Origin of the sequence: Acinetobacter sp., from assembly GCF_036666595.1 — a bacterium.
Lineage (GTDB): Bacteria > Pseudomonadota > Gammaproteobacteria > Pseudomonadales > Moraxellaceae > Acinetobacter.
Genome location: NZ_JAVWVO010000007.1, coordinates 1 through 115,343 on the forward strand (window position 1 = coordinate 1; position 115,343 = coordinate 115,343).

The 115,343-nt window shown below is 43.4% G+C and carries 97 protein-coding genes (1 of these 97 running past the window's edge); 54 read left to right on the top strand and 43 right to left on the bottom strand.

Features of this window, described 5'->3' with window-relative positions; translation table 11 throughout:
• Positions 1-407 precede the first annotated feature (407 nt).
• From RR876_RS10285 to RR876_RS10335, 11 genes are all read left to right on the top strand, one after another.
• On the top strand, positions 408-1,766 hold the full coding sequence (locus tag RR876_RS10285) for an MFS transporter (protein WP_332476232.1): 1,359 nt from the start codon (positions 408-410) through the stop codon (positions 1,764-1,766).
• Between the two features lie 140 nt (positions 1,767-1,906).
• Positions 1,907-2,470: a DUF4256 domain-containing protein gene (locus tag RR876_RS10290; protein WP_332476233.1), complete on the top strand. Its 564-nt coding sequence runs from the start codon at positions 1,907-1,909 to the stop codon at positions 2,468-2,470.
• A gap of 965 nt (positions 2,471-3,435) precedes the next feature.
• Entirely contained in the window at positions 3,436-4,914 is a 1,479-nt protein-coding gene (locus tag RR876_RS10295) for a sodium-dependent transporter (protein ID WP_279663523.1), read from the top strand.
• 10 nt (positions 4,915-4,924) lie between these two features.
• The gene (locus RR876_RS10300; RefSeq protein WP_081313279.1) at positions 4,925-5,068 is read left to right on the top strand and encodes a methionine/alanine import family NSS transporter small subunit; all 144 of its coding nucleotides are present in this window, start codon (positions 4,925-4,927) and stop codon (positions 5,066-5,068) included.
• A 321-nt stretch (positions 5,069-5,389) separates the two neighbouring features.
• Positions 5,390-8,035: an isopeptide-forming domain-containing fimbrial protein gene (locus RR876_RS10305; RefSeq protein ID WP_332476234.1), complete on the top strand. Its 2,646-nt coding sequence runs from the start codon at positions 5,390-5,392 to the stop codon at positions 8,033-8,035.
• A 15-nt stretch (positions 8,036-8,050) separates the two neighbouring features.
• Positions 8,051-10,708 carry a hypothetical protein gene (locus tag RR876_RS10310; RefSeq protein ID WP_332476235.1) on the top strand — a complete coding sequence of 886 codons (2,658 nt, stop codon included), beginning with the start codon at positions 8,051-8,053 and terminating at the stop codon, positions 10,706-10,708.
• A gap of 55 nt (positions 10,709-10,763) precedes the next feature.
• Positions 10,764-14,534: a hypothetical protein gene (locus RR876_RS10315; RefSeq protein WP_332476236.1), complete on the top strand. Its 3,771-nt coding sequence runs from the start codon at positions 10,764-10,766 to the stop codon at positions 14,532-14,534.
• Between the two features lie 504 nt (positions 14,535-15,038).
• A complete protein-coding gene (locus RR876_RS10320; RefSeq protein ID WP_332476237.1) occupies positions 15,039-15,533 on the top strand; it encodes a hypothetical protein in 495 nt (164 codons plus the stop codon).
• 46 nt (positions 15,534-15,579) lie between these two features.
• Entirely contained in the window at positions 15,580-18,303 is a 2,724-nt protein-coding gene (locus tag RR876_RS10325; RefSeq protein WP_332476238.1) for an isopeptide-forming domain-containing fimbrial protein, read from the top strand.
• 47 nt (positions 18,304-18,350) lie between these two features.
• Positions 18,351-24,410: an SdrD B-like domain-containing protein gene (locus RR876_RS10330; RefSeq protein ID WP_332476240.1), complete on the top strand. Its 6,060-nt coding sequence runs from the start codon at positions 18,351-18,353 to the stop codon at positions 24,408-24,410.
• Positions 24,410-24,961, top strand: coding sequence for a hypothetical protein (locus RR876_RS10335; protein ID WP_332476241.1), 552 nt, complete (start codon positions 24,410-24,412; stop codon positions 24,959-24,961). The genes RR876_RS10330 and RR876_RS10335 overlap by 1 nt, the downstream gene beginning before the upstream one ends.
• Positions 24,962-25,047: 86 nt before the next feature.
• On the opposite strand, the gene rsmB is transcribed toward RR876_RS10335, so the two are convergent.
• Complete coding sequence (gene rsmB / locus RR876_RS10340) at positions 25,048-26,352, bottom strand: 16S rRNA (cytosine(967)-C(5))-methyltransferase RsmB (RefSeq protein ID WP_332476242.1); 1,305 nt, start codon at positions 26,350-26,352, stop codon at positions 25,048-25,050.
• Positions 26,352-27,311 carry a methionyl-tRNA formyltransferase gene (gene fmt, locus RR876_RS10345; protein WP_332476244.1) on the bottom strand — a complete coding sequence of 320 codons (960 nt, stop codon included), beginning with the start codon at positions 27,309-27,311 and terminating at the stop codon, positions 26,352-26,354. Before fmt ends, rsmB begins: the two co-directional genes overlap by 1 nt.
• 471 nt (positions 27,312-27,782) lie before the next feature.
• Here fmt and ilvD (RR876_RS10350) point away from each other — a divergent pair, with 471 nt between their 5' ends.
• From ilvD (RR876_RS10350) to RR876_RS10370, 5 genes are all read left to right on the top strand, one after another.
• Positions 27,783-29,612 (top strand): dihydroxy-acid dehydratase, encoded by a 1,830-nt coding sequence (gene ilvD / locus RR876_RS10350; protein ID WP_332476245.1) that lies wholly within the window; start codon positions 27,783-27,785, stop codon positions 29,610-29,612.
• 306 nt (positions 29,613-29,918) lie between these two features.
• Positions 29,919-31,604, top strand: a complete 1,686-nt coding sequence (gene ilvD / locus RR876_RS10355; RefSeq protein WP_332476246.1) for a dihydroxy-acid dehydratase — start codon at positions 29,919-29,921, stop codon at positions 31,602-31,604.
• Positions 31,605-31,675: 71 nt separating this feature from the next.
• Entirely contained in the window at positions 31,676-32,974 is a 1,299-nt protein-coding gene (locus RR876_RS10360; RefSeq protein WP_332481839.1) for a hypothetical protein, read from the top strand.
• 205 nt (positions 32,975-33,179) lie between these two features.
• A complete protein-coding gene (locus RR876_RS10365; protein ID WP_332476248.1) occupies positions 33,180-35,282 on the top strand; it encodes a TonB-dependent siderophore receptor in 2,103 nt (700 codons plus the stop codon).
• A gap of 161 nt (positions 35,283-35,443) precedes the next feature.
• Entirely contained in the window at positions 35,444-36,181 is a 738-nt protein-coding gene (locus RR876_RS10370) for a sulfite exporter TauE/SafE family protein (protein WP_004691863.1), read from the top strand.
• Here RR876_RS10370 and RR876_RS10375 read toward each other — a convergent pair.
• The 4 genes from RR876_RS10375 to RR876_RS10390 all read right to left on the bottom strand — a co-directional run bounded on the left by RR876_RS10375 (position 36,178) and on the right by RR876_RS10390 (position 42,363).
• Positions 36,178-37,083, bottom strand: a complete 906-nt coding sequence (locus RR876_RS10375; RefSeq protein ID WP_332476249.1) for a LysR family transcriptional regulator — start codon at positions 37,081-37,083, stop codon at positions 36,178-36,180. The genes RR876_RS10370 and RR876_RS10375 overlap by 4 nt on opposite strands.
• A gap of 160 nt (positions 37,084-37,243) precedes the next feature.
• Positions 37,244-38,545, bottom strand: a complete 1,302-nt coding sequence (locus RR876_RS10380) for a solute carrier family 23 protein (RefSeq protein ID WP_332476250.1) — start codon at positions 38,543-38,545, stop codon at positions 37,244-37,246.
• Positions 38,546-38,846: 301 nt separating this feature from the next.
• Positions 38,847-41,531 carry a phosphoenolpyruvate carboxylase gene (ppc, locus tag RR876_RS10385; RefSeq protein ID WP_004691858.1) on the bottom strand — a complete coding sequence of 895 codons (2,685 nt, stop codon included), beginning with the start codon at positions 41,529-41,531 and terminating at the stop codon, positions 38,847-38,849.
• 205 nt (positions 41,532-41,736) lie between these two features.
• Positions 41,737-42,363: a TetR/AcrR family transcriptional regulator gene (locus RR876_RS10390; RefSeq protein ID WP_332476251.1), complete on the bottom strand. Its 627-nt coding sequence runs from the start codon at positions 42,361-42,363 to the stop codon at positions 41,737-41,739.
• A gap of 150 nt (positions 42,364-42,513) precedes the next feature.
• Between RR876_RS10390 and RR876_RS10395 the strand changes: the two genes are divergently transcribed.
• The 4 genes from RR876_RS10395 to dnaJ all read left to right on the top strand — a co-directional run bounded on the left by RR876_RS10395 (position 42,514) and on the right by dnaJ (position 48,486).
• On the top strand, positions 42,514-43,614 hold the full coding sequence (locus RR876_RS10395; protein ID WP_332476252.1) for an efflux RND transporter periplasmic adaptor subunit: 1,101 nt from the start codon (positions 42,514-42,516) through the stop codon (positions 43,612-43,614).
• A gap of 2 nt (positions 43,615-43,616) precedes the next feature.
• Positions 43,617-46,754, top strand: a complete 3,138-nt coding sequence (locus RR876_RS10400; protein WP_332481842.1) for an efflux RND transporter permease subunit — start codon at positions 43,617-43,619, stop codon at positions 46,752-46,754.
• A gap of 131 nt (positions 46,755-46,885) precedes the next feature.
• A complete protein-coding gene (locus RR876_RS10405) occupies positions 46,886-47,263 on the top strand; it encodes a hypothetical protein (protein WP_004978426.1) in 378 nt (125 codons plus the stop codon).
• 104 nt (positions 47,264-47,367) lie between these two features.
• Positions 47,368-48,486 (top strand): molecular chaperone DnaJ, encoded by a 1,119-nt coding sequence (gene dnaJ, locus RR876_RS10410; RefSeq protein ID WP_004978425.1) that lies wholly within the window; start codon positions 47,368-47,370, stop codon positions 48,484-48,486.
• Positions 48,487-48,550: 64 nt separating this feature from the next.
• Here the strand turns inward: dnaJ and RR876_RS10415 are convergent, their stop codons facing one another.
• On the bottom strand, positions 48,551-48,790 hold the full coding sequence (locus tag RR876_RS10415; protein WP_332476254.1) for a hypothetical protein: 240 nt from the start codon (positions 48,788-48,790) through the stop codon (positions 48,551-48,553).
• Positions 48,791-48,987: 197 nt separating this feature from the next.
• On the opposite strand from RR876_RS10415, the gene dapB reads away from it, so the two are divergent.
• Together dapB and RR876_RS10425 are read left to right on the top strand one after the other, a co-directional pair.
• Positions 48,988-49,809, top strand: a complete 822-nt coding sequence (gene dapB, locus RR876_RS10420; RefSeq protein WP_332476255.1) for a 4-hydroxy-tetrahydrodipicolinate reductase — start codon at positions 48,988-48,990, stop codon at positions 49,807-49,809.
• A 59-nt stretch (positions 49,810-49,868) separates the two neighbouring features.
• A complete protein-coding gene (locus tag RR876_RS10425) occupies positions 49,869-50,516 on the top strand; it encodes an START domain-containing protein (RefSeq protein WP_332476256.1) in 648 nt (215 codons plus the stop codon).
• A gap of 48 nt (positions 50,517-50,564) precedes the next feature.
• Here the strand turns inward: RR876_RS10425 and RR876_RS10430 are convergent, their stop codons facing one another.
• The gene (locus tag RR876_RS10430; protein WP_332476257.1) at positions 50,565-50,966 is read right to left on the bottom strand and encodes a hypothetical protein; all 402 of its coding nucleotides are present in this window, start codon (positions 50,964-50,966) and stop codon (positions 50,565-50,567) included.
• Between the two features lie 99 nt (positions 50,967-51,065).
• On the opposite strand from RR876_RS10430, the gene RR876_RS10435 reads away from it, so the two are divergent.
• Positions 51,066-52,517 (top strand): PLP-dependent aminotransferase family protein, encoded by a 1,452-nt coding sequence (locus RR876_RS10435; RefSeq protein ID WP_332476258.1) that lies wholly within the window; start codon positions 51,066-51,068, stop codon positions 52,515-52,517.
• A 28-nt stretch (positions 52,518-52,545) separates the two neighbouring features.
• Here RR876_RS10435 and RR876_RS10440 read toward each other — a convergent pair whose 3' ends face one another.
• The 8 genes from RR876_RS10440 to RR876_RS10475 all read right to left on the bottom strand — a co-directional run bounded on the left by RR876_RS10440 (position 52,546) and on the right by RR876_RS10475 (position 57,714).
• Positions 52,546-53,568 carry an NAD(P)-dependent alcohol dehydrogenase gene (locus RR876_RS10440; RefSeq protein ID WP_332476259.1) on the bottom strand — a complete coding sequence of 341 codons (1,023 nt, stop codon included), beginning with the start codon at positions 53,566-53,568 and terminating at the stop codon, positions 52,546-52,548.
• Between the two features lie 36 nt (positions 53,569-53,604).
• The gene (locus RR876_RS10445; RefSeq protein WP_332476260.1) at positions 53,605-54,159 is read right to left on the bottom strand and encodes a DNA-3-methyladenine glycosylase I; all 555 of its coding nucleotides are present in this window, start codon (positions 54,157-54,159) and stop codon (positions 53,605-53,607) included.
• Between the two features lie 19 nt (positions 54,160-54,178).
• The gene (locus tag RR876_RS10450) at positions 54,179-54,424 is read right to left on the bottom strand and encodes a hypothetical protein (RefSeq protein ID WP_004691836.1); all 246 of its coding nucleotides are present in this window, start codon (positions 54,422-54,424) and stop codon (positions 54,179-54,181) included.
• A 15-nt stretch (positions 54,425-54,439) separates the two neighbouring features.
• Positions 54,440-54,994 (bottom strand): M23 family metallopeptidase, encoded by a 555-nt coding sequence (locus tag RR876_RS10455; protein WP_332476262.1) that lies wholly within the window; start codon positions 54,992-54,994, stop codon positions 54,440-54,442.
• 72 nt (positions 54,995-55,066) lie between these two features.
• Positions 55,067-56,101 carry an A/G-specific adenine glycosylase gene (mutY, locus tag RR876_RS10460; RefSeq protein WP_332476263.1) on the bottom strand — a complete coding sequence of 345 codons (1,035 nt, stop codon included), beginning with the start codon at positions 56,099-56,101 and terminating at the stop codon, positions 55,067-55,069.
• Between the two features lie 108 nt (positions 56,102-56,209).
• Positions 56,210-56,572 carry an HIT family protein gene (locus RR876_RS10465; RefSeq protein ID WP_004691832.1) on the bottom strand — a complete coding sequence of 121 codons (363 nt, stop codon included), beginning with the start codon at positions 56,570-56,572 and terminating at the stop codon, positions 56,210-56,212.
• Positions 56,573-56,648: 76 nt separating this feature from the next.
• A complete protein-coding gene (locus RR876_RS10470) occupies positions 56,649-57,389 on the bottom strand; it encodes a dienelactone hydrolase family protein (RefSeq protein ID WP_332476264.1) in 741 nt (246 codons plus the stop codon).
• A 166-nt stretch (positions 57,390-57,555) separates the two neighbouring features.
• A complete protein-coding gene (locus RR876_RS10475) occupies positions 57,556-57,714 on the bottom strand; it encodes a DUF1328 domain-containing protein (RefSeq protein ID WP_004647174.1) in 159 nt (52 codons plus the stop codon).
• Between the two features lie 202 nt (positions 57,715-57,916).
• Here RR876_RS10475 and RR876_RS10480 point away from each other — a divergent pair, with 202 nt between their 5' ends.
• The gene (locus RR876_RS10480; protein ID WP_332476265.1) at positions 57,917-58,369 is read left to right on the top strand and encodes a YcgN family cysteine cluster protein; all 453 of its coding nucleotides are present in this window, start codon (positions 57,917-57,919) and stop codon (positions 58,367-58,369) included.
• 99 nt (positions 58,370-58,468) lie between these two features.
• Complete coding sequence (locus RR876_RS10485; RefSeq protein ID WP_279733394.1) at positions 58,469-59,746, top strand: replication-associated recombination protein A; 1,278 nt, start codon at positions 58,469-58,471, stop codon at positions 59,744-59,746.
• 97 nt (positions 59,747-59,843) lie between these two features.
• Here RR876_RS10485 and RR876_RS10490 read toward each other — a convergent pair whose 3' ends face one another.
• The gene (locus RR876_RS10490; RefSeq protein ID WP_332476267.1) at positions 59,844-60,464 is read right to left on the bottom strand and encodes a LysE family translocator; all 621 of its coding nucleotides are present in this window, start codon (positions 60,462-60,464) and stop codon (positions 59,844-59,846) included.
• An 86-nt stretch (positions 60,465-60,550) separates the two neighbouring features.
• On the opposite strand from RR876_RS10490, the gene RR876_RS10495 reads away from it, so the two are divergent.
• The gene (locus tag RR876_RS10495) at positions 60,551-61,018 is read left to right on the top strand and encodes an Lrp/AsnC family transcriptional regulator (RefSeq protein WP_332476268.1); all 468 of its coding nucleotides are present in this window, start codon (positions 60,551-60,553) and stop codon (positions 61,016-61,018) included.
• A gap of 143 nt (positions 61,019-61,161) precedes the next feature.
• Here RR876_RS10495 and RR876_RS10500 read toward each other — a convergent pair whose 3' ends face one another.
• From RR876_RS10500 to dapA, 7 genes are all read right to left on the bottom strand, one after another.
• Positions 61,162-61,938, bottom strand: a complete 777-nt coding sequence (locus RR876_RS10500) for an ATP-binding cassette domain-containing protein (RefSeq protein WP_125273780.1) — start codon at positions 61,936-61,938, stop codon at positions 61,162-61,164.
• 8 nt (positions 61,939-61,946) lie between these two features.
• A complete protein-coding gene (locus RR876_RS10505) occupies positions 61,947-62,660 on the bottom strand; it encodes an ABC transporter permease (RefSeq protein WP_332476269.1) in 714 nt (237 codons plus the stop codon).
• Positions 62,657-63,346 carry a histidine ABC transporter permease HisQ gene (hisQ, locus tag RR876_RS10510; protein WP_332476270.1) on the bottom strand — a complete coding sequence of 230 codons (690 nt, stop codon included), beginning with the start codon at positions 63,344-63,346 and terminating at the stop codon, positions 62,657-62,659. The genes RR876_RS10505 and hisQ overlap by 4 nt, the downstream gene beginning before the upstream one ends.
• An 84-nt stretch (positions 63,347-63,430) precedes the next feature.
• Entirely contained in the window at positions 63,431-64,216 is a 786-nt protein-coding gene (locus tag RR876_RS10515) for an ABC transporter substrate-binding protein (protein ID WP_004691819.1), read from the bottom strand.
• Positions 64,217-64,606: 390 nt separating this feature from the next.
• Entirely contained in the window at positions 64,607-65,326 is a 720-nt protein-coding gene (purC, locus tag RR876_RS10520; protein WP_004691818.1) for a phosphoribosylaminoimidazolesuccinocarboxamide synthase, read from the bottom strand.
• A 36-nt stretch (positions 65,327-65,362) separates the two neighbouring features.
• On the bottom strand, positions 65,363-65,971 hold the full coding sequence (locus RR876_RS10525; protein ID WP_005401459.1) for a hypothetical protein: 609 nt from the start codon (positions 65,969-65,971) through the stop codon (positions 65,363-65,365).
• A 13-nt stretch (positions 65,972-65,984) separates the two neighbouring features.
• Positions 65,985-66,884 carry a 4-hydroxy-tetrahydrodipicolinate synthase gene (gene dapA / locus RR876_RS10530; RefSeq protein ID WP_234954706.1) on the bottom strand — a complete coding sequence of 300 codons (900 nt, stop codon included), beginning with the start codon at positions 66,882-66,884 and terminating at the stop codon, positions 65,985-65,987.
• A 599-nt stretch (positions 66,885-67,483) separates the two neighbouring features.
• Here dapA and pncA point away from each other — a divergent pair.
• From pncA to ppk1, 3 genes are all read left to right on the top strand, one after another.
• Positions 67,484-68,122 carry a bifunctional nicotinamidase/pyrazinamidase gene (gene pncA, locus RR876_RS10535; protein WP_332476271.1) on the top strand — a complete coding sequence of 213 codons (639 nt, stop codon included), beginning with the start codon at positions 67,484-67,486 and terminating at the stop codon, positions 68,120-68,122.
• A gap of 70 nt (positions 68,123-68,192) precedes the next feature.
• Positions 68,193-69,167: a bile acid:sodium symporter family protein gene (locus RR876_RS10540; protein WP_332476273.1), complete on the top strand. Its 975-nt coding sequence runs from the start codon at positions 68,193-68,195 to the stop codon at positions 69,165-69,167.
• A gap of 145 nt (positions 69,168-69,312) precedes the next feature.
• Entirely contained in the window at positions 69,313-71,376 is a 2,064-nt protein-coding gene (ppk1, locus tag RR876_RS10545) for a polyphosphate kinase 1 (protein WP_332476274.1), read from the top strand.
• A gap of 54 nt (positions 71,377-71,430) precedes the next feature.
• Here ppk1 and RR876_RS10550 read toward each other — a convergent pair whose 3' ends face one another.
• Complete coding sequence (locus RR876_RS10550) at positions 71,431-72,684, bottom strand: hypothetical protein (protein WP_332481843.1); 1,254 nt, start codon at positions 72,682-72,684, stop codon at positions 71,431-71,433.
• A gap of 77 nt (positions 72,685-72,761) precedes the next feature.
• On the opposite strand from RR876_RS10550, the gene serB reads away from it, so the two are divergent.
• The 3 genes from serB (at position 72,762) to RR876_RS10565 (ending at position 75,358) form a co-directional block, all read left to right on the top strand.
• The gene (serB, locus tag RR876_RS10555) at positions 72,762-73,982 is read left to right on the top strand and encodes a phosphoserine phosphatase SerB (protein ID WP_063454374.1); all 1,221 of its coding nucleotides are present in this window, start codon (positions 72,762-72,764) and stop codon (positions 73,980-73,982) included.
• 410 nt (positions 73,983-74,392) lie between these two features.
• Positions 74,393-74,728, top strand: a complete 336-nt coding sequence (aciT, locus tag RR876_RS10560) for a ciprofloxacin tolerance protein AciT (protein ID WP_332476276.1) — start codon at positions 74,393-74,395, stop codon at positions 74,726-74,728.
• A gap of 150 nt (positions 74,729-74,878) precedes the next feature.
• Positions 74,879-75,358 (top strand): SCP-2 sterol transfer family protein, encoded by a 480-nt coding sequence (locus tag RR876_RS10565; protein WP_332476278.1) that lies wholly within the window; start codon positions 74,879-74,881, stop codon positions 75,356-75,358.
• A 105-nt stretch (positions 75,359-75,463) separates the two neighbouring features.
• On the opposite strand, the gene dtd is transcribed toward RR876_RS10565, so the two are convergent.
• Entirely contained in the window at positions 75,464-75,904 is a 441-nt protein-coding gene (dtd, locus tag RR876_RS10570; RefSeq protein WP_332476279.1) for a D-aminoacyl-tRNA deacylase, read from the bottom strand.
• 301 nt (positions 75,905-76,205) lie between these two features.
• Here dtd and pncB point away from each other — a divergent pair, with 301 nt between their 5' ends.
• From pncB to asd, 3 genes are all read left to right on the top strand, one after another.
• The gene (gene pncB / locus RR876_RS10575; RefSeq protein WP_332476280.1) at positions 76,206-77,417 is read left to right on the top strand and encodes a nicotinate phosphoribosyltransferase; all 1,212 of its coding nucleotides are present in this window, start codon (positions 76,206-76,208) and stop codon (positions 77,415-77,417) included.
• A 138-nt stretch (positions 77,418-77,555) separates the two neighbouring features.
• Positions 77,556-78,404, top strand: coding sequence for a sulfurtransferase (locus RR876_RS10580; protein WP_332476281.1), 849 nt, complete (start codon positions 77,556-77,558; stop codon positions 78,402-78,404).
• On the top strand, positions 78,401-79,252 hold the full coding sequence (gene asd, locus RR876_RS10585; protein ID WP_332476283.1) for an archaetidylserine decarboxylase: 852 nt from the start codon (positions 78,401-78,403) through the stop codon (positions 79,250-79,252). Before RR876_RS10580 ends, asd begins: the two co-directional genes overlap by 4 nt.
• 96 nt (positions 79,253-79,348) lie before the next feature.
• Here asd and phoR read toward each other — a convergent pair whose 3' ends face one another.
• The 3 genes from phoR to RR876_RS10600 all read right to left on the bottom strand — a co-directional run bounded on the left by phoR (position 79,349) and on the right by RR876_RS10600 (position 82,340).
• Complete coding sequence (gene phoR / locus RR876_RS10590; RefSeq protein WP_004691795.1) at positions 79,349-80,707, bottom strand: phosphate regulon sensor histidine kinase PhoR; 1,359 nt, start codon at positions 80,705-80,707, stop codon at positions 79,349-79,351.
• A gap of 9 nt (positions 80,708-80,716) precedes the next feature.
• Entirely contained in the window at positions 80,717-81,427 is a 711-nt protein-coding gene (gene phoB, locus RR876_RS10595; RefSeq protein ID WP_004691794.1) for a phosphate regulon transcriptional regulator PhoB, read from the bottom strand.
• A 214-nt stretch (positions 81,428-81,641) separates the two neighbouring features.
• Positions 81,642-82,340, bottom strand: coding sequence for a TetR family transcriptional regulator (locus RR876_RS10600; RefSeq protein ID WP_063454377.1), 699 nt, complete (start codon positions 82,338-82,340; stop codon positions 81,642-81,644).
• Positions 82,341-82,543: 203 nt separating this feature from the next.
• Between RR876_RS10600 and RR876_RS10605 the strand changes: the two genes are divergently transcribed.
• Positions 82,544-83,383, top strand: a complete 840-nt coding sequence (locus RR876_RS10605) for an SDR family NAD(P)-dependent oxidoreductase (protein ID WP_005401472.1) — start codon at positions 82,544-82,546, stop codon at positions 83,381-83,383.
• A gap of 99 nt (positions 83,384-83,482) precedes the next feature.
• On the opposite strand, the gene RR876_RS10610 is transcribed toward RR876_RS10605, so the two are convergent.
• The 5 genes from RR876_RS10610 to RR876_RS10630 form a co-directional block, all read right to left on the bottom strand.
• Complete coding sequence (locus tag RR876_RS10610) at positions 83,483-84,850, bottom strand: MATE family efflux transporter (RefSeq protein WP_332476284.1); 1,368 nt, start codon at positions 84,848-84,850, stop codon at positions 83,483-83,485.
• Between the two features lie 123 nt (positions 84,851-84,973).
• Positions 84,974-86,131 (bottom strand): methionine aminotransferase, encoded by a 1,158-nt coding sequence (locus RR876_RS10615; protein WP_332476285.1) that lies wholly within the window; start codon positions 86,129-86,131, stop codon positions 84,974-84,976.
• A 112-nt stretch (positions 86,132-86,243) separates the two neighbouring features.
• Positions 86,244-87,551, bottom strand: a complete 1,308-nt coding sequence (locus RR876_RS10620; protein ID WP_332476286.1) for a DUF445 domain-containing protein — start codon at positions 87,549-87,551, stop codon at positions 86,244-86,246.
• A gap of 16 nt (positions 87,552-87,567) precedes the next feature.
• Complete coding sequence (locus tag RR876_RS10625) at positions 87,568-88,137, bottom strand: hypothetical protein (RefSeq protein WP_058951504.1); 570 nt, start codon at positions 88,135-88,137, stop codon at positions 87,568-87,570.
• Between the two features lie 38 nt (positions 88,138-88,175).
• Positions 88,176-88,715, bottom strand: coding sequence for a DUF924 family protein (locus RR876_RS10630; RefSeq protein ID WP_114837386.1), 540 nt, complete (start codon positions 88,713-88,715; stop codon positions 88,176-88,178).
• Between the two features lie 225 nt (positions 88,716-88,940).
• Between RR876_RS10630 and gshA the strand changes: the two genes are divergently transcribed.
• Positions 88,941-90,518: a glutamate--cysteine ligase gene (gene gshA / locus RR876_RS10635; RefSeq protein ID WP_332476288.1), complete on the top strand. Its 1,578-nt coding sequence runs from the start codon at positions 88,941-88,943 to the stop codon at positions 90,516-90,518.
• Positions 90,519-90,537: 19 nt separating this feature from the next.
• Positions 90,538-91,053, top strand: coding sequence for a disulfide bond formation protein B (locus RR876_RS10640; protein WP_058870537.1), 516 nt, complete (start codon positions 90,538-90,540; stop codon positions 91,051-91,053).
• 57 nt (positions 91,054-91,110) lie between these two features.
• On the opposite strand, the gene RR876_RS10645 is transcribed toward RR876_RS10640, so the two are convergent.
• A complete protein-coding gene (locus RR876_RS10645) occupies positions 91,111-92,442 on the bottom strand; it encodes a hypothetical protein (protein WP_062031880.1) in 1,332 nt (443 codons plus the stop codon).
• A 240-nt stretch (positions 92,443-92,682) separates the two neighbouring features.
• Between RR876_RS10645 and RR876_RS10650 the strand changes: the two genes are divergently transcribed.
• The 7 genes from RR876_RS10650 to urtE all read left to right on the top strand — a co-directional run bounded on the left by RR876_RS10650 (position 92,683) and on the right by urtE (position 101,140).
• Positions 92,683-93,258, top strand: a complete 576-nt coding sequence (locus tag RR876_RS10650; protein ID WP_332476481.1) for a YqiA/YcfP family alpha/beta fold hydrolase — start codon at positions 92,683-92,685, stop codon at positions 93,256-93,258.
• Between the two features lie 14 nt (positions 93,259-93,272).
• Positions 93,273-95,153: a DNA topoisomerase IV subunit B gene (parE, locus tag RR876_RS10655; protein WP_004978337.1), complete on the top strand. Its 1,881-nt coding sequence runs from the start codon at positions 93,273-93,275 to the stop codon at positions 95,151-95,153.
• Positions 95,154-95,529: 376 nt separating this feature from the next.
• Entirely contained in the window at positions 95,530-96,810 is a 1,281-nt protein-coding gene (gene urtA / locus RR876_RS10660) for an urea ABC transporter substrate-binding protein (RefSeq protein ID WP_332476289.1), read from the top strand.
• A gap of 96 nt (positions 96,811-96,906) precedes the next feature.
• On the top strand, positions 96,907-98,538 hold the full coding sequence (urtB, locus tag RR876_RS10665; protein WP_332476290.1) for an urea ABC transporter permease subunit UrtB: 1,632 nt from the start codon (positions 96,907-96,909) through the stop codon (positions 98,536-98,538).
• 4 nt (positions 98,539-98,542) lie between these two features.
• Positions 98,543-99,616, top strand: coding sequence for an urea ABC transporter permease subunit UrtC (urtC, locus tag RR876_RS10670; RefSeq protein WP_218288646.1), 1,074 nt, complete (start codon positions 98,543-98,545; stop codon positions 99,614-99,616).
• Positions 99,613-100,431, top strand: a complete 819-nt coding sequence (gene urtD, locus RR876_RS10675; RefSeq protein WP_004691767.1) for an urea ABC transporter ATP-binding protein UrtD — start codon at positions 99,613-99,615, stop codon at positions 100,429-100,431. The genes urtC and urtD overlap by 4 nt, the downstream gene beginning before the upstream one ends.
• Before the next feature lie 10 nt (positions 100,432-100,441).
• Positions 100,442-101,140 carry an urea ABC transporter ATP-binding subunit UrtE gene (gene urtE / locus RR876_RS10680; protein WP_332476291.1) on the top strand — a complete coding sequence of 233 codons (699 nt, stop codon included), beginning with the start codon at positions 100,442-100,444 and terminating at the stop codon, positions 101,138-101,140.
• Between the two features lie 73 nt (positions 101,141-101,213).
• Here urtE and RR876_RS10685 read toward each other — a convergent pair whose 3' ends face one another.
• Positions 101,214-101,936 (bottom strand): hypothetical protein, encoded by a 723-nt coding sequence (locus tag RR876_RS10685; protein WP_332476292.1) that lies wholly within the window; start codon positions 101,934-101,936, stop codon positions 101,214-101,216.
• Positions 101,937-102,132: 196 nt separating this feature from the next.
• Here RR876_RS10685 and RR876_RS10690 point away from each other — a divergent pair, with 196 nt between their 5' ends.
• Positions 102,133-102,639, top strand: a complete 507-nt coding sequence (locus tag RR876_RS10690; protein ID WP_332476293.1) for a DUF1877 family protein — start codon at positions 102,133-102,135, stop codon at positions 102,637-102,639.
• Here the strand turns inward: RR876_RS10690 and RR876_RS10695 are convergent.
• The gene (locus tag RR876_RS10695; protein WP_332476294.1) at positions 102,628-103,182 is read right to left on the bottom strand and encodes an N-acetyltransferase family protein; all 555 of its coding nucleotides are present in this window, start codon (positions 103,180-103,182) and stop codon (positions 102,628-102,630) included. The genes RR876_RS10690 and RR876_RS10695 overlap by 12 nt on opposite strands.
• Positions 103,183-103,231: 49 nt before the next feature.
• Complete coding sequence (locus tag RR876_RS10700) at positions 103,232-103,963, bottom strand: outer membrane protein OmpK (RefSeq protein WP_148825311.1); 732 nt, start codon at positions 103,961-103,963, stop codon at positions 103,232-103,234.
• A 690-nt stretch (positions 103,964-104,653) separates the two neighbouring features.
• On the opposite strand from RR876_RS10700, the gene RR876_RS10705 reads away from it, so the two are divergent.
• The 5 genes from RR876_RS10705 (at position 104,654) to RR876_RS10725 (ending at position 108,997) form a co-directional block, all read left to right on the top strand.
• On the top strand, positions 104,654-105,028 hold the full coding sequence (locus RR876_RS10705) for an HPF/RaiA family ribosome-associated protein (RefSeq protein WP_004691760.1): 375 nt from the start codon (positions 104,654-104,656) through the stop codon (positions 105,026-105,028).
• A 139-nt stretch (positions 105,029-105,167) separates the two neighbouring features.
• Positions 105,168-105,710, top strand: a complete 543-nt coding sequence (locus RR876_RS10710; RefSeq protein ID WP_004978318.1) for a hypothetical protein — start codon at positions 105,168-105,170, stop codon at positions 105,708-105,710.
• 14 nt (positions 105,711-105,724) lie between these two features.
• Positions 105,725-106,495, top strand: coding sequence for a transporter (locus RR876_RS10715; RefSeq protein ID WP_332476296.1), 771 nt, complete (start codon positions 105,725-105,727; stop codon positions 106,493-106,495).
• Between the two features lie 19 nt (positions 106,496-106,514).
• On the top strand, positions 106,515-108,341 hold the full coding sequence (gene dsbD, locus RR876_RS10720) for a protein-disulfide reductase DsbD (RefSeq protein WP_332476297.1): 1,827 nt from the start codon (positions 106,515-106,517) through the stop codon (positions 108,339-108,341).
• A 17-nt stretch (positions 108,342-108,358) separates the two neighbouring features.
• Positions 108,359-108,997, top strand: a complete 639-nt coding sequence (locus RR876_RS10725; RefSeq protein WP_332476298.1) for a glutathione S-transferase family protein — start codon at positions 108,359-108,361, stop codon at positions 108,995-108,997.
• 48 nt (positions 108,998-109,045) lie between these two features.
• Here RR876_RS10725 and RR876_RS10730 read toward each other — a convergent pair whose 3' ends face one another.
• Positions 109,046-110,224: a GGDEF domain-containing protein gene (locus RR876_RS10730; protein ID WP_332476299.1), complete on the bottom strand. Its 1,179-nt coding sequence runs from the start codon at positions 110,222-110,224 to the stop codon at positions 109,046-109,048.
• Between the two features lie 226 nt (positions 110,225-110,450).
• On the opposite strand from RR876_RS10730, the gene RR876_RS10735 reads away from it, so the two are divergent.
• Positions 110,451-111,017, top strand: a complete 567-nt coding sequence (locus RR876_RS10735) for an NAD(P)H-dependent oxidoreductase (RefSeq protein WP_332476300.1) — start codon at positions 110,451-110,453, stop codon at positions 111,015-111,017.
• A gap of 72 nt (positions 111,018-111,089) precedes the next feature.
• Here the strand turns inward: RR876_RS10735 and RR876_RS10740 are convergent, their stop codons facing one another.
• The gene (locus RR876_RS10740) at positions 111,090-112,001 is read right to left on the bottom strand and encodes an alpha/beta hydrolase (protein WP_332476301.1); all 912 of its coding nucleotides are present in this window, start codon (positions 111,999-112,001) and stop codon (positions 111,090-111,092) included.
• A 155-nt stretch (positions 112,002-112,156) separates the two neighbouring features.
• Between RR876_RS10740 and RR876_RS10745 the strand changes: the two genes are divergently transcribed.
• Positions 112,157-112,594, top strand: a complete 438-nt coding sequence (locus tag RR876_RS10745; RefSeq protein ID WP_004691748.1) for a DUF2147 domain-containing protein — start codon at positions 112,157-112,159, stop codon at positions 112,592-112,594.
• 50 nt (positions 112,595-112,644) lie between these two features.
• Here RR876_RS10745 and RR876_RS10750 read toward each other — a convergent pair whose 3' ends face one another.
• Positions 112,645-112,995, bottom strand: a complete 351-nt coding sequence (locus RR876_RS10750) for a Spx/MgsR family RNA polymerase-binding regulatory protein (protein WP_332476302.1) — start codon at positions 112,993-112,995, stop codon at positions 112,645-112,647.
• 451 nt (positions 112,996-113,446) lie between these two features.
• Positions 113,447-114,265, bottom strand: coding sequence for an exodeoxyribonuclease III (locus RR876_RS10755; RefSeq protein WP_062031929.1), 819 nt, complete (start codon positions 114,263-114,265; stop codon positions 113,447-113,449).
• Between the two features lie 39 nt (positions 114,266-114,304).
• Between RR876_RS10755 and pyrE the strand changes: the two genes are divergently transcribed.
• Entirely contained in the window at positions 114,305-114,955 is a 651-nt protein-coding gene (gene pyrE, locus RR876_RS10760; RefSeq protein WP_332476303.1) for an orotate phosphoribosyltransferase, read from the top strand.
• A 37-nt stretch (positions 114,956-114,992) separates the two neighbouring features.
• Here the strand turns inward: pyrE and RR876_RS10765 are convergent, their stop codons facing one another.
• Positions 114,993-115,343 carry the final stretch of a methylated-DNA--[protein]-cysteine S-methyltransferase gene (locus RR876_RS10765; RefSeq protein WP_332476304.1) on the bottom strand. 510 nt of this gene lie beyond the right edge of the window, so the window shows 351 of its 861 coding nt (coding positions 511-861); its start codon lies beyond the right edge, outside the window; it ends in the stop codon at positions 114,993-114,995.

Below are 115,343 nucleotides of genomic sequence, written 5' to 3' on the forward strand. Positions count from 1 at the left end.
TCATTAATTCAAAATCCCCCTCCGCTTAAAGCTGAGGGGGATTTTTTATGTGCGGAAGATTAAAAATATAAAAAATAAACGAATCAATCGTCTAATTGAGGTTTAGGAATTATCAAGAGGAAAAAATAAATACAAAAAAGAGAAGAGCCTAGAATACGCCGATAAATTATACATAAATAGATTTATATAAATTAAAAATTATGTGAAATATCTAGCATTTATCAAAGAATTCGAAGAAGTGCAAATCGTTTCGCGTCATTTTCATACAACTTTAGTCTAATTTTTTCAAAAAAAGCCGTTTCAATTGTTTTATTTATAGACAAAAACTGAATTATGATTCATTTTATATAAAAGTGAATTTGGATTCACTTTTTATAATAAAGCTCACAATTGGAGGTGAGGGAAAAATGACAGCGACAACAATGAATGTAAATGCTGTAATCGATCAGGCTAAATTTAAGCCTTTTCATTTAACGGTTGTTTTGTGGTGCTTATTCGTCGTCTTGTTTGACGGTTATGATTTGGCAATTAACGGTGTGGCTTTACCGCTTTTAATGAAAGAGTGGGGCATGACGGCTGTTCAAGCGGGAATGCTGGCCAGTACTGCCTTAGCAGGCATGATGTTTGGTGCAATGTTATTTGGGATGTTGGCTGATAAAATTGGACGTAAAAAAGTTATTATTATCTGTGTCACGTTGTTCAGTGGGTTCACTTTTGCGGGTGGCTTTGCATCAAACCCGACTGAATTTGGTATTTTACGCTTTATAGCAGGTCTTGGGATCGGTGGTGTATTACCGAACTTGGTTGCTTTAACTTCGGAATATGCGCCGCAGAAGTTTCGTAGTACCTTGGTGACCGCGATGTTTAGTGGTTATGCGATGGGTGGGATTATGGCAGCACTGCTAGGTGTTGCGTTTACGCCAACCTTCGGCTGGAAGATCATGTTTTTCATTGCGGGTATTCCATTACTGTTTATTCCGATTTTATGGAAATTCTTACCTGAATCAGTCACTTTTTTAGTGAAAGACCAGCAAACAGAAAAGGCACGCAGTATTATTCAACGTCTGGTGCCTGAAGAGACTGTAACTTCAGATACTGTTTTAGTCTTAAACGAAGCCAAAGTCCCTGATGCATCTGTCGCTGCCCTGTTTAAAAATGGTCGTGCTACGGGTACAGTTCTATTTTGGTGCTGCTTTTTCATGTGCTTATTGATGGTTTATGCCTTAGGAAGCTGGTTACCAAAACTGATGATGGCTGCGGGTTATTCGATGGGTAGTAGTTTAATGTTCCTACTATCTTTGAACATTGGCGCGGTGATTGGCACTGCAGGTGGTGGCATACTCGCAGATCGTTTCCACTTGAAACCTGTCATTATTAGCATGTTGACTATCGGGGCATTTGCACTGGTGGGTTTAGGCTTTAATTCACCACAACCTGTAATTTATTTATTGGTTGCACTTGCAGGAGCCGCTTCGATTGGTTGTAGTATTCTGCTATATAGTTATGTGGCGCAATATTATCCATTGGCTGTTCGTTCAACAGGTTTAGGTTGGGCATCGGGGGTTGGCCGTGTTGGTGCAATCGTAGGGCCAATTGTAATTGGTGTATTGTTGGGCATGGAATTACCACATAAGTTGAATTTTATTGCTGTGGCGATCCCAGCGGTACTCGCTGCGATAGCAGTTTCTTTTATCCGTTTAAATAGTGCTGAAGAAGCAGTTAAAACTCAGGTGAAAGTTTCAAGTTCAATCAAAGCATCTTCTTAATCAAACCCTAAAAAAATAAAAGGCTCTCATTTTGAGGGCCTTTATTTTTTCAAAATAGGTGTACAGTTGGATGGTATTTGGTCGTATTTGAAGGAGAGTGCTATGCTAAAGGCAGCTTTAAATAGGGCAGTACAATAACAATGATCAAGCAGCAGAAAAAACTCGAACCTGAGCAAAGTGAGAGTTTATTAAACACCTTAGAACAGCGGTTTCAACAGCATACTGAACGTCATATGCAAATTAGTTGGGTAGTTGTCCGCGAAAAACTTTTGCAGTCTCCTGAAAAGCTATATGCGTTACAACACATGGAAATGAGTGGTGGTGAGCCTGATGTTGTGGTTTTACCGAAGACACAAAATGTGTATTTTTTTGATTGTTCAATTGAGTCACCGAAGGGGCGACGGAGCATGTGTTATGACCGAGAGGCACTATTGAGTCGTAAGGACCATCCGCCTGAAAATACAGTGTTAGATTGGGTACAGGCGTATGGCTTAAGCCTAATGACTGAGCCACAGTATTATGCCTTACAGCAGATCTTTAATTTTGACTTGAAAACATCCAGTTGGGTTGAAACTCCAGCCGAATTACGCCAGCAAGGCGGGGCAATCTTTTGTGATCAGCGCTATGGTCGTACGTTTACCTATCATAATGGCGCTGCCTCGTACTATGCGAGTCGAGGATTTCGGACTTATATTCAGCTTTAGCTGTGGAATAGAGAAAAAAAGAAACCCCGACATCCTGTCGAGGTTTCTTTGTATTTCAGTGCTTAGATACAACTCCTGTCATATCTCACATCCTGATGCTCAAACTGATTATTGTTGTTTTAAGTTTGGGAAACGTCCTGTTTCCTGATGATTTAAATATACATGGCGGTGGCTGTTGTTCATACAGCATTTTAACCACGCTATTTGTAAGCCTAAGCTGACAAAAGTGAATGGCTTATATAATTTTTGCTTACTGCTTTAAATCAGCATCGTTTAAATAGCCTGATCAATACTGGATTGGTCTAGTGAAACTGATGATGCTCTATGCAATGACTGGCTTTGATGGTTTCTCTTTTAAATCTATCGCATCATTGACCTATCGCAGTTGTAAATACGACTACGCTGTAAGTGCAGAACAATATTAAAAAGTTTTATGCATGCATGTAATGTTTATCAGAAATATGATCAATCTTTCTCAATGGAGTGAATATTTGAATAAAAATGTGAAAAGTAATGTTTTTATGCAGGAGGGTGATAGCTTTAGCGTCTTTTACATTGATTTTTTCAGTAGGTTGAGCATCGATGCCGGATCCTCAAATTTTATGCAGTAAAATAGGCGTGATAAATCATTCCAAAAAGTTTGTTAATTTATAACTAATTTTGTACAATAAATAAGCTGATTAATTGAACGGTTGAATCAGCACACATTATAAAAATGGAATATTTGAAGCAGAAATTACAGAATATTTTTATAAAAGTGAGTATTGTTGAACCATATAAAAGGGAAGTTTAATCGACACACTTTAACCAAGGTTTTGTGAAAACTCCTCTGTTTGTCATTTAGAACCTTGCACCCAAAAGGTCGAAGCTAAATCAAACACTCAAGATTAATATTAAATGGTTCTTTTTTGTTGCGAGATAACCAAATAAAAAGCAATTAAAAGGGACCTAGGTTTAGGTGTTTTATGTCAGGAACTCGTGAAAACTGGACATCACGATCTGGTTTTATTATTGCAGCTGTAGGTTCGGCTGTAGGTTTAGGTAATATTTGGCGTTTCCCTTATGTTGCTTATGAAAATGGTGGCGGTGCCTTTCTTATTCCTTATTTATTGGCGTTAATTACCGCTGGTTTACCCCTGTTATTTTTAGATTATGCAACAGGACACCGTAGTTCGGGGTCACCACCTAAAGCCTATCGGGCTTTGTTTAAAGGCGGTGAAACGCTAGGTTGGTGGCAAGTCTGTGTGTGTATCATCATTGGTTTGTACTATGCCAGCGTACTGACGTGGGCGGGAAGCTATGTTTACTTCTCGATTGGTCAGGCATGGGGCAGTGATCCTGAAAGTTTCTTCTTTAATACCTACTTACAAACTTCGAAAGCAACAGGGTTCGATTTTCAGTTTGTGAGCCATTTATTTTGGCCAATCGTGGGAATTTGGGCACTGACCCTAATTATTCTGTTTGGTGGGGTTAAAAAAGGTGTTGAATTATCGAATAAGATTTTCATGCCTTTGCTATTCGTTTTATTCACCATTTTAGTAGTGCAATCACTTCGTTTACCAGGTGCAGCAGAAGGCTTGAATGCATTCTTTACACCGAACTGGTCTGCGATGATGGACTATAAAGTGTGGTTGGCGGCGTATGGTCATACCTTCTTCTCGCTTTCCGTGGGTTTCGGGATCATGGTGACTTATGCATCTTACTTAAAGCCAAAGACCAACTTGACTGGTTCGGGGTTGATCGTTGGTTTTGCCAATGCTTCAACTGAAATTTTGGCGGGTATTGGTATTTTTGCTGCATTGGGCTTTATGGCGCATACCGCAGGCAAAGAAGTTCAAGATGTAGTGAGTGGTGGTATCGGTCTGGCATTTATTGCTTTCCCTAAAATTATTTCAAGTCTTGGTGCGGGTGCTGATTTATTCGGTCTATTGTTCTTCTCATCATTATTTGTTGCAGGTATTTCTTCCATGGTCAGTATCTTGGAAGTTCCAATTGCAGCGATGCAGGATAAGTTAAAATGGAGCCGTAAAAAAGCAGTTACCATTATTGGCGGTGGTAGTGCACTGGTTTCAGTGATCTTATTCTCAAGTGTGAATGCGATTAAACTGGTAGATATCGTGGATCACTTTATCAATAACATCGGGATTATCGGTGGTGCATTATTGTCGATTATCAGTGTGGCTTGGTTTAAGCGTTCTGCATTGATTGAGCTTCGTGATCATGTGAACCGTATTTCAACGGTTCAATTGGGCAAAGGCTGGGCATTTACTTTAACCGTCATCACCTCCTTGATCTTATTAACGACCTTGAGCATGACCGTATTTAACTTACTGAAAAATGGTTACGATAGTTATAGTATGAGTCTACAGGGTGTATTTGGATGGGGCAGCGTGATTTTCTGTGCTGTTGTTGCAATCGTACTCAGTAAAATGAAAGATCGCTAGGAGAGCATAAATGAATACTTCAGCAATCGTGATGATGATCATTTCAATGGTGTTTTTATGGGGTGGACTTGTGTTGTCTATTCTCCACTTGATGAAAAACCCTGAAGAACTCGATGAGGTTCTTGAAGAAGTGAAAGACCAGCATACGTTGTAATACTGGATTTAAAGTTTAGTCGCCCTGAAATAGGTATCTACTTATTAAAAAACGCCCAATGAGCTTCATTGGGCGTTTTTTTAACGAGGGTGTAGTGAGCTATCGCACATCAGCGCTATACAACAATGCTTCGATAAGTTTTTTTTTTGATGAGTTGATTTGGATCAATTTGGCTTGAAATAAATAAGAATTCATACGGCCAGAAAGAACAAAAAGTATCCTGTACAAATTTTATCTAATAAATATGCAATCACAATAACAACTATGATACAAAATGGTATAGAATTGTGACACAGTTTGTACTTTTGCTGGCTAATTCATATGAAAATTAACAAAAAGAAATTTTCTGCTCTGTCGTTTTTATTTTTTTTTTCATTAGAAGCACATGCATTTCCACAACCGGGAAGCTATATTTCTAACGTTGCATCTGGGGACTATACCGATGAGATGGGGAATGTTTTATTGGTCAATTCCAATCCCGTGGCATTGGAAGTGCAAAAAACATACTCACTGACTTTAGTACAAAATCAAAACCAATATGGTGTGGTCGGTGGGGCGGTGAATCTACCACATGTCTTAACCAATACAGGTAATACTGCTGATCGATATACATTGGGTTTAGTGCAAAGTAGTACGGATAATTTTGATTTAAGTAATGTGAAGGTCTATGCAGACCGCGATCAAAATGGTTTACCTGATAATACTGAAGACTTATTGGTCGGTTCAATTGAGCTCAATGCGGGTCAATCTTTAGCTGTTGTGATTGTGGGCAGTATCCCCATCAATGTCTCTTTTAATCAGCTCAGTAGTTTAGACCTCAAAGCTGTGAGCCAGCAAAATGCTACGCTTTCTGCACAAGTTACAGATACGATTCGCGTTGTAGATGATGCTGTGATTTCTCTCGTTAAAGCGCAAAGTGCAAGTGAAGGCAATATTGGGGATTTGATTACCTATACTTTGACCTATCGAAATACAGGGACAGCAACACGTCGTGTCGTGCTGCAAGATGTGTTGGATGATTCTTTAGAATACGTATCCGGGTCGGCAGTTTGGAATCAGAATAGCACTGCACTCACCGATGCAAATGATACAGAAGGATCTGCCAATACGGGAATTTCCTATCAACTTAAACCTGATGGGAAGAGTCTAGAAGCCAGTATTACGGCTGTTGCACCACTCACATCAGGCACACTAGCTTTTAAAGCCAAAGTGAAACAAGGTGCGGTCAATAAAATTCCAAACACGGCAGGTTTTGTACAATACGATACAGATAACACTACGGTAAAACTGAGCAGTTTCTCCAATACCGTGATTTACAATTTGGCTGCTGTTTATGGGGTGGTTTTAAATAATAAATCCAGTTCAGCAACGAACCTTGGTAACCCGAATAGCAGTCCCGATAACCTAGTGGTTCAAGCCAGTTTAAAACCAGGGCAAGAGGTTTTCTTTAATAACTATGTTTGGAACATCGGCAATACCACAGATACTTATAATTTAAGTTATAGCTCAAGCAATCTGCCTAGCTGTGCCAAAGTTAATTTTTACACGCAGGATGGAAAAACTTTACTTACGGATACCAATGGTGACGGTAAAGTCGACACAGGTTCGATTTCAAATGCGGCGGTCAAACAAATTCAGGTTGGGGTATCAGCCTCTACAGGCTGTACCAGCAGTGTCAGCAATATCAATATTGATGTGGTTGCAACATCCATTGCTTCAAGTACAGCCTCTGACCCAATTCGTAACCAAATTACAGTTTTGACTGCTGCATCCAGCAGCAGTGATTTATATAATGCTGACCAATCCGGTTTAGGCGTGGGGATTGTGGATAACGCCGGTCAACCATTACGTACGGTTAAAGTTACTTCAGGTAAAGCGGTTTTTCCTTTGGTGGCAAAGAATAATTCAACCCAAGCCAACAACTATAATTTGTATGCATCCTTTAGCGCGATCGATGTAACCAATATTGCGCTCACCGCTAAAACGGGTTTTAGCGTCAAATTTTATGAAGGTGATGCAAGCTGTCAAACGGTGGGTAAGCAAATTACAAATACGGGAACCTTAGGTGCAGGAGCAAGCAAGACATATTGTGCAGTGATTGATGTTGACGCAAGCCAACAGAATTTTACAACACCGATTTGGTTTGCGATTCAATCACCGGTTAATCAACAAGCGGACTCGATTAAGAACCAAATTGAAAGCAATGTCGCACGCTTAGTCGCCCTAACTAATGATCAGCAGGGTCAGGTAAGTGTGGGCGGCACGATTGTCTACGCGCATACTTTAAAGAATTTGGGCAATATGGCAGAGGGTGCAAACGCAGGTTCTCAAGTGAATTTGAAAGTTGTACCACTTAGAAATGATGGCTTTGTTTATACCCTTTATTATGATGCGAATAAAAATGGTCAGATTGATAGTGCAGACCAAATTATTGGCGCAACAACCAGTTTAAATCAGCTTTTGGGTAGTGCGGGCTTATTGGCGCAGGCTGATATTCAACTTTTACTTAAAGTTCAGGCGGCTCCTTCTGCAACAGAAGGTGTGGTGAGTCAGGCTGATATCGTGGTTGAAGTGTCTGATTTTAATGGCATTCATTTAGATAACTTAAAAAATACAGATGTGACCACGGTTGCAACGGGGCATTTACAGTTAGTTAAAACACAAGCAGCGAATAGTAGCTGTACCACCACTAATTTAGCAGCTTTGAGCTATTCCACCCAGTTGGTTTCGGTCAAGCCAAATCAATGTGTGGTGTATAAGCTGACACTTAAAAATGATGGTGGTTCAGTGGTGAAGAATGTGCAGTTTAATGATGTTGTTCCAGCTTATACCAGCATAGTAGGAACGCCTGTAATTGTTCCGTCAGGTACAAATTTATCTTCTGGTGACAAAGTTTCTGCTTTGGTGAGCAGTTTAGATCCAAACCAAGAAGCCAATTTCTACTTTGTTATTCGTGTTAACCCTTAAGAGTAGGCTCGGAAAATGTTTGCAGAAAAGAAAATGATTCGAAATATGCGTATTGCCATGCTGAGCTTGTTGGGGGCAACAGCATCGACTTGGGTTTTTGCTGATGCTCTGGTCATCAGTAACATGGCTGTGGGTGAATACAAAGAAGAAGGCTCTACCGTGGTTCAAGTGGCACGTTCCAACTTGGTTCAAACCACGGTGATTCCTGTTTATAACCTCAGTTTGAAAGATAACCGAACGGAATATGTGCGTCCAGGGCAGGCGGTCTATTATCACCATGTTCTAACCAATACTGGGAACGAACGCGATCTTTATAATTTGTTGGGCAGTCAAATTGCAGGGGGGAGTTTTACCCATAGTAATATTGAAATTTATTTAGATGCCGATCGAAATGGTGTTGCAGACAATAATACTCCGATTAGCCAATATAGCTTAAATGCTGGAGAGACGGTTGCACTGATTATTAAAGCCATTATTCCTTCATCAGCAGCCGTAAATAGCTCCAGTCAGATTCAACTCACAGCGACCTCTACACAACAACCCAGTCTGACTCAAAATAACATTGATACATCTCGCATCACGGATCAGGCAGTTTTAAATTTAACCAAGAGTTTTGATAAAACAACCGTCGTGAATGGGGATATCGCAACCGTCCGTTTAACCTATTTCAATAATGGTAATAACAGCGGTGTAGTCAATATCAGCGACCTGTTGGATACCTCGCAGTTGACGTATGTCACGGGTAATGAAAACTGGAATGGGCAAGCACTGAATTCTGCGACTGGCAGTAATGATCCAATAGGCATCAATTATTACCTCGATACGGATGGTAAAACCATTCGCGCACAAATCACCAATGTCCCTGCGAATGCGCAAGGCTATATTGAGTTCCGTGTTCGGGTTGCTCGTACTGCACCCGGTGAAATTCCCAACTTGGCGAATATGGATTACGACCATGACGGTCTTTCCACCACTGCAAATTTAACTACACAGTCGAACACTGCGGTGTTAAGCATTAAGCCGATTTATGGGGTGGTGATTAATGCTGATGCAAGTAGTGTAAGTGGTAATGATCTATTAACTAAACCTGCTGTGAGTAGTGGCGGATCGGTTCTATTTGAAAACTATGTTTGGAATACAGGAACGGTGGCTGATCGGTTTAATTTAACTTTTAACAGCCATAATTTACCGACAGGTAGTGTATTGGAATTCTATCGTGCAGATGGAGTCACACCACTGTTTGATAGTAATAACGACGGTATTGTTGATACGGGAATGCTAGATGCAGGCGCTAAACTTCCGATAATTGTGAAAGTCACGTTCCCCGCAGACTATATAGATACAGCCAATACCACGTATAACATTGTGCCTAAAGCACAGTCGATTTTAGACAGTACCAAAACAGATACGGTACAAGATAGGACTTCTCTTACTCAAAGTACAGCCTCTCGTTTGGTTGATCTGATCAATAGCCCTGAAACTACAGCAAATGGTACAGGAAATGGCAACGTATCGAATGGAAGTTCGCCGTGGAAAACTTTAGCTGGGGTGAATAACCAAACAGTAGTGTTCCCGCTCACGGTACGTCATACGGGTCAAGCGACGACATATAGTTTTAGTGCCGATGCTGATAATAATTTTGCGACGGTCGCATTGCCTACTGAAATTAGTTCAGTTCGTTATTTTTCGACATCGACAACAAACTGTTCGGTGCTTGGAGCTGAAATTGCTTCAACTCGATTGTTGAATAATGGCGAATCACAGCTCTATTGTGCCGTGGTTGAAATTCGGGCCGATGCCAAGACCACAACGCAACCGATTCCAATTTATTTTAAAGTGGCTTCGTCTAATTTGACGACCTCAGCACCAAATAATGCTTATGACGTTATTCAGAATGCAATTACGATTAGCTCAAATGCGAGTCAAGGTGGGGTGAGTTTAGAGCCTGATTTACGTGGGCAAATTGCACCAGGTGGCAGTATTGTGTATAGCCATATCTTAAAGCCGTGGGGAACATCTGTATTGTCAGCCACGGATAATTTAAGCGTTACCAATGATCGAACAGGTTTTACGACTACCCTTTATTATGATGCCAATAATGATGGGCAGTTAGATGCATCTGACCCGATTATTCAAAACTTATCTATTGTAAATACTTCTATTCTTAGCAGCAAAGCACAGATTCGTATTTTTAATAAAGTTGAGAATACCGCATATAACACGGTCGGAGTGGCGAATACCTCTGTGATTAGCCTAAAAAATAGTGCGGGTACGATATTAGACACAGCAACAGATATTACGACCATCACCAGTGCGCCCGTGCGTTTGAGCAAGTTACAAGCCAAAGATAATAATTGTGATGGCGTGGCAGATAGCGTGTATACCTCAAATGTCTTGCCGATTACACGTAATTCAGATGGGTCTGGGCAATGTGTTCTGTATCAATTAACGGTGAAAAATTTGGGTGCTTCGGCCATTGGTCGATTTAATTTTTATGACTATACGCCTGAGGCGATGGTGATGAGTAAAGCGCCAAGTTGTACAACCTGTGAAGTGGGTTCATTAACTGCACCAGCACTTGGACAGTCAGGTGCAATTAAGGGTTCAGTTGCTGCAATAAAAAGCAATGAAAGTCATAGCTTGGAGTTTGGGGTGAAATATGTGGGGAACTAAGTTAATGGGTAAAAAAAGTACTCATATCATCACGACACTCATAGGATTGATGCTTTTGTCTTTATCAAAAGCAGTTTTTGCTATTCCTACATTAGAAATTAGCTCGGGGAGTGGAACAAACTCCCAAGGACCTTCGGTAGTAGCTCAAACAAATACCTATTTATTTAATGCTAATAATCCTAATGATAATAACTTCTCAGCAACATATTTTCCTAAAACATCAGTAACTTATTCTATTGAAAATCAACAATATAATAATAATTCAAATGCATTGAAAGGGCTAGTTTTTGGTGGGAATGTTGGGGACAATACATCTTCTTCTAGTATTTTTACGAATATCGGTGCGATAGGTAGCCCTGCTAATAGTGACTTCACTGCAAACAGGGTAGACCCTGCAGGGTCAGGTATTAGTACGTCTACTAACTATGGAACTTGGCTTTTTCTTAAAACAGGTGTTTTAGATGGGAAGGTCAGCCGATACACAAAAAATAAAAATGGAGGCTTAGGGCATTACTTGGGGGATGTTGTTCTTGAGTTTAGCCGCGGTGTTAAGAACCCTGTGATTAATGTTGCTGGTTTAGGGGGGACAGCAACAGATGGGATTACTGCAAACTTAAAATTAGTTGAATATCCAGCTGGCACAACCATGTACCGTTTATCTGGACGTGGACTCACAGTATCAAATTATGAAATTAGAAATAATAGCTCGACTTACTCTTCGATCACTGGTGAGGGTGGAGCGAGTGGTAGTGTGCAAATTGCAAGTACAAGTACGATAACAAAACTCAGATTTTCTTTGTATCTAGCTTCTGATTTTGATAATTCGAACTCTTCATCTACGAGTTGGTCTAGTAGCGGGGGAGATGCATTTTCATTCAGTGCCTCCAGTATTGACTCTATGGTCGGAGACCTTGCAGTTTCTAAAACTAACAATACTACTCAAGTCTATTCTGGTGCTACGACAACATATACGGTACGCGTTAGCAATAATGGACCTGATACGTATACAGGAACACTACTTAAGGATGTGGTCGGGACAGGGTTAACAGCGACTGCAGTGGCTTGTAGTACAGTTACCAATAATAAATGTACTACTGCTCCTGCTTTAAATAGTCTGGCTTCTATTGATACAGGAAGCTTAGCTGCTGGTGAATTCTATGAAATTTTAGTCACAGCCCGTGTTGATGCGGCGGCAGGCAGTACGGTAACAAACACTGCTACAGTAGACGTACCAACATTAGGTTCTTCAACAGGGGTAAGTTGTACAACTTTAAATGCAAATGGTATTACCCGTTCGTTTAACCAAACGGCGGGCACTTGTACGACAGCAGACCAAGATACCGTATTGGCATCGGCAGATTTGGAGGTCTCAAAGGTCTCTGATAAGACTACATACAATACAGGTGAGGTCGTTAAGTATACGATTAAGGCTTGGAATAATGGTGGCTTGGCTGTGACGGATGCAGTCTTAACAGATCCTGTTCCTACTAGTCTTTCAGGCTTAAGTTGGACATGCACTAAATATGGTACAGCTGTTTGCCCAACAACTGCGAATATGGTGACTTCAGAAAGTAGTAACAGTTTAACCGCGACAGGTCTGAGTCTTCCTGCAAATGGAAAAGATGTCAATTATTTGGAGTTCACCATAACAGGTCTGGCTTATAAAGCAGGTTCAGTCGCCAATACTGTATCTATTTCTACAAGTGTTTTTGACCGTAACACGACCAATAATAATGCAACCGCAAACATGACGATTACACAGAATACGCCAATCACCACGGGCAGTTCCCAAAATCAGTGTTTATCTGGTCAAGCAGTAAATTTGGTGTCTGATACGACTTTTAGAAAGTATGATGCCGATAATACCTTGGCGGCTTTTGATAATAATCTAAAAACTGCAGGTTCGAGTCCAACAGTTCTTCCAAATACGGTGATGTATGGCACGGGTGCAAATGGTGCATTGCAATTAAAAGGTCGTTTGAGTTGGTCATATGGCTCGCCACGAAGTAATACAACAGCGGTGAACATGCGAGTACTGGTAGATGGTGTGGTTTATGCGGTATTAACTACGCCCGGTAAAAGCTCTAATTCAAGCGCTTCTTTTAATGCCTTAAATGGTGCTCAAGTTGCACAAGCGGATTATGCTTTAACGTCTTACCAAACAGATCCTGGTTCAATTAATTTTACAATTACATTGCCAACTACGGTAAGTAGTGTGAAAGTTGTTCGCACAGAATTCCAGAGTTATGCGGGTTCTGGTGTGGCAGGAGATGATATTGGTATTGGTTTAAATGAAGTGAATGCTTGTTTAAAGCCAACCTTTGAAATGAATAAAGTGTCTGAAAATGGCACCGACAGTTTCAACTTTAGTTCTTTTTCAAATTTGAGCAATGCCAATGCTGCAATCATTACCAGTGGGGAAGTGGTAACAACTGTTGTTGGTACGGCACAGTCTGTGCGCTTAAAAAATAGTGTATCACCTGTTGAGCAAGGTTCAACGGTAGCCTACGCGACCCCAAACACAGCGATTAGTTTTGCTGAATCAGCTTCAACTTTATATTCACTTAAGAGTGTGGAATGTATCGATAGCAATGCCGCTGTTTCAGGGAATAGCTCAGGTAATTTGGGAAGCTTAAGTGGACTGACTCAAACTATTCCAGCAGCAAATGTGAAATTTGCGTCTAAGTTTATCTGCCGCGTGACGAATAGTAAGAACGCAGGCTATGTGTTTTCTGGCCGAGTTTTTAATGATAACAGTGGTACAACTTCAGATACATCAAAGGCCTATAACGGCATCGTAGATACTGGTGAGTTGGGAATAGCAGGTAGTATTGTTGAGTTGCAAGATTGTAGTAGCAAAGCTATTTTGGCCTCTGCTACAAGCAATGCCAACGGTGAGTTTAGAATTCAAACATTGCAAGATGTATTTGCAGGAAGCAGTAATGTCTGTCTCGTACAACGTAATGTGACCGGCTATGATTCAGTAAGTTCTGCAAAAGCAAGTAATGTTACAGCGACAGCAGATAGCACAAATGATCAGTTTACGATTCCAAAAGCAAATAATGTCACCAGTTATGAAGGCTTCTTATTTGGAGATGCCGAGTTACAATTGGTCTTAAGCCAAAATGGACAAAAAACCATTGTGGCTGGAGATATGGTGGATTATCCGCATGAATTGACGGCTAAAAGTGTGATGAATGTGCTTAATTTAACGGAAAGTAAAGAACAGCAACCTGCCAATAATCAGCCTTGGCAGAGTTTGATTTACGTGGACAGCAACTGTAATGCGCAGTTAGATCAAGGTGAGAGTTTATTGTCGAGCCGCACCATCAAAGCCAATGAAAAAGTCTGTTTGATTCAGCGAGTGATTTCACCAACGACAGCGCAAGGTGGTGATCGGTTTATTGCGAGTTTTAAAGTCAATGGAAAAGCCACTTATAGCAGTGCTACAGCAAAAGAAAGTAATAGTGTGAATGACATTACGGCTATTGGGACAGCAGGCTTAAGTATTAGTAAATTGGTCCGTAAAACGACGGCATGCCCGGCACCAAGTAGTGAGACGACAGCATTTACTGTAGCCAATCAAGCTGTGAAAGGGGATTATTTGGAATATCAAATGACCTATATCAATAATTCAAACAAGAATTTAGTTGATGTTGTTTTAAAAGATAGTGTTCCAGTGGGTACGGTTTATGGAACAATGTCTTGTAGTGCCTCTGGTTGTCAAACTGAAGCAAATTCAGGGCAGTTGAAATGGACAATTCCTGGTGTGTTGGCACCGAAACAAAAGGGACAAGTGGGTTTCTGTGTACGGATTCCCGATTAGTTAATTTGTGATATGACAAGCTCCTTCAGTGTGATCTACATGAAGGGGCTTTTTTATTCCCCATTTTTGATATATAGGGCTGTAGTTTTCTGCATATTTACTTGAAAAATATATTAAATGATAAGCGTGGATTGAGTGATTTAAAGACAGTTATAACGTCTATTTTATCCAGATAATTCTCTCAGAAAAGCAACATTCAGGGGTTTTGAACAGCATTTAAATTTTTTCTTTCAGCTGTAATTTTTTGTATCCCTCACAAATGTTTCTGTATGTAATTTAATTTAAAATTAAAAAAATTATAAATATCATTAATTTAAATTTGTTTGTGTGATTTTTTATATCCATTCGAAACTGCTTAAGGAGAACTGGTTAACATTTTTTTTAAATAATGTATGGTTGTTTGTGTGTTTTTTGTTTAATATTGCTTTGAGATTTGTTGCATTAATTTGTAAAAAAGTGATTAGTGTCACAAAAAGTTCGCATTGGTTCGCAGTGGATAAAATCATGTTAAACAAAAATTCTATGCTGAAAAAAATGACAATTAGTTTGATGTTTGTTGGGGTTGCTGCCAGTGCGATGGCGGTAACAGCAGCGACCAATAATGAGCCTGTCTCTGTTCAGCTTAAAGCGTTCAAAAAAGTTGTAGACAATAAGGGGAATGCACAATTTAAAGCTGCAGACTCAATTAAACCGCAAGATGTGATTGAGTATCGTGCGACTTATACCAATAACACAACACGTAACATTCAAAGCTTAAAGGCGACATTACCGATTCCTGCAGATACTCAATATTTGGGTGCCAGTCTGCCTTCAGGTGCACTCGCGAGCACGGATGGTGTCAACTTTGCAGCAATACCATTAAAGAAAAAAGTAGATGGCAAATTGGTCAATATTCCATTGAAAGAATACCGCGCTTTACAGTGGCAGATTGTAGAATTACCAGCGAAAAAGTCCGTAACGGTTAGTGCACAAGCCAAAGTAAATACTGCAAACGATTAATTTCTCAATTTTACACTCATCATTCCGATGGAGTCGGGGGACTTTCATGTCTATGAATTTGAAAACAACAAAGCGAAATAACCTTTATTTGTCAATTGCGACAGTCTTAGGTGGGTTTGCTTTCTTTGCTACAGGCACCACATATGCAGCTGCACCAGCTGCGGGCACGAATATTAGTAACATTGCAACGGCATCGTATGTGGATGGTACTTCGACTACACGTACTGTCACTTCGAATGAAGTCAAAACGACTGTTTTACAAGTGGGCAGTTTCACACTTGAACAAGACCGTAGTGCGACTGCGAACCCGAACGGTGTGGTGACCCTATCACACGTCTTGACCAACACTGGTAATGGAACAGATAAGTTCACATTAAGTTTGGCAAACATCGCTGGCGATGCATTTGATTTCTCAAATATTGCGATTTATTTAGATGCCAACAAAGACGGTGTGCCTGATAACAATACCAACTTAATGGGGCAGGTTGTTACCTTAAATGCGGGTGAGTCTGCAGGTTTGGTGGTTGTGGGTACAACGGCATCAACAGCTCAAGCAAATGACTTGGGTAAATTGACTTTATCAGCTGAAAGTACCTTCATCGGTTCAAGTGATATCAAAGTTAACACTGATACAGTGAAAATTGTGGGTGGCGCGGTGATTCAAGTCACGAAGTCTGCCAATGTCACAGCTGTAACTCGTGGCGATACGGTGACTTATGAGTTGACCTATAAAAATACAGGTAATGCCGACGCAACTAATTTAACCATTGAAGATATCTTGCCAGCAGGTGTGACTTACGTTGCTGGATCAGCACGTTGGAGTGGTCAAACAGCGGCATTGACAGATGCTACTGGTGACGAAACAACAGCGAAGTACCAATATACTGCTGGTACTAAAACAGTACAGTTGGTTCTTGCTTCTGTAGCACGTAACAGTACAGGCAAACTCACTTTCCAAGTAACAGTCAATGCGAGTGCGCCAGCGGGTAAAATTACCAACATCGCAACATTTGACCCAGATGGTCCAGGCACAGAAAGCCCACAACCTACGAACCCGTATGATGTCACAGTTCAGTCGACTTATATTGGTACGATTAATGATTTAGCAACAGACCCTTACTCAGATGCTGAGGTCGCGGGTTCTAAAGATGACTTAATCTCTACCACTGCTGTTCAAGGTTCGCCGATCTTATTTGGTGCTTCAAGTTCAACTGAAGATATTTGGATTCATAACTTAGGTAATGTGACTGAGACATATAATATTAAAGTCGACAAATCTAAGCTACCGGCAGGTTCTATCGTTGAATTGTTAAAGTCAGATGGCAATACACCATTAACAGACACCAATGGTGACGCAAGTGTAGATAGTGGTCCATTGGCTTCTGGTGGTCATCTTGAAATTTCTGCACGTATTACTTTGCCAAATGGTTATACAGGTCCGATTACAGCACCTGGTCTAGATACAATCCTAACCATTACACCTGTACATGGCACTTTATCCGATAAGATTACTTTACGTATTACTGACATCACTGCTTCTAAAGTCGATTTGAGTAATGGTAAGGGTAATAAAGACTATATAGAAAATGATACTGCACTTACAGGTGAAGGCGCATATGTTGCGGCTAATATTGTAACGACAGTAACGACTAAACCAGGTGTTGCAGGAACATTCCCGATTGCTGTAACCAATGGTGGTTCAACTGCAGACAACTATAACTTTGGTACAGATCAACCATTACCATCAGGTTGGACAGTTGAGTACTTTGTTGCTGATTCAAATGGGGTGTGTTCTTCAACTAAAGTGACCAACACAGGTGCAATTCAGCCAAATGCGACGGCTTATTTCTGTGCCAAAGTAACACCTTCAGCAAATGCAACACCTGCAAATAGCCAAGATATTGTCTTCACGATTAACTCTCCTGCAACTGGCTTAACCGACAAGATGAAAGATCGTCTTGTTGTAGAAGCTGTGCGTGGACTGTCGTTCTTAGCTGATCAACAAGGTCAGGTCGCTCCAGGCGGTACTATTGTTTATAAGCATACTTTGACCAACAACGGTAACGTTGTGGAAGGTGCGGTAGTAAATAGTGTTGGTAGCACATTGCCATTCAACATTACTCACGACCCATCGAACAGTGGCTTTGTAACCTCAGTTTATGTGGACAAGAACAACGATGGTGTTGCTGACGCAAGTGAGTTGGTTACTGGCGCTGATCTTAACGCATGGTTAACAGCAACGAATGGTGCTGATGGTCTTTCTCCAAATGAAAGCGTGAGCATTTTGGTGAAAGTTGAAGCACCAAGTAATGCAACTGCAGGTCAAGCCGATCTATCTATTGTAACCATCACTCCAACAGGTGTTCTGAATAGTATTGCTGCCCCTGCAGCTGTCACTGTAACTGACAAAACTACAGTGAACATTGGTCAAGTCCGTTTGGAAAAACTACAGGCGCTTGACGATGACTGTAATGGGCTACCAAACGTTGGTAGTAACTTCGGAACATCAACGCTTCAAGCAAAACCAGGTGCTTGTATCATTTACCAAATTAAGGCGGTAAATGATGGTAACCAAGCAGTAACTAAAGTTGTGATTACGGATGCGGTGCCAAGTTATACCACTTTAGGTACAACACCAGCAGCTGCACTAGATCCTGCATCAAAAGGTACGGTATCGAATACAGCAAACAATTTGAAATCAACTGAGTTTGCTTTAGCACCTTCTGAAACGGTCACAATGAAGTTCAGTGTTAAGGTCGATGGACAATAATTAAGACATAACATTAATAACTATTTTTGTGGATAGGCATTGTCAAAATGCCTATCCCTTCACCTTGTTTTACTTGGTATTGGGGTATTTTCGTGATTAAACGAGTTCAGCCGCTATATAATCATAAGATCAAGCTCATTTTCTCAAGCTTAGCGACCGCTATGGCTTTGGTAAATCAAGCTTATGCTGTGGTGCCTGCTGCTGGGCAAAATATCACCAATACTGCGTATGCAAGTTTTGTACAAAAGGACGGTTTGATTGGTCAGGCCGTTTCCAATACTGTTCAAGTCACAATTAATCCCCAATATGTTATTAGCCTGACTTCACCAGCTCGTCAGGAAATCAATGCGGGCGAAAAAGTTATTTGGTTAAACACTCTAACGAATCACAGCAATACACAAGCCGATATTTCAATTGATAAAAATTCGGTTCCAGAATTATCCAATATAAAAATTTATGTCGACAGTAATCAAAATGGTGAGTTTGATCGTTCAGACTTATTGGTGACGGGGCATTTGAGTTTAGAAAGTGATCAAAAAGTTGACCTATGGGTCGTGGCTGATTCATCGAGTTCTTTAAATGATAGTCAACTCGTTGATTTACCACTGCGTGCATATGTCATTCAAGATCCAGCAGCTATTGCAGATGCTGTTAACGGCTTAATTAGTTTTTTACCTCAGTTAACAGCAACCAAAGCTGTCGATAAAAGTAGTTTTGAACCGAAAGTAGGTCAGTCTTACGATTTAACCTACACTTTAAGTATTAAAAACACCTCTACGCGCAACTCGGGTACTAAGCCGATTGAGGTCGATGGTCAAACCATTAATGCTGTGGTGTTATTGGACGAGTTACCAGCAAACACCACGTTTAAATCAGCAAAAGCAAATAACTCAAAAGCTTTGGTGCTATATCCATTAGGCCAAGATAAATTTACCCAGCAGATCCCGAATGATAAATCACTCATCAATACTTTAGTGGTGGCTTACCCGCAAGCGTTAGCAGCCAATGCGACTGAAACGGTCGAAATGGTTGTGACGATGAACTCTAATATTAGTCGTACATCGATTTCCAACATCTTTAGTGTTGAGCATGGCCTAGTCTCAAATATTAAAAAGACTCTGTCGAATGAAGTGGTCACCACAGTGGGTGGAAGCTCTTCCATCACTAATAACAGCAAAGATTATTCTAATATTTTAGCGACTGGCAGTTTAAGTAAGCCGTTGTATATTGCAGCAAATAGTGCCATGTGTAATGCCACGCGCAGCAGTGTAGACAAAGTTAAAATCAAAGTTCAATCGACGAAAACCGGTGATATTGAATATGTACAGGGTGTTGAAACAGGCATCAACACAGGCATATTCCGGTTTTCATTACCTACTCAGGAGTCTGCGACAGCACAGCAGAATGATCAAATTCTACAAACGGTTAAGCGTGATCAAGTGGTTGTTAGCTTAACGGATTGCTTGGATGAAAATGGTAACTCCACAACCAGTATCAGTGATGTAGATACCAATGTACTCATTGATCCATATGGTGTGGTTTTTGATGCCAAGACCAATCAACCTGTTGCGGGTGCAACTGTTACTTTATTGGATGCCAATGGCAAACCTGCTGAAAATGTTGCTTATAAACTAGATGAAACCACAGGGGACAAAGTTGCTATTCCTGCAAAGCAGGTAACCAATAGTGATGGTGAGTTTATTTACCCTTATGTTGATAATGGTACTTATAGCTTATATATCGACACGTCGACGATTGCGGGTGGAACCCGCTATAAATTTACCAGTGACAAAACCATTTATAATAATTTTGATCAGCGTGTGGTCGATGCATCATGGTCTTATGGCGGAAACTTCACTTTAAAAACAGGTGATGCTGCACTCAATATTGATATCCCAATCGACCCAGTTGATATTGTGACGCCAATTAATGACAAATTGGTCATTAAAAAAGAAGTGGTGGGCGATAAAACAGCTGAGATTGGTGACTTTAAAGATTATATGGTGACGGTTGCCAATATGGGTGACTCAACACTGTATGACGTCAATATGAAAGATACTTTGCCACGTGGTTTTGTGTATGTATCAGGCACTACGCGTGTCAATGGTCAAAAGAGTAATGACCCACAGGGTGGCAAAGGTCCTTATTTAACTTTAGGTTTAGGGACACTGACACCGAAACAAGAAGCGAAAGTTCAATACCGTGTGTATGTCGGGCCAAATGCTTTAAGTGGCGATGGGATTAACCGTGTTTACGCGCAGGACAATAAAAATACGACTTCAAATGAAGCACAAGCGGCAGTCAAAGTGACACCAGGGGTATTTAGTCCAGATGGTTTCGTAGTGGGTAAAGTATTTACTGACTGTAACCGTAATGGGGTGCAAGATGCGGGTGAGCTTGGTGTTCCAGGTGTGCGTATTTATATGGAAGATGGGAACTTTGTGGTCACTGACCGTGAAGGGAAATATAACTTCTATGGCATTAAACCAATTACCCATGTCCTAAAAGTCGACAATACCACTTTACCAAATAATGCAGAGTTGGTACTGATCAGTAACCGTCAAGCGGGTGATCCAGCCAGCCGATTTGTGGACCTAAAACGTGGTGAATTGCACCGTGCTGATTTCGCGATAGCAGATACCGCAGGCGAATGTAGTCAGGCATTGGCCGCACAAATTGAAGCGCGCCGTAGCAAAATTGATGCGCAACTTGATGCACTTGAGCAAACCTTACGCCAAGATTTAAACGTAGATGCATTGAGCAGTTATGTGACTGATGTTCAAGGTCAGCCTGCTAGTGGCTGTATTAGTGCTTCAGGGGCTTCGGCAAACTGTAATATTGAATATAAAAAAGAACAGATTAAAGACGTTAAAACGGTTCAAGTTGAACCAGTTAAAACACCAACGATTTTAGACTTAGAACAGGAATTACAACGTTCTGAGTCGAATCAACTTGCAATTTTGAACTTAAATGAACAGCAAGTACTACCTGCTCAACAAGCAACCATTCAAGTAAAAGGTGCTTTAGGAACCGACATCCGTTTATTTGTGAATGACGAGCAAATTTCGGAAAATCGTATTGGTAAAAAAGCAGCTTATAAAGAGCATGGAGTTGCTGGTTTAGACTTTATTGGTGTGCCGCTGCTTGCAGGTAAAAACACAGTTGCAGTTCGCCAGTACGACAGCTTTGGCAATCTACGTGACCAACAGCAAGTGACAGTAATCGCACCAGATGCGATGAGTCAACTGGCTGCGCAGCCAGTAGAACAAGTGGTTTATGCCAATGGCAAAGACGTTTATCAAGTTGTTGTTAAGGTACTTGACCGCAATGGTACGGCTGTTGCAACACGTACCCCAATTACGATAGAAACATCGGTGGGAACGGTTCAACTCAAAGATTTAGACCCAGATAAGCCCGGTATTCAAGTTTTTGCTGAAGGTGGCTCACTGGTTATCCCAGTTCTTGCGCCATTAGAAGCGGGTTCAGGTGTACTGCGTATTCGTAGTGGTATTTATGAGCAGACAGTTCCTGTTCGCTTTTTAGCAGAATTACGCCCAATGTTGGTTGCGGGGATTATCGAAGGTTCATTTGCATTGAACAAATTCGACCCAAAAAATTTATCGCAAAGCTCAACACAAGATGGCTTCGAAGAAGAACTGAATGATTTATCCAGTTCAGGGGATGGTGAAACCGCCATTCGTGGTCGTGCGGCTTTATTCTTGAAAGGGAAGGTGCGCGGAGATTATTTACTGACTTTGGCTTATGACTCGAGCAAAGAAAATAATCAGCGCCTATTCCGTGATATCCGTCCAGATGAATATTACCCCGTGTATGGCGATGCATCAGCGAAAGGCTTCGATGCACAATCCACCAGTAAACTTTATGTCCGTGTGGATAAAGGCCGTTCTTATGCCATGTATGGGGACTATGTTACACGTACAGAAAATGACGAAGGGCTTTCACTGGGTCAATACAGCCGTTCATTGACAGGTCTGAAGTCAACTGTTGAAGGGGATCGTTACCAAGTTTCGGGCTTCGCAGCACGAACCAATGCAACGCAAATCGTGAATGAATTACGTGCAATGGGGGTTTCTGGTCCATATTCTTTAGGTATTGATACCGACGATATTTTAGAAAATAGTGAAAAGGTGGAAGTGATTGTTCGTGATCGTAACAATCCAGGTTTGATTATTGCGCAGCGTACTTTAAATCGCTTCAGCGACTATCAAGTAGATACCTATACCAACAGTATTTACCTGACCTCACCGTTGAGCAGCATTGATGAAAACCTGAATCCTGTTTATCTACGGATTACGGTAGAGTCGGATCAAGGGGGGCAGGAATATACCGTTGCTGGAGTGAATGGTCGTTATAAGCTCAATGATAAAGTGACGGTGGGTGGCTCTTATATTCAAAATGATGATCCTATGGATCAAGAGAAAATTGCCAGTGCCAATACAGTCATTCATTGGAATGATAAGACCAAACTGATTGCGGAATATGCATATTCTGACCACGATGCTCTAAACCTTGACCAATTGACAGATCTGAATGCGTCAAATAGTACAGACACATCTGGTGATGGCACAGCGGCACGCGTTGAATTGGAATACAAAAATGACAAGGTCGATTTACGTGCTTACCATCAACAAGCAGATGAAGGTTTCCGTAATGCGGCGTCTTCAATCAGTTCAGGGCGCAAAGAAAGTGCAGTCAAACTCAATGCACGTTTAGATCAGTTTGGTATTTTACGTGTTGAAGCGGTAAGGACTGAAGATAGCGTGAATGAAGGTGTTCGCCATGGCGTGAGCGCCTCGATTGAGAAAGCGATTAACCGTATTGTAAGTTTAGAGCTGGGTGCACGTTATTATAATGAGTCAGCCAATGCAGCCAGTGCTTCGACCCAAAATGTTGAAACGCCATATGATGGCACCACTGTGCGCGCTAAATTAAAAACAGCACTCCCTTTTGATGGTTCAAGTGCTTTCCTAGAATATGAGCAAGACATCGCGGATAGTGACCGCCGTGTATTTGCTGTAGGTGGTGATGCACAAGTTTATAAAAATATTCATGCCTATGCGCGCCATGAATTCATTTCGAGTATAGGCGGATTATACGAACTCAATGACACGCAAAAACGTAATACCACCGTTTTTGGTTTAGACAGTGAATATATGCGTGATGGTTCTGTGTTTAGTGAATATCGTGTACGTGATGGTATGAGTGCGCGTGAAGCTGAAGCCGCGATGGGTGTACGTAATCGTTGGCAGCTTAAAGAAGGTCTATTCTTTAATACCAGTTTTGAAAAAGTAAAAGTCTTTGAAGGTGAAAATAAAGATTCACTAGAGTCTACTGCGGCAACTTTGGGCTTTGAACACCTTTCCAATCCACGCTGGAAAAATGTGGCACGTATAGAAGGACGCTGGTCTAATCAAAGTGATAGCTATTTAAATACTTTAGGTACCGCGTATAAGTATTCAGACGAAGTAACTTTATTAGCTAAAAATGTCTTGAATATTACCGACAATAAGTCTGCAGATTCTGGCGATCGTGTGATTGACCGTGTTCAGGTCGGTGCTGCATATCGTGATTTGGCAACCAATCGTTTTGACTCATTGAGCAAAATTGAATATCGCTACGAGAAAAATGAAACAACGCTGAATGATCCATATGAGCGCAATGTTTATATTATGTCTCATCATATGAATTATCATCCAACACGTTCGGTGCATGTATCTGGGCAATATGCGGTTAAATATTTGGATGAAACTTATGATCTACTGCAAACCAGTGGTATGACTCAAATGCTCAACAGCCGGTTTATGTATGATATTAATGAGCGTTGGGATGCAGGGGTGAATGCTGGCGTGATGTGGAACAGTGTTTCGGATGGAACCAAGTTGATGGCAGGGGTTGAAGTGGGTTATCTACTAGCTTCGAACCTTTGGGTTTCAGGTGGATATAACTTTGTGGGCTATCAAGATAAAGATCTGATTGATAGTGATACAACGATGGATGGTGCATATTTCCGTTTCCGCTTCAAATTTGACGAAAATCTATTTAACAAAAATAAGCCTTCAGTCAATAAAGCCTTGGAGCCTAAATAATGTTGAAATATTATGCTAAACATGTGTTGTGGCTTGCGGCTTTGGGTACTGTAGTGGCGCATGCTGCAGAGGTTCCTGTTAGTTCAAGTTATCCAGTTTCGCAGCAGCATGTGCATGAGCAATTGCACACTGCAATTGAGCAAGCGACGGACTTACGGGACAAGTACCAGTTAGAAAAAGCACGAACATGGCTGAGTTATGTTGACCATGAATATAGTGAAAAAGCGAAGCGTCAAAATATTGATCTGATCTATCAGCAGGTCTTAGACATTGTATATGCAGATCAGCGTGCAACGTTAAGTGTAGAAACACCAATGTTACCGTTTTCCCAACTAATGCGCCGTGATTTATGGACGCGTGCTGCAACGATAAAAATACAGACTGGGTTTCAATGTGCCTATAAAGAACTTGCACAAGCTGAAGTGAATTTGGTTTGGGCAGCTGCTGAGTACCGTGAATTAGGTTGGCATCATTCGCGTGAGATTTTTGCTTCAGCAGAACGTTTGATGGATCAAGCCACTTCTTTATCGGAAAACTGTGGCACACTTTAACTTAACGCAGTTCGCTTTTTAGAAAAATTGCAGCAACTGCAATCAGTACACACATGAAAAAAGGAGCCTTTCAGCTCCTTTTATTTTTAAATCTTTTCAATGCGACAATAATAAAAACCATCGCCACGCCCTACTTGTGGGAGTAGTTGGCGACCATGAATCTGCTCAACGCCCCAATCGGCATCAATTTTAATTTCTTTCGCATCCGTATGTTCAGCAAAGAAGTCGATCATCTGCTGTTCATTCTCGGCTTTTAAAATTGAGCAGGTGATGTACAGCAATGTGCCACCCACTTTGAGTTGTTGCCACATATTTTCAAGAATCTGCTTTTGCAGTTGTACCGTTTTGGCAATATCCCCTGACTGACGCAGCAAACGAATATCGGGATGGCGGCGGATCACCCCAATGGCAGAGCAAGGCGCATCCAGTACGATACAATCTGCAAGCTCAGGCGAGGTCCATTTCACCGCATCGGCCGCGATAATGTCGACATACTTTTCATTTAAAGCCAAACGCTCTAAGTTTTCAGAGACACGTTTTAAGCGCTTTTCATCTTGGTCGAGTGCAATCAGTTTTTTCGGCTGATACATCTCTAAAATATGCGCTGTCTTGCCGCCAGGTGCTGCACAGGCATCAATTACGAATTTGCCATTTAAGTCTGGCAATAATGTTGCACAGAGTTGTGCATGTTCATCTTGGACTGAAAAGCCACCCACCTCAAAACCCGGCAGGCTTGGGATATGTAGACTTTCATCGAGTACAATACCGACATTTGAAAGTTCACAGGCATGGGCTTCAATGCCTTCATCTTCTAAAATTTCAAGATATTCGTCACGGCTAACTTGTAAGGTGTTGACGCGCAAGGTTAAGGGTGCAACTTGTTTCAGCTCGTAGCTAATTTCAGCCAGTTGCTCGCCCCAGTCTTTTTTCAAACGCTTTGCTAACCAACTTGGCAAATTTGAAGCTTGCTCGAGCACATCGTAGAACTGCCCAGTTTCACGTGTTGCACGGCGCAAAATAGCATTCACCACACCACTTAAGCTTTCCATCCCCAATTGTTTAGCTGCTTCTACCGTTTCAGAAATCGCGGCATGCGCTGCAACGCGGGTACACAGCAATTGGTATAAACCCACATATAAACAAGTTTCAACGACTTGGTTTTCCAGTGGCTTAGTCAACAACGGTAAAGTCACTTGTTTAAGCGCATGCCATTGGCGTAAACAGCCAAGAACTAATTCATGGTACAAGGCACGGTCTTTGTCAGACACAATCGCCATGTGTTGCTGAAGTACCGATGCCAGTGATTGACCATTTTGGACAGCCAATAACGTTTTAACAACCTGAGCACGTAAGTTTAGAGTCTTACCTGAGGCGTGGGGAGATTGTTTCATTATAAAATTTGTCCAATATTCAGTTTTTGGGTTTGTAAAATTTGTACGGCATTTAGTGGTTTACCCCCCGGCCATTGCAGAGAGTTTAAACACACCGCGTGTTCATCGCCACAAGCCACATGAACACCGTGTTTATCAATGGCTAAAATGGTGCCTGCAGCTTGAGCTTGGGCATTTTCTTGAGACAACATCGAACCCCAAACGCGCAGATTATTGCTTTCATCCAGTGCGATAAATGCGACAGGCCATGGGTTAAATGCGCGAATATTACGATCGATTTGCACCGCTGTTGAAGTCCAATCAATTTGCGCTTCAGCTTTAGAGAGTTTGTGTGCATAGACTGTCAAAGCTTCATCTTGCACTTCACGGTTGTCTAAATAGTGCTGCAATGTGCTTTCAGAGGCTAAAACTTTGACCGTCGCTTCGGCCCCTTGGAGTGCCAATTTGTCATGCAAACTTGCAGAGGTATCTGTAGCTTCAATCGGGCAGTAGGTTTTATACATCATATCGCCTGTATCCAAACCTGCGGCCATTTTCATAATGGTGACCCCAGTTTCGGTATCTCCAGTAGAAATTGCGCGTTGAATAGGCGCTGCACCTCGCCAGCGTGGCAGCAGTGAACCGTGAATGTTTAAACAGCCATATTTAGGCGTATCCAAAACCACTTGCGGCAAAATAAGACCATAAGCAGCCACCACCATCACATCTGCATTTAAGGCCTTGAGTTCAGCTTGAGCAGCCAGACCTTCTTCAGTTGAGGACTTAAAATGCAGCGGTTGATACACGGGAATATCATGTGCTAAAGCCAACTGCTTCACGGCTGAAGCGGTAAGTTTCTGCCCACGACCTGCTTTACGGTCAGGTTGCGTATAGACGGCTACCATTTCATGTTCTGTTTTTAGGAGAGCGTCTAATGCCACAGCCGCAAATTCGGGCGTGCCTGCAAAGATGATTTTCAAGAAATACTCGGAAAAAAGGAGAAGATTAAAACAATTATAGCAAAACTCGAGCAGCTACAGATTTATCCTGCATAAAAAGCCGATAGAGCGGTTCTAACTGGATGATGTGCGAGAGTTTTATTCAAAAAATAGCGCAAGGATCCTTAATGGCACATCGCTCAAAATTTGTATTTCATATAAATAAAACTCATGCAAAATTTAAAAATTATTCATAGAAGTTTTGTATTGCAAGGTGAGTGAACGGGTTATAGTAGTTTCCATATGCAATTGAATGTCAGCTCATCGGTTAAAATGTAGCGCGCAAATATACTGCCGTCCGTATTTTAGGTCGAGATACCTAAAAACGAGATTTACGCAGAATGTGAATATGTTATGTTTAAATTTTTGACAGTTTGACACTCTCAGAACTCAGATTTTAGCCAGAGTGAATGTGGACATTCATCTCAAGCACAACTATGTTGGAAAAGTACAATGCCTGACTATCGTTCAAAAACATCAACACACGGAAGAAACATGGCGGGTGCGCGTGGCTTATGGCGCGCAACGGGGATGAAAGACGAAGACTTTGGTAAGCCGATTATTGCGGTAGTCAACTCATTCACTCAATTTGTACCGGGTCACGTTCATTTAAAAGACTTAGGTCAACTTGTGGCACGTCAAATTGAGAAAGCAGGTGGCGTAGCTAAAGAATTTAATACCATTGCTGTCGATGATGGGATCGCGATGGGACACGATGGCATGCTGTATTCATTGCCTTCACGTGACTTGATTGCGGACTCGGTGGAATACATGGTCAATGCACACTGTGCTGATGCGATGGTGTGTATTTCAAACTGTGACAAAATTACCCCGGGCATGTTGATGGCGTCTATGCGTCTCAACATTCCTGTGGTTTTCGTCTCTGGCGGGCCGATGGAAGCGGGTAAAGTGAAAATCCGTGGTAATGAACACGCGATTGACCTTGTTGATGCCATGATCGTCGCAGCAGATGATAGTTTCACGGATGAAGAAGTGGCTGAATACGAACGTTCAGCTTGTCCGACGTGTGGTTCATGTTCAGGCATGTTTACTGCAAACTCAATGAACTGTTTAACCGAAGCTTTGGGCTTATCTCTTCCGGGCAATGGTTCAACCTTAGCAACACATGCGAATCGTAAAAAACTATTCGAGCGTGCTGGTCAGTTGATTGTTGAAATTACCAAACGCCATTACGAACAAAACGATTACAGCTTGTTGCCACGTTCAATTGCCACCAAAGCAGCCTTTGAAAATGCTATGACGCTGGATATTTCAATGGGTGGTTCAACCAATACCGTTCTACACTTGTTGGCAGCGGCACATGAAGCTGAAGTTGACTTTACCATGACCGACATTGACCGTTTGTCACGTAAAGTGCCTGTGCTGTGTAAAGTTGCACCTGCAAAACAAGACGTGCACATGGAAGATGTACACCGTGCAGGTGGCATCATGTCGATCTTGGGTGAATTGGATCGTGCAGGGTTGTTGGATACGTCTGTGCCAACTGTGCATGAAAAAACCTTAAAAGATGCTTTGGACAAGTGGGACATCATCCGTACTGAAGACGAAGAAGTTTACCAATTCTTCCGTTCAGCACCGGGCGGTGTACCGACGCAAACTGCATTTTCACAAGACCGTTACTACTCACGATTAGATGGTGATCGTAACAATGGCGTCATTCGTAATGCTGAACATGCTTTCTCTCAAGATGGTGGTTTGGCTGTGCTGTACGGCAACATTGCGCTTGAAGGCTGTATTGTAAAAACTGCGGGTGTAGATGATTCCATCTTGAAATTCAACGGCACGGCACGTGTGTTTGAAAGCCAAGATGCTGCGGTAGAAGCGATTCTAGGTGGCAAAATCACTGCTGGCGATGTGGTGGTGATTCGCTACGAAGGCCCACGTGGTGGTCCAGGTATGCAAGAAATGTTGTATCCAACCAGTTATTTAAAATCGAAAGGTTTGGGTAAAGACTGTGCTTTACTCACCGATGGGCGTTTCTCAGGCGGTTCATCAGGTCTATCGATTGGTCACGTGTCTCCTGAAGCGGCTGAAGGTGGTGCGATTGGTTTGGTTGAAGATGGTGACCGTATCGAGATCGATATTCCAAACCGTAGTATTCACTTGGCCGTGGATGAAGCAACGATGGCAGCGCGCCGTGAAGTACAAGAAGCCAAAGGTTGGCAACCTGCTGAACAGCGTCCACGTAAAGTCTCTAAAGCTTTAAAAGCCTATGCGATGCATACCACCAGTGCGTCTAAAGGTGCGGTACGTGAAATTTAATCGCTAGTCTTTGAATGATTGAAAAAAGAGCACTCCATTTGGGGCGCTTTTTTTATTTAAAAGCCATTGGTTCAGTACAATGGAGTCTTAAAGAGGTTTCTCAAATGACAGTTGAGAACGACGTTTCCGTGTATCAGACAACCTGATGGATTCAAGATCAATATGTTAAAACCGTGAAGAGCTTGATGAGGATTGACTCAAAAGTGTCATTGTACTTTTATGTGTAGTCTGCTTTCTATACAATAAAAACAGAAAAAATTGCCAAGACCGTAGAGCAATACGCAGCCATCGCCAAGGACAAATACAATGAGTAAAGACAATATCCGCGAACATTCAGCCCCTGTTTATGAAGGCATTGAAAATGCGCCCGCACGTTCTATGATGCGTGCCACAGGCTTTAAAGATTCAGATTTTACTCGTCCCTTTGTTGGTATTGCGTCTACTTGGGCCAATGTTACGCCGTGTAATATGCATATCGATGGTTTGGCACGTGAGGCTGAGAAAGGGGTCAATCAAGCAGGTGGTAAAGGTATTATTTTTAATACTATCACCATTTCAGATGGTATTTCTAACGGCACCGAAGGCATGAAGTATTCATTGCTGAGCCGTGAAATTATTGCCGATTCGATAGAAGCCGTGGTGGGCTGTCAGGCCTATGATGGGGTGATTGCCATTGGTGGCTGTGACAAAAATATGCCAGGTTGCATCATGGGCTTGGCCCGTTTAAACCGTCCGGGTTTGTTTGTCTATGGCGGAACCATTAAGCCGGGCGCAGGGCATACCGACATGATTTCTGTCTTTGAAGCGGTGGGGCAGCACGCCAAAGGTGAAATCAGTGCCATTCAAGTCAAACAGATTGAAGAAGTGGCACTGCCGGGGCCGGGGTCATGTGGCGGCATGTACACTGCAAACTCGATGGCTTCTGCGATTGAAGCCTTGGGCATGAGTTTGCCGGGCTCCTCTGCACAAGAAGCGGTTTCGGATGACAAGCGGATCGACTGTCAAAAAGCAGGTGAAGCGGTGATGAATTTGCTGCGCTTAGACCTGAAGCCGCGCGACATTATGACCAAAGCTGCTTTTGAAAACTCGATTAAAGTGCTGATTGCTTTGGGTGGTTCGACCAATGGTGTGCTGCACTTACTGGCGATGGCACATACCGCTGGGGTTGAACTGAGTTTGGATGATTTTGTCCGTATCGGCCAAGATATTCCCGTGGTGGCCGATGTGCGTCCATCTGGCAAATATTTGATGTCTGAGCTGATTGCGATTGGGGGTATTCAACCGCTGATGAAGCGTATGCTGGATGCTGGCATGCTCGATGGTTCATGTTTAACCGTAACCGGAAAGACCTTGGCGGAAAATTTGGCTGAGGTTGAAGACTATCCAGAAGGTCAGCAGATTATTTTACCGTTCGACGCGCCGATAAAAAAAGACTCTCACTTGGTGGTGCTTAAAGGTAACCTGTCTCCAACAGGTGCTGTGGCTAAAATTACCGGTAAAGAAGGCCTGTACTTTGAGGGGCCAGCACGTGTCTTTGAAGGTGAAATTGGCGCGATGCGTGGCATCTTAGATGGCGAAGTTCAAGCAGGTGAGGTGGTGGTGATTCGTGGTGAAGGGCCTAAAGGTGGGCCGGGTATGCCAGAAATGCTGAAACCGACTTCAGCGATTATTGGTAAAGGTTTGGGTAAATCTGTAGCGCTGATCACCGATGGTCGTTTTTCTGGTGGCAGTCATGGTTTTGTCATTGGTCATGTGACCCCAGAAGCCTATGAAGGTGGGCCAATTGGTTTAGTGCAAAATGGCGATAAAATCTCAATTAATGCAGAAACCCGCGAAATGACGTGGCATGTTTCGGCAGAAGAGATCGCAGCGCGTCAAGCCACGTGGGTGAAACCGCAGCCGAATTATCGTTATGGGGCCTTGGCCAAGTTTGCAAAACTGACCACTGGTGCGGAAAAAGGCGCGGTAACTGATCTAAATTTAGATGTCTAATTGATCATTTTGCTGTGAATTGATATAAACCCTTGTAGTACTTTCAAGGGTTTAATTTAGAGGCTTTGCTCATGTCACTGTTGCGTCGATGGTTCGATCCGATTCGATCGCGTTGGTTTTATCAAAAACCGATTCGTCAAACGGTCGTATCTACAGAACAAGGCTTGAGTATTCATTTACGCCTCGACGATGTATATAGCTATTTAGCGGTTCAGCAGTTACCACAAATTGAAGAAATTTTAGCGGATGAACTGAAGCCATTGAAGGTGGTCATTTCCAGTCAGGCTGCTGAACCTCCGAACCAAATGTCGGCTTTGGAGTGGCAAACTTATTGTTTAAATGATGCCAAAATTCTGTCGCGTCAGCACCGTTTTAGCTTTCATGAAACGCCAGAACAACCCAGTCCAGAGGCATTGAGCCAAGCGGAAACCATCTTGCGGCATACGCCGCTGCGTGGGCAGGACTTTTTGTACTTGCTGGAAGATGTGTTTCACATGCTGTGGCAAAAACAAGAAGGTAAGCTGCGCACCTTATATGCGATGGCTAGCCGTCACCATCAAGAGCAAAACTTTCCAGAACGTATTTTTAATGATGATGCGGTACTGGCCAGTTACTTCCAGCTCGGTGACCGTCAGTATCATGCGGTCGATGATCTGCTGCGTTTAACGCGCCGTTTAAAACAACAAAAATTATTTACCGATAACCCAATTTTCTTGATCAATCATATTGATTGGCGTGAGCATTTGATTAGTGATGCTGAAGAGTTAAATGAAATTCAGGCGCTCGATCCAGAGTTAGACCTATACGTTGCGCTAGAAGATCCAATTTCATGGTTGTTATTGGCCTATATTAAAGAAGAACTGGCCGATTATTATAATATTCAGCTCAATGTCTACCCACTCAGTTATCACGGTCGAGACGGGTTTGATTGGAGTTTGGCAACGCGTTTATCCAAACGGACAGAAATCAAATTCACACCGTTTTGCCGGCCAACGCAAGCAGCCACTTTGGCGATGGCACAGTTATTTTATAGCGTGCCTGAAGAGCAGCGCGTTGATGCCATGTATCGGATTTTGAAAGCCGTTTGGACCCAAGGCAAAGATTTATCCTTTAAATCGCATTTTGATCAACTGATGCAAGAGTTGGAAATTGCAGCATTGATCACCGAAGATGTGGAAGCCAAGCTTCAAGAAAATGACATGCTCTGTGAAATGAAGTCCCAGCCTGATTTCCCCGTGATTGAACTGCGTGTGGATGGACAGAGCTATGTCTTTAATAGTCTATATCGCGTCTGGATGATTGAAAGTATTTTCAGTAATGTGCTGGAAGATCAATATAAAACCGACCCTGTGGATGAAAGCGAAGGCTGAGTTTTGTATATCTCTTATTGATCAAAACAGTCCAATAACACATGAAACCTAAAGCCGATGGTGTTTCTAGACTGAGTCATTGAAGTGCTTATTCATAATGTTAATGAGGTTTAACAATTAAATTCATTGTTAAATTTTATTAATAAATAGGCTTCCAAATGAAAATGATTATAATTGGCATTCTTTCTGTCTGTTGATCGATGTTATGCGTTTTCATATTTCTTCTTTGAGCTTATCCATTCTGGCCGTGATGACTACAGCAGCGTTTGCTCAGGGCGAGACACAGGAAACAGCGTTATCCCAAGTTTTACCGACTTTGCAATTTGAAGCCCAAGATGCAGATGAAAAAGCGGCATATGCAGCAAAAACGGCATCAGCTGTTTTGCGTTCAGATGCACCGCTGTTTGAAACTGCGCAATCGATCAGCGTGATTAGTGAAAAACAACTCGAACAGAAACAAGCGAAAACACTGTCTGAAGCCTTGCAGGGTGTAGCGGGGGTCACCGCAGGACAGTATGGTCGCCGTGGTTGGGATGACTTTATTATTCGTGGGCAGGTTTCCAGCGCACAGACCTATGTCGATGGCTTGCGTATTCAAACTTCTGATAATGCCCTACGTTCAGAAGACATCAGTGGTTTACAGTCGATTGAAGTGGTGAAAGGGCCGACATCGACTGGTTTTGGCTTTGCCTTACCGGGCGGCTTAGTTAACTTAACCACCAAACGTCCTGAAGCTGAAACTTTTTCTCGGGGCAGTGTGAGCTATGGCAGCAATGCCTTTGTGGATGGCACATTTGATATCAACTATGCGCCAAATGATAGCGAAAAAGGGGCGTTTCGTGTGGTGGGTCATGCCTCTGACCAAGATGATGCAACCGATTATGTTTATTATAAAAATTATTATATTGCGCCGTCTTATAATTTTGACTTAGGTGAAAAAGACGAACTGTCTGTGATTGCCAGCTATCAGCATCGGGATTTTATTCGCCAGCAGGGGATTCCCTATAGTAATGGCGCTTATAAAAACTATTCACAGACCTTATTTTTTGGCGCGCCGAATCTAAGCAATACGGTCGATGTTCTGCGCTTAGGGTCGAACTATGCGCATTATTTTGATAATGGCTGGACCTTTAAACAAAATTTTGCGGTCACCAAAACCGATGCAGATAACAATCCTGTATTGGCGGGGAGTAATAACACTTTACCGACCATCAAACGGACGGTGGAAAGACAGATTAAAGACGATGTGAATTTTGCGCTGGATCATAATTTGTCGCGTCATTTTGATTGGGGCAAAACCCAATATGATTTGATGGTTGGTTTGGACATGATGCATGAGCGCAGTGACTACGAGCGCCGTAGTAACAGCTTGTCATCCTTTAATGCTAATAATCCGATCTATACCCCTATCGCAAAGGCGACCACGACCAAATCGCATCAAATGACAGATACCCAATATATGGGCGTATATCTGCGTAATAATTTTAAAATTGATGATCATTGGATCTTAGGCTTATCGGGTCGTCATGACTGGACACAGGTCGAAGTTGATGACCTTTTCAATGATACGACGCTGAAAAACTCGGACAATGCTTTCACGGGTAATGCATCTTTGATGTATCAAATCAATGATAAGTTTGCGCCCTATGTGAGTTATGCAACCTCATTCTTTCCTGTGAGCGACACTGGCGCTGGCGGAACACTATTGGACCCTGAAGAGGGAGAGCAGTTTGAGGTTGGGATTAAGTTTCAGGGGTTGAATCAACGGTTGCAAGGCTATGTGGCTTATTATGATTTAACCCGTCAGAACGTGACTGAGTCGGATTCTACCCTCGGTTATTCTGTGCAAATCGGTGAACAAAAAACCAAAGGTTTTGAAACGGAATTATCCGCTGCATTGACGGATCAATGGAACCTGACTGCAACCTATAGTTATATTCCTACCGCGGAAACGACAGAAAGTACGACCACAAGTGATATTGGTAAGCGGATTAACCATGTGCCTAAAAATGCAGCCTCTTTATCAACCCAATACTTCTTTGCTGATGAGCAACTGGGCTGGAATATTGGTGCCAGTGCGAATTATCAAGGCGAGCGTACAGCACAACGTGGGACTTCTTATGTGCCGCTATCGAGCTATACGCTGTACGACGTCAGTGCCGGTTATGAAGCGAAAAATTGGGGCGCAAAGTTCAGTGTAAAAAACCTGTTTGATAAAGAGTATCTAGTCGGCACCACGCCAAATGCGCAATTGGTCAATTGGGGCGATCCACGTACTTTCCGCTTCAGCTTAAATTTTAAATACTAAGCAGAATCACACCGCATCACATCTGGATTCAATAACAGTTGAGTCCAGACCATTCTTTCCAGTAAGCCTCAATCTTTGGTTGAGGCTTACTTCTAAAAACAGTGATATGAGGCCACATTTAAATTTTATAGCATGGCGCTAAGTGTTTAGAGAGAAGCGTCATGCTTGCTTTTGTTATTTTTGTTTTTGCTGTCGCAGGCATGATTAAGGGCACCATTGGTCTGGGTTTGCCCGCCGTGTCGATGGGACTTTTATCTTTGGTGATTAGTCCATTTCAAGCGGCAACTTTGCTGATTATCCCTTCCATGGTCACGAACTTTTGGCAATTGTTTGCAGAAGGGCGCGTACTGCGACTGGTACAGCGCTTTTGGCCGTTGCTGGTGGGCATGATCATTGGTTCAGTTTGGAGTGTTTTTCCTACACTTGGACATGGCGAATTTCAAAGTGAAGCGCTGTTGGGCGGGATGCTGGCCATTTATGGTCTATATGGTTTGTTTGCCAAAAACATGCCCAACTTAGCCCCGTATGAAAAATATTTATCACCGATCATGGGCTATTTGGGCGGTGCTTTGACGGTGGCGACAGGGGTGGTGGTGATTCCCGTAGTGCCATATTTGCAGTCCTTGCATTTGAAACGGGATGATTTGGTACAATCGCTCGGCCTTGCCTTTACCGTTTCAACTTTGTGTTTGGCCACGTATTTACATCTAAATCCTGTTGAAGACACCCCAATTGACTATCAACTGTCGTTGATCGCTCTGCTGCCTGCATTGCTCGGAATGTGGTTGGGCACTAAAATTCGCTACCGCATCCCTGAGCAAGCCTTTCGTAAGGTGTTTTTTGTGGGCCTAGTCTTATTTGGCAGTTATATGGTTTTACATCAACTGGGTTGGCTTTAATGCGGACTGAGTTGGTCATGTTGGCTCAAGAGGAATTGACTAAAGCGTTGGTAATCTACTGCGAGCTGATCAAAACACCGTGCCGCTAATAGCAACTTGCGGTTGGCCCATTTGCCTAAGAGTTCAATTTGCTGAAAATCATACTGTGCTTTTAAACGCAGGGCTGCCCGCTTGGGAATAATCGCAATGCCGACGCCATTGGCAACGACTTGGGCAATCGCGGCAAAGTTCGGCACCCGTAGACGATAGTGGATGTCACAGCCTAAGCGTTTGGCTTGAGCTTCTATTGACTGTTGTAAGGAGTGGTATTGCATGAGGCCCACAAACGGATGTTGCAATAATTCACCCAGTTCCAGTTGTGCCGCAGTGGCAAGTGGATGTTGGCTTGGGCAGATCAGCACCAAAGGGTCTTCAGCAAACTCTTGAGTTTCAAGCTGGCCTGCATCAAAAAAACCGGAGATCAGTCCCAACTGTGCCGTACCTGTACTCAGGGCCTGAATAATGTCATTGGTTTCAGCTTCTTTTAATTCAATATGAATCTTCGGATTTTCCATTAAATACTGCGGCAGCAAATGCGGTAAGTACTCACTCTGCGCCGATGAGTTGCACCACAATATAATGTTGCTCGTTGCACTGTGGGCAAAGGGCAGCATGGCCTGTTGTAATTGCTGTTGTTGTTGCAGCAAGTGCTGCGCATGTTCTGCAAAGGTTTGTCCAGCAAGGGTTGCTTTTACTCCGGTTGCATGGCGGGTAAATAAACTCACTTCAAAATGCTGTTCTAATTTTTTAATCCGTTCACTGGCGGCTTGTAAAGAAATGGCGGAACGTTCTGCACCTTTGGTCAGACTGCCTGTACTCAGGATATTGATAAACAATCGCAGATCAAAAAAATCAAGGCGCATGGCAGGGTCAAAGCGGAAAATGTTGCTTTATCTTAGTCTTTTTTGCGGTTTGAGACATCCTTTAGCATAGTGGTGTGTGTAATCGGGGGCAGAGTATTAGACCAAAAAAAAGCAGCCCGAAGGCTGCGATCAAAAATGGATAATCAAAATGTCAGGCAGATCAATCTTTTTGTCCTAAGCTGAAGAACCAGTTCAAGAACAATGCTGCAAAGGTTGCAGTACCTATACCACCTAGGTTAATGCTACCAATTTGTAAAGCAAAATCCCCTGTACCTAAAATGATGGTGACTGCAGCCACCATCAGGTTTTTGTTCTGTGAAAAATCGACTTTGTTTTCAATCCAGATTTTTGCACCCGCGATGGTGATCAAGCCAAACACCACAATCGATGCACCGGTTAAAATCGCGGTTGGAATGGTATGGATGATGGCACCAAACTTTGGTGACAGGCCTAAGAAAATGGCAAACACACCTGCAATGGCAAAAATGATGGTCGAGTAAACTCGTGTGACTGCCATGACTCCAATGTTTTCACCATAGGTGGTCATGCCTGGAGCGCCTACACCCCCTGCTAAAGTCGTTGCAACACCATCGGCAACAAACGCTTTACCAATGTGTGGATCTAGGTTTTCACCAGTCATCGCACTCACGGCTTTAATGTGGCCGAGGTTTTCTGCGACCAAAATTAATGCGATCGGTGCAATGATCATCATGGCATTGGTATTAAATTCAGGCGAATGGAAAGTCGGTAAACCAAACCAAGCGGCTTGTTGAATCGGTGCAAAATTAATCGCTGTGCCATAGCCCATGACATTGGTCACGATGAAATAGACCAAGTAAGACAGTAACAAACCAATTAATAATAAGAGACGTTGCAATAAGCCACGGGTAAAGACTGCAATCGAGCCCATACATAACACGGTAACCAGTGCCATCCACATATTAAAGGGATTGCCCGCAACGCCTTTGACCGTCACTGGTGCAAGGTTGAGACCAATAATCATCACTACAGCACCTGTCACCACAGGCGGCATCAGTTTTTCAATCCACTTGGTACCCGTTGCCATGACCATAAAACCAAACAAGGTATAGAGCACGCCGCAGGCAATAATACCGCCGCCCGCCATGGCTAAATTTGGATTGAGTGCGCCTGTGCCCGATGCGGTATAGCCCGTTGCTGCAATCACGACCCCAATAAAGGCAAAACTTGAACCTAAATAACTTGGAACACGTCCACCCGTCATAATAAAGAACAAGATGGTACAAATCCCTGACATTAAAATGGCAAGGTTGGGATCGAAGCCCATCAAGAAAGGTGCAAGAACCGTTGCCCCAAACATGGCAAAGGCATGCTGCACACCTAAAATCGCACTTTGTGAAGCAGGGAGGTATTCACTTGTGCCAACAGGACGTGCATCGATATTGCCTTCGTACGGGCGCCACTTGGGAAACCAGTTGGACATTTTTTGAGCACTCTAAAGATAAATTGTGCACATCATACTCTTGTTTTTTAGAAGATTTAATCAGTGATACAAAAAATTGTTCAAACTAATCTTATGACTTTTCAGAACTTTTTACCGCATGGTAAAACTTTATATTTTTAAAAATAATGATAAATCAAGGTTTAATTGGTAAATTTAGCCAATCGCACATTCATAAATATTTATGATTGGATTGATAAAAAAAATTATAAAAGGTTTGACCATGCGTTCAATAAAAAAGCACATCATGCTGATGTGCTTTAAATGGAGCGGGCTTAAAACTTTACCCTGTGTTACGAAGACCCGCTGCAATGCCTGCGATACTTACCATAAGTGCATGATCTACAGGTGTATTTGTTTCCTGACGCTCTTCTAGGTAACGGCGGCGACGTTTCATTAACTCTGCTTGGAGTAAATGCAGGGGCAATAAATACGGTTTGCGCACTCTCATCGACTGATCTAAAACTTCGTTACTGCTGAGGAGTTTAGACTCACCTTTAAGCGCCAAGAGGGTTTGCACCGCATACTTTAAGCGCTGACGCAGATGTTCACCGAGCACTTTCAAGTCTTCATCATCGGTCAGATGCGACTCATAATACAGCGCCACATGAGCATCAGACTTTGAGAGCACCATTTCCAGCATATCAATCAGGGTTTGGAAATACGGCCAAGCCACCAGCATTTCATCTAAGGTGGCTTTATGTCCTTGATCAATCACTTGGTTAATTGCTGCGCCTGTACCTAACCAAGCGGGTAGCATCAAACGAATCTGGGTCCACGCAAATACCCAAGGAATGGCACGTAGGGACTCAATGCCGCCAGTGACTTTACGTTTTGCAGGGCGTGAGCCAAGCGGTAACATTTGCAGTTCAAGCTCTGGCGTGACTGTGCGTAAATACTTGACGAAGTGAGGGTTTTCTCGCACAGTCTGACGATACACCTGTACTGACAAATCGGTCATGCTGTGCATCAACTCGCGCCACTCAGGTTTTGGGACGGGCGGTGGCAGTAAAGTGGCTTCTAAAGTGGCAGCGGTATAAATCTCTAAGTTTTGTAGCGCAATACCTTCTAAGCCAAACTTGAAGCGAATCATTTCACCTTGTTCAGTGACTCGAATTGCACCTGAAATCGAGCCGGGTGGCTGTGAAAACAGGGCTTGTTGTGTTGGTGCACCGCCGCGGCTGATGGAACCGCCACGACCATGAAATAGTGTGAGTTGTACGCCATGCGTTTTCGCAATCGCAGTTAATTCTTCTTGCGCACGGTACTGCGCCCAATTGGCTGACATAAAGCCTGCATCTTTTGCCGAGTCCGAATAGCCAATCATCACTTCATGCTTGCCCTGAATATGCTGTTTATACCAATGCATATTAAATAGGGTATTCATGGTGGCTGCGGCGCCATCTAAGTCTTTCAATGTTTCAAACAATGGCACCACACGTAGGGGATGTTGGATACCCGCTTCTTTTTGCAAAAGCAGTACTGCTAGCACATCACTTGGATATTCAGCCATCGAAATAATGTACGCACCTAAACTTTCTTGAGGCTGTGCCGCCAAAGTACGCATGGTGGCAAACACTTCTTGCACTTCAGGTTGTTCAATTAAGCTCTGCGCAGGTTCATTTAAATGCTTAGGCAACAGTGGACGTTTGCTTTGTAGCTCTTGCAATAAGAAGTTTTGGCGTGCTTGTTCGGTCCATGTTTCAAAATTACCCAGACCCAAATATTCAGTAATGGCTGAAATTGCTTGGCGATGACGGCCTGACTCTTGACGAATATCCAGTTTCAGCAGTTCAATCCCGAAACAGTTCACCCGATGGATAAAGTCCAGCAGTTTCCCATTGGCAATTTCAGGCAGATTGCTGGCAATCAAAGAGCGATAACACAGCAGTAAAGGCTGTAACAGTTCATCTTTGGCTTTAATCACCAAGCTGTCATCGGCATCGGCACCGCGCAGTTTTTCTGCGAGCCAATGGCGCGTAGCTTTTAGCCGTTCGCGGGTATCGCGTAAATATTCACGGTAGGGTTCAGGATGGTCTTGACCCAAGGCTTGGCGCAGTTCATCGCTACAGCTTTGAATCGACAGTTCCCAACGCAAGTCTTCAATGTCACGTAAATAAAGATCGGCCGCTTTCCAACGCGATAGCCACAGGACTTCTTGAGTAATGTTGTGTGTCACATTCGGGTTGCCGTCACGGTCACCACCCATCCATGAAGCGAAACGTACAGGTGCCACATGTAAAGGCAGACGTTGGCCACAGTGCTCTATTACCATGTCATCTAGTTCACGCATGAACTTCGGTACGGCATTCCATAAGGTTTGCTCAATGGTGGTAAAGCCCCATTTTGCTTCATCGACTGGGGTTGGACGATGTTGACGAATTTCATCGGTCTGCCACGCCGAACAGATCAGTTGTTTTAAGTCTTCAAGGACTGTCTGACGTTCACGAGGGGTCAGTTTTTGCTGATCCATTTTAAATAAGGCATCGTTGATACCATCATATTTTTGGATCAGAGTACGACGGCTGACTTCAGTGGGATGAGCGGTCAAAACCAGTTCAATATTTAAATCACAGATTTGCTGGAACAGCGTATCGGTTGAAATGTCGTTATTTTTAAATTTAGCAAAGAGGTGGTCGAGCGGATTGGGAGAGGGTGCGGTCTCATCAAATTCACTTTGACGACGGCTACGGACCACATGGTATTGCTCTGCAATATTGGCAAAGTTCAAAAAGTGGGTAAAGGCACGCGTCAGCGGTAAAATTTCATCGTCTTCAAGGCTGAAAAACAGTTGTTCCAGCTGTTTTTCGGCTTCAACTTGACCATCCCGTGCCCCTTTGGATAAGGCCCGAATTTGCTCGACCTGATTAAACAAATCTTGTCCTGCATGCTCCTTGAGGGTTTCACCCAATAGGTTGCCGAGTAATCGGACATCTTCACGTAGTGGAGCATCAATTTGTTGAATCATGATTATTATTCCCTCGTTGTTCTTAATTTGACTATACCCCGATTCGATGACAATCCAAGTAGGGGCAGACAAAAGTAGGGGATTAATTGCTGAATTTAGAAGCAAATGAACCACTTAGGGCAAGCGATTGTTTTAAAATAAAGGGGGTTGTTGATGGCAAGTGCTTGAATTTAATGTCAAAAAAATGAAACTAATTAACTGAATCTTACGGTTTTTGTATGGGGTATTTTAATAAAAAAATCACAATGGCTTCTTGAATCAGTTGCTCGCGTTGTTCGGTATTTGGCACTTCATTCATTCCCAACAACATTTCTTGGTGACGATATCCAAACAGCAGAGACATTAATAAGGTGATGACCTCGTTGACCTGTTCAAACTTAAGCAAGCCCAAGGTTTGGGCTTGGTCAAAGAACTGTTCCCAAATCGCCCGCATTTTGAGGTGAGAGGCTTTATAGAAGTTCTCTAGCAATGGGTTTTGTTCAGCGGCCAGCTGTAATAGTAGGTGCTCCAGCTTGATGGCCTCAGGCAGGTTAATAATATGCATTGATAACGCACAGATCTGTTCGAGCATGGGCACAAAGTCTTCAGTACGTTGTAATTGAAATGAACGACCTTGCATCAGCTTTTCACAGGTTTCCTCAATCGCACAACTGAATAGGTTGGCTTTGTCCTGAAAATGGTTATACACCGTCAGTTTAGTGACGTGCGCTTCCTTGGCAATTTGATCCATACTGGAGCCATGGTAGCCATGTTGTAAAAACAACTGACGTGCAGTATTCAAAATGCGCTGTCGTTTTTCTAAATCTTTGGGACGTCCTGCTGAAGCTTGCACACATTTTCCTAAAAAAAAGTTCAAAAAGTCATTTACATCTGAGCATATCTTTAATTAGTGTACTATGCAGTATATTAATTAAAAAATAACCAAGTTAAGTCTGGATATTGTGCCTGATTAATTGGTGGTTATGGAAGAAGAGCAGACTTCATGAGCAAAATTCAGACCCTTGTGGCAAGTATGGTGGTGGTGTGTAGTATCACCTTGTGGGGATGTAGCAAAGACACGACTGAACCAGAGTCGGTGCCTTTGGTGATGGTGAGCCAACCGAATACCACGCATCTAGAACAAAAAAGCTATGCAGGCGAGGTGCAAGCCCGCCAACAAACGGCACTGTCTTTTCGTGTTGGGGGACAAGTCACGGAGCGTCTGGTCGATGTGGGTGACCAAGTCAAAGTCGGACAAGTTTTAGCACGCTTAGATGTGCAAGATGCCCAGTTACAATTAAATGCAGCCAAAGCACAGCTAGAAAGTGCACAAGCGGCTGAAAAAAATGCGCAGGATGAACTCAAACGCTTTAAGCAATTATTACCGAGTAATGCAGTGAGTCGTTCACAGTACGACAGCGTTGAAAATCAATACAAAGCCGCACTATCGAGCTTGAAACAAGCACAAGCCAATTACAACGTTACGCAAAACCAAACCAGTTATAACCAACTGATCGCCAATAAAAACGGTGTGATTACCGAGCGTAATATTGAAATTGGACAGGTGATTTCAGCAGGACAACCGGCTTTTCAACTGGCCATTTCAGGCGATCGTGAAGTGGTAATTGGTGTACCTGAACAAGCCATTGCTCAGATTAAAGTTGGGCAAGACGCAATCGTCACCTTGTGGTCCAAACCTGATGAGCGTTTTGCCGCATACGTCCGCGAAATTTCGCCTGCCGCAGATCAGTCACGTACTTTTAGTGTCAAAGTGGCTTTGCGTGAAGGGCAAAATACGATTCAACTGGGACAGAGTGCGCGGGTGTTTTTCAGCTCAACTGAGCGCAATGTGTTGAGTGTGCCGTTAGCCAGTGTTTCCGCTGCGGGTAAAACTGCCTATGTCTGGGTGGTGAATGCTGACAACAGGATTCGTAAAGTCCCTGTCAGTGTGGGGGAATATGGTCGAGACAGCGTTACCATTCGTTCAGGTTTACAGCCGAAGGACTATGTGGTGGTGGGTGGGGTGCATTTACTGCGTGAAAAACAAAAAATTCAACCGATTAGCCGTGACAATAAAACGGTCAAGATTGCGACAGGGAGTTAAGCATGAACTATAACCTGTCAGAATGGGCCTTAAAAAATAAGGGCTTGGTCCTTTATTTGATGTTGTTACTGGGTATTGTGGGTGTGGTGTCTTATTCCAAACTTGCACAAAGCGAAGACCCACCTTTTACCTTTAAAGTGATGGTGGTACAGACCTATTGGCCGGGTGCAACGGCGCGTGAGGTGTCTGAACAAGTGACTGACCGTATTGAAAAAGAGCTGATGACCACGGGTAAGTATGAGCGCATTATGGCCTACTCCAGACCTGGCGAGTCGATGGTGACTTTTGTGGCACGAGATGCCATGCGCTCCAGTGAGATACCTGATGTGTGGTATGACGTACGCAAGAAGGTTGGAGACATCAAACATCAGCTGCCCAATGGGGTACAAGGACCATTCTTTAATGATGAGTTTGGCGATACTTTCGGCAATATTTATGTGCTGACTGGTAAAGACTTCGATTATGCGGTGATGAAAGAATATGCCGACCGTTTACAGTTACAACTGCAACGCGTCAAAGATGTCGCCAAGGTCAACTTGGTCGGACTGCAAGATCAAAAGATTTGGATTGAAATTTCCAACACCAAGTCGGCGCAGCTAGGCATCCCTGTGACAGCGGTGCAACAAGCCCTGCAACAGCAAAATACCATGGCCAGTGCAGGCTTTTTTGAAACAGAATCGGATCGTATTCAACTCCGAGTCACAGGGCAAATTAAGAGCGTTGAAGAACTGCAACGTATGCCTTTATTGGTCAATGGGAAAACCATCCAGCTCAGCGATGTTGCCGACGTCTATCGTGGCTTTAGTGAACCCGCGCAACCCCGTATGCGCTTTATGGGTGAAAATGGCATTGGCATTGCGGTATCGATGCGTAAAGGTGGCGACATCTTGGCTTTGGGCAAAAACCTAGAAACTGAGTTTTCCACGCTGCAAAAAACCTTACCTTTAGGTATGGAGCTGAAAAAAGTTTCAGATCAGCCTGTTGCGGTGAAGCGTAGTGTCAACGAGTTCATGAAAGTTTTGGCTGAAGCGGTGATTATTGTCTTGCTGGTTAGCTTTTTCTCGCTGGGTTTCCGTACTGGACTGGTGGTGGCATTCTCTATTCCACTGGTTTTGGCCATGACCTTTGCAGGCATGAATATTTTTGATGTCGGTCTACATAAAATTTCCTTGGGTGCCCTGATTTTAGCGCTGGGCCTCTTGGTCGATGACGCCATTATTGCCGTGGAAATGATGGCAATCAAAATGGAACAAGGCTACAGCCGACTACAAGCAGCAGGGCATGCATGGCGAACCACTGCCTTTCCGATGTTGACGGGAACTTTGATTACCGCTGCGGGCTTTTTACCAATTGCCACGGCAGCGTCCAGTACAGGTGAATACACTCGCTCTATTTTCCAAGTGGTGACCATTGCCTTAATTGTGTCATGGTTTGCAGCGGTGCTTTTTGTACCTTATTTGGGTGACAAACTCCTGCCCGATTTTAACAAAGAGCTGATTCAAAAAGCGCCGTGGTATAGCCGTCTGTGGGCACGTTTGCGCAAACAACCAGAACCTCTGCCAATAGTGCATCATGCAGGTGAGCATCATGATCCTTATCAAACCAAGTTCTATCAAGGTTTTCGCCGTTGGGTCGATCTGTGTGTGACCTATCGCAAAACGGTCATTGCGACAACTGTGGCTATTTTTGTGCTCTCGGTGTTGATGTTTAAGTTAGTACCACAGCAGTTTTTCCCGCCTTCAAATCGTGCCGAAATTTTGGTCGACTTAAAACTTGAAGAAGGTGCATCTTTAACCGCAACTGAAAATGCGGTGAAAAAAGTTGAACAGTTCCTGTCGAAGCAAGAAGGTATAGATAATTATGTGGCATATGTGGGCACAGGCTCGCCACGTTTTTATTTACCGCTCGATCAGCAGCTACCACAAGCCAGCTTTGCGCAGTTTGTGGTCTTGGCTTCTTCACTGGATGATCGCAATGAAATTCGAAAATCCTTAGACACCCAAATCCGTCAGTTATTGCCTGATGTACGTACTCGCGTTTCTTTACTTGAAAACGGCCCTCCTGTCGGTTATCCACTTCAATATCGCGTATCGGGTGAAGACCTAACCCAAGTGCGTGCTTGGGCGGATAAAGTCGCGGCGATGTTGAGTGCTAACCCCAACACCACCAATGTGCATTTGGACTGGGGTGAACCAAGCAAGATGATCAATTTAGAGATTGATCAAGACCGTGCCCGCCAAATGGGGGTGTCGAGTTTAGATTTGGCCAATTTCTTGAACAGCTCAATTTCAGGCGCCACCATTAACCAGTACCGTGAGAAACGTGAACTGATTGAAATCCGTTTACGTGGCGATCAAGCCGAGCGGGTTGAAGTAGCATCACTGGCGAGCCTTGCCGTTCCAACTTCAAATGGCGGAACAGTCCCGTTGGCACAAATTGCAAAAATTGATTATAGCTTTGAAGAAGGTTTGATTTGGCATCGTAACCGCCTACCAACCATTACGGTACGTGCAGATATTCGGACCAAGTTACAGCCTGCCACGGTGGTGGATGAAATGGGTGAGCAGATGAATCAGCTGCGTGCAGAACTGCCGAATGGTTATTTGGTTGAAGTCGGCGGTACAGTGGAAGAGTCTGCACGTGGGGGTAAATCGGTTGCAGCGGGTATGCCTTTGTTCTTGGCCGTGGTCATGACTTTGCTGATGATTCAACTGCGCAGTATGTCTCGTGCCACGATTGTCTTGCTCACCGCACCTTTAGGTTTGATCGGCGTGGTGTTATTCCTGCTACTGTTCAATAAACCTTTTGGCTTTGTTGCAATGTTGGGCACCATTGCCTTGTCGGGCATGATCATGCGCAATTCACTGATCTTGATTGATCAGATTGAGCAAGATATTCAAGCGGGGCATGAATCATGGGATGCGATCATCGATGCGACAGTGCGACGTTGTCGTCCAATTGTGCTGACGGCATTGGCAGCTGTTCTGGCTATGATCCCATTGTCTAGAAGTATTTTCTTTGGACCTATGGCCGTTGCGATCATGGGCGGACTGATTGTGGCGACGCTATTAACCCTGTTCTTTTTACCTGCCTTGTATGCGCAGTGGTTTAAAGTAAAAAAAATTAGCCATAAGCTGTAAATTTATGCCAATATCAGGTGCGAAACGTTGAAAATTTCAATATAGTAGCACCTGAAATTTATGGCATTTTTATAAAGCAGTTTTTTGCTACACATTAAAAAACCAACGATGTGGCAAATGGGGTTAAACGCATGATGCAAGACAATGTAACCAAGTATCGCCGCTCTATTGCGATTTCTTATGTCTTCATGTTTTTGGCTTTGTTTACTGTGATTAGTGGCGCATTTTCCTACTGGTATGCCCGAAAAGTCACGCAAATTGATCATGCTGAAGTATGGTTACAAGCGCAAGCACTTTGGGTCATGCGCAATATTGTGATTTATAGCATTTTGGCTTTATTTGCAGCACTGTGGTTTATTCCTCTTATTTTCTTCACTTGGGACAGCGCATTGTGGGTGACTGCATGCACGGTTGCAGGTGTGGTTTTTAGCTGTATTGCATTTCTCTTCCTTCTAAATGCATGGTTTAAAGGCCTGTCTAAATTTTTGAAAAATAAAGCAGTTTTCTAATTCTACTGATTTTTTTTCAAACACCCCCTTGTAAAACTTGGTTTGAACCCAATTTCAGACCACAGTTGAGTATTAAATAAATTCCGTGAGGAGCATCGCCAGACATGGCTAAACGTGATTATTATGAGGTTTTAGGTGTTGCTAAAACCGCTAGTGATGATGAAATTAAAAAAGCCTACCGTAAGTTGGCGATGAAATATCATCCGGACCGCAACCCTGACAATGCTGAAGCTGAAGAGAAATTTAAAGAAGCGGCTGAAGCTTATGAAATTTTATCGGATAGCGAAAAGCGCAGCATGTATGACCGGATGGGGCATCAAGCCTTTGAAGGTGGTATGGGCGGCGGTGGCGGCTTCGGTGGTGGTTTCAGCGCAGAAGACATTTTCAGTCAATTCGGTGACATTTTCGGTGGCGCATTTGGTGGCGGCGGTGGTCGTGGTCAACAGCGTGCACGTCGTGGTTCTGACTTACGTTATGTGATGGAACTGACGTTGGAAGAAGCAGTAAGAGGGGTGAAAAAAACCATTACTTTTACCGCACCAGCGCCGTGTGAAACCTGTGACGGTAAAGGCTCTAAAAACCCGAACGATGTTGAAACCTGTAAAACTTGTCATGGTGCAGGTCAGGTTCGCATGCAGCAAGGTTTCTTCTCTGTACAGCAGACCTGTAGCACCTGTCGCGGTCAGGGTAAGATCATTAAGAACCCGTGTAATACCTGTCATGGTTCAGGTGTTAAAGACCGTCAACAAACCTTAGAAGTGACGATTCCTGCGGGTGTCGACAACGGTGACCGCGTTCGTTTAACGGGTAAAGGCGAAGCGATTCGTGATGGTCAGTCAGGCGACTTGTACGTAGAAGTGGTGGTGCGTGAGCACGAAATCTTCCAGCGTGATGGTGCAGACCTGTATATGGATGTCCCTGTGAGCATTGCCGATGCTGCTTTGGGTAAAGAAATTGAAATCCCGACACTCGAAGGTCGTGTGAGTTTGAAAATTCCTGAAGGCACACAAACGGGTAAAATGTTCCGATTACGTGGTAAAGGGGTTAAACCTGTACGCACCAGTATGCAAGGTGACTTACTCTGCCGTATCGTGATTGAAACGCCAGTCAACTTAACAGCACGTCAACGTGAACTGTTGAAAGAGTTGCAAGAAACTTTAGATGGAGATGATCACAAATCATCACCGAAGAAAAAGTCTTTTTTTGACCGACTATTTGACTGATGAAACGTCATATCTGTTAAATAAGATTGAAAAGAGCGGGAATATTTTCCCGCTTTTTTTTATGTTATTGCGCTTCTGTTGGCAGCTCAGGTTGATCGATCTCTTCAACCGGCACCATTTCTTCAGCCATAGGTGCAGCGGCTGGTACTTGTTGCTCGGCCTGTACTTTGGGATGTGTGCTGGTGCTAATTTTGACTTGTGACAAACTTTCTAAGGTATCGCCTGCTTGAATAGCGGGTTCAGCCTGAACCTGTGCCCAACTGCCCCCAAACGTCATCGCTAGAAAAAGTACCTTTGCTTTCATTCTATTTTCCTCATTTTAAAGTTGTTTTTAAACGCGAACCTAGTCTGCGTAAGATTGATTGCAAATTTGTGAAAAGCTTGAGAAATCATGTTTGAAAATAAAGCGATTTTTTCGATGAAAATGGCCAACAAACCTTAGTCTGGGCAATCAGTTTTGCTATAGTAAGAGCAATTTTGAAGCTAGATTAGGAATATGTTATGTCAGCAGCTCCACGCATTGGTGTCTTAGGTGCCGGCGGTCGTATGGGTCGCATCCTTATTCAAGCGGTACACGAAGCAGGCTATCAACTGGCTGCGGCAGTGGAACGTCCTGAAAGCTCACTGGTTGGTACAGATGCAGGTGAGCTTGCAGGTATTGGCAGCCTCGGCGTGAAAGTGGTGGGGAGTCTGGAAGCGGTCGTGAAAGATTGTGATGTGATTATTGATTTCACTGCACCAGTAGCGACTGTTCAACATTTAAAAATTTGTCGTGAAGCTGGGGTTGCCATTGTTATTGGCACCACGGGCATGAATGACGAACAAAAAGCCTATTTGGATGACTCGGCGACACAGACTCCCGTGGTCTATGCAGCCAACTATTCTGTGGGGGTCAACGTTTCGATTAAGCTATTGGAATTGGCGTCTAAAGTCTTTGGCGACACAGTGGATATTGAAGTGATTGAAGCGCATCACCGTCATAAAGTCGATGCACCATCAGGCACAGCGTTGATGATGGGTGAGGCGATTGCGGGTGCTTTAGGGCGTGACTTGAAAACCGATGCAGTGTATTGCCGTGAAGGTCATACCGGACCTCGTGAGCGTCAAAGTATTGGTTTCCAAACCATTCGTGGCGGCGATATTGTCGGTGAACATACAGCTATGTTTATTGCCGATGGTGAGCGTGTTGAAATTACCCATAAAGCGACCAACCGTATGAACTTTGCTTCGGGTGCGGTACGTGCTGCGGCTTGGGTGGTAGGACGTGAAGCAAGTAAATATGACATGAAAGATGTACTGGGTTTTAACGACATTCAAGTTTAAAAACCTGCTTCATTCGCCATAAAAACAAGATAAAAAACTAAAATAAGACGAAGAATAGAATGAAAAAAGTCATGTATATGGCTTGTGTTGTTGCCGCGATGACGACAGCACAAGCCAAACCTATGGATCAAGCAAAACTCAGTATTCATAAAAATAATATTAAAGTTTGGACCTATCAAAATGCGCAAAACCCGGTCTTTTTATATAAGGCTGAAACCACGTTTGATGTGCCGATTGAAAAAGCAGTGTCACTGATCTTAGATGTTGACCATGCGGTGAAATGGGTGCCGTATATGGGCAGTGTGAAAGTCTTGTCGCGCGATGATAAAAAAGGCGAGTTTCAACTGTATATGGTGCTGGATTTCCCTTTTCCTTTAAAAGACCGCGACTTAGTGGTGCAGGGGAAAATGACCAAGGACAGTCAGGGCATCATTAGCATTAAAAATAAAGCGATTGATAAAAACATCCTTAAAAATCCAGATTATTTGCGCCTAAATCATTATGAAGGCGATTGGACCTTTCAGAAACTGGGACCAAACAAAGTCAAGGTTTCGACCTCGGGTTATGCCAACCCTGAGGGGTCGATACCACTGAAGTTTGTGAATATGTTTGTGCAACAACAACCTTATCAAATGCTGCAAAAAATGAAAAATCAATTGCTGGAACAAGAAGATACTCCTGCCCATTTACCAGCCGCCTTACGTTAATTTTAAAGACGAAGAAGCCTGCAATGCTGGCTTTTTATGTTTTAAAACTTAAGGCTGTTGATAAGCGTTCAGCAGCTCTAAGGTTGAAGCTTGAGGCAGGTCTAACTGAATTAAACTGAGCATGGCATGTCCTTCACCAGCGAGCGAGATCTTGAAGTTTTCAGCGCTGCTTTGGTCACATTGAAACTGTAAATTTTTCTGGCGGGGCAAGTTCATCTGCATTTGACGTTCATTGTTCAACCGATATTGATAAGTTCGTTGGGTCGAGGTTTCAGTCAAGCTCGGCGCTAAACTTAAAAACTGATAATCAGTTAAATTTTGCGTTTTCAGAAACCCTTCAATCAGGGCTTTACAAATAAAATGCTGCTGTTGTACCTGCTGTGAAACATGTGGCGGTTGGCAAGCCGATAAGCTCAATAAGCAAAAGAGAGATATGATTATTTTTTTCATAAAAGTGCCTATTTATGGTTGTGAATGAATGACAGAAGCATAATTCTGTTGGCATAATGGATACAGATACATAAAATTTAAAAAAATAGGTACAGATGAATGGCATTCCAGTATCAAAGCTTGGCTGCACAGTTGCTTGAAAAAATTCAAAATGCTGAATTACCCGCAGGGCAAAAGCTGTTGTCGTTACGCCAGTTTGCCAACTTACAAAAGGTCAGTTTGAATACCGCCAAGAGCTGTTATGAACTACTCGAGTCGCAGGGGTATATTCATGTGAAAAATAAGTCGGGCTATTTTGTCAGTTATCAAAAAAATACCAGCTCATCTATTCCTGTACCACAGCATCCAGACTTTCAGTCTCAAGCCCGTGATATTTCTAACTTAGAGCTACAGCTGGAAATTCAACAGTCTTCCATTAATAGCCGTCTCATCCATTTGGGAGCGATTCAGCTTTCGCCAAAACATGTGCCTGTAGAGGCGCTCCGCCGCTCCATTCAACGCGCCTTAAAACACAGCCAACCTGAAGATTTTTTATATAGTGATAAGCAAGGTCATATTCGCTTGCGGCAGGCTTTGTCTGAGCATTGGGCTGAAGATGGCTTCTATATTTCGCAGGATGATATTTACATCAGCAATGGCTGTATGCCTGCGCTGTCGGTGATGATTCAACACCTCAGCAAGGAAGGCGACAGCGTAATTGTGCCGACCCCGAATTTTAATGGTCAGTTGCAAATGCTGGCAGGGTTAAAGCGGAAAATTATTGAAATTCCAGCCGATACTCAAGGCTTTGATCTTGAGCGTTTAGAGCAGGTCATGCAAAGTTCAGGCGCAAAAGCGTGCTTACTCACGGCCAATTATCAAAATCCCTTGGGGTTTTGCTTAAGCAATGCAGAAAAAGAAAGAATTGCACAACTGGCTGCACACTATCAGTGCTATGTGATTGAAGATGATATTTATGGTGAATGTAGTTTCAGCTCGAGTCGTCCGCTGCCGATTAAGTATTGGGATCAGCAGGGTTATGTGATTTTCTGTGGTTCGGTTTCCAAGTCCCTTTCAACTGCGTATCGGGTAGGTTGGTTCTGTATTCCGCAGCGCTTAGCGCATTTGAAGGCTACGTTGCTGATGCAAAATATCACAGTGAATACACCTTTGCAGTTGGCACTGGCCGATCTCATTTATAGTCGTGCCTATCGCGAACATTTACAGCAGTTAAAGCCGATTTTAAAACAGCAAGTTGAGCAATACCGACACATGATTCAGCATGCCTTTGACGGGGTTGCGTTACGTATCAATCAACCCTTAGGTGGTTATGCGCTGTGGTTACAGCTGCCCGAGTGTATTGACGGTTTAGATATGTACTATTTTGCTCAACAGCATGGCATCAATATAGTGCCAGGAGAAGTCTTTGGTGAAGGGCAGCGTTATAAAAACTGTATTCGTCTCAATGCTGGTCATGAAATTTCAACAGATATTCGCGCGGCGGTCATCTTGTTGGCCGATTGGGTGAAAGCGCAACTCAGCAGTTCAACGTTAGTCAAACAAGCGGTATAAAAAGCGCCTCTTTTGAGGCGCTTATGGATTAAAAATCAGCTTTGAGGACGATCCGATAACGGGCTTTTCCAGAATGTAACCGTTCCAGTGCTTCATTCAACTGTGACATAGGATATAGTTCAATTTGTGGGGCAATGTTTTTACGTGCAGCGAATTTGAGTAGCTGACGTAATGCCGCAGGGGAGCCAGTGGGTGAACCCGTGATAGACTTTGCTCCACCAATTAGGCTACCTGCATTTAACTTGATGGGCTCAAGGGGCAAGCCTAGCAGATGGATTGTGCTATTCGGTGCCAATGTACTGATATAGGCAGGCCAATTGAGTGAGACATTCACGGTGCTGAGGATTAAATCAAATTTGCCTCGCTGGGTTTTAAGTGCATCCACATCACGGCTATTCACCACATGATCTGCGCCCATGGCCTTGAGCTCGTCAGTTTTGTCGAGGTTCGAGGTGAACGCCGTGATTTCACAGCCCCATCCTTTCAGAAGCTTAATGGCCATATGCCCTAAACCACCGATGCCGATCACGCCAACATGGTGAATGGCTTGAATTTGGTGTTTTAGAATCGGATCAAAAACGGTAATACCGCCACACAATAAAGGACCCGCAGATTCAGGATCTAGCTCTTCAGGTAAAGGAATAATCCACTGCCAACCTGCGCGAACTTTGTCGGCAAAGCCACCTGCATGACCGACGATGGTTGCTGTTGACCCACCAGTACAGAGCACTTGTTGACCCGACACACAGGGGTCACAGTGTTGGCAGCTTTCAGCCGTCCAACCAATACCGACGCGCTGTCCAAGTTTAAGCCCTTTGGCTTCGGAGCCTAAGCGACTGATGGTGCCAATAATTTCATGACCAGCGACAACGGGATAGACCGAAGAGTTCCATTCATTGTTAATGACCGAAACATCGGAATGACACAATCCACAATATTCGACTTGGACTTCGACCTGATGGGGTTGCAGTTCACCCGCATCGAATTGATAGGGTTGTAACGCTGCGCCTGCCTGCATTGCCGCATAGGCACGAATGGTATTATCCGTCATATTCTATATCCTTATTTTCCTGTTTTTTATGTACTTTTATTTAAAATGACAGCTGTTTTCATGGTCATTGACCATACCGACCGCTTGCATAAAGGCATAGCAGGTGGTCGGCCCGACAAATTTAAAGCCCTGTTTTTTTAGGGTTTTAGACATATTTTGGCTTTGAGGTGTCTGTGCAGGTGCTGTGCGGTAGTCAGGGACATCATTGTTGATTGTGTGTTGCTCGACAAAGTTCCAGAGCCACTCAACGGGGTTGATGCCTTGTTGTTTCAGGGCTTGCCATGCAATCGCATTGTCACGAATGGCTGTCAGCTTCCCGATATGGCGAATTAAGCCGATATCTTGCACTTTTTCGGCTAAGTCTGTATCACTTAAAGCCGCAATCTGTTCAATGGAATATTGAAAAAACTGGCGATGATAATGTTCACGCTTTTTCAGGACGGTAATCCATGACAGCCCCGCTTGTTGACCTTCGAGGCAGAGCATTGCAAATAACTGCTTTTCATCGTGTAGTGGTTTACCCCACTCATGATCATGGTAGTCGATGTAAAGTGGGTCTGAGGAGCACCATCCGCAGCGTTGAGTGGTCATGAACATGCTCCTGATCTTTTTATAGGGTAAAAGGCGCCCATTGGTCGTGTTGATTGTCCCAATAAAACAATTGGGCGTGTTCGAGGTCGGAAAAGTTAATCCAAACATCTTTTCCTGTTTTTTCAGCAAATCCAGTGCTGATTAAAAGCGCATCTTCGGTAATTTCCATGATCCAACCTTGGTGGTTTTGTCCTGCCAAGATGATTTTTTGTTGATTGCCTGATTCAGCAAATTCGACCAGACGGTTGATCAACGCTTCTGACATGAAAAATTCCTAAAGTTAACGTAAATAAGGATAGGGATTTACTGCACCACGGCCTTTACCTTGTAGATAAAGTCCATAATGCAAATGTGGGGCTGTGTGCCGTGCATTGCCTGTATTGCCGACATAGCCGATCAGGTCGCCTTTTTTGACATAGTCGCCGACACTTAAGCCGCGTTTATGGTCATCAAGATGAGCGTAGTAATGCCAAGTACCTGCTGGCCCCATAATCCAAACCACTTTACCACCCAAATTGTTATTGCGTAAGTCTGTGACGAGACCTTCTGTGGCAGAAAAAACTTTTGTTCCACGTGGAGCCAGAATATCAATGCCTTCATGCGTCCGTCCGCTACTGCGGGACGCACCCCAAGTATCTTTGAGGACATTGCGTTTGATGCCTTGGACAGGGACAGGCAGCTGCTTAGCTAAATGCATGTTTTTCAGTTGTTGGACTTGTGAGGCAGGTAACTGGCTTCCACTCGGTGCAGGCGGCATGGTACGGCAAGCTGCGAGTAACAGAATTACAAAACTTAAACTGGCAAGCGCAGAAAGGCGAGGTAAACAATAACGCACGAACAATCCTTTATTATTTCAGTGATCTAATTTTAAAGTGTCAGGGTGAACCCAATGGATCACCCAACTATGTCACAGTTGAATTGTCGAGATCAATTTTTTCATCGCGGTTGGGATGCCCATTTCTGTGACGTTTTGTATGTCTAGCCATGTGCTGGCCAGTTCTATACTTAAATGTTCGAGTTGATCGGCATCGACTTCAAAGCAAAGCGCTTCAAGTTGCCAAGTGAAATGGGTGAAACTATGCGAAATTTCAGCGCGTTGTGAGATTTGTTTCAGTCCTAGACTTTGGCACAGTTGCGTGAGTTCATCACCATTTTCAAAAATAGGTAAACACCATAAACCGCCCCATAGTCCACTATTGGGACGCTGCTGCCACAGCCATTGATTGTGATGACGCAGCACCAAAACTTGGCCAGACTTCACAGGCACAGCTTTCTTGGGCTTTTTAAAAGGCAATTCAGTTTCTAGCCCTTGTGCATGGGCCTGACAGTGTTGTTGCATTGGGCAGTATAAACACAGTGGTTTTTTAGGGGTACAGACGGTTGCGCCCAAATCCATGATGGCTTGGGTATAGTCGTGGTTGCGTTCAGTTGGACAGAGTTCAGTGGCCCGTTGCCACATGCTGCGTTCATGTACAGGTTTGCTCAGATCATCCTCAATGGCAAAAAAGCGTGCGAGCACGCGTTTCACATTGCCATCCATAATGACACCGTACTGACGTAAACCCAAAGACATCAGTGCGCCTGCGGTAGATGGACCAATGCCTGGCAGTTCAATCCAGTCCTCTAAAGTTTGAGGAAAGTGCCCCTGACGTGCCACAACCCTTGCGGCTTTATGCAGATTACGTGCACGGGCATAGTAGCCCAGACCTGCCCAGTAAGGTGCGACCTCATCCCATGATGCTGTCCCTAAAGCTTCAACCGTTGGGAAGCGTTCGATAAAACGCTCGAAGTATTGCAGCACGGTTTTGACTTGGGTCTGTTGCAGCATAATTTCAGACACCCAGACTTTGTAGGGATCATCGGCCACTTGCCATGGCAGGTCATGTCGACCATGAACATCGAACCAAGTCAGTAACGCATCTGAAAAAGAGAAAAGAGACATCTGAGGCACAAGCAAGAAATTCGGCTTAGTATAACTGAATGTCTTTTCTGAGCCTGATTTTTTGCGCATAAAAAATGGCGCTTACGCGCCATTTAAAACCATAAAAACTTAGTCTTTTGTCATGCCCCAACGTGCATCGAGTTTTAGCTCTTGGTCTTTGTAGCGTGGAATAATATGGATATGTAAGTGTTCAGACACATTCCCAAATATTTCACCGTCATTAAAACCAATATGAAAGCCTGAAGGTTGATGACGTAATTGAAGTTCATTACGTGCCAGTTCCAGCAAAGACATTAAGCTTTTACGTTCTTTGTCGGTAATGTCAAAAAATGAGCTCACATGACGTAGAGGGATAATGACACAGTGACCTTTAGACAATGCATTGGGTTCGGGTAAAATTACCCCAAAGTCATTTTTATCAAGCACGTCATATTCATCAAAATTACAATATTGGCAGTGGGTCTCAGTCATTGTTATCTCCTCTAAAATCTAATTATGTATCCTGTTGGATCTGAAAAATCAAAAATATTTGAATTCTCAGCTCTAGTTAAGCACTGAGATTGCGTTCTAGCAAGTCATACATTGCATCTAGACCTTGTCTTTCTGCTTCTGGGTTATAGCCCAAGTCTACGCTATTGGCTTTGGCACGCTCATCGGCCAATGGATTGCTAAAACCATGTTTCGCATCTTCAAAAATGATCACTTCATGGTTCACTTTTGCCGCATGCATCTCTTCACGGAAGCTGGCAACATCATCCAAAGTGACCATGCTGTCTAACTCGCCATGTAAAACTAAAATTTCACCTTGAATTTGACCTTCGACCGCAGGGGCTTTCGGTGCCAATGTTGCGTGGAAAGTCGCCACGGCTTTAAGCGGTGCACCTGAACGAGCTAAGTCTAAAACCACTTTACCGCCATAACAAAAACCAATCGCCGCCAGTTGATTGGGATTCACTTCAGGCTGGGCTGCAAGCGTATCTAAACCTGCTTGCGCACGGTTGACGATGGTGTCTGCATCGGCAAAAGTTTGCATCATCCATTCATAGGCTTGTTTCGCATCTGTGGTAACATTTTTGTCGCCGTACATATCAATCGCCAGTGCGGCATAACCGTGTTCAGCCAGTTCGCGAGCACGTTGTTCAGTATATTCATTTCGGCCCCACCATTCGGGTGCAACGATGATACCTGCATGCGGTGTTTGAGAGCTTGGTGCTGCAAAATAACCGACTAAGCATTGTCCATCGGCTGCGTTATATTGAATTTCTCGAGTTTGAATACTGATTGTCATGCTCAAATCCTGATAGATGATCTGTTCTGATTAAAGCATAAAAACTTTTACAAGGATTTGAAAAATATTCCGATGTACATGAGAAATGTGAGAAATTATTTTTAAAGGCACACATAAAAAAAGAAGGATCTGAATCCTTCTTTTTTGTCGTTAAGAGTGGTGTGCTTTAGACTTTGCCACGGGATAAAAATCCGACAATCGCAAGAATCACAGCAATCACCAATAAAATAATCGCAAAGTCTTTGGATAAACCTGCTACGCCGCCAAAACCAAGTAAACTTGCAATCAGTGCAATCACTGCGAAGATAATCGCCCAACGAAACATAATTTTTCTCCATAGATGTTCTTATTTATTACTCTATTAGTATAGAAACAAGGTTCGGACACACTGTGTTGCTTTTGTTTAAAAAGTGTTCTGTTTGTATTTTAAGTTTATGAATATGATGTAAATATTGACACTTTAGATAGCTCTGAAAGCCATGTGACTATAGGTTATAATAGTGCATTCAGTTTTATTGGCAGTGGTTATGTCCAACGAATTAAGACCAGAGTTTTGGAAGCATTATGCGCTCACTGAGCTACGTTCAGCAGAGTGGGAAGCGTTGTGTGATGGTTGTGGTCTATGCTGTCTGGTGAAACTTGAAGATGAAGAAAGCCAAGAAGTCGCCTATACCAAAGTGGCCTGTAAACTGCTGGACTGTCAAACGGCCAGTTGTCGGGATTATCCGAACCGCAAGCAGCATGTGCCCGATTGTATCCAGCTCACGCCCGAACTTTTAGACACGATTCATTGGTTACCACCGAGTTGTGCTTATCGTCGTCTGCATGAAGGTAAAAATTTGCCCAGATGGCACTATCTGAACACGGGCTCACGTCAAAGTATTCTGAAAGCGAAAAAGTCTGCGGCAGGACGTTGTATTTCTGAAGAAGAGATTCAGGATAATGACATCGAAGACTATATTGTACGTTGGGTTCGCTAGTCGATAAAAGCATAATCAAATTGCATGAAAAGCTTGTGTCATTCGCCTGAATTTGCCATAACATAAGCATTCGATGAATGCATGATAAGTCCTAGCCCTATGTCCGATAGCAATATTCCACTGCCTGAACGTTTACGCCCGCGTGATTTATCTGAAATTATTGGGCAGGATCACTTATTGGGTGAGCAGGCACCGCTCCGCCAAATGATCGATCAAGGGCATTTGCCATCGATCATTTTTTGGGGGCCGCCAGGCGTGGGTAAAACCACGATTGCTTTACTGTTGGCGCAAGCGATCGACCGACCATTTGTCAGTCTATCTGCACTCAATACGGGGGTTAAAGAGCTCCGTGAGATCATTGCAGATGGCGGAGATTTAATGCCACCTGTGGTGTTTATTGACGAAATTCATCGTTTTAACAAATCGCAGCAAGATGCCTTACTGAACGCTGTGGAGAAAGGCAAAATTACCCTCATTGGTGCCACCACCGAAAATCCTTCTTTTGAAGTCAACAGTGCATTATTGTCGCGTTGTCAGGTCTATACCTTAAATGCGCTCGATGCCGATGCGATTCAAACTTTATTAGTGCAAGCGATTAAGAACGATCCGTTTTTAAAAGAGCGTTATATTCAAATTGAAGAATTTGAAGCACTAGTGCAGTTTGCCGCAGGTGATGCCCGCAAAGCCTTGAATTTAATTGAACTCATTGCGGGCACCTTCGAACCTGACGTTGAAAATATCGTGACCAATGCAATGGTGGTCAAAGTTGCACAGCAAAATATCGCCCGTTATGACAAATCGGGTGAGCAGCACTATGATTTGGTGTCGGCTTTTATCAAGTCGATTCGAGGGAGTGATCCTGATGCTACTTTGTATTGGATGGCACGTATGCTCAAAGGTGGTGAAGATCCCGTTTTTATTGCCCGTCGGATGTTGATTGCAGCCTCTGAGGACATTGGTAACTCAAACCCCAATGCACTGCTGCTTGCTGGAGAATGCTTCCGTTCTGTTCAAGCGGTGGGCATGCCAGAGTGTCGAATTATTCTTGGGCAGTGTGCAGTGTATTTGGCGACCAGTGCCAAAAGTAACAGTACTTATCTTGCGATCAACAAAGCGTTGGATTTGGCCGAGAAAACAGCGAATTTACCTGTGCCGCTGCATTTAAGAAATGCACCGACCAAGTTGATGAAAGAGCAGGGTTATGGCGTCGACTACTTGTATCCGCACAACTATCCAGAGCATTTTGTGATGCAAGAATATTTACCCCCTGAGCTCAAAGGAACCAAACTGTATGAGTCGGCACGCAATAAACGTGAGGTTGAGGGGGAGCGTTTACAGCAACGCCGTTGGCAACAAGAACAGCAACAGCAGCAGTAACAAAAAGCCTGATTTACAAATCAGGCTTTTTTGTTTTTGGGACTTAGGATTTAGTCACATAGCTTGACCTCTATTTTCTCTAAGCACTGTAGCGCTTTTATGTTCCGATATGCGTATTCATCAATTTTAATGCGGCAGGTAACACAGCGACTAACAAGGTGATTGCCATCGTGATGTTAAAGCTCAAGGCAAAGCGCGGTTTCATCAGATGTTGGCGTAAGAAAAGACCACCGACTGCCCAAACCCCGACACATGGAATGGAAACCACCATTAAAATCAGGGCTGCATAAAGAATATCGCTGACATGATGGTTTAAAGCAAAATAAGTGGCAATGGTGCTGATGGAGATAATCCACGCTTTGGGATTGACCCACTGAAAAAGAGCCCCTTGTAGAAAACCCATCGATGGTTTTTGTTCTAATTCGATGTTGAGTGGCCCACTGGCTGCAATTTTCCATGCGAGCCACAGAATATAAGTAGTGCCGATCAAACTTAAAATAAATTGGAGCTTGGGCAGGGCCAGAAACACCTGATTTAACCCGATGCCGATGGCGAAGAGTTGCACGGCCACACCAAAGGCAATGCCTAAAACCAGAGGTAGGGTTTTACTGATGCCAAATCGTGCACCAGACAGCATGACCAGTGCATTATTGGGTCCAGGCGTGCAGGTCATCACGACACAGAACAACAGATAAGAGACAAACAGTGACGCATTCATAAAGGGGATGGCGCAATCAAATAAATATCATTTTATTGTTGATCTATCACAATTTGGTTGTATATTGATCGTTAATACTGAGTTTTATGCAACAAATGATTGAATTAGATCGATTGGACCGAAAAATATTGTGCGAGCTTGAGCGCGATGCACATTTAACCAATATTAAACTGGCAGAACGGGTGGGTTTGTCTCCCTCGGCCTGTTTACGACGCGTGCAAGAGTTAGAAAGAGTTGGTGTGATTCGAGGCTATAAAGCGGTGATTGACCGTTCGCTTTTGGGTGTCGGCTTAACGGTTTATGTGACTATCGGGCTGTCTTGTCACTCAAAGGAAAGCTTGAGTCAATTTGAGGATGTGATCACTGCAACGGATGAAGTCACAGAGTGTCATACCATTACAGGCTCGGTTGAGTATTTGCTTAGGGTTGAAGTGGCTGACATTAAGTCTTATAAAAAGTTTCATACTGATGTTTTGGGAACGATTCCTTCCATTAGCTCGATCACCAGTTTTTTGGTGATGGATACCACTAAAAATCGATACACTAATCTATAAATGCTTAGATCGGAAGATAAAAACCGAGCGAAACTGCTCGGTTTTTATCTGACTACATATCGCTTCGTGGGATGAGCTTTATCTTTTCAACTAAGTATTGAATGTTGAATCATTGCTGCATCAACCTCTTGAAGACTATTCAATTATTTAAAGTTACCCTCTAAAAACTGTTGCAGGCGTTCACTTTTGGGATGAATCAAAACTTCTTTCGGATCACCTTGTTCTTCAATTTTTCCTTGATCTAAGAAAATGACATGATTGGACACATGGCGTGCGAAGCCCATTTCATGGGTGACCACAATCATGGTTCGGCCTTCTTCAGCCAAACTTTGCATCACTTTCAACACCTCACCCACCAGTTCAGGATCTAGAGCACTGGTCGGTTCATCAAACAACATCACTTCAGGCTCCATCGCTAAGGCACGGGCAATCGCAACACGCTGTTGTTGTCCTCCTGACAAAAAAGACGGATATTTCTTTTCGACACTTTCAGCAAGCCCAACTTTTCTTAAATATTTTCGCGCACGCTCTTCCGCCTCACTACGCTTTAGCCCCAAGACATGAATGGGCCCTTCAATAATATTTTCTAATACCGTCATATGCGACCATAAATTGAAATGTTGAAAGACCATCATCAGTTGGGTACGCATTTTTTGCAGTTGTTTGGGGTTTGTGGCTTTAAGATCGCCATTTTTATCTAAAGTAGTCTCTAACTGTTCGCCATTGAGCTGAATGCTGCCTTGGCTCGGTTGCTCTAGGAAATTGATGCAGCGAAGAAAGGTACTTTTACCCGAACCCGAGGAACCAATAATACTAATGACATCACCTGCATGTGCCTCAAGTGAAACTCCTTTTAAGACTTCATGATCGCCAAAACTTTTACAAAGATCTCGAATCACCAGTTTTGCTGAATTTTCCATTGTTTCTCCTAATGATTCGATGGTTTTAAAAACGCCAACCAGCGTTGTTCCAATTTACGAAAGATCCAAATGAGGATAAATGCCAGACAGGCATACAGCACAGCGGCAATACCAAAGGCATCAAACGTGGCATAAGTGGCAGCATTGACATCCCGTGCAATTTTGAGAATATCAGGCACGGTTGCAGTGAAGGCAATGGTGGTTGCGTGCAGCATCAAAATGACTTCATTGCCATAAAACGGCAATGCTCGGCGTAGCATCGACGGAATAATAATGCGGGTATAGCGTTTCCAAGGCGACATTCCAAAGGCTTTTGCAGCCTCAATTTCACCGTAGGGAATCGAACGTATGGCCCCTGCAAAAATTTCAGTGGTATAAGCTGCTGTATTGAGTGCAAACGCTAAAATGGTGCAATTAAGTCCTTCTCTAAAAAACTCATCGAGCCGTTCATGGGCATGGACAAATTCGAGACTATAAATCCCGGTATAAATAATCAGCAGCTGCACATATAACGGTGTACCACGGAAAATATAGGTAAAAAACCAAACAGGTGCACGTACAAGAGCATGCTCTGAGACTCGAGCAATCGACAAAGGCACAGCCAGAACAAAACCAATCGCAATCGATAAGACCAGTAGCCATGCGGTCATGGCGACCCCAGTCATTTGAAAGCCATCGGTCCACAGGTAGGGCTGCCAATATTGTTGAATAATCTCAATCATAATTGTCCCTTTTTCACACCAGCAGAATAACGACGTTCCAGCCACATGAGTATTAAATTCGAAAGGGTAGTGATGGCCAAATAAATGACGGCTGCAACAATACTGAAATAGAACACTTGCATGCTGCTTCGACCTGCATCTTGGGTAATTTTGACGATGTCGGTCAAACCAATTAAGGACACCAAGGCGGTGGCTTTGATGAGGACTTGCCAGTTATTGCCAATCCCCGGTAAGGCAAAACGCATCATTTGTGGAAAGAGGACACGCCTGAAGACTTGAAATGGGGTCATGCCATAGGCATTTGCAGCTTCAAGTTGACCTTTGGGGACGGCTTGAAATGCGCCACGGAAGGTTTCCGTAAAATAGGCCCCATAAATAAAGGCTAAAGTAATCACCCCTGCCACAAAGGGGTTGATGTCAATCTGCTCCATATGAATCGATTCGGTAATGGAGTTCAGTCCAAGTTGCAGGCTATAGAACAACAACAACATGATCACCAGATCGGGAACACTACGAATCAGCGTGGTATAGAGGGTTGCAATATGACGTAAGATTTGAATACGAGAGAGTTTGGCACTTGCCCCAAACAATCCAATAATGATCGAAAGTACCAGTGATAACAAAGCAAGCTGTATGGTCATCCAAGTGCCACTGAGTAATACGGGACCATAGCCAGACAGAAACATACTCAGTTTCTCCGAGTAAAAATATAAAATTTTATAAATCAGCAGTATATAAAGAGTGTCGGTATTGAACCGACACGCTATAAATTAATAAATGCTGAAGGAGAAGTATTTTTTCTCGAGTTTCTTATAGGTACCGTCGGCAATAATTTCAGCTAACGCTTTATCAATATTCTTTTTCAGGTCGACATCTTCTTTACGTAAGCCAATTGCAGCACCTACACCGAGTGTTTTGGCATCGACAACATTATTGCCTGCAAAAGCAAAGCCTTTACCTTTCGCCGATTTTAGGAAACCTGCATCGACCATAATCGCATCTTGTAATGTTGCATCTAGGCGCCCCGAAACCATGTCTTGATAAAGCACGTCTTGATTTGGATAAGGAACCACATTCACACCCTTAGGCGCCCAATAGGCTTTTGCATAGCCTTCTTGAATCGTACCTTGTTGTACACCCACACGTTTGCCTTTTAGGGATGCAGGCGTAGGGAGTAAAGGAGAGCCTTTCTTCGCGACCATACGGGTAGGCGTGTTGTAAATTTTATTACTAAACGCGATTTGTTTTGCGCGATCCGTAGTGACTGTCATTGAAGACAGAATACCGTCGAACTTTTTCGCTTTGAGCGCAGGAATCATCCCGTCAAAGGAGTTTTCTACCCAGACACATTTGGCTTTTAATTTGGCACAAATGGCATTGCCCAAGTCGATGTCAAAACCGACCAGCTTATTGTCTGGGGTTTTATATTCAAAAGGTGCATATGCGGATTCTGTGCCAAAACGAATGGTTTTCCATTCTTTTGCTTGGACAGTACTGCTCAGTGCTACGGCTACGAATGTAGTGGAAAGTAGTAATTTTTTTTGCCAGTTTTTCATTTTAAATATAGCCATCCGTGAAAAATCAAATCTAGAAAATAAGACGAAGATAGAACTTAGCCAACGAGTTACTTCTGAATAAAAGCAACATCTATACCAGTTCTCTGCTCTTAGGGGATCGAGGGATCTTCTTGCCATGAGAGATGAGGGAATAAGGGTATTTTTGGGTTGGAATAATTTTTATCTGAGAACGTCCTGTTCATATGTTTTTATCATATTAAAAAACAAATTCAATACATAGTTGAAATATACCGGAAGTCTTGTGCGCTCTGGCGTACAGGATTGTTGATTTATTCGCAGCAATTTTATGTTCTGGCTGGCTATTATTGGCGCTGAGTCGTCCATAAAAAACCGAGCATTTATGCTCGGTTTTTTTGAATCTGTAACAAATTAGATATCAGAAAGGTCGATACCTAAACGTGCAGCAACTTCTTCATAAGCTTCAACCACACCGCCTAAACCTTGACGGAAACGGTCTTTGTCGAGTTTTTTCTTGGTTTCTTTGTCCCATAGACGACAACCGTCTGGAGAGAACTCATCACCAAGAACAATACGGTCGTGGAATACGCCAAACTCAAGTTTGAAGTCCACAAGTAGCATGCCACCTTGGTCAAATAAGTTTTTAAGAACTTCGTTCACTTGGTAAGTGAGGACTTTCATTTGCTCAAGTTGCTCAGCAGTTGCCCAACCTAAAGCAATCGCTTGAGACTCATTGACCATTGGGTCACCAAGCGCATCATCTTTGAAGAATAATTCAAAAGTCGGCGGTGTTAATTCCTTGCCTTCTTCTACACCTAAGCGACGGCATAAAGAACCTGCTGCATAATTACGAATTACACATTCAACAGGGATCATGCTGAGTTTTTTCACTAGAACTTCTGTTGGAGAAAGAAGTTTTTCAAAGTGAGTCTCAATGCCAGCCGCAGCCAATTTATCCATGATAAAGGCGTTAAAACGGTTGTTCACCTTACCTTTACGATCTAGTTGTTCGATCTTTTCACCATTGAATGCCGAAGCATCATCACGAAAGACTAAAATCAGGTGGTCTGCACTGTCTGTTTCATAGACAGATTTCGCTTTACCAGTATAGAGCAAGGTTTGTTTTAACATGAGGGAACCTTTTTCAAAAAAAAATGCCTAGTACGACTAGGCTGGCCAATTTTGGTAAATCTGGGTTAACAATTCTGTGGCTTTTTCAGGCGCTGCAAAACTGTTATCGGCATTGAACACAGCGAGGTTGTTGCTGCTACCGACTGCGGTCAGTCTTAACACATAGACCTGTTGATCGATTTTAATGGTTGCTTCATAACCATTTTTGCTTTGACCAACAATTTGATGGTTGAGGCTGCTGAGGGTGGCAAGCGTATATTGCCAAATTGTAGCAGAATTTCCCTCAATTTTGAGCAGCGGATTCTTATTTCCGTCAATAATCAATTGAGGGCGACTCACAGCTGTATCAACTGTTTCCGTTGATTCTGCATTGGACATGACTTGAGCAGCTTGAGGGCGCGGCATTGCAAAACGGTTTCCGCGTTTGTTTTCAAGTACAGGTGCGTGTTCAAGAGCGAGTGCTTCAACCGTTGGAGCTGGATACAACGGCGTTGCAGGTCGAACCATAGAGCCTTCAGGGTACTTAAGAGGTTCTAAGGTTGCTGTTTCTTTATAGTCCAAACTACCGTTATTGACTGCAAGGGAACTACAACCCGCTAAACTGACGACTGAAAGTGCGAGAGTAAGACCTAAACGTAATTGCATATTGATGTGCTCTTTATTTAATGACACCCGCCGTTGTGAGTGCTTCACGAAGCGGTGTGCGATATTGTTCTGCAAGTGGTGTTAATGGTAAACGAATACCCGTTTCGATTAACTCCATTTCATGAAGTGCCCATTTCACAGGAATTGGGTTTGATTCGCAAAATAGAATTTCGTGTAAATTTGCAACTTGGGTATTTAGGTTTTCAGCTGTTTCAGCTTCGCCTGCCAGTGCTGCCGCGCAAACATCGCTCATTTCTTTTGGTGCAACGTTTGCAGTCACAGAAATATTGCCTTTTGCTCCCGACAGAATCAGTTGATAAGCCGTTGCATCATCACCTGAATAGACGGTCATCGCTTTGCCAGCAAGGCCTTCGAGCAGTGCTTGACCACGTGGGACATCACCTGTGGCATCTTTGATGCCCACAATTTGTGGAATATCGGCCAAACGAATGACCGTTTCATTCGCCATATCAACACCCGTACGACCAGGTACGTTATACAGAATTTGAGGAAGATCAACAGCTTCAGCAATAGCTTTATAGTGCTGATATAAGCCTTCTTGGGTCGGTTTATTATAATAAGGGGTCACCAGAAGAGCAGCATCTGCACCGAGTTCTTTGGCTTCTTTAGTTAACTCGATGGCTTCACGCGTTGAATTCGCGCCAGTACCCGCAATAATCGGGATGCGTTTGTTTGCGACACGAATGATTTCTTTAATCACTTGTGTATGCTCTTTCATGCTTAGAGTAGACGCTTCACCCGTTGTACCGACAGCAACAATGCTATTTGTGCCTTGTGCGATGTGCCACTCAACGAGCTTCTCTAGACCCTTCCAATCTACACTGCCATCTTCAAACATAGGGGTGACGATTGCGACAATTGAGCCTTGGATGGTCTGTGCTTGCTGAGTCATTTTAAAAAAATATCCTATTTGTCCATCCAGTTGGGGTAGAAAAACATAAGATTGGATGGGTGCGTATTTTAATTTATAGCATTTTCAAAGCGCTGATGCATTGAATAATGCTTATGCAAATTATGAACGAACACAACATGAAGAACAATATGCTTTAGTCAAAGTGTATAAAAACTTTATCTTTCGCTACAAAAATACAGCTTGTTCAAATGGTAGACAAAGAAAAGCATCTTATTTTGCGTCTGAAAAAGGCGTTTTGCATCACCCATGGCCGTGGATTGAGGTATTTAAAGAAAGGAAATTCTTCATTTCAATTGAGGCTTAGAAGTCGATCAAACTGAGTATTGGGATATAAATTCTATAAACGTCAGTATTTTAACGCTTACATGATTTCTCTAAACAGCGATGACATCGTCTTTTTAACGTTATAGATCAATACCTAGCATTTTGTTCTATATTCTATTTTTGCTTCAATTCTCCTCAATAGCCCATTGCACTTAAGGCTGCGGTGATTTAATTTTGACCCGCGAGGATGAATACTGTTTTATAAATTAAGCTAAGCTTGGCCTTCGAGCGCAGAACAAAAAGGACAAAGAAGAATGCAGAAGAATATGGCACTGATTGTAGTGGATGTACAAAATGGTTTTACGCCTGGTGGAAATTTAGCGGTAGCAGGATCAGATCAAATTATTCCTAAAATTAATCAACTGGGGGATTATTTTGACAATATTGTACTCACCCAAGATTGGCATCCTGAAAATCATATTTCTTTTGCAGACAACCATCCCGATCAACAAGATTTTCAAACGATTGAATTGGACTATGGCACACAAGTACTCTGGCCACGTCACTGTGTACAAGGCACACAGGATGCGGAATTGCATCCCGATCTCGATCTTGCCAAAGCGCAGTTGATTATTCGTAAAGGATGTCATGTACACATTGATAGTTATTCCGCTTTTTTAGAAGCGGATCACAAGACCCAGACGGGACTCGCAGGCTATTTAAGAGAGCGTGGGATTGATACCGTATTTATTGTTGGGATTGCAACTGACTTTTGTGTGGCATGGACGGCAATGGACGCCTGTAAACTTGGTTTTCAAACCTATGTGATTGCAGATGCCACCAAAGGCATTGATCTACACGGTTCTTTACAACATGCATGGCAAGAGATGCTGGCCCATGGTGTGAAACGTCTGTATTGCAAAGATATTGTGCAACAATATGCCGTGAACTGATGAGTTGAACCAATCGGCTCACCTCAATCACCAATATCGACATTATAAAAACATGTAGCAGGGAAAGGTCATGGGCACTTTTTTAAAATTTACCGCTTGGATTCAAAAAACCTTTGCTCTGTGGGTCGTATTATTTGCAGGCATTGCGCTCCTGAGCCCTGAAACTTTTGTCTGGATGAAAGCTTATATCACGTGGATGTTGGGCCTGATCATGTTTGGTATGGGCATGACCATGACACTGGAAGATTTTAAAGGTGTGATGCAAAGTCCTAAAGCGGTTGCAATTGGGGGGGCAGCTCAGTTTGTGGTGATGCCAAGCGTGGCTTATCTGTTGTGTTTATTGTTTAGCTTGCCGACTGAAATTGCGATCGGGGTGATTTTGGTGGGTTGCTGTCCGGGTGGCACGGCATCCAATGTGATTACTTATATGGCGAAAGGCAATACGGCTTTGTCTGTCGCATGTACTACGGTATCGACCTTATTGGCACCTGTTCTGACTCCCGCGATTTTCTATCTACTGGCCAGCCAATGGATTGAAATTAATGCATGGTCGATGCTGAGTTCAATTTTGCAAGTGGTCCTGTTCCCGATTATTTTAGGGCTGGTGGTACGCGCCGTGCTAAAACATAAAGTCGAAAGCTATATTTCGGTGATGCCCTTAATTTCTGTAGTGGCGATTGTGCTGATTGTAGCGGCGATTATTGGTGGCTCAAAAGCACAAATTTTAGAATCAGGCTTATTGATTTTAGCTGTGGTGGCATTACATAACGCGATTGGTTATTTACTTGGCTTTGCAGCAGCACGGATGTTTCACTTGCCACATGCTGACTGTAAAGCGGTCTCGATTGAGGTTGGTATGCAAAACTCAGGACTAGGCGTGGCTTTGGCAGCTGTACATTTTGCTGCTTCGCCAATTACGGCGGTACCCAGCGCGATCTTTAGTTTGTGGCATAACATTTCAGGGCCAATTTTAGCCAGCTATTGGGCCGCGAAAGCAGAGGCCACTGCCAAGGAAAAAAGTGAAAAGGAACATATGTCGGTTTGAATACTGTACGCTGTTGCAGCTTTAAGCATAAAGTCAGGATGAATTTTCTATTTGGCATGAGGTTGTAACTAAACTGTCATAAAGACTACCTAACATCCCTGCCAAACACTTCATAACAGACTGTTGCAAACAGCATTGAGAGGGTATGGATAATTTTCAGCATTCATCGGCGACGTATTTTAACCGAGAGCTATCGTTATTTGAGTTTCATCAGCGGGTTTTAGCACAAGCATTAGATCCGAGTTTGCCTGTGCTGGAGCGCTTAACTTTTTTAATTATTTTTTCACGTAATTTAGATGAGTTTTTTGAAATTCGTATCGCGGGCTTGATGAAACAACGCGATATGAATGTGATAGCACGAACCCCTGATGCTGTTCCCACCGAAGTGATATTACAAGACCTGTCCGAATCCATTCATCATGCCGTCAAAAAACAATTTGAAATTTTAAATCATTCGATTTTGCCTGAGTTACAAGCACAAGGCATTCAGTTCATCCAGTTCCAAGATATTTTAGAAAAACATAAAGCGTGGATTGCAGAATATTTCGCCAAAGAAATCCAACCCGTTTTGACCCCAATTAGTTTAGATCCGTCACACCCTTTTCCTCGCCTCGTGAATAAAAGTCTGAATTTCATTGTGAGTTTACAAGGTAAAGATGCTTTTGGACGGAGCATTGAGATGGCGATTGTCCCAGCGCCGCGCTCATTACCGCGTTTAATTCAGATGCCGAAAAACGTGGCAGGCAATACTGACACGCAGATTTTTTTAACCGCAATGATTCAGCAGCACATCAGTGATCTGTTTCCGGGGATGAAAGCCACGGGCTGTTATGCTTTTCGTGTGACGCGTAATGCAGATCTGATATTGTCGGAAGATGTTGATGATTTGGCGGTGGCACTCAAAGATGAGCTGTCTTCACGCCGTTTTGGTCGTGCGGTGCGTTTAGAAATCGAAGATGACTGTCCCGAAGCGGTGATTGATTATTTGCTCAAGGAATTTGATTTAACTGAGCAGGAGCTTTATCGCATTGATGGGCCGATCAATCTTTCACGCCTCAGTACCAGTTGTGACCGACCTGAATTAAAGCATCCAGTTTTTATTCCAGTCATTCCCAAAATTTTGCGTAAACAAAAAAGTACCTTTGATACCTTAAAAGCACAGGATGTGTTGCTGCATCATCCTTTTGATTCTTTTCAGCCTGTGATTGGTTTATTAAAAGAAGCAGCGAAAGACCCGAATGTGCTGGCAATTAAACAAACGCTCTACCGCAGTGGACCTGACTCGGAAATTGTACAGGTCTTGGCAGAAGCAGCACGAAATGGCAAGGAAGTCACAGCCGTGATTGAGTTGCGTGCGCGTTTTGATGAAGAGTCGAACATTACCGTGGCCAATATTTTGCAAGAAGCTGGAGCGGTGGTGGTGTATGGCATTGTCGGTTATAAAACCCATGCCAAAATGATTTTGATTGTACGCCGTGAAAATGCTCAGTTGATCCGTTATGCCCATCTAGGCACAGGCAATTATCATGCGGGTAATGCGCGTATGTATACCGACTATGGGTTGATGACCACACAGCCTGATATTTGTGAAGATGTACACCGTATGTTCCAAGAACTGACGGGGATGGGCAAAATGGCCAAATTGAAGGCGTTGTTACATGCGCCTTTTACTTTACACAGTGAACTGTTAAAACTGATTGAGCAAGAAATTCAGTTTGCGCAAGCCGGTCAAAAGGCGCGTATCATCATTAAAGTCAATGCCTTGACGGAGCCTCAGTTAATTGCCGCACTGTATCGTGCATCACAAGCGGGGGTACAAGTCGATCTTATTATCCGTTCGATCTGCTGTCTGATTCCACAGGTCCAAGGCATGTCTGAGAATATCCGGGTGCGTTCGATTGTGGGCCGTTTTCTTGAACATACCCGCGTATATTGTTTTGAGCATGGCGGTGAGAAAAAGCTGTACTGTGCCAGCGCAGACTGGATGGGCCGTAATTTATTTTCGCGGGTGGAAACCTGCTATCCAATATTAGATCGCACTTTGAAAAAGCAGATTTATAAAGACGGATTAATCAGTTACTTAAATGATTGTTTGAATGCTTGGGAACTACAAGCTGATGGTCATTGGCTTAAAGTGGCCTGTACCGATCCAGAGCAAAGGTATAGTGCGCAGCAACATTTGATTGCGCAGAAGCAACTCAAAATTTAACAGTTGCCATAAAAAAGCCTGACGTAGGTCAGGCTTTTTTATGGCTGGACTTAGTTAAGAGGCTTTAGATTGTTTTGCTTTTAAAATTTCCGTTCTTAAGCTTTGCGCTAACTCTGCAGACTCAGCACCCATGCCATTGACCATAAAGGCATGACGGGTCAAGACATTGGTTGGATTAGGTAAATTCACCAATTGATAACTTTCAGAAATGTCTTTCAATAATTCGTTGCTTAAATGTACGGCACTTTCTTTGGCCGACAACTGTTGGACCAAACGCTCAGCAGCTTGATTTGCAGACAGCTGCATTGCATCGACTGCGGTTGAAATGCCACAACGCGTTTGCAAAACAAAGCGCTTTTCTTCGCGGTAACGTTTATACAAAACCTCAGATAGCAGTTGGAACACACTGCTGATCATCATTAAACATGGCACTGCATTGGGTGTGTCTGTCGACATGCTGAGGGTGGCACCATGCTCATTAAAGGATTGAACTGTAGTGATGTCTGAGCTGTTGAGTTTGTAGTGTTTTAAACAAAGTTCTGTGCTTTTATTGAGGAAAATCTGACACAAATTAAAGTATGGAATAGACACGGTTGTATTCACCGAGTCCATCAGCTGTTTCGGGTCGTAGAATTGAATATTGAGCGCAACCGAATGATTATCCAAAATCACGGGTTTCTGTTCTTTAGGCTTTGCACTGGTTTTGATTTGTTGTTGTGCTTGGGCAATCGCGACCGCCGTATGGTGTTTTTCCTGTTCAAGCGTTTGGGTTAAAACTTGAATTTCATGTTTTAAGCGGGATTCATTATTGATCCGTGCCAAATATTCGGTACGGCTTGGGCGCGCAATGGCACGATAAGCCAACCACAGTAAACCATGAATCGCTAAGGACAATAAAATCGCTAACCACTGAGTACGTAAAATCTCCCCCATACTTGGTTTAATGAGCGTGATTTCAATGCTACCCACTTTCTTTTCATTTTGCAGCGCATCACGGACAAACACTTCGCCATCACGTGTTCGAACTTGGCCACCTGTCGCCAAGACTTGATTGTTGGCATCCAAAATGCGAATGGAAGCTACGCTTGGGTTGGTCGCATAGCGATCCACCAAAAGCGCAAGGGAAACCGTGTTGGCAGGCTCCAGCTCTGCAAGACTGTCTGTGACTAATTGAGTGGTCATCAGTTGGCCTTGGTTGGCACGGTTTTCATTCAGTTGATGAGTCGTTGCCAATACCAATAAAAAGGTATGTAAAGCAAAACTTACAATTAATAGGCTAGCAAATAGCCCTTGTCTAGGCGCATTCAACGTAAACTTCCAAAGAAAATATATTCAATTTCGATTATGATTCTAACAATAGTCGTAGCTCAGACCCGAGTCAATTCATGCGAGAAATCATTCTTATTTCATTTTTAGGACCAGACCAGCCGAATCAGTTCACTCGATTAATGCAGGTATTGTCCACTCATTCATTACAAATTTTAGATGTCGGACAAGCAGTTATTCATAACCAATTGACCTTAGGTATTGTTATTTCTTCAGACGACCAAACCGCAACAGCTTTGGCGATGAAGGAAATTCTAATTTTAGCACATGATATTGGTTTAACTGTACGTTTTAAACCAATCACTACAACTGAATATGACCAGTGGGTGAGCGAAGGTGGGCGGACGCGTTATATAGTCACAGCTTTGGCGCCAGAGCTTGAGGCGTCTCACTTACAAGCAGTTACAAATATTGTGTCCAACCAAGGTTTCAACATCGAAACCGTGACCCGTCTGTCTGGTCGTCCAGTCTTAAATGGCGAAGTCGATGGGCCGAAACGCGCCTGTGTTCAATTCGGTTTAAGTGGTCAAATGCTGGATGCCGCAGCCATGCGTGCAGCTTGTTTACGTTTGTCACATGAACTGAATGTCGATGTGGCGGTACAAGAAGACAATGCCTACCGTCGTAACCGCCGTTTGGTGTGTTTTGACATGGACTCGACCTTAATCGAGCAAGAAGTGATTGATGAACTGGCGATTGAAGCGGGTGTCGGCGCACAAGTCGCTGAAATTACGGAACGTGCAATGCAGGGTGAGCTAGATTTTCAACAAAGCTTCCGTGCACGTGTCGCACTGCTAAAAGGGATGGATGCTTCTGTCCTACCTAAAATTGCAGAACGTCTGACCGTTACAGAAGGTGCTGAACGCTTAATTTCGACTTTAAAAGCGTTGGGCTATCGCACGGCTATCTTGTCGGGTGGTTTTCAGTACTTTGCAGAGTATCTACAAGCCAAACTTGGTATTGATGAAGTCCATGCCAATGTCTTAGACGTTGAAAATGGGTTGGTGACGGGCGAAGTTAAAGGTCATATCGTCGATGGTGCGCGTAAGGCATTATTATTACGTGAGTTAGCCGATAAGATGGGCATTTCTCTTGAGCAAGCGATTGCAGTGGGCGATGGTGCGAACGATTTACCGATGCTGTCGATTGCTGGCTTAGGTGTAGCTTTCCGTGCGAAACCGCTGGTGAGACAAAACGCCAATCAAGCCATTTCAAGTGTCGGCTTAGATGGGGTGTTGTATTTATTGGGTGTGCACGATAAAGACTTAAATCGTGCTTAAAGCATCTCGGTGTTATAAAAAACGCAGCCTTTGAGCTGCGTTTTTTTGTTGCAAATTTAAGCGAAAAACGATGAGCGGTAAGTGAAAAATGTCGATAAAAACAACGATCAACAGAATTGGAAAAAATATTTTTAAACGCTGAAAATACGGGTTTTATTTTGTAATGACACGCCAAGACTGAGCGCGTCTTTGTTTTGGAAAAGTTCAAATCTAAAAAAATGTAATGACAATATAATATGGCGACAAGGTATGTCGCATTCTAAAAATACAAGCCTTTTTTTCTTTTCAAAACTGCTCATAATGCATGCATAGAGTTTGAAAGCTACACAATCCATTAATTTTAAACGGTATCGGGGATGAGTTCAGCACAGTGTATCAGTTGCATGAATTTATCTTAGACGGAGGTTTTTATGGTAACAGCGAATTTAGCAACCATCGTTGGCTTAAGTTTAGTCGCCGCTGCGTTAATTGCTGTTTTCTTTTCGCCTTATCGTCGCTGGTTGAGTTTTATGGTGGCGGGTATGGTGTTTTGGGGAATATTGGAAGTCATTCGCCTAGGTGTGCAAGCAGCGTTTGAAATGCCGATCACTTATAGCTACTTAACTGCTTTAACTTCAGCGATGCTTATTGTGACGATGTTGCTTCTACGTGAAGACCGTCGTGCAGAACGTGCACTGGCGCAGCGCCGTTGTATTGAACATACACCTGTATATGAAGATGACCAACAGCAGTGCTCTAGCCGCTAAGTCATAACCTCATACCGTAAAAGAAGATGCCTAGAGCATCTTTTTTACGTTCTTACATGATTGTTATACAAAGCCTAGCGGTAAAAATGGCAACTTGTGGTAGCATTGAAAACAGTCAATTTATCAACAATTACAATAGGCTTTCATGTCATGAAACTATCTTCAATTCCTGTGGTTAAACTTCCATTGGTTGATGTCAGCACGGATCCGCTGGATTTAATGGTTACTGGTTTGGCATTTCGTATGAAACAGCTGGCGCGTACCAGTCCAAAATTTATTGAATTAGTTCATGAACGTCAGTTCCGTATTCAAATTGGTACGGATCTGGGTATGGCACGCCAAATTATTGTGAACAATGGTCAGATTGATACCGTTTCGGGTGATGCTGAAAAAGCCGATTTTATTTTACAGTTCGCGGACAGTGAGCAGGGCGTGAAAACTTTAATCAAAGGTGACCCAACCGCATTTATGACAGGCATGCAAAACGGCAGCATTAAAATGGAAGGTGATTTTGGTCTCTTGGTTTGGTTCAACCAAGTTGCAAAATTGGTTCCACCCAAGCTACCAAAGCCTGTGAAAGCAAAAATTAAAGCTGCTCGCGCGTTTTTGAAAGAAAAAACTGGTAAATAAAAAGATTTTTTAAACGTCTCGATTCCGTCTCTTTTATAAAAGGAAGATTGAGCGCGATGAAATCGAAAAAGCCCTCGATAGAGGGCTTTTTTATGCATGGTGTTTTTATTCGACTTCTAAATTGAAAGTCACGGGTCCATCATTGACCAAATGTACTTTCATATCGGCAGCAAAAATACCGGTTTGCACATGCTCAAACTGGGTCTGGGCATATTCAACCAGTTGTTCGTATAAGGCTTGGGCATCATTTGGTGGCATGGCCGGTCCAAAGTCAGGGCGTAAGCCTTTTTGGGTTTGCGCCATTAAGGTGAACTGAGAAACTAAAAGAATACCCCCACCAGCTTGACTGACATTCCAACCCATTTTGCCTTGTTCGTCGTCAAAAAAACGATACTTTAAGATTTTATCGATCAGTTTTTTGCCTTTGTCTAAAGTGTCTTCTTTCCCAAGGCCTAAGAAAACCAAGATACCGTGTTGAATTTCGCCTGTGGTTTCACCATCGACCACCACTTTAGCTTCGAGAACGCGTTGTAATAAGGCCCGCATGACTGATTCTATCTACCATTTGATTGTGCAGACTGAAATTGTAGCAAACCTAATGCAGCACAGGAGAAACATCGATTGAAAAAACAAGGCAATTGCGTTGATATTCACAGCACTGTTTAAGTAAAAGAGCATAGACCAAAAGCGATGACAGCAAGGGCATCAACACTTGGATTCTGAATCAAGAGAAACAAGGGATGTACCGAGTAATTGGTCGAATAGCAAGACTGAATTACCAAAACATGGCTATGCAGTTTTAAAAAATGTGCTTTAATGCAATAAGTTGCTAAAAACCGAAAATGATATGTCTGCCATCATCCAATCCTTATTAGATACTGATCTGTACAAATTTACGATGCTACAGGTGGTCCTGCATAAGTTTCCCCAAGCGCATAGTGTGTACCAGTTCCGTTGTCGTAATTTGGATGACACGGTCTATCCTTTGGTTGACATTCTCGATGATTTAAATCACCAATTAGATTTGCTCTGCCAATTACGTTTTCAAGAAGATGAACTGCAATACCTACGCAGTTTGCGCTTTATCAAAAGTGATTTTGTCGATTATTTAGAGTTGTTTCAGCTCAAACGCCGTTTTATTGTGGCCAGTATTGATCACCAAGGTCGTTTAGACATTCGAATTGAAGGGCCGATGGTTCAAGCCATGATGTTTGAGATCTTTGTGCTTGCCATCGTCAATGAGCTGTATTTCCGCCGTATTCGAACTGATGAGGTCATGGCTGAAGGTGAACGTCGACTACAGGCCAAAGTGGCTTTATTAAAACACTATGAAACATCGCAAACGCCAACTGATCCCCCATTTTTAGTTTCTGACTTTGGTACGCGTCGCCGCTATAGTTTGGCGTGGCAAAAACATGTGATTGAAGAGTTTAATCAAGCTGCACCGCATATTTTCCGTGGCACCAGTAATGTCTTAATTGCGAAGCAATTGGGCCTAACCCCGATTGGCACTATGGCACATGAATTCCTACAAGCATTCCAAGCGTTAGATGTACGTTTACGTAATTTCCAAAAATCAGCACTGGAAACCTGGGTACAAGAGTACCGTGGTGATTTAGGTATTGCTTTGACAGATGTGGTGGGGATGGATGCATTCCTGCGTGATTTTGATTTGTACTTTGCCAAACTGTTCGATGGTTTGCGCCATGACAGTGGTGACCCGTATGAATGGGGTGATAAAGCCTATGCTCACTATAAAAAGCTGAAAATTGACAGTAAAACCAAAATGCTAACGTTTAGTGATGGACTGAATTTAGAGAAAGCATGGGATCTACACAATTATTTCAAAGATCGCTTCCAAGTTAGCTTCGGAATTGGCACCAATTTGACCAATGATATGGGACAAACGCCATTAAATATTGTGCTTAAACTGGTCGAGTGTAATGGCCAGTCAGTTGCGAAAATCTCGGACAGTCCAGGTAAAACCATGACCGATAATGATACTTTTTTGGCGTATTTACGTCAGGTTTTTGAGATTGCTGAAGCAGAAACCAATTAATCCATTCTGGCATTGTGCATTAAAAAACTGGTGAATAGTGATATCTATAATTCTGCTAAAAGAATGCAAAAAATCAGAATAATTGTAAAAATGAGTTGTGCTAAGATCAAAGTATGATCTGAAAACATACGAAATAATATGACACATTCTGCCTTTGATTTTGGCTTGTTGATAGACGCAGAGCAGTTGGTTCCGCATTTAGGGAATGACAAATTACGCATCGTCGATTTAAGCCGTGCCTCAGTCTATGACCAGTTGCATATTCCACATGCTTTACATTTAAAGCCAAAATTTTTGGTGCGCCAAGACGAACAAGCCACGGGACTACTTCCCGATGTAGACGGTTTACAAGAACTGATTGGTTATCTGAATATTTCACCTGAGCATCATGTGGTGGTTTACGATGATGAAGGTGGCGCTTGGGCAGGACGCTTGATTTGGAATTTACATTGCTTAGGTTTTGAAAATACCAGTCTGCTGAATGGTGGAATTCATGCATGGCTTGCAGTAGGACTTCCAACCACTTCTGAAGTGGAGCAGTTTGAACCTGTTAGTACGTTGGTACAGGTCGATCAAGCCAAAATACAGCAGTATCGAATTGAATATGCTGAGTTATTAGAGAAAGTTCAAAGTAGCCAAGTCCAACTCTGGGACTGCCGAACAGAAGACGAATATACCGGCCTGCGTCTTGCAGCGCGACGCGGCGGTCACATTCCAAATGCACTACATTTTGAATGGAGTACTGCCCTTAACCGTGAAAATCATTTAAGATTGCACCCTTTAGAACGCACGCAGCAACGCTTAGAGCAATTGGGTTTTAACTTAAATGAACCTGTGGTGGTGTACTGTCAGTCACATCACCGTTCAGGACTGGCTTATATTTTAGGTCGTTTATTGGGTTGGAATATTCAGGCGTATGACGGTGCGTGGAGTGAATGGGGCAACCGCCTCGACAGTCCTATCATTACCGGAGAGATGCCGTCTTGAGCCTCACATCACGCTTAAAAAAACAAATTTTCATTCAAGCTCAACGTGTTGTACCCCAACATCAGTTATCACGTGTCGTGGGCAGAGTCGCAGCCAGCGAAAATCCAATTGTGAAAAATGCGGTCATCACTGCGTTTAAAGCGCAGTACGGCATTGATATGTCGATTGCTGAGCAGAGCAATGCACTGAAGTTTAAGTCCTTTAATGAATTCTTTACCCGTGCATTAAAAGAGGGTGTACGTGATATTGATACCGATGCGACCAGTATTGTGTCACCTGCGGATGGTGCGATTTCACAGTTGGGTCCCATTGTGGAAGGTGATATTTTCCAAGCCAAAGGACAAAAATTCACCGTTGATAACTTAATTGCAGATCCGCAGTTGGCTGAACCGTTTAAAAATGGTCAGTTTGCAACGGTGTATTTATCGCCTAAAGATTATCACCGTGTGCATATGCCATTTGCAGGCACATTGACGGAAACCTTATATGTGCCGGGTGAATTGTTCTCGGTCAATCAAACCACTGCTGAAAACATTCCAGGCTTGTTTGCCCGAAATGAACGTATGGTCTGTTTATTTGATACAGAAATCGGCCGTATGGCCGTAGTTCTCGTTGGTGCCATGATTGTGGCGGGGATTGAAACTGTTGCGACAGGAAAAGTGAAGCCGACTGGCCGTTTAGAGCTAAATCAGCATGACTTGTTCTTGGACAAAGGCGCTGAACTGGGTCGCTTTTACTTAGGCTCAACTGCTGTGGTACTGTTTGAACAAGACAAAATGACGTGGGATGCCGCCTTTAAAGCCAACTCGACTGTGGTGATGGGTGAAGCGATGGGACATACAGTTTAATCGTTTCAGCTCTCGATCTCCGTCCTTGTTAAAGGGACGGTGAGAGACAAAAAAAGCACCGATATCGGTGCTTTTTTCATGCTTTTGAAGAAAGGTTTATTCAGGATTATAGGTGCGTTCTTTAGGGAAAATCACTTTAAAAATAGAGCCTTGATTTTCTTTAGATTCAATCTCTAAATGTGCTTGGTGCTGCATTAACACGTGTTTCACAATTGCGAGTCCTAAGCCTGTGCCACCCGTTTGTCGACTGCGTGCGCTGTCGACACGATAGAAGCGTTCGGTTAAACGAGGCAAGTGCTTAGGATCAATGCCTATGCCAGTATCTTCCACAGTAAAATAAGCCTGTTCACCATTGTCATGCCAACCCATGGTCACCGTTCCGCCTTTCGGCGTGTATTTGATGGCATTGGTAATCAGATTACTAAAAGCGCTGGCCAACTCCATATCTGAACCGATTAAGTCGCAATGACTGTCAATGTCGAGATTGAGCGTATGCCCATAATCAATATTATAGGCATGCGCATCGTCATAAAGTTGGTTCATTAAGCTAGGCATATCAATGATTTGATTTTTAGCAATTTGCTTGTCATTTTCTAGGCGTGACAGTAAGAGCAAATCATTCACCAAGGCATTCATGCGTTTAGCCTGTGCCTGCATTTGATCAAAGGCCCGCTTCCAACGTGGGTTGAGGTCTTCTTGGTCTGTAAAAGTCTCAATATAACCACTGAGTACTGTGAGTGGTGTACGTAGTTCATGTGAAATATTATCGACAAAGTCTTTACGCATTTGTTCGAGATTGTGCATACGGGTCACGTCATAGGCGACCAGTAAGCGACTTTCACCACCAAATCGGGTCATTTTGACTTGAACATAATGTTCATCAAAACTGGATGACTTCATTTTTAAGCCATCTGGTGCAGCATCAATATTATTATAATAATCCACAAAACTTGGTTGGCGTAATAAAGTCAAAATATTACGACCACGGTCATTTTGTTCGATGCCTAATAACCGTTCTGCGGCAGGGTTCCACCATTCAATTTGTTGCATGTCATCAATCAGCACCACGGCTTCTTGCAAAGCGACCAATGATGACTGCGCCCGATCAATCAACCCGACCATTTCTGCTTGTACAATCCGTTCTTGGCGCTGTGCCCGATAGACATTGAACAATAATGCCCCCCAAATGCCACCAAGGTTGGGTGGAACTTCATAGGGACGATTGGAAATCCAGTCATTGACCAAATACAAAGAGCGCATTTGCAGAATGAAAAAAACGGCAAAGGCAAAGGAGATACACGTCCAAAAATAACCGACGCCAAAGCCAATCAAGCTTGCAATCAGCAAGAAAAAAGCAAGGAGACGTAAGTCCTGTTTGGCAAAGCCCCATAAACTGCTGTATCGCGTTTTTTTATGCTCGCGCGCAAGTTCAGGGACCGGGTAGGGTTCATACATAAAACAAAATTAACCTAGGGCGATATCCGCACGTGTAGAGAATCGATAGCCTGTACCCCGAACTGTTTGCACAAAGCGATCTGCAGCATAAGGCTCAAGTACTTTACGTAAGCGGCGAATATGCACGTCGATGGTACGGTCTTCAATATACACGTTTCCGCCCCAGACTTGGTCAAGAAGTTGTGCACGGGTGTAGGCACGCTCAGGATGAGTCATGAAGAAGGCCAATAAACGATACTCGGTTGGCCCCATGTCGAGGAAATTGTTACCAAAGCTGACCCGTTGGCTGACAGGGTCTAAGATTAAGCCATTGGCATCAATCGATTTTTCACCGCTGAGCGCATTAGCGCGGCGTAAAACGGCTTTAATGCGTGAAACCAATTCACGGGTCGAAAACGGTTTGGTCATGTAGTCATCTGCACCAGCGTCCAGACCTTGTACTTTATGGTCTTCTTCACCACGTGCTGTGAGCATAATCACTGGAATTTCAGAGAGATTTTCATCGCGCTTGAGACGGCGACATAAGTCTACGCCACTGACACCACCGGGCATCATCCAGTCGAGCAAGATCAAAGCAGGGCGCTGATCCACAATCATTTGGTGGGCTTGTTTTGCATCTTCTGCTTGTAAGCATTGAAAGCCTGCCATATCCAACGAGGTGTGAATCATTTCTCGAATGGGAAGTTCATCATCGACGATTAAAATGTAGTCATCTTTCACAACGCAATATCCTATTGTAGGTAACGGCAGGCCGTTTTAATTTTATGACAGGCTTATTACAAAGATTAATTATGACAGTATCATTGCAAAAAACAGACGATTGATGAAATTTGCAAAAAAATGTGACAAAAAACCGTCATATTGGGATTCAAAATTAATGGAAGTTTAATCTAAATTGCATTCGAAAATGCCGATCTCATCCAAGTGAAAAGTCTTAGACATCCAATTTTGCCCGTGTATTGGGGTCTGAAAAGGTTTCTAGAAGTGAAATAAATACAATACGGCTGGAGGATAAAACTTCTTCAAAGGATTGTTTAAACCCACTAACCACCCAACGGATCGCAATTTGTGTGACATAGCCATTGAGGCCTGTGGCGACCAGCGAAATTTCACGTTCGGACCGGTTAATTTGCGGCATCATCAGCATCACAAAGGCTTGAATCATCCGGTCAAAACGGGTCATGGTTTCATGAATGGTGGCTTGGTTATGTAATTCTTGGACCAACATTGCATCGATATAAATAATACGCGCCATGCGGGGATTGTCTTTTAAGGTGGTGAGCAGGGCACGCAGTCCAGCATCAATCATTTTGTGTGGATCTGAAGAAGCTTGCATGATGGCTTGCATGACATTGTGCTGTAACTCATCGATCAGTTTTAAAAAAATGGTTTGAAACAGTTGCTCACTTTTTTTAAACGATTCATAAAAATAACGTTCAGTAAGTTTGGCTTCATTACAAATATCTTTCACCGTCACGGCAAAAAAGCCGTGAGTGCCGTAGGCTTCAATTCCTGCTTCAATTAGTTTTTCACGACGCAGCTGTTTACGTTCAGAAAGCGATAAGCCCTTGAATTGTCTTTCTTTGGTTTTATTGTTATCGCTGTTTTGTTGTACTGGTTCAGATGCCGTCATCAGATTTCATCGCCCTATTTTAAAGCCAAGGTTTTGCATAGTTTAGCAATAAACCACGACTCTACCTATGCGTAGGCTTTAATCTCTAGCTGGTTTTCATGGACTTGACACTTTTGGCTATTAAATTTATGACAATTGATATTGTCAATTATAAAAAAAGCATCTACAGTCGATGTACAAAGATAAAGGACAACCACAATCTCATGAAGAATTTTAAAAATAAAGTCGCGGCAATTACAGGTGCAGGATCGGGTATTGGCCAACAATTGGCACTTTTATTGGCCAAGGCGGGCTGTCATGTATCGTTGAGTGATGTCAATGAGCAAGGTTTGGCGAAAACGGTTGAACTGCTACAAGGCAGTAATGTACGCGTTACCACGAAAAAATTAGACGTCTCAGACCGTTTAGCGATGCAAGCATGGGCTGAAGAAACCGTACAAAATCATGGTTCTGTGAATATGATTTTTAATAATGCTGGCGTTGCTTTGGGTTCAACTGTAGAAGGTGCATCCTATGAAGAGCTGGAATGGATCGTGGGGATTAATTTCTGGGGTGTGGTCTATGGTACCAAAGAGTTTCTGCCTTATATTAAAAAAACAGGCGATGGGCATATCATCAATATTTCTAGCTTATTTGGCCTAACCGCTCAACCGACTCAGTCTGCTTACAATGCCACTAAGTTTGCGGTGCGTGGCTTTACGGAGTCATTACGCCAAGAGTTAGATATGGAAAACTCTGGCGTGAGCGCGTTGTGCGTGCATCCGGGTGGGATTCGAACCAATATTGCCAATGCTGCCAAAGTGAATGACAGCTTGCGTAGCATTGGGATGAACCCTGAGAAATCTGCTCAGACCTTTAATAAATTATTACGCTGTCCACCTGAAGAAGCAGCGCGTCAAATTTTAGAGGCGGTACAAAAAGACAAGCGTCGTTTATTGATTGGCAACGATGCGAAAACCTTAGATTTGATTCAACGTATCTTACCGACGGGCTACCAAAAAGTGACTGCTTTTGCGACCAAATTAAGCCAAAGAAAGTCTTAAAGTCATGATGTAAAAAACCCACCAAGATGGGTTTTTTTATGCTTTATTTTAAAGATCGTCATGATCAAAAAACGCGTTTTATCAAATACTCGTTTAGCTTTAAATGAGCGTTTCAATGGTCTTTTTCTTCCAAACATATTGATAATAAAGCCCTTGCATGATGCATAAGCTGACAAAAGCCAGCGCATAAGCATACCAAATACCTTGCAGTCCCCACCATTCACTAAATAAGTAGGCACAGGGCACTTCAATCATAATAATCGCAATAATATTGATGACCATGGGCATGGTGACCGTACCGCTGGCCCGCATAATGGAGGCAAAAATAGCACTGGCACCAAAGAATAAAATGGACCACAGCACAATAAACAACAGCTGTTGTCCCAGCTCAACTACCGCATGGTTAGTGATAAAGAGTGCCATGAGGTATTTGGAGAAGAGATAGGCCAAGACCACCAAAGTGCCTGTAATGATGATGTTCATGCCGAGCGCTGTACGCGTGACTTTGGCCAATAACTCAGATTTGCCTGCACCAATGGCTTGTGCACCAAAAATCGATGCGGCAATCGCAATTGAAAGTGCAGGAAATTGAATATAGTTTAGGACCTGATTGACCGCACCATAAGCAGCTGTTGCATCTGCGCCGTGACGGTTGACTAGGCCTACAATCACAAGACCTGCGACGGAGGTGGTGATCATTTGAATGCCTGTTGGAACTCCTAAGCGGAGAATGATTTTACTCAGCTGGCGGTCAAAGCGAATATGACGCAGCAGTTGTGCATCGAGTCGGAGTGGGTGCTTTTTATAGTTCAAATAGAAATATAAAAAGGTCAGCACAGAAACAAAGCCTAAAATGGTCGCAATGGCAGGCGCAACAATCCCCAGTTTGGGAAAGCCAAAATAACCCGCAATCAGAACTGGTGTGACACAAAGCCCAATCAAGATGGTCATGCCAGAAGCAATCAGAGGTGTCGTGCTGTCTCCGACGCCGCGTAAAATTGAGGTATAAATAATATATACAAACAGTAAAGGGCTACCTGCCAACATCCATTGCACATAAGGTAGCGAGAGATGCATGACGTCTTCATCGATACCTAAAGCCGATAAAATTGGTCGCGCAAAAACTACCCCAAGAAACGCAATAAAGCTACCACCAATGAGGGTCATAAAAATAGTGGAGCCGACCACCGCACGTACTTTTTTAATATTCTGTGCGCCCCATGCTTGACCAACCAAGACGGTTGACCCCGCAGATAGTCCAATTACGAAGGCCATTAAACAAAACAGGATGGGGAAGAACACTGCAACTGCTGCAATCGCCTGCACCCCCATCATCTGTCCGACAAAGATGGTATTAATCGTACCCGACAGATTTTGCAGAATATTGGTGGCAATCAAAGGCATCAGGAAAATAAAAAAGGCTTTCCATAGCTTTTGTTGTTGCACCAATGGGGTGTGTGCTGACATAAGTCATCCTGAGGTTATTTTTATTACATTTCTAAGGCTTACCCTAGCATAGTTCGGCGCTGAAAAGCCGATGTATTTCAGTAAGCGGAGCCTGTTTCTGTGCAAAAGAAAAGCTGAAAAAATTTAAACGCTTTGCAAAATTTCAGCTGCCTGAGCCAAGGTTTGATCGGTCTTGGCAAAGCAAAAACGAATCATGCGCAAAGCCTCTGGCGCCTGCTGATAAAACACCGAAACAGGAATGCCAACAATGCCATGCTGCTCTGCCAGAAAGCGGCAAAATTCAACATCGTTTAAATCGGGACGAATGTGGCTGTAGTCGACATTTTGAAAGTAAGTGCCTTGTGAAGGCCGCCATTGAAAGCGTGAACCGGTTAAACCCTCAATAAAACGATCGCGTTTTGCTTGATAAAAGCCCGCTAAGTTTTGAATATGCTCAGGATGTTGCTGCATATAATTGGCTAACGCCAGTTGTACTGGGGTGACTCCGCAGAAGTTGGCAAACTGATAGACCTGTCGGAACAGTTGCATGAGCGCAGGTGTAGCAACGCAGTAGCCGGTTTTCCAACCGGTCACATGAAAGGTTTTGCCAAAGGAACCCACGACCACACTGCGCTCACGCAGTTCAGGAAAAGACAGCGCCGAATAGTGACGTTGACCATCAAATACCAGATGCTCATAGACTTCATCGGACAGAACTAAAATATTGGTGTCGCGAATCAGTTCAATCAGGGTGAGCCAATCTTGCTGGCTCCAGATAGCACCACTCGGATTGTGTGGCGTGTTGATAATGATCAGCTTAGTTTTGGCTGTGATGGCCGATTTGACCTGCTCCCAATCGACCGAAAAATGCGGTGCTTGGAGCGCAATATGAATGGCTTTACCCCCGACCAAAGCCACACTTGGCGCATAGCTGTCATAACTGGGGTCAAAAATGATGACTTCATCGCCCGCATGGACTACGGCTTGAATGGTGGCAAAAAGGCCAATGGTTGCGCCCGGAGTGATGGTAATTTCAGTCATCGGGTCGAGCTGAATCTGATCGCGGTGTGCAAATTGCTGCGCCAGTTGCTCGCGTAATAACCAGACTCCATCGCCTGGAGCATACTGATTGAAACCACTTTGAGTGGCCTGTGCTAAAGCATCTAGCAGTTCAGCGGGGGCTTCGAAGTCTGGGAAACCTTGGGATAGATTTAGGGCATTTAAGCGCTGTGCCATGGCAGTCATGGTGCTGAAAATAGTGACGCCTTGTGCAGGCAGTTTAGATGAAGGCAACTGAATCATGAATGCTTAAAAGTGTCTAAATATCAGCCCAAAATAGCATATTCATCCCTTTTTACTTATGCAAATTTTGCATGTAGGGCAGGGGTGAAGCATGCATTTTTGTGGATTGCTTTTATAAGAGCTGTTCAACTGCCGCGCGAATCATCCCCAGTGCTAAGCCAATAAATGCACCGACTACCACACCATTGACCCGAATCATATGCAAGTCGCCACCGACTTCATTTTCGATCTTGTCAATCATTACACTGGAGTCCCATTCGTGAATACGTTCACTAATAAAACGAATGACTTTTTCACTGTATTGGTCACTGAGATTGACCGCAATGCCGCTGAGGCGTTGATTGAGCAAGTCTCTGACGGCTTGATTCGAAATGATGTTTTCCCCGATTTGTTGAATTGATACACGGATGTTGTGAGCAATACCAGAGTCTGGTTTTTGCAAGTCTTGCTTAATGGCATCACATAAAATGACCACTGCACCGCTAATAAAATTCAGCACTTGTGGGCTATCCAGCAAGGCATCTTTGGTCTGGTTTAAACGCTGGCTGGCCCTACTGTTGCTGTCTGCTAGTTCGAGCATGAGCGCGTGCCCCATCGCTTCAATTTTTTGACGCCACGGATGCTCAGGATCAGCCAACATCGATTCGACTCGTTGAATGAGAGAGTCGATGGTTCTTTGCTGCACATCGATGCCAATCCAACTGGCCCCTTTGGCCAGTTTCCAGACCCCGAGTTCTTTGAACAAGGTTCGGGTCAACTCACGACTTTGTTCAGGATGTTGGGTCATCCAGTCATGCGCCAAGTCGAGTCCGCGTTGTAATACATCTTGATGGAAATCATTTTCCAGCACTGCACGCAGCATTTCACTGGCCAAATGATTGACCTGAGTGTTACGCACCCACTGCACGCTGTTACTTTGAATAAAGCGTCCGATTTGTTCTTGGCCCACAAACTCAAACACTTTAGGCACCGTTTGTTGAATGACTTGGGTGACTTGCAGATTGTTTTGTGGGTTGGCGAGCCATTGACCAACGGCAAAAGACAGGTCGGTACTTTGCAGACTTTTTTCCACCACTTGTGGAGAAAGAAAGTTCTCTTGTACAAAGCGGCCCATAGACTCTGCAATACGGTCTTTGTTACGGGGAATAATTTCGGTGTGATCGCGTAAAAACTTTGGAATCGGCATTTTTCCAAAGGGATTACGGAACAGCACAGTAATGGCATACCAGTCAGCCAAGCCACCCACCACACCTGCTTCTGCGGATAACATTAAAATATGAATGATCCAAACCTTGTCTGTGGGGACAAACTTGGCAACGACCATCAGCAGCAGCCATGTCACCACTGCCGTGATTAGGGCAATGGTGGCAAAGCGTTTGCTGCGTTTCAGACTCGATGGGACGGCTTGAGGTTCATTCATAGGCAGGCTCTATGCTTTATTTGCTGGTCGACGCGGGACTGCTTGGTTCGGGCGGCGGGAGGACTTCACCGGTTGGACTTAAACCGTATTTTCCACCCAGTGATTTTAAAATCAGCGTGGCATCAAAGGCATCGCTTGGTGCCGATTTTTGGTCTTTAAAGCATTGAATGCTGTATGACACTTGCACGGGGTCAATGTCGACTACACGTGGTACATCATAGAACGGGTCAGGCCAAAAGGCTGGATGACGAGAATAATAACCATATGGGTAATAAGGCATTGGGTTTGAGTACACCACGGCTTGCCTTGGTGGTTGGTTTTGGTTGCTCGGGTCATTCAGTACTTTAAAGAAGCGATAACCATTTTGCACTGTGGTTTGCGCGGCTTTGACCAGGGTGATTTCTTCAGCCGTGCCATAGCTCATATTTGGACGCGCTTGGAAACTGATGCGATAAGTCGAGGTGTTTAAAGGCGTATTACTAAACCGACCTAACTGGTCGAAGGTTAAGGGCTTTGAGGGGGTAGAGGCACAGCCTACTAAACTCAGACCCGTCGCCAGTGCACAGGCGATTAAAATTTTCTTCATGAGATAGACTCCTTAGCACAGAGGGAGAAGCCGAACAGTTAAAAATGGCTGTTGGGCTGAGTCAAAAAATCCAGTTCTTCTTGGCTTGAGTTGCGGCCAAGGACTTGGTTCCGATGCGGATAGCGTCCAAAACGATCGATAATCACTTTGTGACGCTGTTCAAAATCGAGGTTAATCGGATTGCCTAAGTCTTCGAACAATTTTAAAGCATATTGATGAATAAGTTTCGATTCACTATGCATAAAGGGCATATATAAAAAACTGCGTTGTATGGGTGGCAGTGCTGCATCCAGTTTTAGCGTGATGGCTTCTTGTGCTAAAGCCAAGGCCAAGGCATCCTGAGCAAAGGCCAAAGGACTGTTGCGATACAGGTTTCTCGACAGTTGGTCGAGCACAATAATTTCAGCCAAACGCCCTTCAGCACTACTGCGCCAAGACCATAGCTCAGCATGCGCCGCTTGTTGATGAATTGTCTTAAATTTTTCTTCGATGAGTGCATCGAACGCATCATTTTGGCTAAACCACCAGCTTTGGTTTTTGGGATCGAACCAAAAATCTAAAATTTCTTGATAATTCATAAAGTTTACAATTCTTTAGCATTTATTCTTCAATACAATCACACTTTTGACATGTCTAATAGCGTAACTTTGTGATAAATATTTTCCGAAAAAATAGAACAGATGGTTTACTTGAAAATAGGACTGGGTGTAATGTGCCGAATTAAAATCACGTTATACTGATATAAACTGATGATTTTATTTTATTCGTCGTTGTAATTGTTTCTTCCAAAAAGTGAGATTGTAATGGGTCAACCCGCATCTAAATCTACAGCTGTGTTACCGACTTGGGTCAATTCATCACTTTTGCAAGGGATGTTACGCGGGATTGAGCGTGAAAGTCTGCGTATGCAAAGTGATGGTTTTTTATCACAAGCCGATCATCCGCAAGCTTTGGGTTCTGCGCTGACTCATCCGCATATCACGACGGATTATTCAGAAGCTTTATTAGAATTTATTACGCCACCCCAGCCCAGCATTACTGAGGCGTTGCATTATTTAAAAGACATTCATAGCGTGGCGCATCGTCATCTGGAACATGGTGAAAAGCTCTGGCCGCTGTCGATGCCATGTATGTTGGATGACAATGACGATAAAATCCGCTTAGCCCAATATGGCAGCTCAAATATTGGGAAGTTCAAGACCTTGTACCGTCATGGTTTAGGGGTACGTTATGGTCGCCGTATGCAAACCATTTCAGGTTTACACTATAACTTATCTTTTCCTGATCAACTGTTTGAACAATTACAACAACATGAAACAGATGAAGCACTAAAAGCCTTATCTGCGCAAGACTATCGTAGTCACCGCTATTTTGGTTTGATCCGCAACTTTATTCGCCTTACACCGTTGGTCATGTTTTTGGTCGGGGCAAGCCCATCGGTCTGCCAGTGTTTTATGACAGGGCGCGAACATCATCTGTTGCCATTGCTGCGCGGTACCTTGTATTTACCGTATGCGACTGCTTTGCGGATGGGACGTTTTGGTTATCAAAACTCAGCACAAAAGCAGCTCGGTATTCATTACAACAATATCGATGGTTATCTCGAAGGCCTACAAAAAGCAGTCAAAACGGCTTATGCGCCGTTTAGTCGCTTAGGCCTCAACGATGCGCAGGGCGAACCGATTCAAATTAATGATCATGTCCTACAAATTGAAAATGAGTACTACAGTTTGGTGCGGCCAAAGCAAGTACCGCAAGCAGGTGAAACTCCGTCCCAAGCGCTGAGCAATCGTGGCGTCGGTTATGTAGAACTGCGTGCGGTGGATGTGAACCCGTATAGCCCGATTGGGATCAATGAAGATACCGCAGGTTTCTTAGAAGTGTTGGCGCTGTATTGCTTACTGCTGGATAGCCCAGACTTATTAGCAGAAGAGCAAGATCAAATCGAGAAAAACCAAGCGGAAGTGGTCAATCGTGGTCGCGCACCGAATGCTGCAATTGCTGTGGGTGAGCAGTCATTCCCGATTGAAGCATGGAGTCAGTCTCATTTAGAGGCGATGCAAGAACTGGTTGTGTTGTTAGATCAGTGCTATGACACGACACTCTATAGTAAAGCGATGACAGTCATGCAACAGAGAGTCGCTGAAGTTGATGATACTTTGTCGGCGCAGATGATCGAAGATACTCTGGAAGCGGGTGGGACATGGGGCTTTGGTAGCCAAATGGCTGCACAACATGCATCGAGTTATGAGCGTCATCAGTTGAGTGCAGAGACATGGGCTTATTTTGACAATTTAGCCACGCAATCACTGCAACAACAACAGCAATTAGAGCAAGACAGTCAACTGAGTTTTGAACAGTACCTTGCACAATTTAGATAAAAAATTAAGAGGATTGACCATGCAATGGAGTTATCGCTTCGTGAGTGGTGTTTTGGTTTTAGCCAGTATCATCGGGATGGCCTTTGCCTTGTATTTAGAGCACGGCCCGCTACAGTTAAACCCATGTCCACTCTGTGTGTTCCAACGTGTGGGACTGATTGGACTGGGGATTATTTCGCTGATTGCTTTTTTGCATAACCCTGCATCGAATGGTTTTAAACGCTTTTATGCATTTTTAGGCAGCCTATCGATCTTATGGTCGGCAGGTGTGGCAGCACGTCACGTGTGGTTACAGAGCTTACCGCCTGATCAAGTGCCGAGCTGTGGCCCAGGCTTGGATTATTGGTTAGACACGTTGCCGCTGCGTGCTGTGTTTGAGCAAGTTTTAACAGGTTCAGGTGAATGTGCACTGGTAGATTGGACTTTCTTGGGTCAGTCTTTACCTGTGTGGTCTTTGGTGTTTTTTGTGGCATTGGCGTTGATTAGTCTGTGGCAATTGTTGCGTAAATATCCAAGCCACGCGAAGAAAAAATAATAAAGATAAAAAAAGCCAACGTGATGTTGGCTTTTTTTATGAGGTGAATGAGGGGGCCTAGGTGAGCGCAATGCCCTCTAAGTCATCCAACCCGATCATATATTCATGCACTTGACCATATTCCGTTTCAGTTGGATTTGGATAGAACCAATTTACGATTTGTTCGGCAACACTAGCATGGGTGTGTAGCTCAAAATGGTTTAAGCCGTAGAAAATGGCTTTATGTGAATCGGGGACTTTCAGTTGAAAGCGCGGATTCATATGCTCGCCTAAGGCACTTTTCACACTGACCAAATAATCCCCAATCACATTGAGCGCACGATATTTGCGATGTTCAAACTCAATGGTACCTGCCACCAAGAAGGTATTGATATGAGAGGGCAAGGGGGCTGGCTTACGGTTGTCATCGACATGACCAATGCGCGCTTCATTATGTTCCCAGTCATCATCCCGCACACTGCCATGACGTAAGTCTAAAATACCGTTGCTGCGAATGTTGACGATATGCCCAATAATTTTGACAAAAGGGAAACGTCCCAGTTTGTCCTGCAAATGAAAGCCAAAACGTTCTAAAGCCGCACCATGATGGGGAGAACCAATACAAACCATGTTTTCCACCACATGAATCCAGCTTTGCATATTTTGTTTGCCGTAGAACAGCGCACTGCGTGAAACCAGTCCACCCATACTGTGTCCAATCAGATCAATCGAGCTAATGCGTGGGTTACGGTTGAGTAAGTCTTGTAATGAGTTGGCAAAGCTACGCCCATTGGCTGAAATACGACGACCCGTGTTGTAGTTGAGATATAGCATGGTATTTTGTGCACGTTGCGCCAGCAGTTTTTCCCCTATACCGCCATAACGCGCCGTGCTCCAGTACAAATGGTTCATGCATAGACCATGGACCATAATCACCACGCGACCAGACAACTCGCCTTGCTGGATGGCACCGTAATGATCATAAAACACCATCGGTAGCGCCACAGGGTTGTGATATTTCAGTAAATAGTCGCCCAAAACGCCGTTGATTGCACCGACTAAATAATGCATGGTTGGGGTTAAGGGTTTGCGATGCAAATTCGGAAATTTTTCAATGATATGACGCAAACTTGGCGCCAATAAATAGCTACCGTAGTTTTGCAGGGTATTGAAGGAAAATTGGTAAATTTTTTCAATTGACCGTGTCGACAGAAACTTCTTGGAACTGGTTTCATTCATCCCAAATAAACTGATTAAAATTTCACGCTGAATGGCCTGAATTAAATCGTGGACGACATCGCCTAAGCGGGTTGTCACCAACTGAGCAATCCCTTCAAGCAGATCGGCTTGGCTGGGAGGAGTACGATCCCATTTACAATAGGTCTCGTGCAGAGGCGTTAAACTTGGCATTTTTTCTACCCTTGTGTTTCTGTGTCCAAAGGGACTTTATTTTTTTCAACGATCACGGTATAAATTCTTAGCACTCTAGCTTATCTAATTCATCTCGAACAACTTTTACAATAGCGATGAATACACAGATGAGCTTATTATTTTGTCTGACAATTTTTATATCCATACAAAATAATACAGTCGGCTGATGCCATCTCTTTTGAGTTCAATAAAAATGATGTAGAAGAGTAAATGTACAGCATGAATATTATTTATTTACATGGCTTTCAAAGCAGTTCTTTATCGATTAAAGGTCAATTGCTGAAACGCTATTGCGAATCTCGTCCACAGTGGCACGTGCATTTGCCAGACTTGAACATGCCGCCACATTTGGCCTTAGAAAAATTGGCCGCCTTGATTCAGGAGTTGGATCAGGTGGTGCTGGTGGGCAGTAGCTTAGGTGGGTTTTATGCGACACAACTGGTCGCGAAGTTGGCAATACCGGCTGTGCTGATCAATCCGGCTATGCAACCATGGCACTTGTTCCGAGATCTATTTGGTGCGACGCAACTGCCCTATAGAGTCAATCAACATTGGACACTCGATGATGCACAATTGGACTATTTAGAACAGATTGAGCTGCCATTTGTGCAAGATGCAGACAAAATTTTAGTGTTATTGCAACAAGGCGATGAAGTTTTGGATTATCGTGAAGCACAGCGCTATTATAATGGCGCAGCGCTCGTGATCTCGGAAACGCAAGGCAATCATGCGATGGAAGATTTCGCAGACAAAATACCGATGGCATTACAGTTTTTATCGGACTGCTTAAAATAAGGAAACAGTACAACGTGTCTCAATATACGGCTCAATCGCTTGAAGTATTATCTGGTTTAGATCCGGTACGTCGTCGTCCCGGCATGTATACCGATACCACACGCCCAAACCATTTGGCGCAAGAGGTTATTGATAATGCAGTCGATGAGGCACTGGCTGGCCATGCCAACAAAATTACCGTCACCGTTTATAAAGATGGTTCGCTCTCAGTCGAAGACAATGGTCGCGGTATGCCTGTCGATATTCACCCCGAATACGGTCAAAGCGGGATCGAGATCATCCTGACCAAACTGCATGCAGGTGGTAAATTCAGTACCGACAACTACCAGTTTTCAGGTGGTTTGCATGGCGTAGGCATTTCCGTGGTGAATGCCTTATCTAGCCGAGTTGAAGTAGAAGTTCAGCGTCAAGGCAACCTCTACCAAATGGCGTTTGAGCACGGTGAACCGACTGCACCCTTGGTGGTATTAGAAGGTAAAGCTCCGAAGCGTGCGACAGGAACCACCGTTCACTTTTGGCCTGAAGCTAAATATTTTGATTCACCGAAATTTGCTCTGAAAGCGCTGAAGCACAACTTAAAAGCCAAAGCAGTTTTGGCGGCAGGTTTGCAAATCAATTATGTCGACCAAATCAATGACGAAAAAATTGTTTGGCAGTTTGAAAATGGCCTCGTCGATTATTTGATGGATGAAATTGAGGATCGTGAGATTCTGCCTCATCCAGCTTTTGTGGCAACAGGAGATGCTGAGCGTGCCAGTGCCGAATTTGCCATTTGTTGGAATGTCGATGGCGGCGAGTTGGTCCAAGAAAGTTATGTGAACTTGATTCCCACTGCGCAGGGTGGTACCCATGTGAATGGTCTACGTTCAGGTGTGACCGATGCGATGCGCGAGTTTTGTGAACTGCGTAATTTGCTGCCACGCAATATGAAGCTATCGGCTGAAGATGTCTGGGATGGTGTGAACTATATTTTATCGTTGAAGTTCCAAGAGCCACAGTTTTCAGGCCAAACCAAAGAGCGTTTATCCAGCCGTGAAGCGTCAGGCATTGTCCAGAACATTGCCAAAGATGCTTTTGCACTGTGGTTGAACCAAAACTCCGATATTGCCATGCAGTTGGCTGAAATGGCGATCTCAAAAGCGGGTCGTCGTCTGAAAGCTGCGAAAAAGGTTGAACGTAAGAAAATTGTGGCAGGGCCGACGTTACCCGGCAAACTGTCAGACTGCGTTGGGCATACCTTAGAAGAGTCTGAACTGTTCATTGTGGAAGGAGATTCTGCGGGCGGTTCAGCCAAGCAGGCGCGTGATAAAAACTTCCAAGCCATCATGCCCATTCGTGGAAAAATCTTAAATACTTGGGAAGTCTCTTCCGATGAAGTCTTGGCTTCGCAAGAAGTGCATAACATTGCCATTGCGATCGGGGTCGATCCGGGGTCGGATGATTTATCCGAATTACGTTATGGCAAGATTTGTATTTTGGCCGATGCTGACTCGGATGGTCTACATATTGCGACGTTGCTGTGTGCTTTGTTTGTGAAACATTTTCCGATCTTGGTTGAAGAAGGGCATCTATATGTGGCGATGCCACCACTGTATCGAATTGATGATGCAAAAGATGTGCACTATGCCTTGGACGATGACGAGCTTGAAAGCATGTTGAAAAAATGCAAAACCAAGAACCCACAAATTACTCGATTTAAAGGTTTGGGTGAAATGAATGCCAGCCAATTGCGTGAAACCACATTGGATCCAAACACACGCCGTTTGGTGCAGTTAGATTTGGATGATAGTCACTTCACCGCAGGTTTATTGGATAAATTGCTGGCAAAAAAACGTTCGAGTGACCGTAAAGAATGGTTGGAACAGAAAGGTAATTTGGCCGAGTTGGTGGTTTAAGTACGGTTAAGGACAAAATAAAAAGCCCGCACATTGCGGGCTTTTTGATGCGCAGATGAGCAACAAAATTGCGCTTAATCTGTGCACAATTTTTCAGATCAATCGACTGAATTAGGCGAAATGAATTGATTTGGAACAAATGATGTATACAAGTTTGTATGCAGAAAAGCAGTCATCTGGGCGCAAATCTATCTAAAATACAGTGCATTTAGAAATTAATAAATCATTGATAAATATTAAAATAATTAAAAACTTTACAATGATTTTCACATCGTAAAACCCAGCTTGGCATAGAAATTGAATTGGCACTCATAGCGCGAATAACAATCATGCATTGCAAAATGCACCCTAAGTTTCAAGTTTGGAGAAAATCAAGATGTTCCAACAAAAATTACTCACTAAAACATTCCTTGCAACTGCAATGATGGGGACTATTGCTTTGACAGGTTGTTCAAAACCTGCGGAGAAAGCGGAAACAGCAACGTCTGAGCCAGCAGCAGTGAGCAGTGGTGACACCATCAAAGTTGGAATTTTGCACTCTCTTTCAGGCACCATGGCAATTTCTGAAACCTCACTCAAAGATACGGCATTGATGACCATCAATGAAATTAATGCCAATGGTGGGGTGCTGGGTAAAAAGTTAGAACCTGTAGTGGTCGATCCAGCATCTGATTGGCCTTTATTTGCTGAAAAAGCTCGTCAACTCATTACCCAAGACAAAGTCGCAGTGATTTTTGGTTCATGGACATCGGTATCGCGTAAGTCAGTGTTACCTGTGGTAGAAGAGTTGAATGGTTTATTGTTCTATCCCGTGCAGTATGAGGGGCAGGAACAGTCGAAAAATATTTTCTATACAGGAGCCGCACCGAACCAACAGGCGATTCCTGCGGTGGAATATTTGATGAGCGAAGAGGGCGGTAAAGCAGAGCGTTTTGTTCTACTCGGTACGGATTATGTCTACCCACGCACCACCAATAAAATTTTACGTGCGTTCTTGAAGTCCAAAGGTGTGGCCGATGCGGACATCATGGAAGAGTACACCCCCTTCGGTCATAGTAACTATCAAACCATTGTTGGTAATGTGAAGAAATTTGCTGCAGGTAAGAAAACCGCGGTCATTTCAACCATCAATGGTGATTCTAACGTGCCATTCTATCGTGAGCTGGGTAACCAAGGCATTAAAGCTTCAGATATTCCTGTCATGGCCTTCTCTGTGGGTGAAGAAGAACTCCGTGGTATTGATACCAAACCATTGGTTGGACATTTGGCTGCATGGAACTATTTCATGTCGGTGAAAAATCCGACCAACACCGAATTTGTCAATAAAATGAAGCAGTATGCGGTGCAGTATAAGCTGCCGAATGCTGACAAAATCGTGACCAATGATCCGATGGAAGCCACCTATGTGGGCATCAATATGTGGAAACAAGCGGTTGAAAAAGCAGGCAGCACCGATGTTGATAAAGTTCGCGTTGCGATGGCAGGCCAAGAGTTCAAAGCACCATCAGGCTATACCTTAAAAATGGATGCTGAAAATCATCATCTACAAAAACCTGTGATGATTGGTGAAATTCGTGGTGATGGTCAGTTTGACGTGGTCTATAAAACACCAAAAGTGATTAAGGCGGAACCTTGGAGTCCGTACATTCCTAAATAATTTTCTTAAGCGTTGAGCCTGCTGCGATCGCTGTGGGCTTTTCAGTAAGCACATCCCGATGTGGGATGTTTTAAGCAAGCTTAAGGAAGTCATATTATGAATCTTAAATTTTTTTGTGCCGCACTGCTGTGCGCAATGGCACAGCTCGTGAGTAGCAGTATTTGTGCTGAAGAGGCTCAACTTTCTGCTCAGACCCAAAGCCTATCAGCATCGAATGATACGATTCAACGTTTTGTCAAAGCTGAGTTTGCTGAGCGCCGTACCATGCTCAACCAATGGCCGGGGACGATTGAAGAATTTGATCGATTGGTGGCACTGATCGACAATGATGAGCTGTATCGAGACAGTACAGGCATGACGTATATTTTAAAAAATAATGAAAAATTATTGCGTTATCCCGATGAGCAAGTGATTGAAACTTGGCCGGGGGATTTGTCTCAGGTAACTTTGGTCAACACCTTACGTAAAGCCTTAAACTTTGGGCAGGCACAGGCCAAATTAAAATCTGAAGAATCTGCCCAACGTTTAGCAGCCATTGATATTTTAGAAAATAATCTGTCTGAACTGAATGTTGCGCAGATTAATCAGCTCTATCTGCATGAACAAAATAATAAAGTTAAACAGCGCTTGGCACAGCTCAAAGCGCGCCTCGACTTTGAAAGTCCAGATGTTTTAGTCCAAATTCAGGCTGCTAAAGTCCTTACTGATTCTAACCGTCCCGATGTGCTGGCACTGGTTGAGCAGGCTTTAACTCAATCAAATTTGAACCCAGAACTCAAAGCAGTGTTGGTAGATGCCAAAAGTCAGATTAAAACCCGCATCCAAGCCAGTGAATGGGCAGGGCATGTGTTTTCAGGTTTCAGTACAGCCAGCATTTTACTGCTAGCAGCGCTCGGTTTGGCCATCACTTATGGCCTGCTTGGTGTGATTAATATGGCACATGGTGAGTTGATTATGATTGGGGCCTATACCACCTATGTGGTGCAAAGCCTGTTTAAGACTTATTTAGGCAGTTATGTCGATTGGTATTTGATTGCTGCCATTCCCGCAGCCTTTTTGGTGAGCGCCTTAATTGGCATGTTGATTGAACGGACAGTGATTCGTCCACTGTACGGTCGTCAGCTTGAAACCTTGTTGGCCACTTTTGGGGTCAGTCTGATTTTGATGCAATTGGTGCGGATGATTTTTGGCGCGCAAAATGTTGAAGTCTCGAATATTTCTTGGTTATCGGGTGGGGTTGCGCTGAGTCCAAGTTTGATGCTGCCGTATAACCGAATTGCCATTATTGTGTTTACGGTTGCGGTGCTACTGCTGTTGGTTTACCTGCTCAATAAAACCCGCTTTGGTCTGTTTGTTCGTGCAGTGACACAAAACCGTCAAATGGCACGTGCTGTCGGTATCCGCTCTAGCCGTATCGATATGTTGGCCTTTGGGCTGGGTTCTGGGCTGGCTGGTCTAGCGGGCTGTGCCTTAGCGCAAGTGGGCAATGTTGGGCCTGATTTGGGTCAGAACTATATTATCGATGCTTTCTTGGTCGTTGTGGTGGGTGGTGTAGGACAAGTTTGGGGAGCGGTACTGGCGGCGCTTGGTTTAGGGATCAGCGGTACGGTCCTTGAAATCGGGATGGGGGCTGTTCTTGCAAAAATTATTCTACTGGTTCTTGTGATTTTGTTTATTCAAAAACGTCCACAAGGTTTGTTTGCCATCAAAGGTCGTTTTGTGGAGTAAGCGCATGAAAATCAATTCTTTATTTTCTGATAAACCTTATAGTGCGCTCGCTATTGCGGTCTGCTTTGCAGTGATGTTGATCCTGCCTTGGTTACATTTGCTACCGGTAGATTCAGCCTTTCATCTCTCTGCGTATTGGGTCACCTTGATTGGCAAAATCATGTGCTTGGCTCTGGTGGCTTTGGCGCTGGACTTGGTTTGGGGTTATGCAGGAATTTTAAGCCTAGGCCATGGCTTGTACTTTGCCCTTGGTGGCTACGCGTTTGGTATGTATCTGATGCGCCAGACAGCGGGTGACAGTCTGCCTGACTTTATGCGTTTTTTAAGCTGGACTGAACTACCGTGGTATTGGGTGGGCAGCAACCATTTCTTATGGGCTTTGGCCTTGGTGGTATTGGTTCCCGGTATGGTAGCCTTCATCTTTGGTTTCTTTGCCTTTCGCTCCAAAATTAAAGGCGTGTATTTCTCAATTATTACGCAGGCCATGACATTTGCTGCGGCACTGTTATTTTTCCGCAATGAAACAGGCTTTGGCGGAAACAATGGGTTTACAGGCTTTAAGACTATTTTAGGCATGGACATCACTTCTGCTCCTATGCGTGCCACCTTATGTTCCTTAACGGCTTTGGTGTTGATGCTGTGCTTTGTGGGTTTGCGTCATCTCATGAATAAACCCTACGGTCGTGTGCTGGGCGCAATTCGGGACAGTGAAAACCGCTTGCAGTACTTGGGTTACCGTACGTTGTGGTACAAGCTCTCTGCATGGGTGCTGTCCGCAGTGATTGCAGGTATTGCAGGAGCATTGTATGTGCCTCAGGCTGGGATTATTAACCCGAGTGAAATGAACCCCGTCAATTCGATTGAAATGGCGGTGTGGGTAGCTGCGGGTGGGCGTGGGACTTTGATTGGCCCAATTCTAGGTGCAGGGTTAATTAATGGTGTGAAAACCTATTTCACTGTGGCTTATCCAGAAGCATGGTTATTGATCTTGGGTGCTTTATTTATTGTGGTCACCATTTTCTTACCCAAAGGTGTCATTGGTCTGTTTGACCGTTTTAAAAAGGAGCGTAGCGAATGAGTGAGCTAATTCAACCTCATGGTGGCCATGCTTCAGACGGCTATGGACGTCCCAAAGAACAAGGTGCCGACTTCAGTCATGGGATTGCACTGTACTTGGAAAAAGTTAGTGTTTGGTTTGATGCTTTTCGTGCCTTAAATGATTTATCGCTATACATCCAAGAAGGGGAGCTACGCTGCATCATTGGGCCCAATGGGGCAGGTAAAACCACACTAATGGATGTGATTACGGGAAAAACCCGACCGACAGAAGGCTCGGCTTTTTTTGGGCAAAACTATGATTTGGCCAAGATGAGTACCGAGCAAATTGCGGAAGCAGGCATTGGGCGTAAATTTCAAAAACCAACGGTGTTTGAAAACTTTAGCGTGATGGAAAACTTACTACTTGCTGCACCCAAAGATAAGCGGGTGAAGAAAAGCTTTTTTAGTAAACTTGACCCAGATGCACAGCTGGCTTTGGACGAGTCCTTAGCGCAAATTCGCCTAGAAGAATGGGTACACAAACCTGCGGGACTATTGTCACATGGACAAAAGCAATGGTTGGAAATCGGCATGTTGCTTATGCAACGTCCTAAGCTGATTCTACTCGATGAACCCGTGGCCGGTATGACTGATGCCGAAACGGAACGAACCGCTGAGCTATGTTTAGAGTTAAAGAAAAATCACACCTTGGTGGTGGTTGAACATGACATGAGCTTTATCGACACCATCAGTGAGAAGGTGACGGTATTGGCTCAAGGGGCGATCTTAGCCGAAGGTACATTGGCCGAGGTACAGGCCAATGAAGATGTGATTGAGAAGTACTTAGGACGTTAAGGAGCCGACCATGTTAGAAGTCAAAGACGTCAATCAGTTTTACGGTGGCAGTCATATTTTAAGAGATGTTTCATTTCAGGCCCCTGTGGGAGAGTGCTCCGTGGTGCTGGGGCGTAATGGCGTTGGGAAAACCACTTTACTGAAATGTTTAATGGGGATTTTACCGATCAAGTCCGGACAGATTCTACTTGATGGTCAGGACATCTCGAAAATGAGTCCCGAGCAACGCGTGCGTGCAGGTTTGGCTTATGTGCCGCAAGGGCGTGATATTTTTTCAACCATAACTGTCGAAGAAAATATCCTGATTGGCATGGCCAAGTTTAAGGGGGCGAAAACTCGAAAAGTGCCTGAGCATTTGTATGAAATTTTCCCAATTTTAGATGAAATGAAGCACCGCCGAGGTGGGGATTTATCAGGGGGGCAGCAGCAGCAACTGGCGATTGCCCGTGCCCTAGCATCAGAGCCTCGGGTGTTAATTTTGGATGAGCCTACAGAAGGCATTCAACCTTCTATTATCAAAGACATTGGCCGAGTGATTCGTAAACTGGCGGATGGCGGCGACATGGCGATGGTTTTGGTCGAGCAGTTTTATGATTTTGCCGAGGAGCTGGCCGATGCATATACCGTCATGGCCCGTGGACAAGTGATTGCGCAAGGTGCAGGTTGTGAAATGCCTGCAAAAGGTATTCGAGAATTGGTAGCGATTTAAGCTTTTTTATTCTCCTCCTCTTCCAAAGGGAGAGGGGGATAATGATGAAAATATTGAATATTGTATCGCGATCTTAGTCTACTTTTAGAAATAAACCGTCTGCCGAAACATTGTGCCCAAAACCACAGCTCATGCTATTGGTTTCGCTGACACGGATGGTGTGTCCCATTTTGGGATCAAAGGCGAACTTTAAATTAATTTTACAGTCGTCGACCTGATATTGAACTTGAGTTCGATTGAGCGGCATTGTGGTTTCAAATTCGCCAATATTGGGTCCGTAGATGAGACTGCGTAGTCCCATATAAAGACCATTAAATTCAATTTGATATACATTCTTAAGTGGTTTTACCTTAATCTGATTCCACTGCCCAAAGCCTGCATACTGCACATATTTACCTGCCAGTGTTGCTGACTGTTTAGGGGGTGGCAGTTGCTTTAAATTAAATTGACTGGATTTCGACTCAGCATCACGCAAAAACCATGCTCTGGCCCAAAGTGGTTTCCCCAACTTGCTATAACTTAAACCGACATTGTTGTTGGCAATTTCGACATCACGTTCAGTGAGAGATACACTGCTTTCGGGTTGATTCATTAAACAAAAAGAAGACCACGTCGCCTGATACTGAAATTGTTCTAACGCTTTTTGATATTGTTTTTGATCATAAAATTTCTTACCAGAGTTGGCAGAGGTTTTGACTTTAGCACAACCTTGGCGAAGTTCTTGTTCAAAGGTGCCATCTGCTGAAGCGAGTGTGCTTACAGTCAAAAGTCCAATCAAGAATGGATACTTAAGCATGATTTGATCCCATTTTCGTTATGCTTTGAATAAAACATAGGGAGCTATTCGAAGTAAAGGGACAATCTTTAGGGGCTCATAATTATTCAAGATAGAGGGATAATGGAAACTGAAAAATTACTCATACAAATTGTTTGAGCAGTGTGCTTTTAGACGCGTTAAGCTAATGGAAAGCAACAACAATAAGAGCAGCCATATGGACACATTATTATTAAGTATTCCGCCCAATGCTTTGGAAACGTTGATTTTAGAATCGATTTCTGTTGATGATGTGCTGAATTCGGAGCACATCGAGTCGCATCTGCTTTTAGGTAAAAACTGGAAAATCTTACAGACCTTATTACAAGGCAGTTTTAAGTCTGGCACTTCATTACTGGCTTTGAGTGTGCAAGCCGAGCATCACTTGGCAGAGCGCCAAAAACAACTTACAGAGGTACGTTATAACACCGCGGTGCGTGTGGTTGAAGTTCAAGAGGCTTTAGAAAAACTGGATATCGATGACTTTAAAAAACATATGCAAACCACATGTTTGAAACGCTTAGAGCAGGAACATGGCATCCAGACCGAATCGATTGAATTGCAATTTGCCGAGTTGAGTTTAATCTTTGCTCAGCTCAGAAATTTTTATGAACATGCGGCCAAGCATACGTATGCCGTGATCAGCGTCACCAGTGATAATTTAGTCCCGACCTCACTGATTTAGCAGCAGTTGCATCAACACCAGATCACGCCATTGCCCAAACTTCTGTCCGACTTGGGGCATATAGCCAGTTTGTACAAATCCAAATTTTTGATGTAAAGCAATTGAAGCCAGATTGGCATGGTCAATCCCTGCAACCATGACATGCATTTGCTGCATTTTTGCTTGTTCAATCAAATAGGCTAAAAGCTGTTGACCTAAGCCCTGACGGGCATAGTTGGGTGAAATATAAATCGAGTGCTCAACGGTATACCGATAGCCTGAAAAATTACGGAAAGTAGCATAGTCTGCAAAGCCTGCAATGGCCTGCATTTCTTGGTCTTCCACCACGCAAAATGGAAATTGATTCTGTTGAAAGTGTTGTAGCTGTTTTTGGAAATGCGCTAGATCATAGGCATGTTCATTCCAAGTGGCCATACCATATAAGACTTCTGCATTATAAATGTTTTGGATCTCGGGCAGATCGTGTTCAGTGGCTGGACGAATGAGAAAAGACATGAAGGCAAGGTTGTATGCGTTGGGAGGGTTATCATGCTGCTTTTGCATAAAAAAAAGCAAGACAGAAGTCTTGCTTTTGGATATTCACAAAAGTGAATTAGAAGTGGTATTTGATTAACGCACTTACGTCATTTTGGTCAACGCCTTTATAGCCGTATTTGTTATTCCAAACTGAGTGCTCGATACCCACGTAAAGGCGTGTATCTGGAGAAATGTGTTTACCTACATTCCATTTGTACTGACTAGTCCAGTTTAACTCACTTGCATGGTCATCTTCAGCAGTTGACCAGTCAAGGAAGGCATCAACTAAAAAGTCTTCAGAACCAAGTTTGAACGGTACTGCATAGGTGATGGTCATTTGATAATCATCATCAGTCAGGTCGTTATCTGCTTTGTAGAAGTTGATATTTGCATACTGTGTATATGGCACGTTTAAGGCAAAACCAATACCATAGAGGTAGTTGTTGAAACCTTCACCGCCTTCCCAAGTGGTTGCAACTAACACGTCTTTAACTGGGCCAAGCTCAAGTTTAGTTCCTGTCATCGCACCTAAGCTGAAACGTGGCGCAACTTCAAAGTAAGTTTCATTGCCATCAGCATCGTTGTTGGTACGGTCAGCAAAAGCGAAGAAATCACCATATTTGAAACCCGCTGCGTATTCTGCAGTAATGGTTGTTTGCTCAAGCTTTTCGTCTTGAGTCACAAATGGTGATTTGTAGTTTTCACCATATAAACCAGTGAAGCTAAAGTCTTGCCAAATCGGCGCAGCTTGAGAGATTGCCGCAGCAGAAGATAATGCTACGAAAGCAGCAATTTGAGTCAGTTTCATGAATATTTCCCCAAAAAATCGGATACAGGATACCGATTATTAAGCAAAAATAAAGCCAAATTTGACGAATGTCATGGAAAATAGATATCAAAATGAGCCATTTTTTATACTTTTTTTACCAAATGGTTTAATGTTGCCTTTCAGGCATGACACTTAATTTGATATGGACCTTCTTGGAAAAAATGTTAGGTGATTGAATAATAAATTTAGCAATATCGACATGATACAGCTCGGGAAAATCCTAGAATAGAACAGGATTTGCACTTATTTGGGGATGTTTGCAAAGAATGAATGATCGATGCTTGCAGTCATTCCTGCCGTAATTGAAGTTGTCATAATCATTAGATTTTTTTGTTCATTCTAGCCAATGAAGTCACCTCAATAGCGAGAAGATGGAATCAAATCTATCTGTTTTTGGCCATGCAAGTAAGGGCTTGTCACAATAAGTATCCTTTTCATATTTTTTTAAAAATATCACTTGCATAATTTTCAGTTAGGCCCGATATTCAAAGGAGAAGGACACAGATCTGCAGACTCAAAAGTGTTCATCATTCAATCGATGGAGGTCACATTCCAAAGCAATTGAAGATGGTCGAATACTGTTAAAACAGTAAGTTACAAGTGTGCCAAGAGATAAAAATCTTCGTACAAAAAAAGAGTCGAATAAAGAAAGAGAGAGGATGTTATTTTATGAACATAGAAATCCGTACAGATAAAAACATTCAAAATAGTGACCGTTTAATTAGTTATATACGCGAAGAGCTGAATCAAGAATTTCAACGTCACAGTGAGCGCATTACCCACTTTTCAGTGCATCTAAGTGATGCCAATAGCCATAAAGGCGGAGATGACGACATTCAATGTATGATTGAAGCGCGTCCTGCAGGTTTAAAACCCGTGGTTGTAAATCATAAAGGTCATAATGTTGATACCGCGATTCATGGCGCGATCGATCGCCTTAAACGTAGTTTAGAACATACCTTTGAAAAAAATGATAAACCACGTGCTGGCCAACCTGTATATGCAGATCAGGATGATGGCCTAGTTGATGATGAGGAAGATTAAACCTCACTGAATTTAAAAAAAGCCCCTCAATCAGGGGCTTTTTTAATGCTGGGCACTCACTTTTATCCAACATTACGGATAACAAATGTCCCGTTTATTCGGCATAATAGAATAAACTGAATTGAAGAGCGTCATCTCCATGTTAACCGCGCAACAACAAGCTTTCGTGCAAGCACTTGAAGAATTAGATCTTCAACAAGTTCAACGTCTATTGACCGATGGGTTAAGTCTCAATTTTATCGATCCTGAAAAAGGACCTGTGATTTCTGTTTGGTCAGATGGCTTATTCAAATGGTGGGAAGCGATTTGCGAAGCGTATGAAGCAGGTGCACCACTGTCAGAACAAGAAAAACAACAGACTCTAGCGGTACATTTAGATATTTTAGAACAACTGATTCATGGCAAAGCAAACTTGCATTTGTGGGATACAGAAGAAATTTATGGCCCACTTTGGGATGCGGCAAGTGCTGCATGTGCGCCCGCGGTCAAACGTTTATTGGACGAAAAAGTCGATCCAAACACCAAAGATGAAGATGGTTTAACCATTTTATCTTCAATTAGCGATTTATTCTTTGATTGTGAGTTTGACGAAATTAATTGGGCCGAAGCATTGGCTGAAGAAAAGCAAACCTTAGAGTTGCTTCGTCAGCATGGCGCAAAAATGACAAAAGAATTAGCTTAAACAGCGAGATCATCATGATGCAATTAAAACATTTAGGTTTATGTGTAGCCGCTGGGTTCAGTATGAATGCGATGGCCGCAGATTTTTCTTTTGACCGTCCGGGTTCGGGTATAGGGACAGGGATTACGCCTGTGGGACAGTTGGCTTGGGAGCAGGGCTTGGCCAATGCGCACTATGCTGAATCGACTACGGTTGATGGTGAAAAAGTCAAAACCACCAGCTTAAATGCAGATATGTTATTGCGCACAGGTTTAGCTGAAAACATCGAATTGCAATTGGGTTGGGCTGGACCTTCTTGGCAACAAGTGAAAGTGGCCGGCCACAAGTCTGAAACAGATGGCTTGGGTGATGTCAGTGTCGGGGTGAAAGCGGCGATTCCCTTGGATGATGAGCGCCTGAGTATGGCGGTACTGGCTGAAGCGATTATTGCCACAGGTAATGATGGTTTCACCAATGAAGATGATATTTATAGCCTGTCATCTGTGGTGGCATACGATTATAGCGATCTCGTGTCGACATCCATCACCATGCGTTATGAAGTGCAAAATAGTGATTGGGCCATTTCTGCAATTCCAACTTTAGAGTACCAATTTACCGATAAACTCAGTGGTTTCTCTGAATTGGTTTACCGTAAAGCAGAAAGTCAAGACAATGAATATGCGCTCGGTACAGGTGTCATGTATGCGGTGAATAATCGGATGCAGTTGGACGCAAGTGTTGGTGTTGACTTAAATGGTGCAGATAAAAGTTATTACTCAGGCCTTGGCATCTCATACTTATTTTAATTAGAAAAAAGAACATATTATGAAAAAGCATCTTCATCTGAAACAGGGGATGAGCGGCAAAACGTGGTATCTGGCGCTGTCAGTATTGATCATCAATCTGTGTATCTGGGCCAGTATCCTAAACGTTCATGCAGAAACCCCACTCCTTTCAGCTGAAGATGCTTTTCCATTTACAGTGGAATCCACGACTGAGCATACGGCTCAACTGCACTGGAATATCCCTGAGCAGTATTATCTGTATCAGCACAAATTTGAAGTACAACAGGCAGGTCAGCCGCTCAAGCTTGAGCTACCTCCTGCGCATGATCTGTATGATGAAAACTATGGACACACCCAAGTTTATTATCAACAAGTGCAATTTGACTTAGACACACAGGCTTCACAAACTTATAAGGTGACTTGGCAAGGCTGTGCCAAAGATCGTATTTGCTATCCGCCGCAAAGCATTGAGTTTAAAACCGATGTCAACGGTTTGGTCAGTCTACAAGACCAAGCAGGTGGCTCAAAACGACTGCTAGATTTAGCCGCGCAGTCGAATCCACAATTTGAGCCTATCAACCCCACAGTCTCTGCTGAACCCGCCGCAACAGCTTCCGATGCGATTGCTGCGCAAGACCAAATTTGGTCTGAAGAGTTAGCCAAAAGCTCATTGGCTTATGGTTTATTACTGTTCTTTGGCCTCGGGATATTACTCGCGTTTACGCCGTGTTCTTTACCGATGTTGCCGATTTTAACCTCTTTAATTATTCGCGATAGCAAAGGCCTGAAAGCATGGATGATTGCCTTGGTCTTTGTGTGCAGTATGGCCATGGTCTATGCCATTTTGGGCTTGGTGGCCTCATCTGCAGGTTTGAACTTCCAGCGTTGGTTACAACAGCCATCCACTCTGATTGCTTTTAGCATTCTTTTTGTTTTATTCGCGCTCAATCTATTTGGGTTGTTTGAACTTAAGCTGCCACAAGCCGTGGTGAATAAACTTGATCATATCCAGTCTATGCAAAAGGGTGGAAGCCTGATCAGCGCTGCCATTATGGGCATGATCTCTGCGCTGTTGGTTGGACCGTGTATGACGGCGCCTTTGGCAGGTGCTTTACTATTTATTTCGCAGACACAAAGTCAGTGGCAAGGGGCCATTTTGTTGTTCACCTTAGGGTTTGGTATGGGTACACCACTGTTACTGGCAAGCGTACTGGGCGCTAAGGTATTGCCTCGTGCTGGGCTGTGGATGAATCAGGTTCGGGTATTCTTTGCTTTTATTATGTTGGCTTTGGCGCTGTATTTTGTGCGTCCTTTGCTTTCTGAAACATGGATGCAAGCACTGAGTCTGCTGCTGGGTTTAAGCTTTATTATCTATGTATTGTATCGTTTGATGTGGCATAAAACCCAGTTGCGTATGCTGTACATTGTGGCTTTAGTTATTGGCGGGACTTACATTGCTTATAGCCAATATCAGCAGAGTCAGCGTTTCTTTGAAGCACCTGTGGCTGCATCTGCGCGTTGGCATGTGGCAACGACGGCAGCGGAGTTTAAGCAGCTTTTGGCACAAGCACCAAAAGGGCAAAAAATCATTATCGATGTCTATGCGGATTGGTGTGTTGCTTGTCAGCCGATTGAACACCGTATATTAAAATCGGCAATGGTACAGCAAGCGCTTGCGCCGTATTATTTGATTAAATTGGATTTGAGCCATTACGATGCAACCCATCAAGTGCTTTTAAACCAGTGGGATATTTTAGGACCACCGACCTATTTATTCTTAGATGCCTCGCAACAAGAAATTCGTGGTTTACGTTTAACCGGTGCATTTACTGAGGCTGAGCTGCTAGCTCAATTACAACGTTTTTAACCTGAAGGAGAGCGGGTATGCAACGTTTATATATTGCCAATAAAAATTACTCCAGTTGGTCGATGCGAGCATGGTTGGTATTGACTGCATTTAACATCGATTTTGAAGAAATCCTCATTCGCTTTGATGCAGAAGCCCCGACCTTTAAGCAGCAACTTTCCCACATTCATGCCAATGCTAAAGTGCCCGTATTGGACGTGGGTGAATTTAAAATTTGGGACTCTTTAGCCATCTGTGAATATTTGGCCGAGCAAAATCCAGATTTAGCCCTGTGGCCTAAACTGGCTCATTTGAGAGCACAAGCACGTAGTATCAGTTGTGAGATGCACAGTAGTTTTATGGCGTTACGCCAATTGTGCCCAATGCATATTCAAGCGCAGTACAGCATAGCTGAGGGGCAAGCTCTGTGGGCGCAGCATGCAGAATTAAGAGCAGATGTCGAACGAATTGAACAAATTTGGGCACAGCATACAGATGAGCAGACCTTTTTATTTGGTGATTTTTCTATAGCCGATGCCTTCTATGCCCCTGTAGTGATGCGTTTCAAGAGTTATGCACTGCCTGTATCTGAACACAGCCAACAGTATATGCAACACATTATGCAGCATCCTGCGGTTACACAATGGGTCGATGCGGCACGAGCAGAAGCAGTTTAGTTGGGTGAAATGTGCTGTGTGTCGGCACATGCAGCGCTATATTTGATCTCATAGGGATTGATTTCCAGATAGGATTTGATTGCGTCCACTGGCTTTAGCGGCATAGAGTGCTTTGTCCGCTTGACTCAAGAGTTGCTGAGGCCTGAGTTCATGGTGAGATTGTGCAATACCAAAACTAGCTGTAACACGAATAGATTGACCTTCGTCATTGCTAATGATTAAAGCCTCGATGGAAGCGCGACAACGTTCCGCAATTTGATGGGCTTTAATGTGTGAAGAATGTTTTAAAATAAGGATAAACTCTTCTCCGCCAAAGCGCCCCACTAGGTCATGTTCTCGTAAATGGTGATTTAATTCTTGGCTCACTGCGACGAGCACTTTATCTCCCATATGATGTCCAAATCGGTCATTGATGCTTTTAAAATGATCTAAATCTAAGAGAATGACCGCATAGGGGCTATGCTGATGTTGCTGATGTAAATACTCTAGACTTTGGCTGATACGGCGACGGTTAAATGTATTGGTCAGCGGGTCGATCTGACTTAAATGTTGAATGAGTCGCTCACGATGTCGCCATTGACTGAGTAAAATTTCAAATAAAATGAGACAAGTTATTAGGATTGGCATAACGAAATACAGCATCGACAGGAGCCAAAATCCATTGAGAAAGAGTTGGCCATCAATCTTAAAAATTGGGGCATAAGGAATCACATCAATAAAGCTGAGGTAGCCGGAGAAGACCAAAAAGCTGGTTGTGGGAATCAGCATGATATAAATGATTTTGCGTTTAAACAGGACTAAGCCCACGGTCAGTAAACAAATGTAGGCAATCATAGTCATTGGGCTTAATACGCCGACGAAATAACTGTCTTGGCAAAGAGAAATGACAAAAATGCCGATTGCGACATAGGGTAAAAAACGCTGTACCCAGACGCGATCATGTAGGACATAGCAGGGATAAATCAGTCCTGACAAGATCAGTAAAAAAATAGAGTTCAGTACGAATTGGATACGCACAATATCGAGATTGACCACCTGCCAATATTGCGGGTTCAGTAGGATAAAGCTATCCAAGCCAAGCCAAGCAATATGAATAATGCAAGCCAATACCAACATCAGAATGCACTTCTTCAAGGTACTCCAATTCATGATGACTTCCTTTTCCAGTAAATAGTGAGAAAGTTTATTTTTATTTAATTTTTTAGAGCTGGAGGCTAATGAATTCATTCAATCTTTTTATCCTCTTACTTTCATATTCTTTTTAATTTAAATAGTGTAATTAATTCTTAAAATTGAATTCAAAGATAGCATCTAAAATCATAGAAAAAATATCCCTATAAAAAGGGAAAAGTGTTCTATTTTTGCAACATAGTGTTTTAAATAAACCAATTATTCTAAGAGAAGGATTCTTTTAAGATGCAACTATTCAATAAAGATTATGCGGGAACATCCCATGAAAGTTTTACATATTGATTCAAGTATTATGGCGGATGCTTCTGTGTCTCGTCAGTTGAGCCAAGCCATTGTTTCGCAACTCAGCGAAAAGCATGCGCAAGTTGAGGTTGAATATTTGGATTTGGCAACTCAACCGATTCCACATTTAGACGCAGAAATTTTAATGGGTCAAAATGCAGAACAATCGGCTTTGGGCGAACGTATTATTCAACAGTACTTAGATGCGGACGTTGTGGTGATTGGTGCGGCGATGTATAACTTCGGGATTACTTCGACTTTAAAAGCATGGATTGACCGCATTAGTGTTGCAGGTCGTACCTTTAAATATACGGAAAATGGTCCTGTCGGTTTGGCTGGTGACAAGAAAGCCTATATTGCCAGTAGTCGCGGTGGTGTCTATGGGGAAAATAGTCCTGTTGACTTCCAAGAAGGCTTCTTAAAAACTGTCTTTAACTTTACTGGTGTGACCGATGTTGAAATCATTCGTGCTGAAGGCGTGAATATGGGCCAAGAGCTGAAAGACAAAGCCATTGCAGCAGCTCTAGCGCAGGTGAAAACGATCTAATAACAATAACCTTAGTTCCATGATTCCTCATTTGGTCAGCTTTAAGCTGACCTTTTTTTATGCGGAATTTGTCTAGTCTTGGTCGAGCGCTTGAGCAAACGTTGCGATGTCATGCAACGCCATTTTAGCTTCTGGAAACCATGCATTAAACATTTGAAAGTTATGCCACATGCCTGTGTATAGTTTAAATGTCACGTCTACGCCTGCCTTGGTCGCTTTATCTCTAAATCGCTGGGCATCGTCCAAAAGAATTTCTTTCGAACCGACTTGTACCAGGGTCGGCGGGAGGTCTGCTAAATCATCAAATAAAGGTGAAACAAGCGGGTCAGCCGGGTCGATTTGCTCAGGAACATAATAATCGATGCCTGTTTCAAGGGCTTCGATGGATAACAACGCATCCAGCTTACTGTTATAGCGAATAGATTCACTGGTTAAGCTTAAATCCAAAAACGGCGAAAGCAGAATCAGCCCACTGACTTGAGGACGTTGCTCATCACGAATGCGCAGCGCCAAGGCTAGCGCTAAATTTGCACCACATGAATCCCCCGATAAAATAATATCTTTGGCCTGTATACCTTGCTCTAATAACAGCTGATAAACGTCAAACAGTGCATCAATGGCTTCAGGATAGGGGTGTTCGGGTGACAACGGATAGTCAAGGTGAATGACCTGCATTTGTGTACTGGCTGCAAGGTCTGAGACAAACGCGCGATGGGTATTCATTGAACCTAAAAAGAAAGCCCCACCATGAATATGCAAAATGAGCTGAGTGGCTTCAGTTTCAGGTTTTAATTCTTCCGCACGCAGGCCTGCAAGACGTAGAGGGCGAATCTGGATCGACTTATTGAGCGGAAATGCACGGCACATTTGTTCAAGAAGAAACCGCTGACTACTGGGTGGAAGGCTAAAGCGACTTGGGGTTCGAATCGTGGTTTTTAACAACTGCTCCGTAAAAATTTGTTTCCATGGATCGGCAATCTTCATAGTTATTCCATTTTGTTATTTGTTTTACCTTGAGTTTGTGTATTTACCAACATAATTTACAAGGTTACACTAATTGGTCACATTGAAAAATTGAAAAATTGTTGTGACTTTTTAATAATGATAGTCGTCTATACTAGACTAGGGAAATGACAAAAATGAAAAAAATTGCACTTGCACTAAGCGTACTAGGATTAACCGCTCTAGCTCATGCAGCAGATCCGCTGAATGGCACTGTTTGGAAAACGATTGATGATAAAACTAAACAAGCGAAAGCCTTGGTTAAATTCACTGAGCAAAAAAATGGAACTTTAACTGCGAGTATTCAAGGTATTTTGACACCAGGTGAAGAAAATGCATGTACCAAGTGTGAAGGCCCATACAAAAACAAATCGTTGAAAGGTTTAACGATTGTACATGGTCTGAAAAACGCGGGCGGTACAAGCTATGAAGGTGGATCAATTTTAGATCCACAAACGGGCAAAACTTATAAATTAAAAGGCAACATTGCTGCTGGTGGTAAAAAACTAGAGCTTCGTGGCTATATTGGTGTGGCTGCATTAGGCCGTAACCAAACTTGGATTCGCGCAAACTAATCCCACCCAATAAAAAAAGCCGAGCAATTGCTCGGCTTTTTTCTGTTTTGTTATGCCTTCAAGGCACGAATTGCATCTTCATTGAACCCCACAATAAAACCATTCGGGGTTGCAATCACGGGGCGCTTGATGAGACTGTGATGGGTCGTGAGAGCTTCAATCAGTCCTTGCTCTGAAGCTAAAGCAGTGTCTTGTTCTGCTTCAGTCAGCTTACGCCAAGTGGTGCCTTTTTTATTCAGGACTACATCTGCCCCAATCTGATCGAGCCATGTTTTGACAGTCGCAGCATCAATGCCTTGTTTTTTATAATCATGAAACTCATACGCTAAACCTAACTCATTCAGTAGGTCGAATGCTTTTTTCATTGAATTACAATTTTTAATGCCATACACGTTTAACATGGAAAACCCTTTTGAATTTTAAGCTGGGTTTAGAGTAGCGGAAAAAGCAGAGTAGCTCTAGTGTCGCAATTTAAGCCAACAGCGTCATCGTCTTGTCATAAAAGCGATTTAGAATCAAATCAAAGAAAAATAGAATATAAAAAGAAAAAATATTAAAAAGCAGAGACTAAAAAAGAGAAAACCCGCATTTAATCATCCTGATTATGCGGGTCTCATTACAACGTCCATTGTCACATCCTTGAAAACCAACTATATCCATAGTTCGTTTTAATTTCATCCTACGGCGTCCTGTCCTTGTGCTGTCATCCTAACATCGTCCCTTTGCCGTGGAAACATAATGCACTGATTGATTGATCAGAAAAAGACTCAAAAAACGGCAGATAATGTAGGCTAAAAACCCATATTCAGTAAACATGTGTTCACTAAATATGAGCTAAATACTTACATTTTTCTAGATTTTGTAGTCAATAATGACAGGTGCATGGTCGCTAAACCATGTTTCTTTATAGACCCAAGCATTGACTGTACGGGCTTTCCAGTCAGGTGAGCAAGCCTGATAGTCAATACGCCAGCCCACGTTCTTGGCACGGGCTTGTCCACGGTTTGACCACCACGAATAAAGCTCAGCCTCTGGACGCACTTCACGGAAAGTATCGACATAGCCAAGTTCATCATAAATATGATCGAGCCAAGCGCGTTCGTGCGGTAAGCAGCCTGAGGCTTTTTGATTGCCTGACCAGTTTTTAATGTCGATGCGTTTATGTACGATGTTATAGTCACCACAGACAATCACGGATTTATTTTCATCGCGCCATTGTTTCAAAATTTGTTTGTATTCTTCTAAGAAGTGATCTTTACGCACTTGTGCTTCTTCACCAGAAGAACCCGATGGTAAATAGAGTGAACAAATATGCACGTTTTGGTCTAAGCCTAAGTCAAACTCAGCCGAAATAAAGCGGCCTTGAGAATCGGCCAATTCAAAACCAAGCCCATCAGTGACTGAAACAAAGGGCAAACGGCTATAAATGGCGGTACCAGCATACCCTGGACGTTCAGCAGGGAACAGGTGGGTATGCCAGCCTTCAGGTTTAAATTTATCGGTCCATTGTTCGTGGGTGATGCGAGATTCTTGCATGCAAATCACATCAGCATCTGATGTGGCAATCCAATCAAAAATCCCTTTTTTTTCTGCAGAACGTAGACCATTTACGTTAATTGAAACCACACGTAAAATTTTTTGATCACTTGGATAGCTACTCTTTGGTATCATGCGCAAGTCTTACCTCAATTTGAAAATACGGAGCACCGCATGACAACGCAAGCGACATTTAACCCTCAAGCTTTTATCGAACTCGCATTATCACGTGGCGTGCTTAAATTTGGTGAGTTTACTTTAAAATCGGGTCGTGTGAGTCCTTATTTTTTTAATGCAGGTTTACTCAATGATGGTGAAGCCTTGTCATTACTGGCGTCTGGCTATGCAACTAAACTGACAGAATGCAACAATGTTGAGGTGGTATTTGGCCCTGCGTACAAAGGGATTCCTTTTGTTGCTGCAACAGCGGTAGCCTTGTCACAAAATCATGGGGTGAGTGTGCCTTGGGGGTTTAACCGTAAAGAAGCCAAAGATCATGGTGAAGGCGGGGTCTTGGTTGGTGCATCCGTTGCAGGCAAAAAAGTCTGGATTATTGATGATGTGATTACTGCGGGCACAGCGATCCGTGAAGTAGTCACCATTTTGAAAAATGCAGGTGCGCAGATTGCAGGTGTGTTGGTGGCATTAGATCGTCAAGAAAAAGGTCAAGGTGAACTGTCTGCGATTCAAGAAGTCCAAAAAGAATTAGAAATTCCTGTGCATGCACTGGTGACCATGAAAGATTTGATGAATTATTTAGAGACTAAAGGTGAGACAGAAGCTTTAGCAAAAATGGAAGCCTACCGCGTGAAGTATGGCGTCTAAACGTTGAAACAAAAAAGGGAAGCCTCGGCTTCCTTTTTTATTCGCTTTCTCTTTCAGTTGGCGTTTGGCTATGCGCACCTTCCCAACCAATCATCGCGGTTTTACGTGTTGTCCCCCACATATAGCCGCCACGTTGCCCTGAAGACTGAATGACCCGATGGCATGGGATTAAAAAGGCAACGGGATTGCTGCCAATTGCTGTGCCGACCGCTCGTGAGGCACGCTCTTTTCCAATCTCTTGGGCAATATGTACATAACTGCTGAGCCGTCCCATGGGGATTTTAAGCAAACTTTGCCAAACCTTGAGCTGAAAGTCAGTGCCTTTCAGGTGCAGTTTAATCTCAGATAGGCTGTGTTGATCGTGCTGAAAAATCGCGAGTGCTTTGCG

Bases quoted from the DNA above. Each gene is read 5' to 3' on its own strand.
- RR876_RS10285 (WP_332476232.1), top strand. From the start codon at position 408: ATGACAGCGACAACAATGAATGTAAATGCTGTAATCGATCAGGCTAAA.
- RR876_RS10290 (WP_332476233.1), top strand. From the start codon at position 1,907: ATGATCAAGCAGCAGAAAAAACTCGAACCTGAGCAAAGTGAGAGTTTA.
- RR876_RS10295 (WP_279663523.1), top strand. From the start codon at position 3,436: ATGTCAGGAACTCGTGAAAACTGGACATCACGATCTGGTTTTATTATT.
- RR876_RS10300 (WP_081313279.1), top strand. From the start codon at position 4,925: ATGAATACTTCAGCAATCGTGATGATGATCATTTCAATGGTGTTTTTA.
- RR876_RS10305 (WP_332476234.1), top strand. From the start codon at position 5,390: ATGAAAATTAACAAAAAGAAATTTTCTGCTCTGTCGTTTTTATTTTTT.
- RR876_RS10310 (WP_332476235.1), top strand. From the start codon at position 8,051: ATGTTTGCAGAAAAGAAAATGATTCGAAATATGCGTATTGCCATGCTG.
- RR876_RS10320 (WP_332476237.1), top strand. From the start codon at position 15,039: ATGTTAAACAAAAATTCTATGCTGAAAAAAATGACAATTAGTTTGATG.
- RR876_RS10325 (WP_332476238.1), top strand. From the start codon at position 15,580: ATGTCTATGAATTTGAAAACAACAAAGCGAAATAACCTTTATTTGTCA.
- RR876_RS10330 (WP_332476240.1), top strand. From the start codon at position 18,351: ATGCCTATCCCTTCACCTTGTTTTACTTGGTATTGGGGTATTTTCGTG.
- RR876_RS10335 (WP_332476241.1), top strand. From the start codon at position 24,410: ATGTTGAAATATTATGCTAAACATGTGTTGTGGCTTGCGGCTTTGGGT.
- rsmB (WP_332476242.1), bottom strand. From the start codon at position 26,352: ATGAAACAATCTCCCCACGCCTCAGGTAAGACTCTAAACTTACGTGCT.
- ilvD (WP_332476245.1), top strand. From the start codon at position 27,783: ATGCCTGACTATCGTTCAAAAACATCAACACACGGAAGAAACATGGCG.
- ilvD (WP_332476246.1), top strand. From the start codon at position 29,919: ATGAGTAAAGACAATATCCGCGAACATTCAGCCCCTGTTTATGAAGGC.
- RR876_RS10360 (WP_332481839.1), top strand. From the start codon at position 31,676: ATGTCACTGTTGCGTCGATGGTTCGATCCGATTCGATCGCGTTGGTTT.
- RR876_RS10365 (WP_332476248.1), top strand. From the start codon at position 33,180: ATGCGTTTTCATATTTCTTCTTTGAGCTTATCCATTCTGGCCGTGATG.
- RR876_RS10370 (WP_004691863.1), top strand. From the start codon at position 35,444: ATGCTTGCTTTTGTTATTTTTGTTTTTGCTGTCGCAGGCATGATTAAG.
- RR876_RS10375 (WP_332476249.1), bottom strand. From the start codon at position 37,083: ATGCGCCTTGATTTTTTTGATCTGCGATTGTTTATCAATATCCTGAGT.
- RR876_RS10380 (WP_332476250.1), bottom strand. From the start codon at position 38,545: ATGTCCAACTGGTTTCCCAAGTGGCGCCCGTACGAAGGCAATATCGAT.
- ppc (WP_004691858.1), bottom strand. From the start codon at position 41,531: ATGATTCAACAAATTGATGCTCCACTACGTGAAGATGTCCGATTACTC.
- RR876_RS10395 (WP_332476252.1), top strand. From the start codon at position 42,514: ATGAGCAAAATTCAGACCCTTGTGGCAAGTATGGTGGTGGTGTGTAGT.
- RR876_RS10400 (WP_332481842.1), top strand. From the start codon at position 43,617: ATGAACTATAACCTGTCAGAATGGGCCTTAAAAAATAAGGGCTTGGTC.
- RR876_RS10405 (WP_004978426.1), top strand. From the start codon at position 46,886: ATGATGCAAGACAATGTAACCAAGTATCGCCGCTCTATTGCGATTTCT.
- dnaJ (WP_004978425.1), top strand. From the start codon at position 47,368: ATGGCTAAACGTGATTATTATGAGGTTTTAGGTGTTGCTAAAACCGCT.
- RR876_RS10415 (WP_332476254.1), bottom strand. From the start codon at position 48,790: ATGAAAGCAAAGGTACTTTTTCTAGCGATGACGTTTGGGGGCAGTTGG.
- dapB (WP_332476255.1), top strand. From the start codon at position 48,988: ATGTCAGCAGCTCCACGCATTGGTGTCTTAGGTGCCGGCGGTCGTATG.
- RR876_RS10425 (WP_332476256.1), top strand. From the start codon at position 49,869: ATGAAAAAAGTCATGTATATGGCTTGTGTTGTTGCCGCGATGACGACA.
- RR876_RS10430 (WP_332476257.1), bottom strand. From the start codon at position 50,966: ATGAAAAAAATAATCATATCTCTCTTTTGCTTATTGAGCTTATCGGCT.
- RR876_RS10435 (WP_332476258.1), top strand. From the start codon at position 51,066: ATGGCATTCCAGTATCAAAGCTTGGCTGCACAGTTGCTTGAAAAAATT.
- RR876_RS10440 (WP_332476259.1), bottom strand. From the start codon at position 53,568: ATGACGGATAATACCATTCGTGCCTATGCGGCAATGCAGGCAGGCGCA.
- RR876_RS10445 (WP_332476260.1), bottom strand. From the start codon at position 54,159: ATGACCACTCAACGCTGCGGATGGTGCTCCTCAGACCCACTTTACATC.
- RR876_RS10450 (WP_004691836.1), bottom strand. From the start codon at position 54,424: ATGTCAGAAGCGTTGATCAACCGTCTGGTCGAATTTGCTGAATCAGGC.
- mutY (WP_332476263.1), bottom strand. From the start codon at position 56,101: ATGTCTCTTTTCTCTTTTTCAGATGCGTTACTGACTTGGTTCGATGTT.
- RR876_RS10465 (WP_004691832.1), bottom strand. From the start codon at position 56,572: ATGACTGAGACCCACTGCCAATATTGTAATTTTGATGAATATGACGTG.
- RR876_RS10470 (WP_332476264.1), bottom strand. From the start codon at position 57,389: ATGACAATCAGTATTCAAACTCGAGAAATTCAATATAACGCAGCCGAT.
- RR876_RS10475 (WP_004647174.1), bottom strand. From the start codon at position 57,714: ATGTTTCGTTGGGCGATTATCTTCGCAGTGATTGCACTGATTGCAAGT.
- RR876_RS10480 (WP_332476265.1), top strand. From the start codon at position 57,917: ATGTCCAACGAATTAAGACCAGAGTTTTGGAAGCATTATGCGCTCACT.
- RR876_RS10485 (WP_279733394.1), top strand. From the start codon at position 58,469: ATGTCCGATAGCAATATTCCACTGCCTGAACGTTTACGCCCGCGTGAT.
- RR876_RS10490 (WP_332476267.1), bottom strand. From the start codon at position 60,464: ATGAATGCGTCACTGTTTGTCTCTTATCTGTTGTTCTGTGTCGTGATG.
- RR876_RS10495 (WP_332476268.1), top strand. From the start codon at position 60,551: ATGCAACAAATGATTGAATTAGATCGATTGGACCGAAAAATATTGTGC.
- RR876_RS10500 (WP_125273780.1), bottom strand. From the start codon at position 61,938: ATGGAAAATTCAGCAAAACTGGTGATTCGAGATCTTTGTAAAAGTTTT.
- RR876_RS10505 (WP_332476269.1), bottom strand. From the start codon at position 62,660: ATGATTGAGATTATTCAACAATATTGGCAGCCCTACCTGTGGACCGAT.
- hisQ (WP_332476270.1), bottom strand. From the start codon at position 63,346: ATGTTTCTGTCTGGCTATGGTCCCGTATTACTCAGTGGCACTTGGATG.
- RR876_RS10515 (WP_004691819.1), bottom strand. From the start codon at position 64,216: ATGAAAAACTGGCAAAAAAAATTACTACTTTCCACTACATTCGTAGCC.
- purC (WP_004691818.1), bottom strand. From the start codon at position 65,326: ATGTTAAAACAAACCTTGCTCTATACTGGTAAAGCGAAATCTGTCTAT.
- RR876_RS10525 (WP_005401459.1), bottom strand. From the start codon at position 65,971: ATGCAATTACGTTTAGGTCTTACTCTCGCACTTTCAGTCGTCAGTTTA.
- dapA (WP_234954706.1), bottom strand. From the start codon at position 66,884: ATGACTCAGCAAGCACAGACCATCCAAGGCTCAATTGTCGCAATCGTC.
- pncA (WP_332476271.1), top strand. From the start codon at position 67,484: ATGCAGAAGAATATGGCACTGATTGTAGTGGATGTACAAAATGGTTTT.
- RR876_RS10540 (WP_332476273.1), top strand. From the start codon at position 68,193: ATGGGCACTTTTTTAAAATTTACCGCTTGGATTCAAAAAACCTTTGCT.
- ppk1 (WP_332476274.1), top strand. From the start codon at position 69,313: ATGGATAATTTTCAGCATTCATCGGCGACGTATTTTAACCGAGAGCTA.
- serB (WP_063454374.1), top strand. From the start codon at position 72,762: ATGCGAGAAATCATTCTTATTTCATTTTTAGGACCAGACCAGCCGAAT.
- aciT (WP_332476276.1), top strand. From the start codon at position 74,393: ATGGTAACAGCGAATTTAGCAACCATCGTTGGCTTAAGTTTAGTCGCC.
- RR876_RS10565 (WP_332476278.1), top strand. From the start codon at position 74,879: ATGAAACTATCTTCAATTCCTGTGGTTAAACTTCCATTGGTTGATGTC.
- dtd (WP_332476279.1), bottom strand. From the start codon at position 75,904: ATGCGGGCCTTATTACAACGCGTTCTCGAAGCTAAAGTGGTGGTCGAT.
- pncB (WP_332476280.1), top strand. From the start codon at position 76,206: ATGTCTGCCATCATCCAATCCTTATTAGATACTGATCTGTACAAATTT.
- RR876_RS10580 (WP_332476281.1), top strand. From the start codon at position 77,556: ATGACACATTCTGCCTTTGATTTTGGCTTGTTGATAGACGCAGAGCAG.
- phoR (WP_004691795.1), bottom strand. From the start codon at position 80,707: ATGTATGAACCCTACCCGGTCCCTGAACTTGCGCGCGAGCATAAAAAA.
- RR876_RS10600 (WP_063454377.1), bottom strand. From the start codon at position 82,340: ATGACGGCATCTGAACCAGTACAACAAAACAGCGATAACAATAAAACC.
- RR876_RS10605 (WP_005401472.1), top strand. From the start codon at position 82,544: ATGAAGAATTTTAAAAATAAAGTCGCGGCAATTACAGGTGCAGGATCG.
- RR876_RS10610 (WP_332476284.1), bottom strand. From the start codon at position 84,850: ATGTCAGCACACACCCCATTGGTGCAACAACAAAAGCTATGGAAAGCC.
- RR876_RS10615 (WP_332476285.1), bottom strand. From the start codon at position 86,131: ATGATTCAGTTGCCTTCATCTAAACTGCCTGCACAAGGCGTCACTATT.
- RR876_RS10620 (WP_332476286.1), bottom strand. From the start codon at position 87,551: ATGAATGAACCTCAAGCCGTCCCATCGAGTCTGAAACGCAGCAAACGC.
- RR876_RS10625 (WP_058951504.1), bottom strand. From the start codon at position 88,137: ATGAAGAAAATTTTAATCGCCTGTGCACTGGCGACGGGTCTGAGTTTA.
- RR876_RS10630 (WP_114837386.1), bottom strand. From the start codon at position 88,715: ATGAATTATCAAGAAATTTTAGATTTTTGGTTCGATCCCAAAAACCAA.
- gshA (WP_332476288.1), top strand. From the start codon at position 88,941: ATGGGTCAACCCGCATCTAAATCTACAGCTGTGTTACCGACTTGGGTC.
- RR876_RS10640 (WP_058870537.1), top strand. From the start codon at position 90,538: ATGCAATGGAGTTATCGCTTCGTGAGTGGTGTTTTGGTTTTAGCCAGT.
- RR876_RS10645 (WP_062031880.1), bottom strand. From the start codon at position 92,442: ATGCCAAGTTTAACGCCTCTGCACGAGACCTATTGTAAATGGGATCGT.
- RR876_RS10650 (WP_332476481.1), top strand. From the start codon at position 92,683: ATGAATATTATTTATTTACATGGCTTTCAAAGCAGTTCTTTATCGATT.
- urtA (WP_332476289.1), top strand. From the start codon at position 95,530: ATGTTCCAACAAAAATTACTCACTAAAACATTCCTTGCAACTGCAATG.
- urtB (WP_332476290.1), top strand. From the start codon at position 96,907: ATGAATCTTAAATTTTTTTGTGCCGCACTGCTGTGCGCAATGGCACAG.
- urtC (WP_218288646.1), top strand. From the start codon at position 98,543: ATGAAAATCAATTCTTTATTTTCTGATAAACCTTATAGTGCGCTCGCT.
- urtD (WP_004691767.1), top strand. From the start codon at position 99,613: ATGAGTGAGCTAATTCAACCTCATGGTGGCCATGCTTCAGACGGCTAT.
- urtE (WP_332476291.1), top strand. From the start codon at position 100,442: ATGTTAGAAGTCAAAGACGTCAATCAGTTTTACGGTGGCAGTCATATT.
- RR876_RS10685 (WP_332476292.1), bottom strand. From the start codon at position 101,936: ATGCTTAAGTATCCATTCTTGATTGGACTTTTGACTGTAAGCACACTC.
- RR876_RS10690 (WP_332476293.1), top strand. From the start codon at position 102,133: ATGGACACATTATTATTAAGTATTCCGCCCAATGCTTTGGAAACGTTG.
- RR876_RS10695 (WP_332476294.1), bottom strand. From the start codon at position 103,182: ATGCAAAAGCAGCATGATAACCCTCCCAACGCATACAACCTTGCCTTC.
- RR876_RS10700 (WP_148825311.1), bottom strand. From the start codon at position 103,963: ATGAAACTGACTCAAATTGCTGCTTTCGTAGCATTATCTTCTGCTGCG.
- RR876_RS10705 (WP_004691760.1), top strand. From the start codon at position 104,654: ATGAACATAGAAATCCGTACAGATAAAAACATTCAAAATAGTGACCGT.
- RR876_RS10710 (WP_004978318.1), top strand. From the start codon at position 105,168: ATGTTAACCGCGCAACAACAAGCTTTCGTGCAAGCACTTGAAGAATTA.
- RR876_RS10715 (WP_332476296.1), top strand. From the start codon at position 105,725: ATGATGCAATTAAAACATTTAGGTTTATGTGTAGCCGCTGGGTTCAGT.
- dsbD (WP_332476297.1), top strand. From the start codon at position 106,515: ATGAAAAAGCATCTTCATCTGAAACAGGGGATGAGCGGCAAAACGTGG.
- RR876_RS10725 (WP_332476298.1), top strand. From the start codon at position 108,359: ATGCAACGTTTATATATTGCCAATAAAAATTACTCCAGTTGGTCGATG.
- RR876_RS10730 (WP_332476299.1), bottom strand. From the start codon at position 110,224: ATGAATTCATTAGCCTCCAGCTCTAAAAAATTAAATAAAAATAAACTT.
- RR876_RS10735 (WP_332476300.1), top strand. From the start codon at position 110,451: ATGAAAGTTTTACATATTGATTCAAGTATTATGGCGGATGCTTCTGTG.
- RR876_RS10740 (WP_332476301.1), bottom strand. From the start codon at position 112,001: ATGAAGATTGCCGATCCATGGAAACAAATTTTTACGGAGCAGTTGTTA.
- RR876_RS10745 (WP_004691748.1), top strand. From the start codon at position 112,157: ATGAAAAAAATTGCACTTGCACTAAGCGTACTAGGATTAACCGCTCTA.
- RR876_RS10750 (WP_332476302.1), bottom strand. From the start codon at position 112,995: ATGTTAAACGTGTATGGCATTAAAAATTGTAATTCAATGAAAAAAGCA.
- RR876_RS10755 (WP_062031929.1), bottom strand. From the start codon at position 114,265: ATGATACCAAAGAGTAGCTATCCAAGTGATCAAAAAATTTTACGTGTG.
- pyrE (WP_332476303.1), top strand. From the start codon at position 114,305: ATGACAACGCAAGCGACATTTAACCCTCAAGCTTTTATCGAACTCGCA.